The 105,036-nt window shown below is 60.7% G+C and carries 85 protein-coding genes, 1 tRNA gene and 2 pseudogenes; 33 read left to right on the forward strand and 55 right to left on the reverse strand.

Features of this window, described 5'->3' with window-relative positions; all coding sequences use genetic code 11:
• Positions 1–203 precede the first annotated feature (203 nt).
• From HMPREF2932_RS14000 to HMPREF2932_RS05495, 5 genes and pseudogenes are all read right to left on the reverse strand, one after another.
• Positions 204–896: an ABC transporter ATP-binding protein gene (locus HMPREF2932_RS14000; RefSeq protein ID WP_371326145.1), complete on the reverse strand. Its 693-nt coding sequence runs from the start codon at positions 894–896 to the stop codon at positions 204–206.
• A gap of 263 nt (positions 897–1,159) precedes the next feature.
• Positions 1,160–1,646, reverse strand: a pseudogene (locus HMPREF2932_RS14005) (ATP-binding cassette domain-containing protein); the annotation flags it as partial.
• Between the two features lie 20 nt (positions 1,647–1,666).
• The gene (locus HMPREF2932_RS05485) at positions 1,667–2,458 is read right to left on the reverse strand and encodes an ABC transporter permease subunit (protein WP_035010177.1); all 792 of its coding nucleotides are present in this window, start codon (positions 2,456–2,458) and stop codon (positions 1,667–1,669) included.
• Positions 2,455–3,402 carry an ABC transporter permease gene (locus HMPREF2932_RS05490; protein WP_035010180.1) on the reverse strand — a complete coding sequence of 316 codons (948 nt, stop codon included), beginning with the start codon at positions 3,400–3,402 and terminating at the stop codon, positions 2,455–2,457. Before HMPREF2932_RS05490 ends, HMPREF2932_RS05485 begins: the two co-directional genes overlap by 4 nt.
• A 1-nt stretch (position 3,403) precedes the next feature.
• A complete protein-coding gene (locus tag HMPREF2932_RS05495; RefSeq protein ID WP_035010183.1) occupies positions 3,404–4,936 on the reverse strand; it encodes an ABC transporter substrate-binding protein in 1,533 nt (510 codons plus the stop codon).
• 164 nt (positions 4,937–5,100) lie between these two features.
• Between HMPREF2932_RS05495 and HMPREF2932_RS05500 the strand changes: the two genes are divergently transcribed.
• The 7 genes from HMPREF2932_RS05500 (at position 5,101) to HMPREF2932_RS05530 (ending at position 14,292) form a co-directional block, all read left to right on the forward strand.
• A complete protein-coding gene (locus HMPREF2932_RS05500) occupies positions 5,101–6,069 on the forward strand; it encodes a TauD/TfdA family dioxygenase (RefSeq protein WP_035010186.1) in 969 nt (322 codons plus the stop codon).
• Positions 6,066–7,058, forward strand: coding sequence for an ornithine cyclodeaminase (locus HMPREF2932_RS05505; RefSeq protein WP_046648446.1), 993 nt, complete (start codon positions 6,066–6,068; stop codon positions 7,056–7,058). The genes HMPREF2932_RS05500 and HMPREF2932_RS05505 overlap by 4 nt, the downstream gene beginning before the upstream one ends.
• Positions 7,052–8,440 (forward strand): alanine racemase, encoded by a 1,389-nt coding sequence (locus tag HMPREF2932_RS13050; protein ID WP_076772194.1) that lies wholly within the window; start codon positions 7,052–7,054, stop codon positions 8,438–8,440. Before HMPREF2932_RS05505 ends, HMPREF2932_RS13050 begins: the two co-directional genes overlap by 7 nt.
• Positions 8,441–8,458: 18 nt before the next feature.
• Positions 8,459–9,520: a PLP-dependent cysteine synthase family protein gene (locus HMPREF2932_RS13055; protein ID WP_035011700.1), complete on the forward strand. Its 1,062-nt coding sequence runs from the start codon at positions 8,459–8,461 to the stop codon at positions 9,518–9,520.
• A complete protein-coding gene (locus HMPREF2932_RS05520) occupies positions 9,520–10,956 on the forward strand; it encodes an MATE family efflux transporter (protein WP_035010194.1) in 1,437 nt (478 codons plus the stop codon). The genes HMPREF2932_RS13055 and HMPREF2932_RS05520 overlap by 1 nt, the downstream gene beginning before the upstream one ends.
• Before the next feature lie 74 nt (positions 10,957–11,030).
• Positions 11,031–11,273, forward strand: coding sequence for a hypothetical protein (locus tag HMPREF2932_RS05525; RefSeq protein ID WP_071409761.1), 243 nt, complete (start codon positions 11,031–11,033; stop codon positions 11,271–11,273).
• Positions 11,274–12,591: 1,318 nt separating this feature from the next.
• Entirely contained in the window at positions 12,592–14,292 is a 1,701-nt protein-coding gene (locus tag HMPREF2932_RS05530; protein WP_141756287.1) for a hypothetical protein, read from the forward strand.
• 77 nt (positions 14,293–14,369) lie between these two features.
• Here the strand turns inward: HMPREF2932_RS05530 and HMPREF2932_RS05535 are convergent, their stop codons facing one another.
• Complete coding sequence (locus HMPREF2932_RS05535) at positions 14,370–14,702, reverse strand: helix-turn-helix domain-containing protein (protein WP_070546520.1); 333 nt, start codon at positions 14,700–14,702, stop codon at positions 14,370–14,372.
• Between the two features lie 126 nt (positions 14,703–14,828).
• On the opposite strand from HMPREF2932_RS05535, the gene glgB reads away from it, so the two are divergent.
• Positions 14,829–16,949: a 1,4-alpha-glucan branching protein GlgB gene (gene glgB, locus HMPREF2932_RS05540; protein ID WP_071409762.1), complete on the forward strand. Its 2,121-nt coding sequence runs from the start codon at positions 14,829–14,831 to the stop codon at positions 16,947–16,949.
• A gap of 91 nt (positions 16,950–17,040) precedes the next feature.
• Here the strand turns inward: glgB and HMPREF2932_RS05545 are convergent, their stop codons facing one another.
• The 21 genes from HMPREF2932_RS05545 to rho form a co-directional block, all read right to left on the reverse strand.
• Positions 17,041–17,439 carry an arsenate reductase/protein-tyrosine-phosphatase family protein gene (locus HMPREF2932_RS05545; protein ID WP_070515586.1) on the reverse strand — a complete coding sequence of 133 codons (399 nt, stop codon included), beginning with the start codon at positions 17,437–17,439 and terminating at the stop codon, positions 17,041–17,043.
• 47 nt (positions 17,440–17,486) lie between these two features.
• The gene (locus tag HMPREF2932_RS05550; RefSeq protein ID WP_071409763.1) at positions 17,487–19,064 is read right to left on the reverse strand and encodes a peptide ABC transporter substrate-binding protein; all 1,578 of its coding nucleotides are present in this window, start codon (positions 19,062–19,064) and stop codon (positions 17,487–17,489) included.
• Positions 19,065–19,267: 203 nt separating this feature from the next.
• The gene (locus tag HMPREF2932_RS05555) at positions 19,268–20,212 is read right to left on the reverse strand and encodes a tetratricopeptide repeat protein (RefSeq protein WP_070515584.1); all 945 of its coding nucleotides are present in this window, start codon (positions 20,210–20,212) and stop codon (positions 19,268–19,270) included.
• Complete coding sequence (locus HMPREF2932_RS05560; protein WP_049155059.1) at positions 20,209–20,517, reverse strand: thiamine-binding protein; 309 nt, start codon at positions 20,515–20,517, stop codon at positions 20,209–20,211. The genes HMPREF2932_RS05555 and HMPREF2932_RS05560 overlap by 4 nt, the downstream gene beginning before the upstream one ends.
• Before the next feature lie 10 nt (positions 20,518–20,527).
• Entirely contained in the window at positions 20,528–20,812 is a 285-nt protein-coding gene (locus HMPREF2932_RS13060; RefSeq protein WP_080975079.1) for a hypothetical protein, read from the reverse strand.
• The gene (nucS, locus tag HMPREF2932_RS05565) at positions 20,812–21,504 is read right to left on the reverse strand and encodes an endonuclease NucS (protein ID WP_049155061.1); all 693 of its coding nucleotides are present in this window, start codon (positions 21,502–21,504) and stop codon (positions 20,812–20,814) included. The genes HMPREF2932_RS13060 and nucS overlap by 1 nt, the downstream gene beginning before the upstream one ends.
• A gap of 23 nt (positions 21,505–21,527) precedes the next feature.
• A complete protein-coding gene (locus HMPREF2932_RS05570; RefSeq protein ID WP_070511579.1) occupies positions 21,528–22,013 on the reverse strand; it encodes a DUF2550 domain-containing protein in 486 nt (161 codons plus the stop codon).
• A 174-nt stretch (positions 22,014–22,187) separates the two neighbouring features.
• Positions 22,188–22,556: a F0F1 ATP synthase subunit epsilon gene (locus HMPREF2932_RS05575; RefSeq protein WP_049155064.1), complete on the reverse strand. Its 369-nt coding sequence runs from the start codon at positions 22,554–22,556 to the stop codon at positions 22,188–22,190.
• Between the two features lie 10 nt (positions 22,557–22,566).
• Entirely contained in the window at positions 22,567–24,015 is a 1,449-nt protein-coding gene (gene atpD, locus HMPREF2932_RS05580) for a F0F1 ATP synthase subunit beta (protein WP_010187062.1), read from the reverse strand.
• Between the two features lie 3 nt (positions 24,016–24,018).
• The gene (locus HMPREF2932_RS05585; protein WP_070511577.1) at positions 24,019–25,002 is read right to left on the reverse strand and encodes a F0F1 ATP synthase subunit gamma; all 984 of its coding nucleotides are present in this window, start codon (positions 25,000–25,002) and stop codon (positions 24,019–24,021) included.
• Between the two features lie 56 nt (positions 25,003–25,058).
• Entirely contained in the window at positions 25,059–26,699 is a 1,641-nt protein-coding gene (atpA, locus tag HMPREF2932_RS05590) for a F0F1 ATP synthase subunit alpha (protein WP_071409764.1), read from the reverse strand.
• 60 nt (positions 26,700–26,759) lie between these two features.
• Positions 26,760–27,575 carry a F0F1 ATP synthase subunit delta gene (locus tag HMPREF2932_RS05595; RefSeq protein ID WP_010187070.1) on the reverse strand — a complete coding sequence of 272 codons (816 nt, stop codon included), beginning with the start codon at positions 27,573–27,575 and terminating at the stop codon, positions 26,760–26,762.
• Between the two features lie 6 nt (positions 27,576–27,581).
• Complete coding sequence (locus HMPREF2932_RS05600) at positions 27,582–28,154, reverse strand: F0F1 ATP synthase subunit B (RefSeq protein WP_010187072.1); 573 nt, start codon at positions 28,152–28,154, stop codon at positions 27,582–27,584.
• Positions 28,155–28,199: 45 nt separating this feature from the next.
• Positions 28,200–28,442 carry an ATP synthase F0 subunit C gene (locus HMPREF2932_RS05605; protein WP_010187073.1) on the reverse strand — a complete coding sequence of 81 codons (243 nt, stop codon included), beginning with the start codon at positions 28,440–28,442 and terminating at the stop codon, positions 28,200–28,202.
• Positions 28,443–28,540: 98 nt separating this feature from the next.
• Positions 28,541–29,353, reverse strand: coding sequence for a F0F1 ATP synthase subunit A (gene atpB, locus HMPREF2932_RS05610; protein ID WP_049155068.1), 813 nt, complete (start codon positions 29,351–29,353; stop codon positions 28,541–28,543).
• Positions 29,354–29,800: 447 nt separating this feature from the next.
• Entirely contained in the window at positions 29,801–30,235 is a 435-nt protein-coding gene (locus HMPREF2932_RS05615; protein WP_049155069.1) for a Cg1360 family ATP-synthase-associated protein, read from the reverse strand.
• A 16-nt stretch (positions 30,236–30,251) separates the two neighbouring features.
• On the reverse strand, positions 30,252–31,427 hold the full coding sequence (locus tag HMPREF2932_RS05620) for an MraY family glycosyltransferase (RefSeq protein WP_071409765.1): 1,176 nt from the start codon (positions 31,425–31,427) through the stop codon (positions 30,252–30,254).
• A 10-nt stretch (positions 31,428–31,437) separates the two neighbouring features.
• Positions 31,438–32,115: an L-threonylcarbamoyladenylate synthase gene (locus HMPREF2932_RS05625; protein ID WP_070702017.1), complete on the reverse strand. Its 678-nt coding sequence runs from the start codon at positions 32,113–32,115 to the stop codon at positions 31,438–31,440.
• A 54-nt stretch (positions 32,116–32,169) separates the two neighbouring features.
• Positions 32,170–33,090: a peptide chain release factor N(5)-glutamine methyltransferase gene (gene prmC, locus HMPREF2932_RS05630; RefSeq protein ID WP_071409766.1), complete on the reverse strand. Its 921-nt coding sequence runs from the start codon at positions 33,088–33,090 to the stop codon at positions 32,170–32,172.
• 25 nt (positions 33,091–33,115) lie between these two features.
• Positions 33,116–34,192: a peptide chain release factor 1 gene (gene prfA / locus HMPREF2932_RS05635; RefSeq protein ID WP_070754411.1), complete on the reverse strand. Its 1,077-nt coding sequence runs from the start codon at positions 34,190–34,192 to the stop codon at positions 33,116–33,118.
• The gene (gene rho, locus HMPREF2932_RS05640; protein WP_070515572.1) at positions 34,192–36,135 is read right to left on the reverse strand and encodes a transcription termination factor Rho; all 1,944 of its coding nucleotides are present in this window, start codon (positions 36,133–36,135) and stop codon (positions 34,192–34,194) included. Before rho ends, prfA begins: the two co-directional genes overlap by 1 nt.
• Positions 36,136–36,601: 466 nt before the next feature.
• Here rho and HMPREF2932_RS05645 point away from each other — a divergent pair, with 466 nt between their 5' ends.
• The 5 genes from HMPREF2932_RS05645 to HMPREF2932_RS05665 all read left to right on the forward strand — a co-directional run bounded on the left by HMPREF2932_RS05645 (position 36,602) and on the right by HMPREF2932_RS05665 (position 41,960).
• Positions 36,602–38,356, forward strand: coding sequence for a long-chain fatty-acid--CoA ligase (locus HMPREF2932_RS05645; RefSeq protein WP_049155160.1), 1,755 nt, complete (start codon positions 36,602–36,604; stop codon positions 38,354–38,356).
• A gap of 49 nt (positions 38,357–38,405) precedes the next feature.
• A complete protein-coding gene (gene moaA / locus HMPREF2932_RS05650) occupies positions 38,406–39,545 on the forward strand; it encodes a GTP 3',8-cyclase MoaA (RefSeq protein WP_071409767.1) in 1,140 nt (379 codons plus the stop codon).
• 10 nt (positions 39,546–39,555) lie between these two features.
• On the forward strand, positions 39,556–40,773 hold the full coding sequence (locus HMPREF2932_RS05655; RefSeq protein ID WP_071409768.1) for a molybdopterin molybdotransferase MoeA: 1,218 nt from the start codon (positions 39,556–39,558) through the stop codon (positions 40,771–40,773).
• Between the two features lie 128 nt (positions 40,774–40,901).
• On the forward strand, positions 40,902–41,387 hold the full coding sequence (gene moaC / locus HMPREF2932_RS05660; RefSeq protein WP_071409769.1) for a cyclic pyranopterin monophosphate synthase MoaC: 486 nt from the start codon (positions 40,902–40,904) through the stop codon (positions 41,385–41,387).
• 6 nt (positions 41,388–41,393) lie between these two features.
• The gene (locus tag HMPREF2932_RS05665) at positions 41,394–41,960 is read left to right on the forward strand and encodes a molybdenum cofactor guanylyltransferase (protein WP_071409770.1); all 567 of its coding nucleotides are present in this window, start codon (positions 41,394–41,396) and stop codon (positions 41,958–41,960) included.
• Here the strand turns inward: HMPREF2932_RS05665 and HMPREF2932_RS05670 are convergent.
• Both HMPREF2932_RS05670 and HMPREF2932_RS05675 read right to left on the reverse strand, forming a co-directional pair.
• Positions 41,947–43,326, reverse strand: a complete 1,380-nt coding sequence (locus tag HMPREF2932_RS05670; protein ID WP_071409771.1) for a multicopper oxidase domain-containing protein — start codon at positions 43,324–43,326, stop codon at positions 41,947–41,949. The genes HMPREF2932_RS05665 and HMPREF2932_RS05670 overlap by 14 nt on opposite strands.
• Positions 43,307–44,506 carry a beta-carotene 15,15'-monooxygenase gene (locus tag HMPREF2932_RS05675; protein WP_071409803.1) on the reverse strand — a complete coding sequence of 400 codons (1,200 nt, stop codon included), beginning with the start codon at positions 44,504–44,506 and terminating at the stop codon, positions 43,307–43,309. The genes HMPREF2932_RS05670 and HMPREF2932_RS05675 overlap by 20 nt, the downstream gene beginning before the upstream one ends.
• A 96-nt stretch (positions 44,507–44,602) precedes the next feature.
• Between HMPREF2932_RS05675 and HMPREF2932_RS05680 the strand changes: the two genes are divergently transcribed.
• From HMPREF2932_RS05680 to HMPREF2932_RS05695, 4 genes are all read left to right on the forward strand, one after another.
• Positions 44,603–44,863, forward strand: coding sequence for a DUF2249 domain-containing protein (locus HMPREF2932_RS05680; protein WP_071409772.1), 261 nt, complete (start codon positions 44,603–44,605; stop codon positions 44,861–44,863).
• Positions 44,864–44,885: 22 nt separating this feature from the next.
• The gene (modA, locus tag HMPREF2932_RS05685; protein ID WP_071409773.1) at positions 44,886–45,608 is read left to right on the forward strand and encodes a molybdate ABC transporter substrate-binding protein; all 723 of its coding nucleotides are present in this window, start codon (positions 44,886–44,888) and stop codon (positions 45,606–45,608) included.
• A 9-nt stretch (positions 45,609–45,617) separates the two neighbouring features.
• Positions 45,618–47,345 (forward strand): ATP-binding cassette domain-containing protein, encoded by a 1,728-nt coding sequence (locus HMPREF2932_RS05690; protein ID WP_246818631.1) that lies wholly within the window; start codon positions 45,618–45,620, stop codon positions 47,343–47,345.
• 117 nt (positions 47,346–47,462) lie between these two features.
• A complete protein-coding gene (locus HMPREF2932_RS05695; RefSeq protein ID WP_071409775.1) occupies positions 47,463–48,164 on the forward strand; it encodes a helix-turn-helix transcriptional regulator in 702 nt (233 codons plus the stop codon).
• A 5-nt stretch (positions 48,165–48,169) separates the two neighbouring features.
• On the opposite strand, the gene thrB is transcribed toward HMPREF2932_RS05695, so the two are convergent.
• The 4 genes from thrB to argS form a co-directional block, all read right to left on the reverse strand.
• Positions 48,170–49,093, reverse strand: coding sequence for a homoserine kinase (gene thrB, locus HMPREF2932_RS05700; protein WP_071409776.1), 924 nt, complete (start codon positions 49,091–49,093; stop codon positions 48,170–48,172).
• A gap of 17 nt (positions 49,094–49,110) precedes the next feature.
• The gene (locus HMPREF2932_RS05705; RefSeq protein WP_070528834.1) at positions 49,111–50,436 is read right to left on the reverse strand and encodes a homoserine dehydrogenase; all 1,326 of its coding nucleotides are present in this window, start codon (positions 50,434–50,436) and stop codon (positions 49,111–49,113) included.
• Positions 50,437–50,587: 151 nt separating this feature from the next.
• Positions 50,588–51,925, reverse strand: coding sequence for a diaminopimelate decarboxylase (lysA, locus tag HMPREF2932_RS05710; RefSeq protein ID WP_071409777.1), 1,338 nt, complete (start codon positions 51,923–51,925; stop codon positions 50,588–50,590).
• A gap of 12 nt (positions 51,926–51,937) precedes the next feature.
• The gene (gene argS, locus HMPREF2932_RS05715) at positions 51,938–53,599 is read right to left on the reverse strand and encodes an arginine--tRNA ligase (RefSeq protein ID WP_071409778.1); all 1,662 of its coding nucleotides are present in this window, start codon (positions 53,597–53,599) and stop codon (positions 51,938–51,940) included.
• A gap of 236 nt (positions 53,600–53,835) precedes the next feature.
• Between argS and HMPREF2932_RS05720 the strand changes: the two genes are divergently transcribed.
• The 6 genes from HMPREF2932_RS05720 (at position 53,836) to HMPREF2932_RS05745 (ending at position 60,642) form a co-directional block, all read left to right on the forward strand.
• A complete protein-coding gene (locus tag HMPREF2932_RS05720; RefSeq protein ID WP_071409779.1) occupies positions 53,836–55,488 on the forward strand; it encodes an L-lactate permease in 1,653 nt (550 codons plus the stop codon).
• Positions 55,489–55,812: 324 nt separating this feature from the next.
• Positions 55,813–56,598, forward strand: a complete 786-nt coding sequence (locus HMPREF2932_RS05725; RefSeq protein ID WP_071409780.1) for a (Fe-S)-binding protein — start codon at positions 55,813–55,815, stop codon at positions 56,596–56,598.
• Positions 56,598–58,103, forward strand: coding sequence for a LutB/LldF family L-lactate oxidation iron-sulfur protein (locus tag HMPREF2932_RS05730; RefSeq protein WP_071409781.1), 1,506 nt, complete (start codon positions 56,598–56,600; stop codon positions 58,101–58,103). The genes HMPREF2932_RS05725 and HMPREF2932_RS05730 overlap by 1 nt, the downstream gene beginning before the upstream one ends.
• On the forward strand, positions 58,100–58,729 hold the full coding sequence (locus HMPREF2932_RS05735; RefSeq protein ID WP_070443739.1) for a LutC/YkgG family protein: 630 nt from the start codon (positions 58,100–58,102) through the stop codon (positions 58,727–58,729). Before HMPREF2932_RS05730 ends, HMPREF2932_RS05735 begins: the two co-directional genes overlap by 4 nt.
• Before the next feature lie 104 nt (positions 58,730–58,833).
• Complete coding sequence (locus HMPREF2932_RS05740) at positions 58,834–60,432, forward strand: alpha/beta fold hydrolase (protein ID WP_071409782.1); 1,599 nt, start codon at positions 58,834–58,836, stop codon at positions 60,430–60,432.
• 136 nt (positions 60,433–60,568) lie between these two features.
• A tRNA-Arg gene (locus HMPREF2932_RS05745) sits at positions 60,569–60,642 on the forward strand.
• 209 nt (positions 60,643–60,851) lie between these two features.
• Here the strand turns inward: HMPREF2932_RS05745 and HMPREF2932_RS05750 are convergent.
• The 8 genes from HMPREF2932_RS05750 to HMPREF2932_RS05785 form a co-directional block, all read right to left on the reverse strand.
• Positions 60,852–61,292 carry a hypothetical protein gene (locus HMPREF2932_RS05750; protein ID WP_071409783.1) on the reverse strand — a complete coding sequence of 147 codons (441 nt, stop codon included), beginning with the start codon at positions 61,290–61,292 and terminating at the stop codon, positions 60,852–60,854.
• A 231-nt stretch (positions 61,293–61,523) separates the two neighbouring features.
• Positions 61,524–61,748, reverse strand: coding sequence for a hypothetical protein (locus HMPREF2932_RS05755; protein WP_246818632.1), 225 nt, complete (start codon positions 61,746–61,748; stop codon positions 61,524–61,526).
• Between the two features lie 164 nt (positions 61,749–61,912).
• Complete coding sequence (locus HMPREF2932_RS05760) at positions 61,913–62,206, reverse strand: molecular chaperone GrpE (protein WP_071409785.1); 294 nt, start codon at positions 62,204–62,206, stop codon at positions 61,913–61,915.
• Between the two features lie 64 nt (positions 62,207–62,270).
• Complete coding sequence (locus tag HMPREF2932_RS05765; RefSeq protein WP_071409786.1) at positions 62,271–62,780, reverse strand: MarR family winged helix-turn-helix transcriptional regulator; 510 nt, start codon at positions 62,778–62,780, stop codon at positions 62,271–62,273.
• Between the two features lie 24 nt (positions 62,781–62,804).
• The gene (locus HMPREF2932_RS05770; protein WP_071409787.1) at positions 62,805–65,390 is read right to left on the reverse strand and encodes an AAA family ATPase; all 2,586 of its coding nucleotides are present in this window, start codon (positions 65,388–65,390) and stop codon (positions 62,805–62,807) included.
• A gap of 3 nt (positions 65,391–65,393) precedes the next feature.
• Positions 65,394–66,518 (reverse strand): metallophosphoesterase family protein, encoded by a 1,125-nt coding sequence (locus HMPREF2932_RS05775; RefSeq protein ID WP_071409788.1) that lies wholly within the window; start codon positions 66,516–66,518, stop codon positions 65,394–65,396.
• Between the two features lie 64 nt (positions 66,519–66,582).
• On the reverse strand, positions 66,583–67,416 hold the full coding sequence (locus HMPREF2932_RS05780) for an SWIM zinc finger family protein (RefSeq protein WP_071409789.1): 834 nt from the start codon (positions 67,414–67,416) through the stop codon (positions 66,583–66,585).
• Positions 67,417–70,488, reverse strand: coding sequence for a DEAD/DEAH box helicase (locus HMPREF2932_RS05785; RefSeq protein WP_071409790.1), 3,072 nt, complete (start codon positions 70,486–70,488; stop codon positions 67,417–67,419). It abuts the gene before it with no gap.
• Between the two features lie 243 nt (positions 70,489–70,731).
• Between HMPREF2932_RS05785 and putP the strand changes: the two genes are divergently transcribed.
• Positions 70,732–72,294 carry a sodium/proline symporter PutP gene (putP, locus tag HMPREF2932_RS05790; RefSeq protein ID WP_046648903.1) on the forward strand — a complete coding sequence of 521 codons (1,563 nt, stop codon included), beginning with the start codon at positions 70,732–70,734 and terminating at the stop codon, positions 72,292–72,294.
• 110 nt (positions 72,295–72,404) lie between these two features.
• On the opposite strand, the gene HMPREF2932_RS05795 is transcribed toward putP, so the two are convergent.
• Positions 72,405–73,745 carry a lipase family protein gene (locus HMPREF2932_RS05795; RefSeq protein ID WP_070702038.1) on the reverse strand — a complete coding sequence of 447 codons (1,341 nt, stop codon included), beginning with the start codon at positions 73,743–73,745 and terminating at the stop codon, positions 72,405–72,407.
• A 194-nt stretch (positions 73,746–73,939) separates the two neighbouring features.
• On the opposite strand from HMPREF2932_RS05795, the gene HMPREF2932_RS05800 reads away from it, so the two are divergent.
• On the forward strand, positions 73,940–74,482 hold the full coding sequence (locus HMPREF2932_RS05800) for an HNH endonuclease family protein (protein WP_049155128.1): 543 nt from the start codon (positions 73,940–73,942) through the stop codon (positions 74,480–74,482).
• A gap of 47 nt (positions 74,483–74,529) precedes the next feature.
• Positions 74,530–74,988, forward strand: coding sequence for a DUF2269 domain-containing protein (locus HMPREF2932_RS05805; protein WP_071409791.1), 459 nt, complete (start codon positions 74,530–74,532; stop codon positions 74,986–74,988).
• 92 nt (positions 74,989–75,080) lie between these two features.
• Here HMPREF2932_RS05805 and HMPREF2932_RS05810 read toward each other — a convergent pair whose 3' ends face one another.
• The 8 genes from HMPREF2932_RS05810 to HMPREF2932_RS05845 form a co-directional block, all read right to left on the reverse strand.
• Positions 75,081–77,087, reverse strand: a complete 2,007-nt coding sequence (locus tag HMPREF2932_RS05810) for a DEAD/DEAH box helicase (protein WP_071409792.1) — start codon at positions 77,085–77,087, stop codon at positions 75,081–75,083.
• 76 nt (positions 77,088–77,163) lie between these two features.
• On the reverse strand, positions 77,164–78,714 hold the full coding sequence (locus HMPREF2932_RS05815) for an ATP-binding protein (protein WP_071409793.1): 1,551 nt from the start codon (positions 78,712–78,714) through the stop codon (positions 77,164–77,166).
• Positions 78,715–78,772: 58 nt separating this feature from the next.
• Positions 78,773–79,951, reverse strand: a complete 1,179-nt coding sequence (hutI, locus tag HMPREF2932_RS05820; protein ID WP_046648897.1) for an imidazolonepropionase — start codon at positions 79,949–79,951, stop codon at positions 78,773–78,775.
• Positions 79,952–79,972: 21 nt separating this feature from the next.
• A complete protein-coding gene (locus HMPREF2932_RS05825) occupies positions 79,973–81,649 on the reverse strand; it encodes a urocanate hydratase (RefSeq protein WP_046648896.1) in 1,677 nt (558 codons plus the stop codon).
• Positions 81,650–81,966: 317 nt separating this feature from the next.
• Complete coding sequence (locus HMPREF2932_RS05830; RefSeq protein ID WP_071409794.1) at positions 81,967–82,866, reverse strand: endonuclease domain-containing protein; 900 nt, start codon at positions 82,864–82,866, stop codon at positions 81,967–81,969.
• 249 nt (positions 82,867–83,115) lie between these two features.
• Entirely contained in the window at positions 83,116–84,669 is a 1,554-nt protein-coding gene (hutH, locus tag HMPREF2932_RS05835) for a histidine ammonia-lyase (RefSeq protein ID WP_071409795.1), read from the reverse strand.
• 185 nt (positions 84,670–84,854) lie between these two features.
• Positions 84,855–85,583 carry an IclR family transcriptional regulator gene (locus tag HMPREF2932_RS05840; protein WP_046648892.1) on the reverse strand — a complete coding sequence of 243 codons (729 nt, stop codon included), beginning with the start codon at positions 85,581–85,583 and terminating at the stop codon, positions 84,855–84,857.
• A gap of 37 nt (positions 85,584–85,620) precedes the next feature.
• Complete coding sequence (locus tag HMPREF2932_RS05845) at positions 85,621–86,967, reverse strand: YjiH family protein (RefSeq protein ID WP_071409796.1); 1,347 nt, start codon at positions 86,965–86,967, stop codon at positions 85,621–85,623.
• A gap of 367 nt (positions 86,968–87,334) precedes the next feature.
• Between HMPREF2932_RS05845 and HMPREF2932_RS05850 the strand changes: the two genes are divergently transcribed.
• The 4 genes from HMPREF2932_RS05850 to HMPREF2932_RS05865 are packed head-to-tail and all read left to right on the forward strand — an operon-like array spanning position 87,335 to position 93,260.
• The gene (locus HMPREF2932_RS05850; RefSeq protein ID WP_071409797.1) at positions 87,335–88,750 is read left to right on the forward strand and encodes an amino acid permease; all 1,416 of its coding nucleotides are present in this window, start codon (positions 87,335–87,337) and stop codon (positions 88,748–88,750) included.
• 2 nt (positions 88,751–88,752) lie between these two features.
• The gene (gene hutG / locus HMPREF2932_RS05855; RefSeq protein WP_071409798.1) at positions 88,753–89,721 is read left to right on the forward strand and encodes a formimidoylglutamase; all 969 of its coding nucleotides are present in this window, start codon (positions 88,753–88,755) and stop codon (positions 89,719–89,721) included.
• 33 nt (positions 89,722–89,754) lie between these two features.
• Positions 89,755–90,147, forward strand: a complete 393-nt coding sequence (locus HMPREF2932_RS05860; protein ID WP_071409799.1) for a (deoxy)nucleoside triphosphate pyrophosphohydrolase — start codon at positions 89,755–89,757, stop codon at positions 90,145–90,147.
• The gene (locus HMPREF2932_RS05865) at positions 90,144–93,260 is read left to right on the forward strand and encodes a DUF3427 domain-containing protein (RefSeq protein WP_071409800.1); all 3,117 of its coding nucleotides are present in this window, start codon (positions 90,144–90,146) and stop codon (positions 93,258–93,260) included. The genes HMPREF2932_RS05860 and HMPREF2932_RS05865 overlap by 4 nt, the downstream gene beginning before the upstream one ends.
• Before the next feature lie 297 nt (positions 93,261–93,557).
• Here the strand turns inward: HMPREF2932_RS05865 and HMPREF2932_RS05870 are convergent, their stop codons facing one another.
• Positions 93,558–94,793 carry an MFS transporter gene (locus HMPREF2932_RS05870; RefSeq protein ID WP_070511498.1) on the reverse strand — a complete coding sequence of 412 codons (1,236 nt, stop codon included), beginning with the start codon at positions 94,791–94,793 and terminating at the stop codon, positions 93,558–93,560.
• A gap of 106 nt (positions 94,794–94,899) precedes the next feature.
• On the opposite strand from HMPREF2932_RS05870, the gene HMPREF2932_RS13805 reads away from it, so the two are divergent.
• Entirely contained in the window at positions 94,900–95,427 is a 528-nt protein-coding gene (locus HMPREF2932_RS13805; protein ID WP_246818633.1) for a hypothetical protein, read from the forward strand.
• A gap of 50 nt (positions 95,428–95,477) precedes the next feature.
• Here the strand turns inward: HMPREF2932_RS13805 and HMPREF2932_RS05880 are convergent, their stop codons facing one another.
• The 3 genes from HMPREF2932_RS05880 to HMPREF2932_RS05890 form a co-directional block, all read right to left on the reverse strand.
• On the reverse strand, positions 95,478–96,329 hold the full coding sequence (locus HMPREF2932_RS05880; RefSeq protein ID WP_070511494.1) for an ECF transporter S component: 852 nt from the start codon (positions 96,327–96,329) through the stop codon (positions 95,478–95,480).
• A gap of 75 nt (positions 96,330–96,404) precedes the next feature.
• Positions 96,405–97,268 carry a DNA primase gene (locus HMPREF2932_RS05885; RefSeq protein ID WP_070821194.1) on the reverse strand — a complete coding sequence of 288 codons (864 nt, stop codon included), beginning with the start codon at positions 97,266–97,268 and terminating at the stop codon, positions 96,405–96,407.
• 76 nt (positions 97,269–97,344) lie between these two features.
• Positions 97,345–99,084 (reverse strand): carboxylesterase/lipase family protein, encoded by a 1,740-nt coding sequence (locus HMPREF2932_RS05890; protein WP_070821193.1) that lies wholly within the window; start codon positions 99,082–99,084, stop codon positions 97,345–97,347.
• Between the two features lie 114 nt (positions 99,085–99,198).
• On the opposite strand from HMPREF2932_RS05890, the gene HMPREF2932_RS05895 reads away from it, so the two are divergent.
• A complete protein-coding gene (locus HMPREF2932_RS05895) occupies positions 99,199–99,966 on the forward strand; it encodes a hypothetical protein (protein ID WP_071409801.1) in 768 nt (255 codons plus the stop codon).
• Between the two features lie 153 nt (positions 99,967–100,119).
• The gene (locus HMPREF2932_RS05900; RefSeq protein WP_071409802.1) at positions 100,120–103,821 is read left to right on the forward strand and encodes a multifunctional oxoglutarate decarboxylase/oxoglutarate dehydrogenase thiamine pyrophosphate-binding subunit/dihydrolipoyllysine-residue succinyltransferase subunit; all 3,702 of its coding nucleotides are present in this window, start codon (positions 100,120–100,122) and stop codon (positions 103,819–103,821) included.
• A 673-nt stretch (positions 103,822–104,494) separates the two neighbouring features.
• On the opposite strand, the pseudogene HMPREF2932_RS13555 reads toward HMPREF2932_RS05900, so the two are convergent.
• Positions 104,495–105,036, reverse strand: a pseudogene (locus tag HMPREF2932_RS13555) (hypothetical protein); the annotation flags it as partial.

Here is a 105,036-nt window from a genome sequence, read left to right on the forward strand (position 1 = left end):
CACGACACTGCTACCAAATAGCCGGTCGCAACAAAGTGGTCGATGTAGTGACACACCACTTAACTGTGCAATAAACGTGTCAATTAAGTTGCACGCCACTACAGAGTGATGATGGTGCTGAAGCACATCCCGCGCCCGATCTTCAAGATGCTGCCTATTTAAGGTCTGGAGGGGACCAAGGCCCGAATAGCAGGGCTTTGGTCTCAACCCACAGCTGCAGTTCCAATTGGGATAACCGTGGAGCAATACGATTGCAGCAGCTCATCATCGTGACTGACTAGAACTATGCCCATTCCCTCGCTGTTGAGTTCTTGCAGAACGCTCATCACTTTGGTCGCTGCTTGATAATCAAGCGCCGAGGTAATTTCATCGCAGAGCAGGAGCTTTGGGCGCACGGCTAGAGCACGTGCGATTGCAACACGCTGCCTCTGCCCTCCAGAGAGTCCACTTGGCTTACGCTGTGCGAGCTGCTTATCGATACCGACTTTATCGAGTAAATCTATTGCCGCTCGGCGTGCGTCACGGCGTCCCCTTACCGACACCCGGGCTGCACGCTCTACGGCATCGAGCGCGGTCATTTTCGGGTTCAACGTAGAGGCAGGATCCTGCGGAACTATCTGCATCATCAAACGATTCTTCCGTGGCCATGTACGCTTAGCTTCACGAGTTACACCAGCACATTCAATCTCACCCGACTCTGCGTGGTTTAGCCCGATTAGGCACCGAAGTAGTGTCGACTTTCCGCTTCCCGACGGTCCCTTGACCCCAACCATAGTGCCACGCTGTACAGCGAAAGAGAGGCCCTGAAAAAGAGTCACGCGTTCATTATTCACGCAGCTCAGGTTGGAAACTCTTAAGACTGGAGACGCGCCCGCCCCTGCCCCCGCCCCCGGCATAGATTCACCAATCGAGGCTTTGGAGAGTTCTGTGACCTGGATGCCTTTCGTTACTGAACGCGGGCTGTGGCCAGAAGTCGTCTCTACACTCTGGCGTTCCACGCGCTGGGTGATCGAATCGCTTTTTTCCGTTCCATTCCCGACAGCCACGACCGAGTCAATGCAAATCGCAAGCTTAGGAACCTGGTGGGCGGTGAAAATGACCGTAACGCCACTATCCGCGAGGCCTCTTAGCAGATGAGCGATTACCGTCGAAGTATCGGAGTCAAGGCCGGCGAAGGGCTCATCAAGAGCGATGGCTTCAGGCGAACGCGATAGTGCCCGAGCCAGTGCCACCCGTCGCTGCTGTCCACCAGAAAGCTGGTGAATACGTCGGGAAGCAATGCTGGCTGGAAGATCTACACGCTGCAGCAACGCTGCAACGTCGGCCGCTGGAGCTAGCTCCCGGAGCATCCGGGCTACTGACATCAATGGTGGCAACTCGGCGCCCGGATCCTGTCCTACGAAAGCAATGTGCTCACGGCGAAAATGAGCTAATTCACATGATGAAAGCTCCAGCGGGTTTACATCTCGCCACTCACTGGACTCGACAGAAACCTCACCAATTACTTCCGATCTCTCCGGTACCGCACCAATCAATGCCTTTAAAAGTGAGGTCTTCCCGGAGCCGCTCACCCCAGTTAAAACCGTAATTTCACCCGCTCGGGCAGTGAGCACTGTGCGGGGTAGGATAACGTGCCCGCTTTGCATCACGGAAATATCTACATCAATCACGAGCTCGGCACATCCTTCGGTTCCTTCTGCCTCCCATTAATCAGGGCCACTACAGCAATCGATGTCGCTGCCAACGCGGCGGCTGGTGCAAGTACTGACCAGGGGTTCAGTGATATTCCACTCGCGTTATCCCGCACCATCGCTGACCATGCAAACTCACCGAGGCTTCTCCCGACCCCAAGGAAGCTCGCCGTAGCCAGCACATACAGCGCTTCGATAATGCGAAGACTCCATACCGAACGAAGTACTGCGGAAATATTGGGAATGATGTCCCGCAAGATTATCGAGACGGTCGATACGCCACTGCCCAGCGCAGCCTGAACATAACCAGCGTTAGCAACGGGATAGGTGGCGGTGGCGACCACACGGGCAGCATAAGGCGTACCCACCACAACCGAAACACCAATAAGCGCTGGTAGCCCACCATTGGGATACAAGACTGCGGTTAAAAGCAAAAGAATTACTGCGGGCACCAAGATGGTGACATCCGCCACTGCTTCAATAAAGAAGCCCAGTTTTGGCTTTAGCGACCCCAAGATACCGAATAGAGCGCCAAATGCCGTGGTCAAAGAACCGACGATAATTGCAGTTACGACCAAGGACCGGCCACCGACAAGCACTGCAGCGCCCACGCTTCTCCCCAGGTGTTCTGTTCCTAGGAAACCCTCCTCGTTACCGTTAGCGAAGGGCACGCCATGCGCCGACAGTTCAATGCCAAACAAACCAGCAGCGACCGGTCCGCCTAACACTAGGGCGATAAAGGCCCCCGCTAAAAACCTTCGAATCATAGTTGCACCTTCGGGGTGAATGCGACTTTTATTGCATCTGCCACAGTCAGCAACACCAATATGATCGCCCCTGTTACAGCAAGTACGGCAAGAATCACCGAGATATCCCGTTGCGCGACTGCATTAGACACCAAAAGCCCCACTCCAGGATGGTTAAATAACGCTTCGACTGTGACTGTCCCTGCTACCAAAACACCTGCTGTTGTAGCCATTGAAGTAGCAAATGTCGGTGCGGATAGCGGCAGGATATGTCGAAGTGCCAGCTGATTTCCCACGATTCCGTTTAGCTCAGCATTGCGGACCGCAGTGTTGTGAGAAGCATCCTCGAACGCTGCGAAAAGCATTCTCGAATTCCAGGCCGCCTGAGGAATTACCAGCGCCATAACCGGTAATGCGTACATACTTATCTGGGTTGGCAAGCCTTCCGCGGTGATAGTGACCGCGGGAAACCAACCAAGCCAGAGAGAGAATACCGCTACCAGAAACACACCAACGACAAACTCTGGTAGCGCAATTAATGCCACTGTCGATCGGTCAATAATGTGCGAAATCCAGGGTTTTTCAGCACGTGAAGCCCAAAAAATGGCGATTGCTACCGAAAGAACAGCAGTGACTAAAAATGCCATACCAGTTGTTGCCAGCGTCACAGGCAGCGCTGAACTCAGCAGATTAATAATCGGTACTCCGTTTACGGAAGTACCAAAGTCGCCCGCAAACGCACTTCCCAGCCAGCTCAGGAAGCGGGCCATAAGCGGCTTATCAAGATTCAGGTTTCTTTCTAGCGCTGCCAGAGCTTCCGGGGTCCGGTTTGCGCCCAAGATTGCGGAGGCAGCATTACCGGGCAGCCAATCAATCGCTACAAAAACAAGTCCGAGAACTGCGAAAAGTAAGCCTCCACGAATTATCAGCCGAGGAATAAGCCAACGCGCGATTTCCGCTGGCACACTAAGCCTTCTGGACGGTTTCAAGAAGGACACGACCATAGCCTGGAGCCTTAGGCAGACCACTCAAATTAGCTCTCGCAATATCGACTCCGTCAGATGCACCCCAGACCAGATACCCGGATCGCTCGAACTCAATCTTCTGCAGCTGGCGGCTTAGCTGGTTAATTCTCTCAGTATCGGTGCTTTCCAGTACCTGGTCATAGATCTCGTTGAATTCAGCATCATCAAATGCGGTCTCATTAGAGGCCGCGTCACCGTCGAGAACCTTCCCGGCGAAGAAGAGCACGGAATCGTTAGTTCCCCAATAGCCACAATATAGGTCTGCCTTGGTCCATGTCTCGTCGTAGAAAGTACCCGAATCCTGCTCCACTACATTGAGAGTCATGCCGATTTCTTTCACCTGATCAGCGATAACCTTCATCGCCTCTACTTGACCCGGAGCCTCAGGGGTAACGTACAAGTCATACGTTTTCTCAAGGTCAAAATCTGCCTCTTGGAGGAGATTCTTCGCTTTCACAACGTCACGCTTACGCACTAACGAAGAATCCAGGTTCGAATCTGCCGTTCCAAGAATGTCGTTTGCAGGGGTTCCATAACCGGAGAGAGCTCGTTGGATGATTTGCTCCCGATCAACTGCAAGGCGCAGCGCCTGACGAACTTTCACATCTGAGAAAGGCCCATCTGAGGTACGCATGATTAGTGGAATAACCGAGTCATTCATCCGGCGCACAATCTTTATATCTTCATTTCCTTCGACGGATCGGGCCGCAATAGGACCCGCAGCTTGAGCTAAGTCAATTTGCCCGGACAACAGCGCATTAGTCATTGCGGTGGAGTCTTCAAATGGAATGACATGGACCTCAGCAACTCCTGCTACTGTTCCGTGATAGTTATCGAAACGCTTGAGCTTAGCAGAACCATTTTCCCAACTGACCAGCTGGAACGGCCCCGATCCAATGGGCTTTTCAGCAGAAGAACCCTTCTTCATCACGAAGGTCATCAATCGCGCAAGCATCGGAAGCTGTGAATTCGGTTCCGCAGTTTCCATCACAACGACGTTGGCTCCAGCAGCACGAATGCTATCAGGCATCACTGGAAGCCGGAATGAGTTTTCCTCATCCGAAAGCATCTTCTTCAACGACCACACGACATCTTCAGATGTGACCGAGGAACCATCATGGAAGGTAGCACCGTCGGCAATCATAAATTCCCACTCAGTCGGATTATTCTGTTTCCATTCCTGCATCAGGCGTGGCACTACAGTTTCTTTCTCGCCCGGCACCGTCAGAGCCTCCCAGATCAGGGAGCTAATAAGCATATCTGAATCATTAGGCAAAAGCTGGTAAGGGTCTCGTTGAGCGCTTGCCGCTTTCCCGAGAGCCCCAACACGCAGCACATTAACGTTTTCGACTTCATCCCCACTGGCAGCCCCATCCCCTGCCGTCGACTCTCGTGACGTACACGCCGTCAGAAAAGTGCCTGTCCCAATAACTGCCATTGCAGCGAGGAATTGGCGTCGAGAAAAATTGGTCATGATGGTTCCTTAATCTCTAAGAAAGACTGCCCACAGGAGAAAAGACATTACTAACAACTACAGCAGCAGTAAAGCTTAGGCAAGCCTACTAACGAAATTCTTTTAAGAATAATTATCTAGGTCACCCTTTACAGCATAGGTTACCCTCACCTAATCTCTTTGTCATGCAGAATTTGCACCTGAGCCAAGAACTCTCACACAGGATCGTTAAAGCTGCCGACGAACTGGCTGCGACACAGAAGATTAACTCTCCCGACTCGTACAATGCCATCAATCATCTTTTGACTGATGAGCTGGAGGAACTGAAAGAACTAATTCTGCTCTCCCCTACTGCCCATGCCACTTCCATCCATGGACTTCCCTTCCCTGCAGTTCACGGACCTACCCCAGCCACGTGGCAGGAATGCGTTGGCAAGGTCCGAACCTGGAGATTCGTTCTTGCGATTATCGCTAGCGCTGTCGGTCGCCCATTCGGATGGTTCGGACAGCAGAAAGGCCGTATCACCACAGACTTGGTGCCGACCCGCGGCCAGGAGAACCAGCAAGTTGGCGCCAGCAGCAACACCACATTGACTCTGCACACGGAAGATGCTTTTCATCCGCGGCGCGCGACGCACTTCGCTTTATTTGGTCTTCGTAACCCCAAAAATGTCGGCACTACGCTGGCCCCCATCGATGAAGCATGGCATCTACTCGATGTAGATTCGAAAAAAATTCTAACCGGGGACGGAGCCATCATTATTCCAGATGCATCTTACGGTGATTACGAATATGCAGCTCCTACTGCCATGACATCAATCTGGAAAACTGATGGCAATTTAGGCATGAGGTTTGACCCCGCCTACACAGACAAAAATTCTGGAACCTTACAGTGGTGGGAGGCATTTGAGAAGCTTCAACAGGCTCTTCACACTGTCACCTATACGGTGCCTATAAAGCCAGGTCAGATGGTCATCATCAACAATGACCGATGCGCCCACGGACGAGTACCTTTCGTAGCCAACTACGACGGGACCGACCGCTGGATGCTACGCATCAACATTATGGGAACCAAAAACACACGCCCCATCAATGAAATCAACGAACCCGGCTACGGCCAACACATCCGATTTATGGATGGTGAAATCCTATGAAACAGCGAACTAACCTGACCGTCCTCAGCAGATCAGAATTAGCTCAAATAAAAATTTCACCCGAGTCCGTACTCGAGTCGGTGAAATCCGCTCTCATCGAGCTCGACCAGCCAGGAACTCTGTGCCCAGGGAAAATCAAAGTTGAAGTACCTGAAAGCGTGAGTTACTCGATGGTCGGCAGAAGTCGTTCTTCAAATTCCGTCGGATTCAAGACTTCCTATACCCATTGGAGCAAAACTCACCAACAAAGCGCCAGGGATAGAAGCTATTACACGACCCTCACACTGTACGACGATTCCAGCGGATATCCTATTGCACTTCTCGACGGCGCTGCGGCAGGAACTCTCAGAACCCCGGCAGTCTCAGCGCTATTGGCACAGTATGCTGGTGCAATTCCTCAGAGCGCTCTCATCATCGGTTCGGGAACCCAAGGACAAAACGCAGCCCCTTTTCTCCTTGAAACCTTTGAAACATTAAACACGATTTATCTCGCCGGCAGCCACAGCGTGGGACTAGAGAAAGGCGCCAAGATTGCATCAACAGCAGCAGTGAAGCTTGGCCGAAAAATAAGAATCAAGATTGTAGACGATCCTACAACTGTGAGTTCAAACTGTGATCTCATTATCGGGGCCGCTGGACCTGAGACTCGTTGTACTGTCACAGCATCCGATATTCCCCGGCACGCAACCGTCGTTGTTGTGGGCTACGGAATCGCCCCTGATATCTGTCATCAAGCGAGCAGAGTCATCACGACGAGTATCGAACAGATGAATGTTACCGGTCGCGATTACGCTGACACCGATGGTCGGTTGCCGAATGTCCATGCCGAACTATCCGATTTGCTCCGCAAAGGGCGCAAACTGCCTCGTATTGACGAAACTACGTTTTGCTATAACAGCGGACTAGTTCTAACCGATATCGCTGTCGGCCAAATCCTCGCCAAGGAAGGTCTTAAGCAGGGATTCGGGACGGAGATATCCCTGTGGTAAGTGCCATATCATGCAAGATTGATGTTCCAAGCTGGCAAACGGCTCTGATTGGCTCAGGGAAACTTGACTTCATTGCTGAGCTTTCCGACACCCCTTTTCATGTCCTTTGCCCAAACCAATTTGCTCAAACACTTTCAGCCTGGCATACAACCGCTAAGGAAGTCGGCATTAAATTCGGTATCCGGTTTGGCAAAAAGGCAAATAAGTCCGCGCACTTCAGTCGCGAGATAGCACTGAGTGCTCTTCGTGGTTTCGACAGTGGAATCGATGTCGCCAGCGTCGAAGAGTTCCAATCATCTCTGGCCGCTGGTGTACCAGGAAATAAATTAATCATTACTGGTGCTACACCGAGTCGAGAACTTATCCATTTGGCAGTTTGCCACGATGCAACTCTAACGATTTCCAATGAAGTAGATTCAAGAATAATTTCCCAATTTGTCGACGAAATCGATACGCCTAATCAGCTCCGAGTTCTTCTCCGGATTGCGAACCAAACCCCCTCCACACGGTTTGGTATGAGCATCGATACCGCCTTGTCTCTAACCGCTCGTCTTAGCCAAGGCCGTGCCAACATCGAAATTACCGGCCTAAGTTTCCACTGCAACGGTTATGACCTCCACGAGAGGATAAACATGTCGCATCTGGCAATCGACACCCTACTCAAGGTGCGCTCCCTGTCTCCACGGGCCGACACTATTTCCATTGGAGGTGGATTTCCCACAAGCTCAGTCGAGTATGGAGTCTGGCGAAACCTGCAATCTCGACTAAAAAACGAAATGTTCATAGATTCGGATAAACCTAAAGACCAATATCCGTTCGGATCACCTTTATCCGGACAATACTCACTACGGTTTATAGCTAATCAACATCGCCCACTGACACGTCGAGATATGGAGTCCACTCGACGCAGCTCGGACTCCATGGCTCAGCGCGCTCATCGTCACAACATAAAGATTTTGGCAGAGCCTGGACGGTCTTTATGCCAGTTCGCGGGTGCTAGTTTCTTTCCTGTTCTTTCGTGTCACGCATTGCCCAATGCTGCACGGACAGTAACTGTCGTACGTGGAACTAGTCTCAGCCTCTCAGAGCAATGGTTCAACTCGGAGTATTATCCGGACCCATACCTTGTGCGCAACGGAGTCATTATCGACTCGGGAGTAGCTACCGCAACAGCAGTTTCCGGATCAACGTGCTTAGACAGCGATTATCTCAGCAAAAGAATGATTCAACTCCCCGACAGGCCTCGACCTGGAGATTTCCTAGTCTATCCCGACACAGCCGGGTATCAAATGGACTCGAACGAGTCTGCTTTCCACGGATATCGGATTCCTCAGAAATACGCCTTTAATCCTGTCACCATGACCATCACGGAAGATCGCTAGAACAGAGGCCAAATAAAGATGCCAAAAAGAATTTATACGCAGATGTCTCAACTCATTGGCAATACTCCTCTGTTCGAGCTTGTCTGTACGCCCCAGAAAAGTCGCGTTTTGCTTAAGCTCGAGCAATTCAACCCAACTGGAAGTGCGAAAATCCGGATGGCCCAGTCGATGATTAAGGCGGCAGAGCAGGATAACCGACTTCAAGAGCATGGCACTATCGTTGAATCGACTTCCGGTAATACTGGACAGGGCTTAGCACTTCTTGCACTTGAGCGCGGATACGACTTCGTAGCAGTCGTCGATAATCATTCTTGTAAAGATAAATTGAACTCCATGCGTGCAATGAATGCACAGATGTGCTTCGTTTCCAATCAAGATGACGATTCGCTCGCCACATCGGCTAGAGAAAACCATGCTGAGGAGCTCGGCAAACAACACGGCTGGGTATTCATGAAGCAGCATGACAATGTCGCAAACTCGATGGGTTATTACCCTGCAGCTGATGAAATTTTGAATGATCTTGGGGAAAGTCCGACTCATATCATTAGTGCCGTAGGCACAGGTGGAAGCCTCTTTGGAGTTACTGAACGTCTCCATCAATTGGGACACCGTCCCACTATTATAGGCGTCGAACCGGAAGGTTCCATTGCATTCGGTGCTCCTGGACACGACTATTGGCAATCTGGAACGGGCACCCCCGAAGGTGCAGTTATCGGCACTTCAGTTCGCTACGACTTACTCGACTACGGAGCAAAGGTATCCGACAAAGCAGCTTTCGCTGCATGCCGAACAATCGGAAAGCACATGGGGCTTCTACTGGGAGGATCTGCTGGCGGAGCCGTAATAGCAGCCCTCGAGCTCCTGCCGGGCTTTCCCGCTGGCTCTACATCGTTGACCATGGTGTGCGATGGAGGGGAAAAGTATCTAGATACCGTATTCAACGATGAGTGGATGTCCGAACGTGGTTTACTCGATGTCGCCCTCGAGGACAAAATTTGGGAACAAGTTATGTCATTGCGCGCTGGGGAAAGCCCAATTTCGCTAAATTCAACACGAGTTTCATGGTCGAAGGAAAAGTAGTGCCCGGAGCTACCTCTCAGAAACTAAACCGCCAGATTTTGGCGTTGTCTCTTCCCCTTGCCGGCACACAGCTTGCGAATATCGCAATTTCAACCACCGACACTTTCATGATGGGCCAACTTAGCCTCGGGGCTCTTGCTGGCGGAGGTTTGGCAGTTGTGTGGTTTAACCAGATACGCACAATGGCCGTGGGCCTATTAACACCGCTGGGCAATAGAATTGCGTCGGCTCATTCACTCTACGAAAGCAAATCTCGCGAGCGAGCGGACTCCGAACTATCTGCCGCTACGCTGCAACGCGAAATTCGCAACCTCTCACGCGCCGGCTGGCTATTAGCAACTGTCAGCGGTCTAGTGGGAGCACTGGTTCTGATGGCGATTGCCTACGCCCTACCGTTTTTCGGCCAGTCCGCTGAGATTAGTTCCGCAGCCACTTCCATGATGTGGTTGCTCGCGCCAGGTCTTGTTCCTTGTTTGTGGTTCCAAGTCTCCCGTCAGTTTTGTGTAGGCCTCGGCAAACCAAAATCGCTACTACACATAACCGTGGCGATGATCGTAGTGAATGCAGCGTTGAACTACGCGCTCGGTTTTGGATTCGGGCCGTTTCCTGCATTGGGTCTGCTAGGCATTGGACTGTCCACCACACTGGTTCATTTATTGTCGGCCCTAATTTATCTGCGAATCACCATCCGAGATCCCGACCTCTCAACTTTTCTTGCCCTCGATTTCTGGAGTGCCGACGGAGACACGATGCACGGAAGGCTCCGTCACCTCGTCCGCACTCAGCTTCGTCTGGGGCTTCCAGTCTCAGCAACCTACGGAGCCGAAGCGGGCATGTTTTCTGTGCTGGCGATGGTCATGGGATCCTTTGGCACAGAAGCACTCGCAGCGCACAACGTCGTCTATCAAATAACCTTTATTGTTTTCCAGATTGGTGTTGGGTTCTCCCACGGCAGCTCTATTCTTGTGAGTCGCGCTTGGGGTCTGAATGACAACTCCCTTGCACGCCAAGTCGGCATTCGAACTCAAACGATGATGGCTGCCATCGTTGCTGTTGCTTCCGTCAGCTTTCTTTGCGCTCCCCGCCTCGTACTTTCCCCATTTATAAGCAGCTCCGAGAAATCCAATGCCACCGAGACATTAAGCATCGCATTGGGGTTGTTGGCTATTGGCGCAGTGATGGAATTTGTCGATACTGCACAAAACATAGCTATCGGTCTCCTGCGCGGGATTAGCGACACCACTACTGGTTTGAAGGCATCCCTCACTGGTTATTGGATTATAGGTTTGCCAGCTGCTTTAATACTTGCTTTTCCCATCGGTCTAGGGCCTCACGGGGTGTGGTGGGGATTGGTCATCGGGCTTGCCAGTTCTTCAATAATCCTTTGGAGAGCTTTCCTTCTCGCGACGCGTAAAGACCTTACCGTGAAACTCTAAAGAACTCGTCCCTCAAAGCGATATCCACGTCGCAGGTATCCGGTCGTTCACGTTCGTGTGCAACACTTAAAAGCATGGTTGACAAGCAGGCCGACACCTCATCATGCAGCGAAGCCCAACAGGCTTCGCCAGCTTTTGACGAAACTACAGAGTTTTCCACAAACCGGCTCGCAGGCGAGTTCACCGACGAAGACCGTTACGAGATTTTCAATGATGACCAGCTCTCCCTCAAGGCTGCCTTGATTTACCTGGTCGCAGCGCTTGTGGGCGGTTCGGTTATCGCTCTGGCGTCCTGGTTCGCCTTCCACCGCAGCTGAGTGGGCGATGTAGTGGTGAATAGATGTACGGATGTAGTGCGTAGTGAGGTAGCTAGTACACAGCGCAACGAAACAGCGCATGGAATGGCTCATGTAATGCACTGTGTAGTGACAGGGCCTCTAGAGCAGGCACGGTAGCGATCCCCTACTGGACGGCAACGGCGTCACAGCAGCACCATTACGACTGTGCTCTTGCTGCTTACCGTTTTGTTGCGCACTCCCCTAGCGCACCGCATATACGGTGTGATAACGTGTCAATGTTGGTAATTGTTGTTCACACTTTTCGGTTGTAACCGATTACTCATTACCAGCCTGAACACCTGGTAGAGCCGTGAACTCGAATATCAACCCTTCATGAGAAGAGGGAATATAACAGGTTGTAATCCAATATCAACCACACAATACGCCCCGGTAGATACTTCTATCGGGGCGTATTTATATGTCAGCAATAAATGGCGGGCATACATTTTTATGTAGCGCATTGTGAATTGTTATCCCCAAAGGTAATGTAATTGTTAGCTGTTAATTGTTATTCACCCTTTCAAGGTGAATGACACTTTCCTGCATGTAGTGCGGGACAGCTACGTTTTATCCACTTCTTTTCTTTGGAGGTTTCGCCATGTCCATGGCAAAAATTCGTTTTTCTCGTAAGACCCTGGCTATTGCGCTCGCTGCAGGTGTGTCTTTCGGTGGCGTAACAGTTCCGCAAATTGCTGGTGTTGAAGGTGTGACTGCCGTCGCATCTGCTGCTGAGACCATTGAGACCGGTAAAGACTACCCCGTCTTCGATAAAACTGTTTGGGAGAAAACCCCTGGTGGACCAGGTACAACAAACTATGCTGTAGTCGTTTCACACTCTGATGTCGAAAAAGGTAGTTTCACCATCAACAATGTTGTTGAGGATGGTAAAAACACGACGGCAAAACTCCCAGAAGACAGGTCTCAGGATGAACTCGATGGCTTTGATTCAATCAACCTATCTCCAGGGGGCGATCTGACCGTTAATTACAAGCCCGGAGTAAAACGCAGCTGGACCGGTATTCGAATTGAACTAACAGACACAATCAGCAAACAAGTACGCGAGCTCTACGTATGGCCAATCGAAGCTACTCGTCTGAACACGCCTGTTGTTTCAGTGAGTAAAGACGATAACGGTGTATGGCGAGGTGCCTTGCCAGAAGTGGATGTGTATTTCGGAACAGAAGCTGAGGGATTAGAGGGAACAACAACCGATTTTTACCGTTTCCCTCGATTGGGACAGCCTTCCAACGTCTCCGTACCCGGTGATACAGACTATAACGACCCGTCGACAAACATCATGTCTGTTGGCAACAAGGCCGTGGTTGACGGACAAGGTACTTGGGAGTTCAGTGAGAAAGAAGTAACATTTACTCCAGAAAAGGGGTTCACTGGTAAGCCCACATTCCCGCGCATTGCCGTAATAGACGCGGGGGCCGTAAACACCTGGGCCAACTACCTCATGTACTATGCCAGTAACGACAGCTTGTTTACTGATAAAGACACCCAGTGGTACCTCTATTACAATGCCGCGTTTATTGTGCCTGAGGATATGAAGGCTGAGGCTGAAAAAGACCCGGACTTCAACCCGAACATTCCGACCCCGGCTCCCGCAGAGGACCTCCATGTCACCAACGTAGAGAAGGACAAGAAGGGTGACTACGTAGTCACGCGCTCTGATGGCAAGCCCTGGACCATTGAGTTGAAGGACATCCGCGACAAGCTCGCTGAGTTGGACAAGAAGGACACTGTCTCCCCCGAAGATCTCGCCAAGGTGAAGGACGATCTCAACAAGAAGATCGAGGACATCACCGACAAGGTCGGCCCGCTCGAAGACGCAGTGAACGACAACACTGACGCGATCAAGGATCTGCGAAAGGATCTCAATGACCTTGAAGGTCGCGTCGATGGTCTTGAGGACCGCATCGATGCGCTCGAAGACGCCGTGATCAAGGAAGTCCGCGACAACGGCGACGGCACCTACACGCTGATCCGTGAAAACGGCGATGAGGTCAAGGGCAACATCGATACTTCCGGCTCCGTGACCAACATTAAGACTGACGGCAAGGGCAACCTCGTCATTACCATCGACGGCAAGGACAAGAAGGTTCCGCTTGATCAGGTGAAGATCACTGAGTCCAACAAGGGCACACCCGATCACACTGTGACCATCACTACGCCGGATGGTAAGTCTGTCACCTTCAACGTCTTCGACAACTACGTCGTGGACGTGAAGCGCGAGAAGGACGGTAACTACAAGGTTGTCCGTAACGACGGCACCGAATGGGTTATTAACCTCAAGGACATCCGCGACAAGATCGCAGCTCTGGAGGCGAAGGAATCGCCGTCCCGCGATGAGTTCAACAAGGTCAAGGACGAGATCGATAACCTCAAGAAGGAAATTGATGGCCTCAAGGCTACTGATAAGAAGCTTGAGGATGATATCGCCAACATCAAGAACGACATCACCAACCTTGATATCCGTATCACCAAGATCGAGTCTCGCCTGACTGCTGTCGAAGACCGCACTGATGCACTGACCAAGTGCGTTGCAGGTGCAGGCGCTGCGGGTATCCCTGCTCTGCTGTCGATTCCGCTGATGGTGATGACTCAGCTCAACATCCCTGGCATTAAGGACCTCAACACGCAGATCCAGAAGCAAATCGGTATCTACAACCCTGATCTGGCACGTGCTTGGGAGCGTAGCGGTGGTGTGCTGCAGGCTGGTGCTGTCCTGGCGGGTTTGGCTGGCATCATCGGTAGCATCGCTTACATTGCTAACCAGTGTGATCCGATGATGAAGACCCCAGCTGGTCAGGATACTGATCTGGGCAAGCTCAGCTCAAAGGTAGAGAAGGCCAAGACCGAATCTTCTTCTAAGAAGACTGAGTCTGAGAAGACAGAGCAGAACACTCCGGCAGAGTCTGCTGCAGAAGCTGAGGCTAACACTGACGCAGAGGCTGCTACAGCGCCGTCCGAGGAGCTTGTAGATGCGCAGTAATCACTAGGCTCATCAGAGCATAAAAACACCCTGTAGCGGGCTGCTACAGGGTGTTTTCGCGTTGTTGGTAAAGGTTCTTATCTCCGGTACTGCGCAAGGCTGTCCTGTACGACCTCAAGTGCCGGCCAGAGCTGTAATCCCAGCGCTAACTCACACGCTGCAAGGTGCTCAGCGCGCGGCCACTGCTCGCCTGTCACGATTTTGCGCAGTGTCGCGTAGTTAACACCGGTCAGTGCATCTAACTGTCGCCAGGACAAGCCACGGGCTTCACGCTCAGCGCTTAAGCGCGCAACAGCCAGCCTCACGCTCTCCACGTGGGGTGCTTGTGTGATACGTGCTGTATCCGCTGCTCTACGCTCAGGCCAGTGTGGGTAGTACTCCAGCGGCAGCACGGTCACGGGACGTGCCATGGTCTATTTCCTTTGTGTGTAGGTACTGCGTTGTAAGTCTAGTAGAGGCGAAAAAATAACCCCACAGGGAAGCGCGGGGTTTCTTTTAGGCCCCGCGAGCGGGCGTTGTTCGGTAATTTGGTCTGTATGAACATCCCGGCCTCAGACCTCGAACGCCTCAACCACTGCCGCCACCACGCGCCCCATGATTTCTATGGGTGGCACGACGGAACCGTCCGCACTCGCCGCCCCGGTGCTGAAGCCGTCGAGCTCGTCACCGCCACTGAAACCGTCGCCATGCGCGCGGTTGGGGATGATATCTGGGAGGCCCCGCTCGCAGAGGAAGCAGACTACCGCCTGCGCATCACCTATCCGGGCCAGCCCGCCATCGAGGTAGCGGATGGCTACCACTTCCTGCCTACCCTGGGCACCTTGGATCAGCACCTCATCGGCGAGGGCCGCCACGAGCGCTTGTGGGAAGTGCTCGGTGCCAACCTCAAGAGCTACACCACCGACTTGGGTGAGGTCGAAGGAACGGCGTTTGCCGTGTGGGCACCCAACGCGGAAGGCGTGGCCGTGGTCGGTGACTTCTGCGGTTGGAACCCTACCCAGTACCCCATGCGTTGCCTCGGCTCCACGGGCATTTGGGAGGTTTTCATCCCGGGTGTAGGCGAGGGCGAGCGCTATAAGTTCGCGGTCCATGGCAAGAACTCCCCGCGCATTGACAAGGCCGACCCCCTGGCCAAGCGCACCATCGCCCCGCCGGAGACCGCCTCCGTGGTGGCCCGCTCCAGCTTCGAGTGGAGCGACGAGGAGTGGATGAGCAAGCGCAACGGCGACCTCGACGTCCCGATGAGCGTCTACGAACTTCACGTCGGTTCCTGGAAGGTGGGTGCTAACTACAACACCTTGCGCGAAGAGCTCATCCCCTACCTGTTGGAGCATGGCTTTACCCACGTGGAACTGCTACCTGTAGCCGAGCACCCCTTCGGTGGATCCTGGGGCTACCAGGTCTCCGGCTACTACGCTCCCTCCGCGCGCTGGGGCACCCCGGACGAGCTACGCGCGCTCATCAACGACCTGCACAAGGCAGGCATCGGCGTCTTCGTTGACTGGGTTCCCGCGCACTTCCCCAAGGATGAGTGGGCGCTGGGCCGCTTCGATGGGCAGGCACTCTACGAGCACCCGGATCCGCGCCGCGGCGAACAGGCTGACTGGGGCACGTACGTCTTCGATTTCGGCCGCAACGAGGTGCGCAATTTCCTCGTGGCTAACGCCCTGTACTGGGCTGAGGAGTTCCACGTGGATGGCCTGCGAGTCGACGCCGTTGCTTCCATGCTCTACCTGGACTACTCCCGCGAGGAATGGCTGCCCAATATCTACGGCGGGCGCGAGAACCTTGAGGCCGTCCAATTCCTCCAGGAAACCAACGCCACCCTGAACCGCACCCACCCGGGCGTGCTGACCATCGCGGAAGAGTCCACCTCCTGGCCGGGCGTGACCGCACCGACCCACGAGGGCGGACTGGGCTTTAGCCTGAAGTGGAACATGGGCTGGATGAACGACACCCTGGAGTACTTCAAACACGAACCGATTCACCGCCGCTACCACCACGGCGAGCTCACCTTCTCCATGGTCTACGCCTACTCGGAGCGCTACGTGCTCCCCTTTAGCCACGACGAGGTGGTGCACGGCAAGGGCTCCTTGTGGGAGCGCATGCCGGGCGATGACTGGAATAAGGCCGCGGGCCTGCGTGCGCTATACGGCTACATGTTCTCCCACCCGGGCAAGCAACTGATGTTCATGGGCCAGGAGTTTGGCCAGACCACCGAATGGGCAGAGGGCCACTCTGTGGACTGGTCCAACTTGGAGGGCTGGGGCAACGAGTGGCACCACGGCATTAAGCGCCTGGTGCGCGACCTCAACGCGGTGTACAAGCAACAGCCGGCCCTGTGGACACAAGACTTCACGCAGGATGGCTTCCAGTGGGTCAAGGCTGATGACTCGAATAACAACATGCTGGGCTACGTCCGCTACGGCAAGGACGGCTCCGCCTTGTTGGCGGTGTGCAACTTCTCCGGCAGCTCGGTGCCCCACTATGACCTCTGGGTGCCGCGCGATGGCGAGTGGGAGCTGGTCATCAACACAGACGACGCCGTCTACCAGGGCGCTGGCAACGACCTTGCCCACCACGTGCGCTCCGAAGGCAACCACGTACAGCTGCACCTGCCGGCCAACTCGGTGCAGTGGTATGCCTTCCGTGGCTAGTTTCTCAAAATACAACTGCCCGAGTTGCCAAAGATCACCGCTGGGATCGAATTCCAGCCCCTAGTTTTGGCAACTCAGGCAGTTTCAGTTTTCAGTCCTGCGCGTGACCATCAAGGAAAGCTCTTACGCGAGCATCAATGTCATCGCGCAGCGCATCCATACGCGCTTCTCCCTCTAGGCCACGCACGGACGGGTCCTCAATCTCCCAACGCTCAGCCACTCCGTCATAGTCGGCATCACCGACGATGACGACGTGATCCACCGAAGACGCGAGGCCGGCATCAAGCAGCGTCGGCGTACCTTCCATGTCCGCTCCGACCTTTGCAAGGGAAGCCTGCGCCTCAGCGTTCACCCCCTGCTCACGGTGCTGTTCAGTGGTCTTTACGCCTGCAGAGTGAACTTCCCAATCGGGCGCATGCTTCCTAGCTAAGGCAGCCGCCATCTGAGACTTGCCCCGGTTGGTATTGCAAAGAAAAAGTACGGAGGTCATGCCTCCGCACTTTAGTCATATTGCGGTGTGTCTGTAGGACCAGATCCCTAGTTCTTCTTCACCGCGTAGTACACCGGCAGGGACTTCCAGTTGAATGTCACGTCCTGGACGTTCTCCGACCACCCGCCGACCACGTTCGGGTAGAACAGCGGGATGGAGGGAAGGTCACGCAGCAGCAGCTCCTGTGCCTGGTTGTAGAGCTTCGCGGCTTCCTCCTCGTTCGCGGCGCCGTTGGCCTTCACAATCAGTTCATCGAATTCCGGGTTGGAGTACTTCGAGTCATTCGAAGCTACGCCCGTGGTGAAGTTTGGCCCAAGGAAGTTACCCATCGAGGGATAGTCGGCGAACCACGCCGTGCGGTAGGCGCCGTCCATACGCTCGGTGCGGTAGGCATCGCGGAAGGACTTGAAGTCCGGGTAAGGGTTGCCCACGGCCTGGATTCCCAGCGCGTTGCTGATGCTGTTAGCCACCGCATCAGCCCAGTCCTTGTTGTCACCATCGGTGTTATAGTTGATCGGGAACGTGCCTTCAAAAGCACCGTACTTCTTGTCGGCCTCCGCCCACAGCTTCTTGGCTTCCTCCGGGTTATAGTCCAGGTTCTCCGAACCCGGCAGGCTGTCGTTGTACCCGTTCAGCACCGGTGAGGTGAACTCCCGGGCCGGGGTGCGGGTGCCATGGAAGATGGTCTCCGCGATCTCCTCACGGTTGATGGCCATCGAGATTGCCTTGCGTCGCAGCGTGCCCTCTTCCCCACTGAAATGAGGCGTTTCTACGTGGATGGACATCTCCAGGTAGGTGGCAGCCGGCTTGGTCTCCTCGCGGCCGGCCAGGTCCTGCTCATAGCTGCCGAAAGCGGATGAAGGATTGGCTTCGAGCACATCGAGGTTATTCGCCAGCAGGTCCATGTACGCAGCACTAGAGTCGGCGTAGAAGGCGAATTCGATGCCGTCGTTCTGCGCTGCGCGGTCGCCCTTATACTCCGGGTTCGGCTCGATGATCAGGTTCTGGTTGTGGTTCCATTCCTTGATCTTGTACGGACCGTTGGACACCGGGGTCTCGCCGAAAGCCTGTGGGTCCTCCAGTGCGGCCGCAGGCACCGGGAAGTACGCGTTGTAACCTAAGCGGCTCGGAAAGTCGCTTTCCGGTTGGGTGAGCTCGATGGTGAAGGTGCGCTCATCGATGACCTTGAGGCCCTCCATTTCTTTGACGCCTTCACCGTAGCCCTTAATGGAGGAGAAGAAGCTCTCATTGAGCTGTTCGTTGGCTACAGCGTAGTTCCACGTATCGACGAAAGTAGCCGCGGTTACGGCGGAGCCATCGGAGAACTTCAGGTCCGGCTTGAGCGTGACCTTGTAAGTCTTGTCCCCTTCCTTGTCAATGGACTCGGCCATCTCGTTGTGCACGTTGCCGTCAGCGTCGTAGTACACCAATCCGGAAAACAGCATGTCGACGATGCATCCGCCACCGTTCTCATTCGTCATCGCGGGGATAAGCCCCTGCTGCGGCTCGGTGCCCAGAACGCGAACATAGTTGGCACCGCCGGCACTATCGGAGCCGTCGCTTCCGCAGGCGGCAAGGGTAAAAGCAAGAGAGGCGGCGCCGACGACGCCGAGGAGCTTGCGCATGAGAGTCCTCCTGAAAGAGTTAAACAACCAGTGTGCGTGATAACACTAGAAGGAATGTAGCATGCTTCAACTCACATAATAGATTTAACGCAAAAGACCCTCAGAGAGGACTCAGTTGAGTCATCCTGAGGGTTCAACCCGCGACAGTCCTGGAAGGTCACTCTCGGCCCCAGCACAAGCCGGGCACTATTACTACGCCGTCTTTAGTACAGCGCGCTTGCCAGCTTCGTGCGCGCAGCAAGCACGCGAGGGTCGCCGGAGTCGAAGAGCCCAAAGAGCTCCAAGAGGCGAGTCTTGAGCTGCTCCTTGTCATCCCCGGCGGTGCGCTTCATGGCGTCGATGAGGCGCTCGAAGGCGCGGTCAGGGGCACCGGCGACAACCTCCGCGTCGGCGGCATCGAGCTGCTTGGACACATCCTCCGGGGCGGCATCCGCAGCGGCGACGGGATCCTCGCTGCGATTAGCTGGGTCCAAACGCTTGAGCAACAGCGTGGTATCGCGGGCCTGCTTGATTTCCACGTTGTCTGGCTCGGCGGCCAAGATCTCCTCGTAGGTGGCGATGGCGGAATCGAAATCGCCGCGGTTGAGTGCGTCTTCCGCAAGGCTCAGGCGCGGATCAGCAACTTCCTCTGCGGGGTTCTCCCCTGCTTCGCCCTGTTCGGGTAGGCCCTTGAGCTGGGGGCCGAGCTTGTCGACGATCGCCGCAACCCACTGCTCGAGGTTCTCACGCGGCTGTCCACCCTCGAAGTTGGTGACGGGCTGGCCGGCGGCAATGGCAACGGTGGTCGGCAGATTCTGCACGCCGAAGACCTGCGCTACCTGGGGCACGACATCGGCGTTGATGTAGCCCACGATGAACTTCAGCCCACCGGTGGCCGCCATCTCCTCGAAGTCCTTCTTGAGCTGCTCGGAGGCAGGCGAGCGCGGCGAGCCGATCAAGGCAATAACCGGCACCTCCGCGGAGCGGCGTACCAAGTCATTCTCAAAGTTCTGCTCGGTGACCTCGAAGAAGGGCGCGATCCCTTCGCTGGAGCCGCCGGAGCTAGCGGCTCCGGCGCTTGCAGCCTGTGTCTGGGCTTGCGCCCGTGCCTCCGCCTGCTGCTTGATAGCACCCAGGTCGAGGGCTCCTCCTACGTACGGTCCGGTCACTTATTCTCCTCCAGGTAACGGTTAACGGAATCTACTTTTTGGGTGATTTGCCCGGTCACGCCTTCGCGGATATCGGCCTTAATCACCAGGCTCGTGCGCGGCGACACGGCGCGTACGGCATCGGTGGCCTCCTTAATGACCGCGAAAACCTCGTCCCATTCACCCTCAATGATGGTGAACATGGAGTTGGTCTCATTGGGCAAGCCCGAAGCACGGACAACACGCACTGCTTCGGCCACGGCCTCGGACATTTCAGCGCTTTCATCGCCCACGACAGTGGGCGCTACGGAAAAGGCAACAATCATGCCCGCCATCCTACCGCCGGTCCCAGCAGTGCCGGTGCCAGTGTCGACGGTCCTCACCGCGCCCACCGGTATCCCGTGGCCAGGCCACGATGTGCGCCACCCCGGGAGGGATGTTTTGGTTGCATCCTGGGCAGACGTAATACTTCTGGGCGGCAGCGCTGCCGACGTGCCGCATGATGAAGGGCTCGCCATTGGTCCAGCTCGGCCCTGCCACCGTCTGCGAGCCTAGGAAAGCGCTGCCATCGCGCGGCAGCGAGCGCGGCTCCTCGCGGATTCTGCGGTTGCGGCGTGGCACTAGAACAACCGCAGCTCGTTGGATTCGATACCGCGCAGCTCCTGATAGTCCAGGACCACGCAGCGAATGCCGCGGTCCTCCGCCAGTGTCCTGGCTTGGGGCTTGATTTCCTGCGCGGCGAAGACACCATGCACGGGTGCTAGCAAATCATCGCGGTTAAGCAGTTCGAGGTAGCGCGTGAGCTGCTCGACGCCATCGATGCCCCCGCGGCGTTTGACCTCCACGGCGACGAACTCGTTCTCAGCGTTCTTCGCCATAATGTCCACCGGGCCAATAGCCGTGGGGTACTCGCGGCGCACCAGAGAGTACTTCTCCCCCAACGTTTCGATGTGCTCGGCCAGCAGCTCTTGCAGGTGGGCCTCCACACCGTCCTTGACCAAGCCCGGATCTTCACCTAGCTCCATGTCGATATCCTGGTGGATCGCAGCAATGGTGATGCGCAGCTGCTCACCCTTGGGGTTCTCCACCAGCCACAGCTTTTCCCCGGTGTCTTCGCCATCGATATCCTCAATCGCTGACTCCTCAAAGGTGCACGGCGGCGTCATCCAGTTCAAGGGCTTGTAGGCGCGATCATCCGCGTGGATGGACACCGAACCATCGGCCTTAATGAGGATGAGCCGATCCGCCATCGGAAGGTGGGCGTCGAGGCGGCCGACGTAGTCTACGGAGCATTGGGCGATGACAAGACGCATGTCCTCTACCCTATCGTTGAGCGCTACTTCTTAGGTAAACGGGTAGCCCGTTGGCGCATCTGGTGATAGTCCAGCTTTTCTTGGCGCTTCGACGGAGCCGACTCCACCCACGCGTTCAGGGCCATAATGCCCTGCGCATCGGAGGCAATCTCGTAGTCCCGCCCATCGATGCGAATCTGGATAATTTGGTGATCCGAGGGCATAAAAGAAGCCTCGTCATCGTCCATCGGGCGAGTCTTACCCAATTCGATGTCGAGGCGATTAAAACGCTTGTTGGCGCGCGGCATGACGGAGCGAAGCTTAAAGTAATTCATATACTCGCCGTCATAGCGCACGAGACCATGACGCCAAGAATGAGAGTCCTTCGACGGTAGTTGGCGCAAAAGGATGCTCGTGCCGCGGGAGCGCACGGTGAAAAAGCGCACCGCCGCCAGGATGAGGAAAACCAGAAGGACCAGTGCACACAGACCTAAAAGAATTGTTAGCCCCTGAAGCACCTGAGAATTCATGGGTTGATTGTACCGCCGTTGGAGTAGACAACGCTAGTCATTGCTCAGAGTTACTCGTCTTGGGGGCGGAGAAGACGAAGGAACCCCACCCCCTCTTAGCGAGGTTGTGGGGTTCCTAAGTGAAAGTGGGAAGGGCGGTCATTGCTGCCCGTCGGTTCCCTCTCCGCTCATCCGTTAGCTGTTGAAGCGGCGTACGGCGCGCAGTGCAGCTTCGCCGCGAGACCTTGTCAACTCACGCTCAGACTTCAGGTCTTCCTGTGCCTGGGCTTCATCGACCTCGCGGGCCCAGATGGCCCAATCGGCGAGGACGGTGATCTTGTTCTCGGACACGGAGAGGAAGCCACCCTGGACAGCGGCGACGCGACGGTCGCCGTCGACTGGGTGGATGGTCACAACACCATTGTCGATCAACTGACCGACCATGGGCTCATGACCAGGAAGCACGCCGATCTCACCCTCGGTGGTCTCAGCCGTCACCATGGTGGCCTTGCCGGTCCACAGCAGGCGCTCGACGGAAACCAATTCGGCGGTGATGTCAGCCATGTGCCTCTCCCTACTTCTTCTCAGTCAGCTTCTTGTACGCAGCCTCGACGTCGTCCAAGCCACCCAGGCCGTTGAAGGCCTGCTCCGGGTAGTGGTCGAATTCGCCGTTGCAGATGCGCTCGAAAGCATCGATGGTATCGGCCAGCGGCACGTAGGAGCCCGGCAGGCCGGTGAACTTCTCTGCGACGAAGAAGTTCTGGCCCAGGAAGCGCTCGATACGGCGAGCACGCTGAACGGTAATCTTGTCTTCCTCAGACAGCTCATCCATACCAAGGATGGCGATGATGTCCTGAAGCTCCTTGTTCTTCTGCAGAATACCGATGACGCGCTGTGCAACCTCGTAGTGGCGCTCGCCCACGATGGACGGCTCCAGAATACGAGAGGTAGAGGTCAGCGGGTTCACTGCCGGGTAAATACCCTTCGAAGCAATACCACGGTCCAACTCGGTGGTGGCATCGAGGTGGGCGAAGGTGGTCGCCGGAGCCGGGTCGGTGTAGTCATCGGCCGGCACGTAGACGGCCTGCAGGGAGGTAATGGACTTACCCTTGGTGGAGGTAATACGCTCCTGCAGCACACCCATCTCATCAGCCAGAGTCGGCTGGTAACCCACGGCGGAAGGCATGCGGCCCAGCAGGGTCGACACCTCAGAACCGGCCTGGGTGAAACGGAAGATGTTGTCGATGAACAGCAGCACGTCCTGGTTCTGCACATCGCGGAAGTACTCCGCCATGGTCAGGCCGGACAGAGCCACGCGCATACGGACTCCTGGCGGCTCATCCATCTGGCCGAAGACAAGTGCGGTGTCCTGGAGAACGCCCATCTCTTCCATCTCGAGGAAGAGGTCGGTGCCCTCACGGGTGCGCTCGCCGACGCCGGCGAAGACGGAGGTACCGGAGAACTCGCGTGCGATACGAGTAATCATCTCCTGGATAAGAACGGTCTTACCCACACCTGCACCACCGAACAGGCCGATCTTGCCGCCCTTCACGTACGGGGTCAGCAGGTCGATGACCTTAATACCGGTCTCCAGAATCTCGGTCTTACCCTCGAGCTGGTCGAAAGCCGGCGGCTCGCGGTGGATGCCCCACTGCTCGCCATCGCGGCCCAGACCCGGCTGGTCAAGGCAGTCACCGAGGGCGTTGAAGACGTGGCCCTTGACCACATCGCCCACCGGGACGGAAATCGGCTTGCCGGTGTCGGTCACGGCGGCACCGCGGACGAGGCCGTCGGTCGGAGCCATGGACACGGCACGGACGAGGTTGTCACCGAGGTGCTGAGCGACCTCAAGGGTGACGGTCTTTGCAACAGCCTCGAGGGTCACCTCGACGGTCAGTGCGTTGTACAGTGCCGGCAGCCCGCCACGCGGAAACTCCACGTCGACGACCGGACCGATGACACGCACCACACGGCCGGCGGTAGCCGACGACTGTGTGTTCTGCTCTTGCAGAGCTGTAGTCATAATCTAGTCACTTTCTGCGCTTTCGGCGAGCGCCCCAGCGCCACCGACGATCTCTGTGATTTCTTGGGTAATCTGCGCCTGACGGGCCTGGTTGGCCACGCGCGAGAGGTCCTTGACCAGCTCGGTAGCGTTGTCGGTTGCAGACTTCATTGCGGTACGGCGTGCGGCGGACTCGGAGGCCGAGGACTCCAAGAACATCGCAAATAGGAGGCGAGACACGTACTGCGGAAGCAGCGCTTCCATCAGGGTGTCCGCATCCGGCTCGAAGTCGTAATCAGGGGTGATCTGATTGTTCGGCTCGGCGTCGGAAAGCGCGGACTCACCCAGGTTGTAGTCCTCTTCCTCGATAACCGGTACCACCGGCAGCAGCTGCTGCACACGCGCGGTCTGGGTCAGCATGGACTCGAACTCGGTGTACACGACGTGTACCTGGTCGAAACCGCGAACGGTCTCGCCCTCCACGTTAATGCCCTCGCGGGTCTTGGCCTGGCCGTTCGAACCGGCGACGAAGCCGTCGATAATGTGGCGGCGCACATCGTGCGTCTTTTCCCAGGTCGGATCCTGCGAGAATCCAGTCCAGCTGCCTGCGACCTCGTCCTCACGGAACTTGTAGAAGCCAACGCCCTTGTTGCCGGTCACGTAGCGGACGGTCTCGAAACCCTCGCTCTTGAGCAGGGCTTCCAGCTCGGCCGCCTTCTTGAAGATGTTGTTGTTGTAGCCACCGCACATACCGCGGTCCGAAGAGACCACGAGAATAGCGGCAACCTTCGCATCTTCGCGTTCCCGGAGCATCGGGTGATCCAAGGACGTGTGCGCCGCCAGCTTGTTAAGCACGTTGGACAGTTCACGTGCATAAGGCTGCGCCGCTTCTACCCTGGCCTGAGCCTTGGTAATGCGCGAGGTAGCAATGAGCTCCTGTGCCTTGGTGATCTTCTTGGTGGAATTGACGGACCGGATACGGTCACGCAGTTCACGAAGATTAGCCATGGTGTTCGCTCCTCCCTTCTTTTTCTAGACGGTTAATTCTTAGAGCGTGCGAAACTCTATTTGGCCGTCTTGCGGGAGACGTTGAGCTCGGTCTTATTCACATCATCCGCGGCGAGCGGGTCAACCGGCGCCTCGGTACCAAGGTTGTTGCCCTCGGTCGTGCGGAAGGACGGAGTGAAGTCCTTTGCTGCTGCAACAAGTGCATCCTTGGACTCGTCGGTCAGAGCGGTACCGCCCTGGATCTGCTCGAACACCTGCGGGGTTGCAGAGTTGAGGTGGTCGTGCAGCTCCTTCTCGAAGCGGCGTACGTCCTCGACGGGAACGACGTCGAAGATGCCCTGGTCTGCGAGGAAGATGGACACCATCTGGTACTCGACAGGCTGCGGGGAGGACTCGGACTGCTTGAGCAGCTCGACGAGGCGCTCACCGCGCTCCAGCTGAGCCTTGGAAGCCGGATCCAGGTCGGATGCGAAGGCCGCGAAGGCCTGCAGGTCGCGGTAGGCAGCCAGCTCGAGACGGAGGTTACCGGCAACCTTCTTCATACCCTTGGTCTGTGCGGCACCACCAACACGGGAGACGGACACACCGACGTTAATTGCCGGACGGACGCCCTGGTTGAACAGGTCGGACTCCAGGAAGACCTGGCCGTCGGTAATAGAAATAACGTTGGTCGGAATGAAGGCGGAGACGTCGTTCGCCTTGGTCTCAATGATCGGCAGTGCGGTCATGGAACCTGCACCCATGTCGTCAGAGAGCTTTGCAGCACGCTCCAGCAGACGGGAGTGGAGGTAGAAGACGTCGCCCGGGTAAGCCTCGCGGCCCGGCGGACGGCGCAGCAGAAGGGAAATCGCACGGTAGGCCTCAGCCTGCTTGGTCAGATCATCGTAAATGATCAGGACGTGGTTGCCCTGGTACATCCAGTGCTGACCCAGAGCTGCACCGGAGAACGGTGCCAGCCACTTGAAGCCGGCGGCGTCGGATGCCGGAGCCGCCACGATGGTGGTGTACTCCAGAGCGCCGTGCTGCTCCAGGGTGTGGCGCACACCAGCAATGGTGGAGCCCTTCTGGCCGATGGCGACGTAGATGCAGCGGACCTGCTTGTTCTTGTCGCCAGACTCCCAGTTAGCCTTCTGGTTCAGGATGGTGTCGATACAAACGGCGGTCTTACCCGTCTTACGGTCACCAATGATCAACTGACGCTGACCGCGACCAATCGGGGTCATCGCGTCAATAGCCTTGATGCCGGTCTGCATCGGCTCTTCCACCGGCTGACGCTGCAGCACGGACGGTGCCTGCAGCTCGAGGACGCGGTCCTCTTCAGCGGTGATCGGGCCCATGCCGTCAATCGGCTGGCCCAGGGGGTTGATAACGCGGCCGAGGAATTCCTCGCCCACAGGGATGGAGAGAACCTCGCCGGTCCTCTTGGCCTCGTCGCCTTCTTTAAGCGACTCGAAGTTGCCCAAGACCACGACACCGATGGAGTTGGTGTCAAGGTTCTGTGCGACGCCAATTACGCCGCCGGGGAACTCGAGCAGCTCATTCGCCATGACGGACGGCAGGCCCGAAACCTGCGCAATACCGTCAGCTGCCGAAATGACCACGCCGACCTCCTCACGGGAGGCCTCCGCGGAGTAGCTCGAGGTGTAGTTCGCAATCGCGCTACGGATCTCGTCGGAGGAGATCGTCAGCTCCGCCATGTTCTTCCTGCTCTCGGTAGTATCTTCCAGCAATTACTTAATCGTTTCTGTCGTTTCGGCTTATGCCATCTGCGCGCGAAGGCGAGCAATCTTGCCTGCCGTCGAACCATCGATGACTTCGTCGCCGACGCGGATGGTCATACCACCGAGGAGGCTGGTGTCAACCTCAGAGTGGATGGACATCGCACGACCATAAATTTTGCCCAGCTTTTCAGCGAGTGCTGCCCGCTGGCTATCGTTCAGCTCACCCGCCGAGGTCACGCGCGCGATGGTACGGCCCTGCAGCTTGGCTGCAGTGTCCGCCAATCCGGCGAGATCATCAATCGGGTTCTGCTCCGGGCGGCCAATGGCCTGCAGCGCAAGCGCTTCAGTGACCATCGTGACCTTGCCGTAGAGCACGCTTGCCAGCAGCCCAACCTTGCGGTCGGACGTCGCAGTACGGTCTGAAAGCAGCTGGGTCAGTTCGCCTTCGCGGTCAAGCACGCGCGACAGGGAGAAGAGTTCGTCTTCCACCTGGCCCAGCTTGCCCTCAAACTCAGCGCCGCGCAGCAGTGCGCGACGGCCAAGGATGATAAGGCCGCGGGCGATATCACGCGGGGTCGACCACTGTGCGGCGGCTGCCTCCTGGAGCACCTGCAGTGCTACCGGGGAAACCTTGCCGCCAAAAAGGGTCTGGACCAGGGACTTGCGCTCCTCAGAGGTGGAGGCGTCGTCGGTCAGCGCGACGCGCAGCTCGCGGTCGCCGTCGAGAACGCGGACCACCTCAAAGAGGTCCTGGCCTGCCTGGGTAGCAGTCGCCACCGAGCGGTCACCGGAGAGGAACTCATCCAGCTTGGACTCAACGGTAGCGAGTGCTTCGCGGCTAGCTGCCTTCATCGTTGCCTACTTTCCGGCCGGTGCCACAGTGTCGAGCTCGGACAGGAAGTTATCAATGGTGGAGGACTGCTTGGTGGCGTCCGAAAGTTCGCCGCCGAGCAGCTTCTCTGCCAGGTTGATGGAGTTCTGTCCGATGTCGGAACGCAGCTCAGACACGACCTGTGCGCGGGAAGCTTCAAGCTGCTTCTCGCCAGCGGTCAGAATGCGACGAGACTCTTCTTCTGCAGCTTCCTTAGCCTCTGCCTCGATCAGCTTGCCGCGCTCGCGCGCCTGCTCACGAATCTCCGCAGCCTCTGCTCGCGCGTCAGCGAGCTGAGCATTGTACTTTTCCAGAGCGGCCTTTGCTTCGGCCTGCTGAGCCTCCGCACGCTTAAGGCCACCTTCGATCCGGTCTTCACGCTCCTGCAGCATCTTGTTGTATGCCGGAAGAACGAGCTTCCAGAACACAATCAGGATGATGGTGAACGGAATGATCGACCAGACCAAGTCGTACATCTTGGGCAGAAGGATAGAGTTGCCCGACTCGAGGGGCAGGGTTTCACTTCCTTCTGCTGCAAGGTAGTAAATGACGTTGTTCATGGGGCTCCGTTCTTAAAGTTCGATTTACTTTGTGTAAAGCGCTCTTTAGAACAGGAAGCCTGCAACGAGGCCAATCAGGGCGAGGGCCTCAACGAAGGCGATACCCAGGAACATGGTGGTACGCAGCTGGCCAGCCATCTCCGGCTGACGTGCCATGCCCTCGACGGTCTTGCCGACGAGGATACCGATGCCCAGACCCGGGCCGATGGTTGCGATGCCGTAGCCGATGGCGCCGAGGCCCTTGAGGGTGGACTCGTCAGCAGCCTGAGCAAGAATGATTTCGTTCATGATGAAAGTCGTTCCCTTTCAAAGTTTTCCCACGGATTCTTCCGCGGGGGATGTGGTGGTTTTGGGGTATTTAGTTAACCGCGAGGTTCGCGTTGTTGTTAGTGCGAATCTGCATGCAGCGACAGTTCGATGTATACCGCCGTCAGCAGGGCGAAAATGTATGCCTGCAGGAAGATGACGATAATTTCGTACAGCGTGAACAGAACCGCTGCGACCAGAGTGAGGCCACTCAGTGCGGTCCAACCGTTGAACTGGAAGAAGAAGAAGTTCGTTGCCGAGTACAACAGGACCAAAATGAGGTGGCCAGCCAGGAAGTTCGCCATCAGACGAAGAGCCAGCGTGACTGGGCGCATGACAAACGTAGAGAAAGCCTCAATCGGCACGACAAGCACGTGCAGCAACGGCGGCAGGTTAGGAATAACCACCGAGGACTTGATGAACTTGCCGAAGCCAAAGCGCTTGGCGCCGGCGTAAATCATGGCGATGTACGCGACGACAGCCAGCACGATTGGCATACCAATACGAGCGTTCGGAGAGATGTTTAGAGCTGGAACAATAGTTGCTACGTTCCAGAACAAAACACCGAAGAAGATCGTGGCCAAGATCGGAAGGAATCGACGTCCTTCCTTGCGGCCCAAGATGTCTTCTGCGATGTGAATTCGTACGAAGTCAATCGCATGCTCCGCTACGTTTTGCAATCCTTTAGGAACCAGCTTCGGGTTCCTGAAGGCGACAACAAAAAGGAGCACCAGGATGGCCGCCATGAACAGACGAACCAGCATGATGCGATCCAAAGCGAACCAACCGTTGGCGAAATCGGCGAAAAGAAGATCGACGACTTCACCATCATCGGTTACGTGCCCCGGGAAAAATTCTGGATCCAGTTCGGGTGCGTGAAACTCACCCTTCATGGCCAATGTCGTAACGCTCAGCGTTCTCTCCCGTGTTCGGGCCACACAGCTTGTCGAAGGCTATGTGGTGCGATGGACGTCTCAAGCTCTTTGCCCTGTCTACGGACTCCGTCGCACATCAGCGTAAACAGGGCAAGGATAAACCGTACTTTTTCGGGATAGCATGACGCTAACCCGCGGTAACCCGAAGAGAATGCTATCAGTTCGCCCTCAAGTTTTCGCACGTGGGGGCCCCGTTGCGGCCCTAAAGGCACAGCCTAGTGCCAGTGGGCCCTATAAAACGCCCACATTCTGCCGAAACCCTGCCAAGTGTATTTGGTCACACACCCGTGTTTTCCCACCTTGACGGGGGTAACGGGCGCTGTCGCCGTGGCCACTTAACTACACAAAAAGCCACCCTCCCGGGGTCACCGGAAGCAGTGGCTTACTCTAAAAGGTCGAGACTGGCTAAGACACGTAGGTCACGTTGGATGTAATCACACCCCAGACCTCAGTGCCGAGTGTTACCGCCAGCGCCAGCAGCACGGTGACGAAAAGCGCCATCGTGTCGTAGAACTCAAGATCCTTAATCAGCAACAGCACCATAATCAGGATGACCACCTTGAGCAGCCAGCCGCCAAGCACCACCGCCATCGTGGTCGACGGCGTGGTGCGCGCAGTAAGAAGAACTGAGGCCGCGGTAAAGAGCACGAAGCCACCGCCAATGGCCGCGCCGACAAGTACCCCCCAGATTCCGGGCAACCCGCGGACACCACCCCAGATAGCCAGGGACGCGATGGTCACGACGACAAGGCCGATGGCCCCGAGGCGGAGCGCACGCTTGAGGGGACGCCGATGATCGTCGTACGGCGAAAGCTCTTCGGAGGTCGTTGAATCAGTCACAGCCCCTTACCCTACCTCAGGAGGGATCCGTTTCCAGCACCACGCTGGTGGGACGCGACTGGCGTCCAAGCTTGCCCTGGCGCAGCGGAATCAGGGTCACACCAAAAGCAACAACGAGCGCGACAAGCGCTAGTACGACGGCCACGGGCGCGGGGACGATGGAAAAAGAGACCGCCCCGAAGGCCACCGCAGAGACCCATAGGTACAGCACCAACACGGTGCGGCGGTGGGTATGCCCCAGCGAGAGCAGCCGGTGGTGGATGTGAGCCTTGTCCGCGGCGAAGGGCGAGCGCCCCTGGGACACGCGCCGGATCACGGCCCAGACAAGGTCGAGGACTGGAATAAAGACCGCAGCAACAACAACGATGACGGGTGACATCAGCGCCACGATGTCTACGGTGCCATACAGCGACATGTTGATCTTGCCCGACGCTGAGGTCGACGCCGCGGCAAGCAACAAACCGATCAGCATCGCTCCGCTGTCCCCCATGAAGATGCGGGAGGGCTCGAAATTATGTGGGAGGAACCCGGCGCACACACCCACCAGCGCCGCCGCGATGATCGCCGGCGGATAGGCGGAGACCGCCCCACCCTGGTCGTGCAGCACGGTCAGCGAGAAAAGCAGGATGGCACCACCCGCAATCATGCCCAGCCCGGCAGCCAGCCCATCGAGCCCGTCCACAAAGTTGATGGCGTTGATGAGCAGGACCGTAAAGAACGTAGTCAAGAGTGTCCCCTGGACCTGGTCGAGGATGACCGTGGTTCCATCCCCAAAGGGCAAGAAGAGAAGAGTCCACGTCAGACCTAGACCGCTCATGATGGCCGCCGCCACCAATTGCCCGATCAGCTTGACCAGAGCACTCAGCTCCAGCAGGTCATCCACCACGCCGACGAGTACGATGGCCGCGGCTGACCACAGCACAGCGTTCATCTCCGGCGTGACCGGCATAAACCCGCGAGTCAAGGCTGGAAGCTGGCCCGCGAGATAGACAGCAGCCGCAAACCCCGTAAACATGGCAACGCCACCCAACTGCGGGGTGGGTTGCGAGTGACTATCACGCAGACGAATTTCCGCCACCTGGCCGCTGCGCACCAAGACGCTGCGCACCAGTCCGGTGGTGATGTAGGTAAACGCCGCCGCGACGAAAATGATCAACGCCAGTTCGCGCAGCGGCACTCCGGTTCCAGCCACTGATGTCTCCTTAAGAGGATTGGCTACCCGGTCGGGTGCGCAAGGACTCTGTAGACACTCCGATGACCTCGCCAATCTGCTCGGCGCTCAGCGCGCCTTCGCGCAAGAGGTAGGGGCGCGGACCGGACAAGTCGATGATGGTAGACGGCTTGCCCACCTCGGCTTCTCCCCCATCCAGGTAGACCGTGACGGCTTTGCCCAGCTGCTGCTTGGCGGCAATCGCGGTGGTCGGCGGGGTCTGACCGGAGATATTCGCGGAGGAGACCGCCATGGGGCCGACCTCGCGGAGGAGCTCAATAGCAATGGGGTGCAGGGGCATACGCAGCATCACCGTGCCACGGGTATCGCCCAAGTTCCAAGGCAGCGAAGGCGCTTGCGGCACCACGATGGACAGCCCACCCGGCCAGAAGGCCTCGATGAGGGTCTGCGCGGTGTCATCCAACGAAGCGACAAGCCCCTTGACGGTGTCCCAGGAGCCGACGAGCACCGGCACCGGCATGTCCGGGCCGCGGTGCTTGGTGGCCAAAAGGCTGGCCACGGCATCGTTATCGAAAGCATCGCAGCCCAGCCCGTAGAGCGTGTCGGTGGGCATCACGACGAGTCGGCCTGACTTGGCTGCTTTGACGGCAAGTGCCATGCCTTCCTCGCGCTCAGCAGCGTCCGCACAGTTATAAATCTGTCCCTGCATTGGTCTCTCCTTTAATCCCGTTCCTATCGGCTTGTCGACCAATCTTCGACCAATCTACTGTACTCCCCGCTTCGCTGTGACAAATCGTGCGGTGCCAGTGAGGTCCTTGAGCACCTCGATATCGCTGAAGCCGCCGTGCGCGCGCAGGGCTTCCTGCACTTGTTGGGAGGTCTCGTCGTCGTGCTCAATGCCCACCCGCCCGCCGGGGCGCAGCAGCGCGGCGATGGTCGGAATCATCGCGTTGATGGTCTCCATGCCGTCTGCTCCCCCAAACACCGCATCGTGCGGATCCTGGTAGACCTCTGGGTCCAGGTCCGGGGTCTCCGGAACGTAGGGTGGATTGGTGAGCACGAGGTCAACGGTGCCGTGCAGTTCCGACAAGATCTCGGCGTCGCTGACGTCGCCCTGCACCACGTTCACAGAACCCGCCCCGCCGCGCGAAGCGGTTGCGGCATTGCGCCGGGTGTAGGCCAGGGCGGCGTCGGCAAGCTCCACTGCCCACACCTGGGCCTGCGGCACATAGTGGGCGACGTACAGCGCCAGCGCCCCGGAGCCGGCGCACAGATCCACGACGCGGGGAGATTGCGAGTTAAGTTTCGTCGTCCCCAACGAGTTAAATTTCGTCATCTTCCCCGAGTTAAATTTCGTAAGAAATTTAACTCCCCAGTCGGCGAGCACCTCCGTCTCCGGGCGCGGGATGAACACGCCGGGGCCCACCTCGAGTTCGAGGGCGCCGAACCACGCCACGCCCAGGATGTGCTGGAGGGGCTCGCGCGCTTCACGACGCCCCACCAACGCCCCATATGCCACGTCAAAGCCGGGCATCGGAGCCTCGTTAAGCGGGATGTCCATGTGGCCGCAGTGGATGAGGTGGGCAGCCAGCAGGCGCGCGTCCCACTCGGGTGAAGGTACCCCGGCAGCGCGAAGGCGCTCCGTGGCATCACGAAGCGCCTCCCGATAGGTGTGAAAAGTCACCGAATTAAACCGTGCCTTTTCTCTTCTAGTCCTCAGCCTCAAGGCGCTCTGCGCGTTCTTGGGCTTGCAGGGCGTCGATGAGGTCCTGCATGTCACCGTTGAGCACGGAATCCAGGTTATTGGCCTTGTATCCGATGCGGTGGTCGGTGATGCGGTTCTCCGGCCAGTTATAGGTACGGATACGCTCGGAGCGATCCATGGTGCGCACCTGGGAAGCGCGCTGCTCGCCGGCCTCAGCCTCGCGGGCCTCACGCTCCATCTGGTCCAGGCGTGCCTGCAACACCTGCAGCGCACGCGCCTTGTTCTGGATCTGGGAGCGTTCCTTCTGGCAGGTCACCACCAGGCCGGTCGGCAGGTGGGTAATACGCACCGCGGAGTCGGTGGTGTTCACACCCTGGCCGCCCTTACCGGAGGAACGGTAGACGTCGACGCGGATGTCCTTGTCATCGATGTTGACGGCTTCGACTTCTTCCGGTTCCGGGTAGACCAGCACACCAGCTGCGGAGGTCTGGATTCGGCCTTGGGACTCGGTCACCGGCACGCGCTGCACGCGGTGGACGCCGCCCTCAAACTTGAACACGCTCCACGCGCCATCGCGCGAGGGGGTCTTGGACTTGAAGGAGATGGACATGTCCTTCACACCACCGAGGTCGGACTCGTTGAGGCCCAGGACCTCCCACTGGAAGCCGACCTTATCGGCGTAGCGCTCGTACATGCGGGCCAGGTCGCCGGCAAAGAGTGCTGCCTCTTCGCCGCCGGCGCCGGCCTTGATCTCCATGATGATGTCCTCGGAGTCATGCTCATCGCGCGGGGCCAGCAGGTCCGCGAGCTTTTCCTCCAGCTGAACGACGAGCGGCTCAAGGCGGTCGACCTCGGGCTGGAACTCGTGGTCCTCGTAGGCCATCTCTTTGGCATCGGCCAGGTCCTGGCGAGCCTGGACCAACTCGTCGTTCACGGCGACGACGGGTCGCAGTTCGGCGTAGCGCTTGGACAGCTTGCGGAATTGGGACTGATCACCGGCTACCTCCGGGTCAGCCATCTGCATTTCGATGCCTTGGAACTCGGAGACAATGTCATCGACGAGGGAAACCTGGTTAGACATTACTTGTAGTCCTCCTCATCCGTGTCAGCCGCCATGGGCGCGGACGAGGCCACCTGCATGAGGAACTCGCCGTTGGAGCGGGTCTTCTTGAGCTGCTTAATCAGCAGGTCAATAGCGGCGAAGGAGTCCAGGCCGGAGAGGATGCGGCGCAGCTTGGTCATGATGCGTGCTTCCTCCGGAACTAGCAGGAGCTCGTCCTTGCGGGTGCCGGACGGGTTGACATCCACGGCCGGGAAAATGCGGCGCTCGGAGATGGCGCGGTCCAGCTTGAGCTCGGCGTTGCCGGTGCCCTTGAACTCCTCGAAGATGACGGTGTCACCGGTGGAGCCGGTCTCCACCATGGCGGTGGCGATGATGGTCAGCGAGCCGCCGTTCTCGATGTTGCGGGCAGCACCCAGGAAGCGCTTCGGCGGGTACAGGGCGTTGGAGTCCACACCACCGGACAGGATGCGGCCGGATGCCGGGGAGGAGTTGTTGTAAGCACGGCCGAGGCGGGTGATGGAGTCGAGCAGGACGACGACGTCCTTGCCCTGCTCCACCAAGCGCTTGGCGCGCTCGATGGCCAGCTCCGCCACCGAGGTGTGCTCTGACGGCGGGCGGTCGAAGGTGGAGGCGATGACCTCACCATTGACGCTGCGCTGCATGTCGGTGACCTCTTCGGGGCGCTCGTCCACGAGGACGACCATGAGGTAGCACTCCGGGTTGTTCGTGGCGATGGCGTTGGCGATATTTTGCAGGATCGTCGTCTTACCGGCCTTCGGCGGGGAGACGATGAGCGCGCGCTGGCCCTTACCAATCGGCATGATGAGGTCGATGACGCGGGTGGTGAGGATCTTCGGGTCCGTCTCCAAGCGCAGGCGCTGGTTCGGGTACAGCGGGGTGAGCTTGGCGAAGTCCGGGCGCTCCTTCGCGGTGGACGGATCCAGGCCGTTTACGGTGTCGACCTCCACGAGCTGGTTGTACTTGCGGCGGTTGCGGCCGTTGCCGTGGGTGTGGGTCGGGCCCGAGACCTTGACCTTGCCGGTCAGGGCGTCGCCGGAACGCAGGCCCAGGCGGCGCACGAGGTTGTTGTTGACAAAGACATCGGAGCTGGCCGCGCGGTAGCCGGTAGTGCGCAGGAAGGCCACGTTATTGTCGACGACCTCGAGGATTCCGCCCACTACCTGCACTTCATCGCCCTCGCGGATCTGCAGGTCATTGCCGCCGTTGCCGCCGCCATCGCGGTCACGCCCGCGGCGGTTGCGACGGTTACGGCGATTGCGGCGGCCACCGCCGCCGTTGTTGTCATCATCGTTGCGGTGGTTATCGCGGCGGTTGTTGTTGCCGCCCCCGTTATTGCCACCGCCGTTGTTGCCACCGTTGCCGTGGTCCCCGTTATCGGAGTTGTCGGAGTTGTTGCCGCCACGGGACTGGTTACCCTCCGACTTGGACTGCTTGTCCTCGGCGCCGTTGCCATTTCCGTTGCCGTTGTTATTGCCCTTGGCTTCTTCGCGGGCCTCGCGCTCCTGGCGGCGCGCGCGGTTACGGCGGGCGCGGCGGGCCTGGGAGCGGGACTCGTAGCGCTGCTCGTCGTGGCCGTCCTTCTGCTCAGACTCCTGAGCACCGTCCTCGCCCTTATGGGTGTTCTCAGACTCCGGTTTCTCGGAGGCCTGGTCAGCAGCGCCGGCAGGGCGGGAAGCCTTGCGGGTCGCGCGGCGCGGCTGCGCGTCCTTCTTCGACTCCTTCTGTGCGGAGTCCTCTGCGGCGGGTGCGTCCTTAGCCTCGCCCTGGGCAGCGGCCTTCGCGCCGCGCGCCGGCACCTGGCCGGTGGTCAGGGCAGTAATGAGATCCCCCTTGCGCAGTCCGGAGACGCCGCGAAGTCCGCGCTCCGCAGCTAGCTTGCGCAATTCCGGCAGCTTCAGGGAGGCGAGATCCTGTGCTGCGGTCTTGTCCGTATCGCTCACGGATATCCTTTCGTCGCTTCACCAACGCGCGCCGTCTTGTCTGCCGCACCTGCACTGTGCGTGGTGCTGTTCCAAGCGGGCGTTGGAAGCCAGTGTGTAATTGGGATGGTCCTCCGCCACCAGCGAGTTCACGCAACCGCGATCCCCGTGGGCGGTGGTTGTCTTGGCTCTCCCCCCTCTCCGGCCCGGCGGTACGGAACGTGAAGGACTCCTTGTTGAACTCCTGAAAGCACTCAAGGAATCGGCCGCGGGTCAAGCGCGGGGAGATATTTTAAGAAGGCGACTGCGAGCGTATCTCTCCCCTCTCACCGTCGCGCGCACCGTTGGACTGCCATGAGAGTGTCACCGCAGGTGTGTGCGCCGTGGAGGGAGCTCGGAGATGCGGGGAAAGCGTTCCCCACCAGTCGCGGATAACTATACCGCATCCTTCCCCCGCGCTCACACTGACACGGCTAAAGTAGTGCGCATGCTCTCCACAATGCAGGATATCCCGCTGTCCCTCACCCGCATCCTGGAGTACGGTTCCTCCGTCCACGGCCAAACCCAGGTCATCACCTGGCACAGCGCCAATCCCGGCAATGAACGCGAGGAAACCACTTTCGCTGATGTCGGCGCCCGCGCCGCCGCCTTCGCCCACGCCCTGCATGACACGCTCGGCATCACCGGTGACGAGCGCGTGGGCTCACTGATGTGGAACTGCGCCGAGCACCTCGAAGTGCTTTTTGGCACCGCCTGTAAGGGAGCGGTGTTCACCCCGCTCAACAAGCAGCTGATGAATGATCAGATCCGGCACATCATCAACCACGCTGAGGTCCGCGTCATCGTCGCGGATTGTCGCCTCGCCGAGCAGCTAGCCCAGGTTCTGGAAGGTGTGGACTGTGTGCGTGCGGTGGTGTTTACGGGCGTCGGCAAGCCCAGCACCGCTCTGCCGGGCAACGTTGAAATCTACAGCTACGAGCAACTGCTGGATGGGCGCTCCACCGTGTATGACTGGCCGGTTTTGGATGAGCACACCGCCGCCGCACTGTGTTACTCCACCGGCACCACTGGTGCACCAAAGGGCGTGCTCTACTCCCACCGCGCTCTGTACTTGGAAGGAATGCAGCTGCGCTCCTCCGATTCCCTGTGTGTGACCCACGGCGAGACATTCCTGTGCTGCATCCCCATCTATCACGTGCTGAGCTGGGGTGTTCCCTTTGCGGCGTGGATGACGGGCACGCCGCTGGTGCTTCCCGACGCCGACGTCTCCCCCGCCACCCTGGCCAAAATCATCGCCGCCACCTCCCCGCGCGTGGCCCATGGCGTGCCCACCATTTGGATTCAGCTCTTCGTGCACTACCTCAAGAACCCGCCTGAGCGCATGACACTGACGGAGATCTTCGCTGGCGGCTCGCCTGTTCCACCGCAGCTCATCAAGAGCTGGGAAGAGCGCTACGGCGTAGACGTAGTCCACGTGTGGGGCATGGCGGAAACCACCACGGTGGGCACGGTGGCCCGCCCACCCTCAGGCGCCTCGGGCGAGGCTCGCTGGGCCTACCGCATTTCCCAGGGGCGCTTCCCGGCCTCCTTGGAATACCGCGTGGTCAATGACGGCCACGTGGTCAACACCACGGACCGCAACGCTGGTGAGATTCAGGTACGCGGCAACTTGGTCACCGGTTCTTACTACCACTCGCCCGCTTCGGAGGACGGCGGTGCTGCCCACGAGTTCCGTGGCAAAGATGTCGAGGACGCGGACTCCAAGTTCACGGCCGACGGCTGGCTGCGCACCGGCGACGTCGGCTTCGTCACCGAGGATGGCTTCCTCACCGTGGAGGATCGCGCCCGCGATGTCATCCGTTCCGGCGGTGAATGGATCTACTCCGTGCAATTGGAGAACCTCATCATGGCCAACCCGGTGGTGCTGGAATGCGCCGTCATTGGCTACCCCGACAAGCAATGGGTCGAGCGCCCGCTGGCTGTCACCGTGCTCGCCGCGGACATCAGCCCCACGATTGAGACCGCCGAGCGCCTGCGCAACGGGATGCGCTCTGAGCTTCCCTCCTGGATGCTGCCGGAGTATTGGACGTTCGTAAAATCCATCGATAAGACTTCGGTGGGCAAGTTCGACAAGAAGGACCTGCGCGCCCACTTGGCGGAAGGCGAGTACAACATCATCCGGCTGAAGGGCCCGGGCGAGGCGCAGCGCCTCGATGCCGGAGAGGATGACGGGGAGGACTAGCCCCACCCCGCCTACTCATTCGGCAGGCTTCGATCTAGACTTGCCAGCAATGTCCGCCCAACGATCCCAACCTTCGCCACACACCTCCGCCCCGCTGACGCTGCCATTGCCGCGTGTACGGGGCGCGGGGATGCCGCCCACGGACCTGCCAGCGGCAGGGACCGAGGGCCGCCGCGCACTCGTGGATCGCTACGGCCGCCAGGCCCGCGACCTACGCGTCTCCCTGACGGATCGCTGCAATCTGCGCTGCACCTACTGCATGCCCGCCGAAGGTTATGAGTGGCTGCCCACCGAACACACGCTCAGCGATGAAGAAACCATCCGTCTCATCCGCCTCGCGGTAGACAAGCTCGGCATCCAGCAGGTGCGCTTCACCGGTGGGGAGCCGCTCCTGCGCGGCTCCTTAGAGAAAATCATCGCCGCGACCAAAGCCCTGCGGACCGACGAAGGTACGGCACCCACTACTGCTCTCACCACCAACGGGCTGGGCCTGGATAAGCGCCTGCCGGGGCTGCAGCGCGCCGGGCTCGACCGCGTCAACATCTCCTTAGACACCCTCGATCCGGAGCTCTATGCCCGGCTCACCCGGCGCGACCGCCTAGCGGATGTGCTCACATCCATCGACGCCGCGCTGGCCGCCGACATGGACCCGGTCAAGATCAACGCCGTCATCATGCCGGGTGTCAACGAGTCTGCGATCCTTCCCTTGGCTCGCTTTTGCCTCGAACGCGGCGCGCAACTGCGCTTCATCGAGCAGATGCCATTGGGCCCACGGGAGGAGTGGGCGCGTTCCCGGATGGTCACCGCGGAGGATATCTTGGCGCGCTTGGCCGAAGACTTCGAGCTCACCCCGGCTAAGAAACCCCGCGGCTCCGCGCCGGCGGCACTGTGGTCCGCGGTCTCGCGCGATGGCTCCCTCCCCATAGGACACATCGGGGTGATCGCCTCCGTAACTCGGCCCTTCTGCGGGGACTGCGACCGCACGCGCCTGACCGCAGACGGCGCGGTGCGCAATTGCCTCTTCGGCAACTCGGAAACCTCCCTGCGCGACCTCATGCGCTCTGGCGCCAGCGATGCGGAGCTAGCTACCGCGTGGGCGGGTGAAATGTGGAGGAAATTACCGGGCCACGGGGTGGATGATGAAGGTTTCCTCCAGCCAGATCGCCCGATGTCCGCCATCGGTGGCTAGATTGGGTGCAATGACGAGTACCGGGACTGACTTAAGTATCGAGGAATACTTCGAGTGCCTCCACGCGCTGGTCCGCGCCTTGCCTTCGGAACGCGCTGCCTTATCGCAGGGTCGCGTGCTGGCTGAGCCCCTCGTCGCCCGCCTTCCCCTCCCGCCGCAGGATAATTCGGCCATGGATGGCTTCCTCATTCCTCAGCCTTCCTCACCAGACAGTCTCACCGTTCCCTTCACTTTGCCTGTCGTGGGTGATGTGCCTGCCGGCGCGCCGGCCCAAACCCTGCCGCCCGGCACTGCGCTGCGCATCATGACCGGTGGTCCAGTACCCGCGGGCTTTGATGGTCTGGTCATCCCCGTGGAAGACACCGATATTCCACCAGGCCCCGGGCCACTGCCTGAGACCGTCACGGTGCACCGCCTTCCCGAGCGCAACCACATCCGGCGGCGCGGCTCCCACATCGAGGCCGGGCACCAACTAGCCGGTGCCGCCACGCTGGTGGACGCCTCCCTTATCGCCGCCGCCCTCTCCGCCGGCGTCGACACCGCCGTGCTCCACCGCACCCCGCGGGTGACCGTCATTGCCACGGGTGAGGAGCTGCTCAACGGCCAGCTCCCGGATTCCAATGGTCCGATGCTCGACGCACTCCTTAGCACTACCGGCCCCGTTGACATCGCCCGCACGGTATGTGGCGATTCACCCGTTGAGCTGCGCCGCCGCTTCGACGCGGCTGCCGCTGACTCCGATCTCATCGTCACCACCGGCGGGGTATCCGCAGGAGCCTTTGACGTGGTTCGCGCGGTCGTTGAGGATGCCGTGGAGCGCCGCTCTTATTGGTTCGGACACGTCAACCAACGCCCCGGCGCGCCGCAAGGCCACGCGCTGTGGAACGGCGTTCCCGTGGTGTGTTTGCCGGGCAACCCGGTGGCGGCGTTCGTCTCCGCACACCTTTACCTCACCCCGCTTCTGCGTTCCTTGCGCGGCCTTCCCCGCCCCACCGGAGTTTTAGACCGGCCGCATCTGACGGCTGTCGCCCGGGCCGACTTCCCGCATCCGCACCGCCCGCTGATTCAGCCGTGCTCAATTGCTCTGGAGGGAAGCATTACCGCCTCTCCGCCGCCTGGTCCACGCATGCGCAGCCACCACGTTGCAGCACTGCCGGGCACGCAAGGTTTCGCGCTGCTGACGAGCCCCGTCACCGCAGGGGAGCAACTTACCGTCTACCCCTACTAGCTTCAGGGTCTCCCCTTCTACAGCCCCCACCCCTCCGTTGCTGCCAAAGATCGCGCCTCAGAAACGGGGATCGGCCCACTCTTCGTCAGCTAGGCTAGGTCCACCCAAAGAAAGGAACCGCTGTAGCAATGAAGTTCACTCACCTTAATGAGGCCGGCTCCGCCTACATGGTGGACGTCACCGAAAAACAGCCCGCCGTGCGCACCGCCACCGCCCAAGGCGAAGTGGCGTGTTCACCAGAGGTCCTCACCGCACTGCGGGAGGGAGCCGTGCCGAAGGGCGACGTGCTTGCGGTTGCTCGAGTCGCCGGTATTGCGGCGGCGAAGAAGGTCCCGGATCTCTTGCCTCTGGCCCACACCATTGGTGTGCACGGGTGCGCGGTCGACATCGAGCTGCGCGAAGATCACGTTTTTATCGAGGCCACCGTGCGCACCGCCGACCGCACCGGCGTAGAAATGGAGGCGCTGACCGCGGTAAACGTCGCCGCCCTAGCGCTCATCGACATGGTGAAAGGCGTTGACCGCTCCGCTTATATCCGACGCTGCGGCATCACCGCAAAATCCGGCGGCCGCTCGGGTGATTGGTCCCGCGAACTGCCCGGCGCGGAAGGATAGAGAACAATGCCAGGTGTCATTGTTGTGGCAGGCGGACGCGGAACGCGCATGGGAGGCGTGGACAAAGCAAGTATCACTCTCGCCGGTGAGCGCCTTATCGACCGTCTCCTGCGCCAGTTGCCTTATGATGCGCCGGTGGCGGTTGTCTCACCCTATCCCCTAGGGATGCCCCAAGTATGTGAAAGGCCTCTTTTCGGCGGGCCAGCCGCGGGAATCGCCGCGGGCCACGCCGCGCTGGTTGGTGCCGCAGAGTCCACGACCGCCATCTTTGCCGTCGATGCCCCGGATTCCCCGCGTATGCTGCCTGTACTCGAACAGGCCTTAGAAAGCTCCGGCGCTGATGCCGCGGTGGCCACCTTCGATGGGCGCCTCCAACCGCTGTGTGCACTGTGGCGCACCGAGGCCATTACCCGCGCTCTGCACGAGCTCGGCAATCCCCGCAATAAGTCAGTCATGCGCTTACTGGGACTCGCGGACAGTATCACCGAGTTCGAAGGCACCGCCGCAGTACGCGATATCGATACCCTGGACGAGCTACGCGAGCGGCGCGAGCAACGAGCTACTCAACTATAAATTGCCCGTGCTGGCCCTTCTCTGCGTTCGTCATGAGGTGGTTCACAAAGGAATAGGTGCCCGGCTCGTTGAAGGTCATCTCGACGAACCCGCCCTGGGCGGGTAAGAGGTCCAGCGCCTGGGATCCGGAATCCTTCGCGCCCTTAATGAGATAGGTGCCTTCCTTGTACACGGTATCGAATTGCTCGCCCACGACATGGAAGCTCAAAGGAAGATCGGGGCCCAGATTAACCAGCCAGATGCGCACGGTATCGCCCACTTTGGCGCGCAGCGGTGCTAAGCCCTCGTCGTATTGATTGGGATAGTAGTTGAAGGCGGTGAGGTCATAGTCGCCATTGCTGACTCGCTGCGCATCCGCACCTTCAGCTTCCCTGCCCGCGGTGGCGAGGAAGATTTCGCTGGCCGTCATGACGTACTCCGCGTCGACGTCTGCCAGCGCATCCTCACCACGCGGATCGATAATGACCGCTCCTGCCATGCCGTTGGCAATGTGCAAGCTCATTGGCATCGTTGAGCAGTGATACATCCAGATGCCTGCCCGGTGCGCGACAAATTCGTATGTCAGCGACTCGCCCGGCTGGATCGTCTTCATGTTCTTATCCGGGTTGACTTCACCAGCGTGAAAATCCACCGAGTGCCCCATCGAGCCCTCGTTCTTGATAGTGATACGAAATCGGTCCCCGACCTTGCCGCGCAGGGTTGGTCCGGGTGCCTGCCCATCAAAGAGCCACCGGGTTTGGCGCACTCCTGGGGCGACCTCAGCTTCCTCTTCAGTCATCACCCAGGTTTCTTCGTGAAGGTCACCTTCCGCCGGGGCAAGGGAGGCATCAACGGCTTCGAAACCCTCGCGGGCTGCCATGCGCTCGGCTGCCGAGGGCACCGTCGCCGGGGCACCGGCTGCATGGGCGCCAGACTGCGCACCCGCATGCTCATGTTCCCCAGATGCTGGCTCGTCGACGTTGACTATAAACGTCATCCCCTGCATTTTGTGCCCGGCGATCGTGCAATAGCCTTCCACGGGTTCATCGATGATCCCGGCATCCAGCTGCACGGTCTCGCCCGGTTCCACCCTTCCGGTCTCCTCACGTCCGATCTTCAAGTCATGGACCTGGTCGCCCGTGTTATGGAAGTTCACCACCAGGTGGCTGCCCGCAGCCACGTTGATAGAGGACGGAACAAAGGCCATGCCGTCGACTGAGACATCCACAGTGACGGCATCGGCTGAAGCTACCAGCGCCGGATCTTGTTTGCCTATCCGCGAATTGGTCACTGCCAGTGCAATGACCGCCACCAAGGCAACAATGATGATGAGCCAGGATGCCCACTGTTTCTCAGAATGCTCCTTTTTAACGGGCACGCTTGACATGAACTTCTCCTTGAGATGACGAGACGGCCCACACTAGGGCCGCACAATTGGCGATGAGGCCTAGCCCCATCATGATAAGCCCGGCGAAGGACACGCCAGTAATGCCAGTGAGGCTCAGCACGCCGCCAAGGTTGATGAGCGCTACGCGCACGAACCCTGGAAGGTGGCCCCGCGCGGGATGGGCAGCTCCGGCCAGGATGGGCAGCATGTGGTGGAGTACCCCGGTTACGAGCTGCAGGAGGCCGGCGCCGACGAATGCGGGTAGCAGCAGCAACGTCACCGCGCGCGGGTAGGCCCCAGCAAGAGTGGCCGCCGCGTCACCGGCACAAAGTGCCAACATCCATACCAGTCCCGCCATCGCGGACACGCTTGCCGTGGTTTTCACGCCACCAAGCGCGCCGGCGAGTACTGGCTGAATGATGAACACAGCGGCAAGGACGGTGAGTAGCTGCGCCATGCCGGCGGCGCGGGTGAGCCCGGAGGCGTCGGCAAGCATGGCCACCCCCAGCCCCACGCAATGCACGGTCAATGCTCGACCACACCGGGCCCGGGCGGCTGATGAAATTGGCGTTCGGGTCAAGGTGGGAAGCAGCGTGACGACGGTGCCCACGATGGTAAGCAGAGCAAATCCCCACACCATCCCTCGTGAGTGCGCTGCTACCAACAGCGAATAGTTTCCTATCCCGTGCGCAGCCAGGATAACCAACAGCACAGAGACCACCATGAAGCAGGCCGCGGCCAGATAAAAGGGCACGGTGACTGCGAAAGAGCCAGAAAGAGAGCCTCGAAGCTTGGTCCATAACGTCCACAGGTGCCACGTGACTGCGACGATGACGAGTGAGGAGCCAATATCCGCGAGCATTCCCCAGTCGTAGCCGGCGCGATCAACAAGTAGCAGAACCAGCCCCACCTGCACCAGGCCTACCCGCGCGCCTACCCTGTGGAAGCCGGCAGCCGGGGTGCGGGTCAGTGCTTCCGTGAAGTGGGTACTAAACACCAGGATGGCGGTGGTCAGCGCTCCGAGAGTAAAAGGATGAATGAGGTCCCACCACACCACGGGTGCTCCCAGATAGTTCGCCACGGTGATTCCCACGCCCACCGCGATCCACAAGGCAACCAGGCTAAAGGCGATGGTGTGCCAGCGCCGGCGAGCAGTCAAGGAGACGTCGCGCAGAGGCACATCTGACATTTTTATTTGCACGGATATAATCGTAGTAAATTGCTTGTAGGGGTAGCAACGCCCGCTCCCCCTAGAAAATCGAAAAGGAAAAGATCAATGAACTTGCCGCTTATCGACGCCTCCAAGGGCCATGACATCCCCACCCTCAACGCCTCCGAAATCCCTCACGCAGTGCGCCACGGCGCCATCCATGGGGCACTCGGCACCCTCAACGTCGGCGAAGCCATGATCCTCATAGCTCCGCACGACCCGCTTCCGCTGCTCAACGAGGTGGACCAGCGGGAGGAGGTTTTCGCTCGCGAGTATCTTAAGAAAGAACCAGAAGACGTCCACATCAAATTCACGCGAACCGCCTAAAGCTTCCGTAAGCTGACTGACCATGCACCTCGCAAAGATTGCAATCCCCGTCATCGCCGCCGCGCTGACTGTTGCCGGTTGCGCCTCTGACTCCGAAGAGCCCTTGCAGGTGTTTGCTGCATCCTCGACAAGAGTGTTGAATGACGAGCTTGCTAGCGCCTCCGGGACTCCCCTGGCTTTCAACAACGGCGGCTCTTCTGCTTTGGTGCAGCAAGTCGATGAGGGAGCGCCCGCAGACCTTCTCCTCACTGCTTCTCGGGAGACCATGGAGAATGCACTTGCTCAGGGCAGCGTGGAGACGCCCGTGCCCTTAGCAAGCAACGTCATGGTTATGGTCGTGCCGAAAGGTAATCCCCAAGGACTGCGCTCCGCAGCAGACCTGGAGCCCTCGGCACGCCTAGTTCTCTGTGACCCGAGCGTGCCTTGCGGAGCCATATCCACGCGCATTATGAAGGCCAATGGCTGGCATCTGCACGCATCATCGTTGGAGAGCCAAGTGGCTGATGTTCTGGGAAAGGTTGCCTCCGGTGAAGCGGACGCCGGGTGGGTCTATTCCACCGACGCCGCCGCCAGCGAGGACGTCGAGGCTATTCCGCTCGACCACGCGGAAGACTTCCGCAATGAGATCATGGGCGCTGTGGTGGCTTCTTCATCCCGGCATGAAGAAGCCCAAGAAGTCCTCTCGCTTCTCGCGTCGGATTTTGACAGCACCTGGGAACAATTCGGCTTCACTCCGGTGAACTAGGTGTCGGGCATGATTCTGCGCGAACAGCGCCAACGAGCCCCTTGGCCGGTCATCGCCGCTGGCGCGCTCGCAGCTTTCTACATTCTCGCCCCAGTCCTCGCCTTGGGAGTGCGGGTGCCCTGGGGGCAACTCTCTGACACGCTGAACTCTCCGACGACCCAGGATCTTCTCCGCGTCAGCCTGTCCGCGGCGGCGTGGTCTACAGTGCTGTCCACGTTGCTGGGCACCTGCTTGGCGCTGTGGCTGCAGCAGCTGCACCGCGTCTCCCACCTGGTGAGGCTGGTGGTCTACCTCCCCTTGGCCATGCCTCCCGTCGTGGGCGGCTTGGCTCTCACTGCGCTGCTGGGGCGCCGTGGGCTGCTTGGTCCTGTTCTGGAGCAGGCTGGACTGCACGTGTCTTTCGCCTTCCCGGGTGTCGTGGCAGCCCATGTCTTCGTCACGCTTCCCTTCGCGGTGGTGGCGGTGGACTCCGCGCTGCGGCAACTCGATCCTGAGGTCATCGCCAGCGCGCGCGGCATCGGCTTGGGAGCGGGAACCATCCTTCGGCGCATCATTCTCCCAGCCATCCGCCCCGCTGTGTTCACCGGTGGTGCGCTGGCTTTCGCCCGCTCACTGGGTGAATTCGGAACAACTATCACCTTCGCTGGTTCCCTGCCCGGCTCGACCCGGACCATGCCGAGCGGAATCTACCTAGAGCGCGAGGTCAGCGCGGACAACGCCTATGCCCTTTCCGCCGTGCTTATTGGAATAGCCATCCTTACGCTCACCGCGGCCGGAATGCCCCTGCTGCTACGCCGCCGCGAGCCGAAGGTGCGCATGCTCAAGCCGATGGATCCTGCGGCACTTCGCGATGCCACCACCCCTGTGGACTCAGCCCACGATCTTTCCGTAACTATCGGCAACGCCACCACCACGTTCCGGGGCGGGCACGTGACCGCGGTGGTCGGGCCCAACGGTGCCGGAAAGACCACGCTTCTGCGTTTCATTAGCGGGCGACTCCAAGGGGCACACACCAACGCCGAACGCGTGATCATGCTTTCTCAAAACCCTGGGCTGCCTCCCACTGCCACCGTGGCTCAAGCGTTGACGATGGTGACCAAAGACCCGCAAAGGACAGAGGAACTGCTCAACGCCGCCGGGCTGCAGGAGCTGGTCCATGTATCCGAGCTTTCCGGTGGTCAAGCCGCGCAGGTTGCCCTTCTCCGCGCGCTGGCGGCGCGCCCGGCTGTATTGGTTGCGGATGAACCCTTCGCCGCCATGGACGTAGAATCCGCCGCGCGTTGGCGCCACGTACTGCGCCTTTCAGCCGCTGACCGTACCACCGTCATCGTCACCCACAGCCGCGTGGACCTCGACACGCTGGCGGACGACATCCTGGTGATAGAAGCCGGCAACATCATCTCTCAAGGCCCCGCGGAGCGCCTACTGGAACAGCCCCCGACCCCCTTTATGGCAGAGCTGGCGGGCGTCAATGTGCTTCGCGGCTACCACCAGAATGATGCATTTCAGCCAGCTCGCAACGGCGAGCACTGGGCGGCCTTTCCCCAGACTGCGCTGCGCTTCGATCCCGCTGGCGCACTGAGCGCCACCATTGTGGCCGATCTGGGCGAAACCACCCTTATTGACATTGACGGCCAACGGCTCACAGTGGGCCAGCCAGCACCCCACAACGCCCCCGGGAATAAGGTGTCCGTGGCCCTCAATGCAGACGCCCTCACGGTCTATACCCGTACTTAATCCATGGGATTTTACCCACGTCGTCACGCAGATCGTGGCGCCTCTGAGCACCGCAATGGGAGAAATTCAGTGCGCCGGATGTAGGATCCTCATAGAGTTTTGCAAGGAGTCACAGTCATGTCCGCATTTGCTACGCCTAGCCCCCGCTCCTCCAGCGAGCTTTTTCCTGACACGATGAAGCTCTCCCCCAAGCAGCGCGACGTCCTCTCGGTCTTGCAGAAATTCCCGCAAGGAGCACGGGCTGCAGAGATTGCTAAGAAAATGGGCATGCATGTCAACACCGCGCGCGGCCACCTGGATGAGCTGGTTCGCGCCGGCGCGGTGCGGGTAGTTACTGCTCCAGCGCAAGGCCGCGGGCGTCCCTCCCTGATCTTCCAAGTACGGGTGCCCGACAATCGTTCAGTGGCGGAGGAATACGTCACGCTGATTAGCGTCTTAGTCAAAGCACTGGCGGATAAAGATCAGCTCAATGACTTTTCTTCCGAGCAAGCGCGAGAGATCGGCCGCGCTTGGGCGAAGGCCACGGCCACCGACCACGGTGCTGAGGCGCTGGCCCCGCTCTACCGGACGATGCGCGATATGGGCTTTGACCCGGTAACCTCGGTGGAGCAATTCACCGAGGAAGGCCGCACCACCGTGCAACTGCACGCCTGCCCATTTGTCAGCGCCGGTGTGGAGCCCTCCCCCTTTGTCTGCGCCATCCACGATGGCTACTTGGAGCAGACGGCTGCCGACTCCGGTGGGAGGTTAAGCCTGAAACTGATCCCAAAGTCCGGCAACGGTGTGTGCCGTATCAGCGTGGAAAAGGAGGCTAGCTAGCTAGCCTATCCGCGCTCGACAGAGACCGGCCCAGCGACGTCCAGCTCCAGCACGCGAAGGTTCTGTCCGCGGGCGTCCTCGAGGATTGCCTCCTCGATGGGCTCAGTGTGGAGGACCATGACGGTGGGGCCAGCACCGGACAGGTAGGCGGCGTAGCCGCGGTTGCGCAGGCGATTGACCCACTCCGCGGTCACCGGCAGGACATCAGCGCGATAAGGCTGGTGCAGACGGTCGCGGGTGCCCTCCCACAGCAGGTCCGGATACGCGGTCAGAGCCGCCACGTTCACTGCGGTGCGGGAGACGTTGAAGGCGGCGTCGGCATGCGTGACGTGCGAGGGCAGCACGCGGCGCACTGCCTGCGTCGAGGCATGGAAGTCCGGGACCAAGGCCGTGGCCTTGATGCTTGGGTGAACCTCTAAGGTGGCGGCGCGGTACTCCGGAAGCGAGCGGCCGTCGACAGGCACGGTGGTCCAGGAGACCACCGCATTGCCCAGCACGGAGGCCGCGGCGTTATCCGGGTGGCCTTCGAAGGCCGAAGACAACTGCACAACCTGCTCCTCGGAGAGCGGGAACCCAGCCAGGCCGTTGCCCGCGGCCACGCCGGCCACCGCGGCAGACGCTGAGGAGCCCAAGCCGCGGGACTGCGGGATGTTATTCGTGCACACCACGCGCAGGCCGGTGACTTCGACATCGGCGGCCTTGAGTGCGGAGCGGATGGCCTTGACCACAAGGTGGGAGCCGTCGCGCGGCAGCTCTTCGGCGCCCTCGCCGAAGATTTCTACCTCCAAGCCGGAGCGGGTGACCTCGACCTCCACGGTGTCGTAAAGGCTCAGCGCGATGCCGAGGGTGTCGTAGCCCGGGCCCAGGTTGGCCGAGGAGGCCGGGACCTGAACCGTGACCTTGGTGCCTACTTCGATATCGATACTCATTGTTGTACCTAAAACCCTTAGACGCCGAGGCGGATGACGGAGTGGACAGCCTTGACCTCATCGAGCTCGCCGAGGGCAGCGACGATATCCTCAAGCACCGCTTCCTTCGCCGCGTGGGTGACCACGATGAGGCGAGCGGTGGCATCGCCGTCTTCCTGGCGCACGGTGCGCAGGGAGACCCCATGGCGGGCAAAGACACCGGAAATGGCGGAGAGCACGCCGGTGCGGTCTTCAACTTCCATGTCGACGTGATAACGAGTTTCCACTTCTCCGAACTCCGCAATAGGTAGGTTGGCGTAGGTGTTCTCCCCCGGCGCACGGCCGCCGTGGACAATGTTGCGTGCCGCGCCGATGACATCACCCAGCACAGCGGATGCCGTGGGGTTACCGCCGGCACCATTGCCGTAGAACATCAGAGAGCCAGCGGCCTCCGCTTCAACGAAGATGGCGTTGTAGGACTGGCTGACCGAAGCCAGCGGGTGCTCCTTCGGAACCAGCGTCGGGTGCACGCGGGCGTTGACGGATTCCGCACCGGTCTCCTCATCGACGAGGCGCTCGCAGATGGCGAGCAGCTTGATGGAGTAGCCAGCCTGGTTGGCAGCCTTGATGTCATCCGCGGTGATCTTGGAAATACCCTCGCAGTAGACATCGTCGAAGGTCAGGCGGGTGTAAAAGCCCAGGGAAGCCAGGATGGCGGCCTTGGAGGCAGCGTCGTGGCCCTCCACGTCAGCGGTGGGATCGGCCTCGGCGTAGCCCAGGCGGGTGGCCTCAGCCAACGCATCCTCATAGGAGGCACCAGTGGACTCCATGGCGTCCAGGATGAAGTTGGTGGTGCCGTTGACGATTCCGGAGATGCGCTGGATCTTGTCACCAGCCAGGGAACGGCGCAGCATGCCGACCACCGGGATGGCAGCGGCCACGGCGGCCTCGAAGTACAGGTCAACGTCGGCGCGGTCGGCGGCCTCAGCGAGCTCATCCGCATGCGCGGCCACGAGAGCCTTGTTGGCGGTAACCACGGACTTGCCGGCGTTGAGGGCCGCGAGGACGAGCTCGCGCGGGAAATCAATGCCACCGATGACCTCGACGACGAGGTCGATATCATCGCGCAGGACAAGGGCCTTGGCGTCGTCGGTCAGCAGCTCCGCCGGCACGCCCGGGCGCAGCTTGTTCTTGTTGTGCACGGCGACGCCGCGGATCTCCACGGGGCCGCCGATGCGGTGCGCAAAAGCGTCAGCGTTTTCCTGCACGAGGCGGAAAACCTCGGCGCCTACGGTGCCAAATCCAAGCAGCGCGATTCCTACGGGTTCGCCTTCGGGTTTCTTGCTACGGTTCGTCGTCGTCATGGTGTCCCCTTGTTGAAATTGCGAATGATTGTTACGTGCTAGCCCATCACTATACAGAACGAGCTGTCTATTTCTACGCAAAGTGGCCGGCACAACGCGCGACCGGCCATATCTTTGTGAATAAAATGCGGTGAGCTGTGGCAACGCCGCGCTAGTCGACGTCCAACGCCAGCAAGTCCTCCACCGTTTCCCGGCGCAGCATGAGCGAGGCTTTGCCGTCACGCACGGAAACGACCGCCGGGCGCAAAGCGCCGTTATAGCGCGAAGCCATCATGTACTGATAGGCACCGGTGGTGGCGAAAGCGAGGAGATCACCGGTAGTGATATCCGAGGGGAAACGGCGCTCGTTGACCAGAATGTCACCGGACTCGCAGTGGAAGCCCACGATGCGCGAGTCCACCGGCTCGCCCTGCGTGCGGCGGTTGACCACGCGCACGTCATAATCCGAGCCATAGAGTGCTGGGCGGATATTGTCCGACATGCCGCCATCGACCGACAGGTAGCGGCGCATCGGCAAATCTGCCTTGCCGGTTTCGACATCCTTGACGGTCCCAACGCGGTAAAGCGTCACGGCGGAGGCACCCACTAGCGAGCGGCCGGGCTCCACAAGGACGAAGGGCGGCCTGATGCCGAGCTCGGTCGCGGTGCGCTCGACGGCCTCTAGGAGGTCCTTGGCCAAGGTGGCCACATCCAGTGCTTCCTCGTATTCCATATATGGAATGCCAAAGCCGCCACCCAGATCCAGCTCCTCGAGCGCTACGCCGAGCTCAGAGTGGATACGCTTGTACAGGCTGAGCACACGTTCGGCGGCCAGCTTGAAGCCATCCGCATTGAAAACCGAAGAGCCGACGTGGCAGTGCAGACCAGCCAGTTTGAGGTTGGCAGAGTCCAGCACCTTGCTGGCAGCGGTAAAGGCAGCGCCAGTAGACAAAGAAATGCCGAACTTTTGGTCCTCGTGAGCGGTAGCGATGAACTCGTGCGTGTGGGCATCCACACCAGGCTTAACGCGAATCATCACCGGCTGTACACGCCCTGCCGCCGCAGCAATGCCGTTGAGGCGGGAGAGCTCCTCTTCGTTGTCGAGGACGACGTGGCCGATGCCGTTGTCGACGCACAGCTCAAGGTATTCATCTTCCTTGTTGTTGCCGTGCGCAGTCATTCGCTCCGGCGGAAAGCCTGCAGCCAGCGCTAACTTGGCCTCATTGAGGGAGGCGACGTCGAGGCACAGGCCCTCCTCGTCTACCCAGCGCACGATGCGCTTGGTGATGAAAGCCTTGGAGGCGTAGTGCACGTGGTCAGGGCCGCCGAAGGCCTGGGCCATGTCCCGGCAGCGCGAGCGGAAGTCCTGTTCATCGAAAACAAAGAGCGGGGTGCCGTATTCTTCGGCCAGCTCGGTCAGGGAAACGCCACCAATCGAGACCACGCCATCGGAGTCACGCGCTGCGTTGCGCGGCCACACGTGGGCCGGAAGAGAATTGAAATCAGTCATCGATACCTTTCCTTACATCTTCTCCGGTGCGCTAACCCCGACCATGGTCAAGGCATTGGCCATGACCTGGCGGGTGGCGCTGGCCAGGGCGAGGCGTGCGGAGTGAATCGGCTCGGTCTCTTCACCAGCCTTCGGCAGCACTTGGCACTGGTCATAGAAGCGGTGGAACACGGCGGCAAGCTCCTCGGCGTAACGCGCGATGCGGTGCGGTTCACGCAGCGTAGCGGCGGTGGCCACAACCTCGGGGAACTCGCCTAGGGTGCGGATGAGGTCGCCTTCCTTCTCGTGGGTGAGGAGGTCGAGGGGGCCGTCGGCAAGCGCGGCGGTGTCGAAGCCCAGCTCTGCTGCCTTGCGCAGGATGGAGCAAATACGGGCGTGGCCATACTGCACGTAGTAGACCGGGTTATCCGCCGACTGGGAAGCCCACAGGCCCAAGTCGATGTCCAGGCTGGAATCCACGGAGGAGCGCACCAGGGAGTAACGCGCGCCGTCGACGCCGATAGCCTCGACAAGGTCATCAAGGGTGATGACGGTGCCGGCACGCTTGGACATCTTGACCGCCTGGCCATCGCGGACCAGGTTGACCATCTGGCCGATGAGCACCTCGACGGCCTCCGGGTCATAACCCAAAGCCTGGGCCGAGGCACGCAAGCGGGCGATGTAACCGTGGTGGTCCGCGCCCAGCATGTAGATGGCCAGGTCGTGGCCGCGGTCGAATTTATCAGCCACATAGGCGATATCACCGGCGATGTAGGCGGCGTTGCCATCGGATTTGATGACCACGCGGTCCTTGTCATCGCCGTACTCGGTGGACTTCAGCCACCATGCACCCTCGGCTTCGTAGAGCTTGCCGTTGTCCTTGAGCTTCTGGATGGCCTTCTCCACCGCGCCGGACTCGAAGAGGGAGTTTTCGTGGAAGTAGACGTCGAAGTCCACGCCAAACTCGTGGAGGGACTCCTTGATCTGGGCAAACATCATCTCCACGCCGGCAGAGCGGAAGGCTTCCTGCACGTCGGCGTCGCTGCCATCGAGAGCTGCCGGGTTCCGATCCAGCACCCCCTGCGCGATCTCCTTAATGTAATCGCCGCCGTAGCCGTCCTCCGGGGTGGGCTCGCCCTTGGCCGCGGCCACCAGGGAACGTGCAAAACGGTCGATCTGTCCGCCGTGATCGTTGAAGTAGTACTCGCGGGTCACCTCCGCGCCGGAGGCTTCGAGCACGCGGCCGAGCGAGTCACCCACGGCGGCCCAGCGGGTACCGCCCAGATGGATCGGGCCAGTCGGGTTCGCGGAGACGAACTCCAGGTTGATCTTCTTGCCCTGGTAGGTGGTGTTGCTGCCGAAGGCCGCACCCGCGTTAAGAACCTGGGCCACGATGGCACCTTGCGCGGCGGCAGCGAGGCGAATGTTGAGGAATCCCGGGCCCGCGATGGACGCTTCATCGATGGCGTCATTGCCGGCGAGGGCATCCGCCAACCACTGCGCCAACTCGCGCGGCTGGGCGCCAGCCTTTTTAGCCACCTGGAGGGCCAGGTTAGTGGCGTAATCGCCGTGCTCCGGGTTGCGCGGGCGCTCCACGCTCACGGTCTCCGGCAGGACGGAGGAGTCCAGCTCATGCTCGGTGAGCACGGCGGCGGCAGTGTTCTTGATCAGGACGGAAAGATCTTCAGGATTCATAGGGCCAAAGTCTATCGTCTCCGCCGCTTGGAGGCGCTATCAGGTCTCAGACGTTAGCAAGGTCACTCACCCCCATCGGGTGAACAATGCAGCACAGCGAAGCGCCAAGTTCTACCCTAAAAGGCGTTATCTGAATCGATTCAATCTTTCGCCCTCTCGCTCGGCCGAAACATGCGGTGCCGCATCCTGGGGATCTCCACGAGGACGCCAGCGGGAGCCAACTGGAATTGAGATTTATGTCAACCTTCAACATCACCACCGACGCCATTGCTGGCAACGTCGGGCTCACCGCGCTGGTGTCCACGTTGCCGCTCATCGCGTTCTTCATCATGCTCTTGGGGCTCAAGGCCCGTGCCCACACCTCGGGTGCGGTAGCACTTCTCGTAGCGGTTCTCATCGCCATTTTTGGCATGGGCATGCCCACCGGTATGGCTTTGTCCTCCGCGGTGCGCGGCGGGCTCTTCGGTCTCTTCCCCATCGTCTGGGTGATCATTACTGCCATCTGGTTCTACGAGGTCACCGTGGCCTCCGGCCGCTTCGAGGACCTGCGCAAGACCTTCGACTTGCTGGGTGATGGCGATATTCGCATCCAGGCTATCCTCATTGCTTTCTGTTTCGGCGGACTGCTGGAGGCACTCGCCGGCTTCGGCGCACCGGTGGCTATTACTGCCACGATGATCCTAGCGCTGGGCGTGAAGCCCCTAAAGGCTGCCACCACCGTGTTGATTGCGAACACCGCCCCGGTGGCCTTCGGTGCCGTGGGCATCCCGGTCACCACCGCCGGTTCCGTGGGCGGCCGTACTGCTGAGCAGACCGCGGACATCGCCAGCCTCATCTCCCTGCAGGTGCTGCTCATCGCGGCGGTCGTGCCTTTCTTCATCCTCTTTATCCTCGACGGCATGCGCGGTGTTAGGGAAGCTGGCCCCGCAGCCGCCGTCATCGGCATCTCCTTCGCCATTGCCCAGTGGGCCGCGGCTACCTTCTTCGCCTACCAGCTCACCAACGTCGTGGCCTGCATCGTCTCCCTCGGCGCGGGCTTCATCTTCCTGCGTGTGTGGAAGCCCAAGGGTGTCGACAGCCTGCGCGAGCGCATGGAGCTGCCCGCCCAGGAGGAGGTCACGGATCTCAACGGCAGCCGCATTTGGATGGCCCTGCTGCCCTATGCCGTGGTCACCGCTGTCTTCGCCATCGCCACCGCATGGCCGGCCATCTTCGGCTTCCTCCAGGTCAACGTTGCCTGGCCGCTTCTCGACGGCACCGTCTTCGACGCCGAAGGCCACGCCATGGACACCGCCTTCACGTTCAACGTGCTGGGCAACCCGGGAACCCTACTGCTGATTTCCGGCATCATCGTGGCCCTTATCTACATGACCTTCAACGAGAACGGCCGCTACAAGCTGGACGCCTCCGCGCCGCTGACCAAGTTCGGCGAGGTTGTCTCCCGCATGAAGTTCTCCGCGCTGACCATCATCCTGGTCCTCGCACTGGCCTACACCATGAACTACTCCGGCCAAACCATCTCCATCGGCCAGTTCGTGGCTTCTGTCGGCGGCATCTTCGCGCTCTTCTCCCCCGTCCTGGGCTGGATCGGCACCGCCGTCACCGGCTCGGATACCTCCGCCAACGCACTCTTTGCCAACCTGCAGGTCACCGCCGCCGAGCGCATCGGCGTCAATCCGGACCTCATGCTGGCCGCCAATACCTCCGGTGGCGTTGTGGGCAAGATGATCTCCCCGCAGTCACTGGCCATCGCCGCCACCGCCGTGCAGATGGAGGGCGAGGAATCCCGCATCTTCAAGGCGGTCGTGGGCTACTCCGTGGCCTTCCTCGCCGTCGTGTGCGTCATCGTCTTCCTCATGACCAACGTGCTGGGCTTCTTGGTCCCCTAAAAGGATTTAGCCATAAAGTTCTACACCACTAACTACCCCCAGATTCGGGCGTCTTCATCGCCCAGTCTGGGGGTTGCCTCATATCGGCCGCGACCGCTGCGACCATCACCGCACGTTAGGAATTTCACAACATTAGTGTTGCGATAAAACGCCAGGTAGGAGGGCTAATCCCGTCTCGATAATGTGAGTTTTGGGCGGTAGGCTCATAAATACAAACTCGAAAAATGCCCACTGCGGCTGTCCTGGTAGCGCGCATCCGAGTACAACTCCGCTGTGCCCAGCACGGAACAAGCCACATGGAGGCAGATTAAGGAGCGCTCACGAATGCGAATAGCATTGTTTTCCACCTGCATCGGTGATTCACTCTTCCCCGATGCCCACAAGGCCACGGCCCTCATCCTCTCCCGCTTGGGCTATGACATCGTCTTCCCCGAGGAGCAGACCTGCTGCGGCCAAATGCACATCAACACCGGCTACCAGGAACAGACCTTGGGCATGATCCGCACCTATGCGGACGCCTTCGCGGACCCCTCCATCGACTACGTCGTCTCCGCCTCCGGATCCTGCGTGGGCGCCGTACGCGAACAGCACGAGATGATCGCTGATCGTTTCGGTACCTCCGCCGACGTGGACGGCGCCAAGAAGGCAGCCGGCAAGACTTTGGATCTGCCGGAGTTTCTGGTCGACGTCGCCGGAGTTACCAACGTGGGCGCTTTCTTCCCTCACCGCGTGACCTACCACCCCTCCTGCCACGGCCTGCGCTTCCTCAAGTTGGGTGACCGCCCCTACCAGCTGCTGAAGGAGGTCGAGGGAATCGACCTCGCCCCGCTGCCTAATGCAGAAGAATGCTGCGGTTTCGGCGGCACCTTCGCCCTCAAGAACGCGGAGGTCTCCGCAGCGATGGTCGGTGATAAGACCCGCCACATCCGCGAAACCGCGGCCGAGTACGTCACCGGCGGTGACTCCTCCTGCCTGATGAACATCGGTGGTGCTCTGGCTCGCCAGCGCTCCGGTGTTCGCGCTATCCACTTGGCGGAAATCCTCGCCTCCACCAAGGAACACCCGTGGACTCCTACCTCTGCGGCCTACTCCAAGGAGAAGATGCTCTAATGACTTCCTTCCTCGACACCACTCCTCCGCGCGCCCCCGAAGGCTACGGCAACCTGCGCGGCTCGAAGGCCTTCGTGCCGCTGGCTCACGTGGGTCTCAACAATGCTACCCAGCGCCGCAACCTGCACCACGCCACCACCACCATTCGTGATAAGCGCCAGCACGCCGTTGATGAAACCCCGGACTGGGAGCAGCTTCGCGACGCCGGCTCCGCACTCAAGGATGACGTCGCCGTGCGCATGGGCGAATTGCTGGTCCAGTTCGAAGAGCAGGTGACCAAGCGCGGCGGCATCGTCCACTGGGCACGCGATGCCAAGGAGGCCAACGAGATTATCGAGGGCCTTATCCGCGAAACCGGTGAGACCGACGTGGTCAAGATCAAGTCCATGGCCACCCAGGAAATCGCGCTCAACGAGCACCTGGAAGAAGCCGGTATCCACGCCCAAGAGACTGACCTGGCGGAGCTCATCGTCCAGTTGGGAGAGGACAAGCCTTCCCACATTCTGGTCCCCGCTATCCACCGCAACCGCGCGGAGATTCGCGATATCTTCGTCAACAAGATGCCGAATACCGATGACTCGCTCAAGGCCGAGCCGGCGGAACTAGCTGAAGCATCCCGTAAGTTCCTGCGCAAGCAGTTCATGAAGGCTAAGGTCGCCATCTCCGGCGCTAACTTCGGTGTGGCAGAAACCGGCACCATCAACATCGTGGAGTCTGAGGGCAATGGCCGCATGTGCCTGACCCTGCCGGAGACCCTCATTACCGTGATGGGTATTGAGAAGCTGGTCCCGACTTTCCAGGACCTCGAGGTCTTCCTGCAGCTGCTGCCGCGCTCCTCCACCGCGGAGCGCATGAACCCGTACACCTCCATGTGGTCTGGTGTGACCGAAGGTGACGGCCCGCAGAACTTCCACATCGTGCTGCTGGATAACGGCCGCACCGCTGCTCTGTCCTCCCCCAAGGGCCACGAGGCACTCAAGTGCATTCGCTGCTCTGCCTGCCTGAATGTCTGCCCGGTCTACGAGCGCGCCGGCGGCCACGCCTATGGCTCCGTCTACCCGGGCCCGATTGGCATCTCCCTGACGCCGCAGCTGACTGGCATGAAGGACCACAACGATCCGTCGGCAAGCTTGCCCTATGCCTGCTCCCTGTGCGGCCGTTGCGACGAGGTATGCCCGGTGCGCATCCCGCTCTCCCAGGTCATTCTGGAAAACCGCTACCAGAAGGTCACCCACGCCACCCCGCCGGTCGAAGAGAAACTCTTCCAGGTAGTTGAGCTGGTGTGGAAGAACCCGAAGATCTGGAACCAGATCACCCACTTGGTGGCGCTCGGCCGTGTCCTCGGCGGTTTCAACGGAGTCATCGACAAGCTGCCGCTGTTCATGTCTGGGTGGTCCGACGTACGCGATACCGCCGTTCCGCCGAAGAAGTCCTTCCGCCAATGGTTCGACACTGACGAAGCTCAAGAACTCCTCGCCCAAGCCAAGAAGGAGGGCATCAAGTGACCACCGCCAAAGAGGAAATCCTCAACCGCATTTCCGCCGCCCAGAAGCAGGCCGGCCTGCCGGACCACGTAGACATTCCGCGCGAGTACCAGAAGGAAGGCACGCTCAACGAGGATGAGCTGCGTGAGATGCTGGTGGACCGCCTCGAAGACTACAAGGCTGATGTGCACGTCACCGATGAGTCTGGGTTGAACTCCACCCTCGTGGACATCCTTAAAGAGCGCGGTTGCTCGAACGTCGTCTACGCACCCGGCATGGACGCTGGGCTTCTCGACGGCTTCGAAGGCACCACCACCCCAGACGACAACGCCAAGGACCCGCGCGAGCTCGACGCTGTCGATGCCGTGGTGACCGAATCCCACGTCACCTCCGCGCAGACCGGCACCATTGTGCTTGAGTCCAATGAGACCTGTGGCCGTCGCGCGCTGACCCTGGTGCCGGACCGTCACGTGTGTATCGTGCGCAAGGACCAGATCGTCTACGGTGTCCCGGAGATGGTTTCCCGTATGAACCCGGAGCGCCCGGCAACGTGGATCTCTGGCCCTTCCGCTACCTCGGATATCGAGCTCTCCCGCGTGGAGGGTGTCCACGGCCCGCGCGATCTTATTGTGGTGATTGTTAAGTAGTGTGACGTTCGGGGGCACCCGCCCCTTCCGAACACTCGGCTCACATCACCCCCGGCGCATAGGATAAGGCACGTACTTATTAACGATTTTAGGAGCCTTATTCTATGCGTCTTTCTCGCGTTTTAGGCTCGGTGCTGGGGCCCGTAGCTGTTGCTGCCGGCCTGGTTGCCGCGCCCGCTGTTGCTCACGCCGATCAACCCACCATCAACTGGGGCCCGTGCCCGGAAGGGGTCACCGAAGAGCGCGCTGAATGCGGGCACGTGACCGTTCCGACCTATCACGATGCCCCGGAGAAAGGCACCATCGACGTCGGCCTCATCCGCCTCAAGGCCACCGGAAACCGTCAGGGCACCCTGTTTACCAACCCGGGTGGCCCGGGCGGCGACGCGTATGGCTGGGTGAGTAGCGCAGCGTGGCCGGAGGAAGTCAAACAGAGCTACGACATCATCGGTGTGCAGCCGCGTGGCCTGCGCGAGTCGGGAGAGGTGAACTGCACGGCCAGTGAGCTGGGCGCCAATCCTCTTGCGGAGATGACGCAGATCGGCGCGATTACCCGCAATGACTGCGAGAAGAACACCCCTGGCTACACCGACTCCCTGACGACGGAAAACACCGCCAAGGACTGGGAGGTTGTCCGCCAGGCACTCGGTGAGGAGCGAATCAATATCGCCGGTCTCTCCTACGGCACCTTCCTGGGCTCCACCTACGCCACGCTCTACCCACAGCACACCGACAAGGTCGTGCTCGACTCCGGCATGAATCCGAACATGGCGTGGAACCAGATCTTCGCTTCCCAGCAGGCAGGCTATGAGAATGCGCTGCATGACTTCTTCGCGTACGTGGCCAAGAATGACGCCACCTACCACGCCGGTAAGACCCCGCTGAAGGCCTACGAGCGCTGGTCCCAGATTGTTGCCGCTGAGGCAGGCGTGCGCCCGACTGTGCTTCCACCAAACGCCCAGATCGGTGACTTGCCTCCGGGGCTGGAGTTCGCCGGCCAGCCAGGCGCTAACATCATGACTGCTACCGGTGAGCTGCGCGTGCAGGCGGAGCACCTCGCCGGCAAGGTACGCAACCCGCAAGCTGTCCAAGCCTCCTCGCCGACGCTGTCCGCAACCCGTGAGCTGCTCCCCCGCCCAGAGGCCTGGGACACGCTGGCCAAGCACATCGGCGGCATCGAGCCAATTAACTTTGAGGAGCAGGCAGCACAGCAGCCCCAGCAGGATCCGCAGCAGGCTCAGCAGGACGTTCTCAATGCCGTGAGCATGCAGAACATCATCATGTGCAATGAGAACACCGCGCCGACGGATCCCACCCTCATTCCGGCGTTCCTCTGGTCGAACTTCGTCACGATTGACCCCTTCACTCTGTTCAACTCGATGTACGCCTCCGGCGCGGGTTGCGGTGGCCGCGCACCGGTCAACACCCCGATTGCCGTCTCCGGCCAGAACCTACAGACCAAGCCGCTGCAGCTGCAGGCCACCGGTGACCCGCAGACCCCGTACGCTTTCTACCGCGGTCTCTCGGCTCCGATGCAGTCCCGCGTGGTGACCGTCCACGGCCCGGGTCACGGCCACTTCGCGATGGGCAACAAGGCCGTCGACCAGATCGTGGTTGATTACCTGCGCACCGGTGAGGTCCACACCGCGGATGCGCCGGGCTTCTTTGACCAGCCCCAGGCACAGGAGCAGCCCGCCCAGTAATACAGGCTGCGAAACAATGAAGGGGCGACTTACCTAGCCGCCCCTTCCTCCCGCCACACCCCCATCGGCGTGAGGCCAATTACTGCGCTTCAGTCTTTATAGGCTAGAATCGCATCGTTGGCATTTCGCCAGCAATGCCCTTGTAGCTCAGCGGATTAGAGCATCGGTTTCCGGTACCGAAGGTCGCAGGTTCGATCCCTGTCAGGGGCACTTTTTCATGCCCAAACCTCTCTCCCATCAGGCCGCACCGCGGCCCGCAATTTTAATGATGCCGCGAGTGCGGGAAAGCCTTTCGCACTCTGCCATTCTGCATTCCCCCAGACCTGAAACCCGCAACCTGCAGGTGGGCGTCGCCCAGCGCTTCGCGGCACCGAGCCACTCACTTGGAGGTTGCGGGTTCTAGGTCTGGGGATATAGAACTAGCGCAAGCGCGCCTCGATATCCGCGACCACTTCCTCCGGATCCTTAGCCGAGGCGATAAGAGAGCTTCTGCCCTGCTCGATACGCACGGTCGGCCCAGAAACGATGTAGGCCGGTGCGCCGTCGACAACACGCGGGCCCGCGCCTTCCTTGAGCCCAGTCTCAGGCCCGACGCTGGCACCGGTGATACCGCTGAGTGGAATTCTCTTCGTGAAGATACCCAGGATGGAAACCACAACGTCGTCGTCACTCACGACGATCTTCACCCGCATCAGAATGCAGGCCACCGTTGCAACGAGAACTAGGGCGCCAAACAGGATGGCCGCCCACGTGGAATCGATCATTGTGGGCACCACTGCTGCCACGACGGCAAGGCCAACGATAATTCCTAGCCACTGGAGCGGGCCGTTGAGATAGCGAACGTAGACATGAGAAGGCATGACGTCCATCCTATTGGACGAATACGCCCTTCGCGCTCACCGGGAGAGCGCGCGGCAGCCGCTTAAGGCCCACGGTGAGCGCGAAGAGCGAAGGCGAGGAATGAGTGAGCGCGAAGGGCGGCAGTGAAAGCCTGGACGGGTGAGAAAGGTAAAGCCCCAGCAGACATTGCTGCTGGGGCTTGACGTCAAGCTACTCTCCCCCGCCGGGCGGTAGAAAGAGAGTGAACCAGTTTACTGGGTGATGTGCTGGTTGACGATGGGCTGAGTGATATCCAGAGTGCCGTGCTCGACGTAGTACATGCCGAGCATCAAAGCGCCCAGCATCACCACGGAAAGAAGCATGGAGGGAATCCACTCAACGAAGACGGAAACCCAGCCATCAGCCTTGTCACGGGCAGCTGCTTCGCGCTGCTCCTGAGCCAAATCGCGCTCGACGATCATGTTTAGTCCTTTCACTTAGCTCCCTGTGCCTGAGAAGTTTTCGCGGAAACCGTCTCGTGGTGGCATGTGGGATGCTCGCCCATTAACACAGAGTATCTTAGCAGTTTATGCAGAGCTGACCGTAGTTAAACGCAGATATTTCGGCCGCTATCCGCCTTTAGTATGACACCGACTGTGGGCTAGACCCCAGGGTCCTCATTGTTGTTGAGCGCTTCGACGAAGTCCTCACGATCCTGCAACATGCGCTCGATGTCATCCTCCGTGCCGATAATCCACAACTGGGAGGCATCATCGAAGGTCAGAGCCCCGTCTGGGTGCTGTTCGAGGGCGTGCTCAAGTGCGGCGGTTTGCTCCTCGCTGAGCTCTTCCAAGTCCTCGACGGAGCCTACCTGAGCGCTGAGTTCCTTCAGCGGCGTGATGCCGTACGTGGTGTATTGGCGCTCTGGGTGCTCGAACAGTTCTTGTCCCATCATGATGTGGACAGGTCACCTCCTGGTGCGTAAACGGACGGGGCCTACTCTACCCCGGTGGGCGCAGCTAGTGGTCACGAGTGCCCAGGCGCTCGTCCGGCACGAAGCCGTCATAGCCCGGAAGGTTTTTCTCCGCGAGCACGCCTTCACAGAAGCGCAGAAGCGCCGGAACATCGGCGGGATCCAGATGGTCAAAGACCATGCGGCGCACGGACTCAACATGCTCCGGTACCGCCGCCTCAAGGCGCTCTCGGCCGGCCCGCGTCATGACGACCTCCACGCCGCGGGCATCGCCTGCGCACTTTTCTTTGCGTACGAGCCCACGCTTTTCCATGCGGGTGATCTGGTGGGAAGCGCGCGAGCGGTCCCACTCCAATTCTGTGCACAGCTCGCGCAGGCGCAGGGTGTGCTCGGGTGCCTCCGAAAGCGAAACAAGCACCGAGAATTCAGCCGCCGAGATATCACTACAGGCCAAGAGGGTTTCCTCCATGCCGCGATTAATCTTGCGAATGCTGGCCAGGAGTTGGCGCCACAGCTCTTGCTCGCTGCCGGTGAGCCATCGAATATCCGCTGTCATGGCACTTACCCTACACTCCGGCTCTTAAGCATTCCTAAGCCTCACCATGTCAAGGTCTATGCGACCGGGTACCCAGGAATAGCGCTGCGGCATACAGGTGAGCACGATGACCTGTGTTGTCTTCCCTGCCTTAGTAAACAGCGCAGCCATGAGCTGGAGACGCTGCGAGTCGGTGGAGCCCAGCGCGTCATCGATAACGACGGGTACCGGTTCACTGGACACCAGCTGGGCGATGGCAAAGCGCGTCAGGATGCTCAACTGCTCCTTGGCGCCGCCGGAGAGCGCATCGAAGGCCACGGTTTCGCCGTTGCGGCTGCGCGCCTGCACCTTGAGCTCTTCGGAAAGCTCGAAGTCCACGTCACCGCCGAACACGGTGCGGGCTAGGCCTTTGAGCGCGGTGACGAAAGGCGCGGCATAACGCTGACGGGCGGCGTCGCGATGGCGCAGCATGAGCGAACGCAGGTAGCGCGCGGCCTCCGCGCGGCGCTCGATGGCAGCGTGGCGCTCACGAGCAACGTCGAGTTCGGCAGCGGATTTCTCCTCATTTTCGGCTGCGCCCGAGTGCATATCGATAAGCCCGCGGAACTCACGCATATCCCCCACCGCCGCATTGACCGCTGCCTTCAGGGAATCAACGTGCGTGTGGGCTCCCCGAGCCAACTGCTCCGCGGTGTCGACATCGACGGCGGACATCTCCTCCAGCGCTTTCTTCTCAGCAGCGTGCGCGGTTCGTGCTGCTTCGATAGCGGCGGTCACGCCGTCATCCGATAACTGGGCACGCGCCGACTCCACTGCCGCGGCTTTAGCATCGCGCTGCGCGGTGGCCTCCTCCGCACGGACCATGGCCACCTCCAGTGCCGCGCCCGCCTTGTTTTCGCGGTAAGGACCCAAGGCGCGATCAAGCTCATCCAGCTTCCTGCGCAACTCCTCTTCCTCACGCTCCACCACAGTCAGCTCCCGCGGCTTCGCGTCGTCCTCAGTAGTCCCGCCGGCCTCCTCGGCGTCCTCAGCATCGGCCGCGCCCGCCTCAAAGCGCGCACGCAGCTCACCGAGGTCCTCCCCGCCCAGCGCAGCATGAAGCTCGCGGGCAGCAGTATCCGTGGCGGAGGCCAGCTCCGCGTGCTTTTCGTGGGTGGCGCGGGCGGACTCAAGGTCTTCGCACCCGGCATCCTCCAGCAGGCGTGCGAGCTCCACGCGGGCCTTCTCCACGCCTTCCTCACCGCTATCACCTGCGCCGGCTGCATAGCGGGCGGTGATATCACCGACCTTCAGCGTGGTGCCCTCGCGCAGTTCGACTGCCAGTTCTTGACCGTTCTCCAGCGCACGTTGCTCGCCATCGACGACAAAGGAGCCCTTGCCGGAAAAGTAGAGCTTGGACGCCGCGGCCGCCCGCAGGCGCTCCTGGACGGTGACCTCGCGAGCCGCGTCCTCCAAGGCCTGAAGGTTCGGTACGTCGGGAGTCGCCGCCAGCTCACGGCGGCGGGCCGCCAGAGTCTCTTCCAGTTTGTTCAGTTTTTCGAGTCGGGTGCCCAGGGCCTCACGTTCAGCGCGCTGCTGCTCGCGGCGGGCGCGCTGGCGCTCCTCACGCACGGCCTCGTAGCGCTTGTGGAACTCGGCGCGCTCTTTTTCTAGTTTCGTGCGGGCGGCGGCCTCTTCCTCAGCACGTTCGCGGGCTTCCACAACCGCGGCGGCGGCACGCTCTGCTAACTCTACGGCTGCGGCATGCTCAGCAACCACAGCTTTACGGCGCTCCGCTCCCTCCTCCGAGCGCGTCACGGCCTCCGCCGCCCGAGTCACCGCAGCCTCCTGCGCGGTGACCTTCTCCTGTGCAGCCCGAGCGGCGACCAGCTCACCGTCACGGCGCTCGCATTCTTCCGCGGCTGCCGGCAGAGCGGCTTCAGCCTCGGCCTTCTTCAGCTCGGCGGCTTCATAGCGCTCCACCACGCCGTCGAGCTCCCGCAGCGCTGCCTCGGCGGCAGCGTGCTTCTCCTCAGCATCCGCTAGCGCGGCGATGGCAGCCTTATAGTCTCCTGCCGGCTTGTCTGTCTTCGCGGTGAAATACTCCTTGTACTCCGCCTCGATGCGCGTGAGCAGCTCGGAGTCTTCCGCCGCAGCACTCGCCCCTGTCTCCTCCTCCAGCGCCGCGGTCAGGGAAGGAATGCCCACCGCGGCGATGCCTTGGTGGTCGTCGTCCTGGCGGACGAAGAGGGCGTCGAGAAGCACGCGGTCCACGTGCTCACTGAGGATTCGATCCAGCTCCCCATCCGCCTCGGCTCCGGTCCACTGGCCCGGGCGCGGGGAGAAAACGTGCAGCTCCGACGCGCGTTTCTTCACCCACCGCTTGCGAATGCGGAAGCGGTAAGGCCCCACGGTCGCCTCCAGCGTGACCTCAGGCCCCACATCGCGGCCGGCAGGCTGCAGCGCCCTCACCGGCTTGGAATTAGCCGTGTGCTTTTCCGTGAGTACGAAATCGATGGCCTCCACCAGCGTGGACTTTCCGGCCTCGTTCGGCCCACCGATGACCACCACCCCGGTCTCCGGCAGGTCCTTGACCTCCAGGTGCTCCACGCCCCGGACGTTGTTCAGTTCAACAGAATGCAGCTGCATCATGGTTTAGGCTCCCTTCGCGCTGAGGCGGAACAGCAGGTTGGCAGCGTCGCGGGCGGTGGGGTTGTCCAAGTCCTTGAGCAGCTCCGCTAGCGCATTGGTGGCATAACCACTCAAGCTCAGTTCGCTGAGCTCCTCTTCTGAGGGCGCCAAATGCAGGTCCATAGTCCTCTCGCGCGGTTTGAGGGAGGCAAAAACCTCCTCCATCTCCGCCAGGCCTTGCTCCAGACGGGCCTGCGCGCTCAAACCCACGGTGCCGCGCAGGCTGTACTTGACCGCAGTGCGAATCTTTTCCGGCACCGCGTCCAGCTGTTCCAGGAAGCCCTCGACATCCTCCATGGAGTCGATGTCCGCATCAATCGCCCGGAAGTCCCAACGGCCAACGCGGTGCTTGACGACGTCCACCCGATCCCCCTCAACGGTCACCACCAAGGCGTTGCCCGAATCGCGCTCCCTATCGTCGAAAGCGGTGGTCTCTGGGCTGCCCGAGAACCACACTTTGCCGGAGCGGCCCAAGGATTCAGTGGAGTGCGTATCCCCCAGCGCCAAGTAATCGATAACCCCCTTATCCAGACACTCCTCCACGAAGGCGAGGTCGATCGTATCCGCATCCGAGTCCTCGCCTTCGCCCGCGCGGGATTCCACCTGGCCGTGGCCCACCGCGATGCGAACCGCACCCTCCTCGGCAGGCGGCAGCGGCTCCAGCGCGCGGCGCACGAGGTCATAGTTGGCCCGCTTGGACAGGTAAGGAGCACCGACGATCTCCACGCCCGGGCGCACCGCAATCGGCTCCGAATCAGCAATCACGTGCACGTTATCCGCAAAGGAGTTGAAGAAGATGGAATCCGCCACGAGAGGGTCATGGTTGCCGGGCAACAGGTAGACCGGAACCGGCAGGCGCTTGAACATATCCTTCGCCCGCAGCAGCGTGGACTTGCTCAAGGAGTTGTGTTCAAACACGTCACCGGCCACGACGATGAACTCGGCACCCGTCTTGGTGGCCAGCTCCCCCAGGCGCAACACCGCCGCCTCGCGGTCATCATCAAAACGCGATTGCGCCGCGGGACTTAAAAACCAGCGGGTCATGCCCAGCTGGAAATCGGAGGTGTGGATGAACGTGACCGCGGCCATGCAAACTCCCTACAACGTGGTCCAGGGCTGGGCGTGTGAGCCCCTCCCCTGATGGTGGCAATGTCTAGTGCGTCAGATGATAGTAAAGGTCCTCGACATCGGAGACCGCCCGAAGCAAATCTATGTTCGTATGACTGACAGATCTCATGGCCTTGCGCAGCAATTCCGGGTCGGAATCATCCACCGCAGGAGCAGTCTTCGGCTCCGGCAAGGGCGGGAGTTCTCGCCCCTCCCAGAACAAGGCATTGCGCTCCTCCTGAGAGATGTCCGCAGCCCCGCTCGCGGAGTAGGAATCCTCCGAGGCCGCCTTGGCCTGCTCCATGACCGCTTGCTCCAGCCGCGCGAAGTCGAGTCCGCGCAGGGCAAAAATCACGGAGGGGTCAGCATCCATCCGGGCCGCGAGGCGGTCCGCCACCGCCACGACGTGCTTGCACACGTACTCTGGGTCGGGGCAGGTACAGGAAAAGCGGAGGTCGTCGGGGTACTCGGCGATGAGGATGTCGAGGGAGGCGTCGGCAAGCATGCCTTCCCGGGCCTTCGCCACGGAGTTGGGCGTGCGCGCGAACATCTCCGACAGCCGCCCGATGTCCTCGTTGTTGCGGTAGGGCACCTGGATGAGCACCGCGAAAGGCTCGTTCTGGGAGCCCGCGACCTTTCCGTGCACCGCGCCATTGCGCACATCGAGGCCCACGACGTGGCCCTCCGTGGCGTATTGGCGCCCGCGGCGAATGCGGCCGGAATCCGTTTGCTGGTTGACAAAGTTGAGCAGGCGCGTGGCCGCCGGCTGCATGGTGCGCACGCGGTCGACGCGGTTGACCTCCTCCGGCGTGCTCACGCGCTTGCGGGTGCCGAAGTTGGCGTAGATGACGTTATTGTCTTCCGGGTTCTTCGGTGCCATTTACTTCTCCTGCTCCCTATAACTCATGAGATCCGCCAGCTGCTCGGGGCTCAGTTCGGTGAGCCAGCCCTCGCCCTCGCCTACGACGGCACCGGCCAGCTGCGTCTTGCCGTCGAGGATGTCCTGGATGGATTCCTCCAAGGTACCTGCGGTAATCATCTTGTACACCTGGACGTTGCGCTGCTGGCCGATGCGGAAGGCGCGGTCCGTGGCCTGGTTCTCCACCGCCGGATTCCACCAGCGATCCATGTGCACGACAATCGACGCCGCCGTGAGGTTCAAGCCTGTACCACCCGCCTTGAGCGAGAGCAGCATGACGGGCGCGCCATCCTCGGCCTGGAATTCCTCCACCATCTGGTCGCGCCGGTTCTTGCTCACGCCGCCGTGGAGAAAGGGAATCTCGCAGCCCAGCTGCTCAGAGAGGTAAGGCTGGAGGACGTCACCGAAGGCCTTGTACTGGGTGAAGATCAGCACGCGCTCGTGAGATTCGATGGCCTGGTCGATGATCCGCATCAGCTCTTCCACCTTGCCGGAGCGGTGCTTGCCTTTGATGGTCACGGGGCTGCCATCGGCCAAGAAGTGCGCTGGGTGGTTGCAGATCTGCTTGATGCGGGTCAGCGATGCCAAGATGAGGCCGCGGCGCGAGATCCCCTCCTTCTTCTTTGCCAAGGCCTGCTCCACGTCATTGACCAGAGCCTTATAGAGGGCTGCCTGCTCATCGGTCATGCGCACGGTGATAATCTGCTCGGACTTCTCCGGCAGGTCATCGATGATATTCGGATCCGTCTTGAGGCGGCGCAGGATGAACGGGCCGGTGAGCAGGCGCAGGCGCTCCGCCATAACATCGCTGCCTTCGCGCTCGATGGCCTTGGCAAAGTGGTTGCGGAAGAAGGAAGCTGAACCCAGGATCCCGGGGTTGCAATAGTCCAAGATGGAGCGCATTTCCGACAGCCGGTTCTCAATCGGCGTGCCGGTCAGCGCCACGCGGTGCCGCGAGGGGATGGCGCGCACGGCCTTGGAGGAGCGCGTGGAGGCGTTCTTGATCGCTTGGGCTTCGTCGAGGACCACGCGGTCCCACTCCACCTTGCTCAAGGTCAGGAAGTCACGGCTGACCGTGCCATAGGAGGTGATGACGATATCGGCGTTCTGCGCCGCCGTGACCAGCTCCTCGCCCTTTAGGCGCCCGGTGCCATGTTGCACCATGACCTTAAAGTCCGGCACGAAGCGCTTGGCTTCCCTAGCCCAGTTGCCCACCACGGAGGTCGGGGCAACCACTAGGGTGGGCTTCCACGCCTCCGCTTCCTCAGCTGACTCATGGGCGTTCTTTTCTACCGCCAGCAGGGAAAGCAGCTGCAGGGTCTTGCCCAAACCCATGTCATCCGCCAGCACCGCGCCGATGTTGTTGCGGGACATCCAATACAGCCAGTCCACACCCCGGCGCTGGTACTCGCGCAGCTCGGCATGGACCGTATCGGGGATCTCCACGCGGTCGGGCGCGGTACTATCCAGCCCGCCGAGCAGCGACGTGTGCCACTCGGAGCCAGTGAAGGCAACGGGGTCCTCCGCCATCGACTTCAAGGCCATCTCGCGCAGATCCGCCAGCGTGACCGCTTCTTCCTGCTCGCCCTCATTGAATTCCTTGCGACGGCGCTCCACCTCGGCCACGAGCTCTTCCCAGCCGGGTTGTTCCAGCTGACGGGCCATCTCCGCAGTCGCGGCGAGTTGCTCCAGCTCCTTCAGGGCGCGCTTGCGGGCTGTATCCGCCAACTCGCGCATGTACTGCGAGATCTTGTTCAAGGCCTGGGTATCCGCCATGACCCACTCGCCGCGCAGGCGAATGAGACCAGACTTGGAGGAGATGAGCTCGTGCATTTCGGCGTCGGTAAGCTGCGTATCCCCAACCGAGAGCTTCCAGTCATAGCTGAACAGCTTTTCCATGCCGATGTGCGCCTTGGTGGCGGCATCGGCTGGATCGCGCACCTCCGTGGTTTCCAGCTTGGCCTTGGTCTCCATGTGGGACCAGGACTTGGGCAGCAGCACGGTAAAGCCGGCTTTGCGCAGGGCGGCGGCGTCGTGGGTGACAAAATCCACGAGCTGCTCCGTGGTCAGGTACACATCCCAGTCACCCGCATTCCGGCTCGCCGGGGCGGAGTTGTACTTCAGCCGCGGTGCCACGTCGAAGGCATGGCGGCGGACTTCGCGCAGCTTCTCGACGCTCCCCCGATCCAACTGCTCCTGCCGCACCGGCATCGGTGAATCAGTCCCAGAACGAACCAGCAGGCGGATGGGCCACGCTGCATCCTCGACGGAGACATTCTCATTTGGTGGCTCCTCCACGAGGAACACCAGCTGGAGATCGACGGAGGTAATGGAATCCTTCCACTCGTTGAGACCGCGCAGCAACTGCGCGCGCCCCTTCTTCACGGGCGAAGTTCTCAACAGCGCCTGGGCGAAGTCATGCCAGGGTGCAGCGCGTGGGGCATCGATCTGCGGGCGCAGCTGAGTATAGGCAATCCAGTGTGTGAGCTCATCCGCCAAATCATCAGAGAGAGCCCGGTTATTAATGGAGAGGATGCCGGGCGCGGAGGCCAGCATCTCTGCCAGCCAGCTGCGCTCCCCCAAGCCCGAAGCCAGTTGCCACATCGGGTACCACTCGCCGGCTTGGTAGGACAGGCGGATGGTCACGCGGCCGGCCCGGACGAAACGGTAGAGGCCGCGGTAGGCGCGGATGAGCCACAGGAGATCTGGCGCGATGGTCGCGCGCTGCTCCGGGGTGGCCGCTTGGCTATCGGTGTCGAGGTATTCCAGCTTGGCCAATGTTTCTACCGCTTCATCTGGGGCGAACATAGCCATGGGCACCATGAGGGAAACATCTTTGCCCTTCGGCGTACGCAGGGAGACTCGCGCGCGGTTGCGGAAGGTCTTCTTGCTCAGGATGCTATCGACCACATCCGGGAAGGTTCCCCCTGGGACTGCTGAGGGCATGATGATCTTGTGCCCTTCGACCTGTTCGATCCATAGACTCAGGCCGGAGACGGGCAGCCAGAGGCCATGCAGCAGGTAAGAAGCCATAGGGGCCAGTTTAGCAGCACACCTTTTGGGGGACGGGGTCGCAGAAAGTTCCCGAATCCTGCCCAAATAGACAATCGTTATAGTCTCGTTACATAACGACGTAACGCCAGTAAGACCGTACAATAAGCTGTGACCAAGGTAACCAAATACTGGCCACGCAGCCAATTCTCAGTTGGGTCAGAGGAATCGCCTCGTTAGCGTGAGTAGGTCCTATTTATAAATCTCAATCTCAAGGAGAGATCAGTGCAAGACTCCACTTGGTATGTCGTTGCGATGATCATCTACCTGCTTGCCATGGCCGCTATCGGCTTCTGGAGCTACAAGCAGACGGATGAGTACGACGACTACGTTCTCGCCGGCCGCGGCCTCCACCCGTTCGTAGCCGCCCTATCCGCCGGCGCTTCCGATATGTCGGGTTGGCTGCTCATGGGCCTGCCTGGCGCTTTGTTCCTGACCGGTATGTCCGAGCTGTGGATGGCGATCGGCCTCCTCATCGGTGCTTGGGCCAACTGGAAGTGGGTCGCGCCGCGTCTGCGCTCCTACTCCGAAATTGCCGGCAACTCCATTACCGTGCCCTCCTTCTTTGAAAACCGCCTGCACGATAAGTCGCGCCTGCTGCGCATCATCGCGGCGGCCATCATTATCTTCTTCTTCACCTTCTACGTCTCCTCCGGCATGGTGGCCGGCGGCCGTTACTTCGAGTCCAGCTTCGGCGGCGACTACATGGTCGGCATGCTCGTCGTGGCAGCCGTGACGGTCTTCTACACCTTCGTCGGTGGCTTCCTGGCGGTGTCCTACACCGATACCGTCCAGGGCCTGCTCATGTTCGCCTCCCTCATCATCGTGCCGATCATGGTGCTCTTCTCCTTGGACAACCCGGGCGATATCTTCAGCTTCGCCGCTGAGAACCCCTACGCCACCGGTGGCGTGATTGAGAACCCCAATTACTTCTCCCTGTTCTCCGGTGTATCCGCTGCCGTCATCATCGGCAACCTGGCCTGGGGCCTGGGCTACTTTGGCCAGCCGCACATCATCGTGCGCTTCATGGCGCTGCGCAAGCCTTCCGACGCCCGCGCAGGCCGCTTCTACGGTGTGAGCTGGATGGGCATCTCCCTGATCGGAGCCATCTTCGTCGCGCTCTCCGGCACGGTCTTCTTCACTGAGACCAACCACTCCATCACCGACCAGGAGAACTACGAGACCATCTTCCTGGACATGGCTCAGGTCATGTTCCACCCGCTCTTTGCTGGTCTGGTTCTGACCGCTGTTCTGGCAGCCATCATGTCCACGATGTCCTCCCAGATGCTGGTGGTCTCCACCTCCCTCATTGAGGACCTCTACCTCATCTTCGCTAAGAAGAAGCCAAGCCAGAACGTCCTGATCAACCTGTCCCGTACTGCCGTCGTGGCCATCGCCATCGTCGCCGCTGTGCTGGCAATCAACCCGTCGGATTCGATTCTGGGTCTGGTCGGCTTCGCCTGGGCCGGCTTCGGCTCCGCCTTCGGCCCGCTGGTGCTGCTGTCGCTGTACTGGAAGCGCCTCAACTCCACCGGCGCCATCGCCGGCATGATCACCGGTGCCGTCGTGGCCATCGGCTGGGGCATGAGCCCGCTGGGCGATACCCTTTACGAGTTGGTTCCGGGCTTCATCTCCGCTCTGCTCGTATCCGTCGGTGTTTCCCTTGCTACCAAGGCTCCGGATGAGAAGGTCATCCAGGAATTCGAGGAGGCTACCCGCTTGGCCAAGCTCGTTGAAGAAAACGATGACTTGGACTTCGAGGAGGCCGCGGAGAAGGTTCAGAAGTAGCCTTCGGCCCCTCCCCCCTCCTACTTTTAAACCCCTCGTCGAGCTAGTTCATCACTAAGCTCCGGCGAGGGGTTTGTCTTGTGAACTGAGGTGCCCGAGACACCTTCCTTTTAAGACAGCGCTGCCTCAATAGCCTTGACGGATTCCGTAATATGCGGGACGGTACCAGCCACGTGGGAGCGGGCATCATTCGGAATAAAGGTCACGTTTGCACCGCGCGAAGTCCACTGCTCAACCAGCTGCTCAGCGGTGGAGAAAGGAATCACGTCATCGCCGCGGCCGTGCGTAACCACCACCGGAATCGACGGCGCATCGTAACCAATGTGCTGGTCCGCCAGAATTCGGTCATAGGGCGCAGTAGCAATGAATTGGTCAACGCTCTTGCCCTCATTGCTGATCTGTTCAATGGTGGTTCCTGAAAAGCCAGCCAGCCCCAGGGTGCAGGTGTTGGTGGCGCGCTTGAGAATTGCAGCCCCCTTCTCATTGAGATGAGCGTACAGGTCTTCGCCATAGGAGTTACTCAAGCCCAACAACGCATAGGACTCAAAAAGGAAGTACAGCGTGCCGTCGAGAGCCGGCGGCAGCAACGTCAGATCCGCGGGTGCAGCACCAATCGTTGCTAGCTTGACGTTAAGCTCAGGCGCGTAGTCATCATAGAGTTCCGCTGCTGATGCCGCTGCCCCACCTCCCTGCGAATAGCCGTTAATGAACACGGGGTTGTCACCACTAATATCCCAGCCGTTCAGCTGCTGTGCCGCACGCGCACTATCCAAGACTGCATGCCCCTGGGAGATTCGGTCCATGTAAGTGTGCATTCCTGGGGTACCAAGACCTTCATAGTCTGTCACCACCACCGCATATCCCTTCTTCAAGTATTGCTCGAAGAAGAACTGCTCATAATCCCCCACGCCTTCAGCAATCTTGCGCGACGGCGCACAGCGGTCTGCCACACCCTGGGTACCAGGGGCGAATGCTACAACCGGGCGTGGTCCCGGCTTCGTCCATGCTGCTTTGGGCTCAATAACAATGCCGCTGACTGCCGTTTTCTCTCCCGTGCGGTTGGTAGAGGAATACAGGATGCGCTGGGCCTTGTAGGGGCCGATATTTGTAATTCCGAGGGTATTCGCCGGGTTGCGAACAGGCGCGGAACGGAAAAGCTGGCCGGGGGTGGATGACTCCAGATCTACAGCATCGTGGTAGAAGGCCGAGTATTCATCACCGACCGGGCTGTTACTACCAGGTGCTGGTGCTGTGGAGTAATTCTTTAACCCTTCGGCGGCATCCTTAATGTCACCGGATTCGTCGGGGCTCTCCGTTGCTATGGGGTCTTTGAGGGCTTCCTCGGCGAGTGCAGATTCCGGCAGTTCCGGAGCGACGTCCTGCGCAAAGGCAAGAGGGCTTGCTGCAGCAACGAGACATGCCGCAGCAAGAATGGAGAGCGAAGATTTCACTGCGTTTCCTTTCCTTTAGCAGTGATAGCGGGATCAGTAATTTTGACATTCTTAATCTATTACCAAGCTAATTATTAAAACTATTCTTATTTTGTCAAGTTTTGTTGACATCACAACCCACCTAATTGCGTGCTTGGCGACGCCCCTCCGAGCCCTTCAGGAACCCCTCCACGCCACGTGCAGTCTAAAAGTGCATGAACCTGCGCGCGGCCTATATCGGTTTCCTCTCCATAGCCACGGTGGCCTACGGCGGCTACCATCTCCTTCCCGGCCCGGACCTGGGTGTGGCTACCGTGCCTGCGCGCGTGGAGGCCCCTGGCTACAACCGCGATGACTTCGGCGGCTGGGCGCCGGGCACCCGCGATAACGTCAAAGCAGCGCAGACCATCGACGGCACCCTCTTCGATCCTTATGCCCGCGCACCTGCGGCGGAGCGCGTCGAAGTCGACCACGTCTTTCCGCTCTCAGCAGCCTGGGACCTTGGCGCCTCAACGTGGCCGCGCGATAAGAAAATGGCCTTCGCCAACGATCCGCTCAACCTTGTTGCCACTGCCCGCAATTTGAACCAAACCAAGTCCGATTCCTTGCCGGCGGACTGGCTCCCGCCCGCCGACCGCTGCGACTACTCGCTGCGCCTTGCCGCGGTGGCGCGCAAATACCAACTCCCACTGCCTGCCCGCGACTATGCAGTCATGCGCCACCAGTGTCGATTCGATTTCATATCCCAGCACCGTTAGACTTTCGCTGGGATAAGCCCCGTATAGAAAGGTAAAGCGCACTCCCCATGACAAGCTTGCTCATCTTCCTTCACGCCTTCGCTGCCATCTTGGTGGTCGGTACCGTGTGTATCTCCACCTCCGCCTTCCCTGCCCAACTGGCAAAGGCTGGCGCCGGTGATGCTTCGGCCGCTGGTGCCGCCGGCATCCTCAACAAGATCACCTCGACGTATGGTTACATTTCCGCCATCGTTCCGGTTATCGGTCTGGCAGTCTTCCTTACCGATCTCGACGCTTACAAGTCCGCTGTTCAGTACCACATCGCCCTCCTTCTCTCCGTCATCGCCTGGGTGATTCTGCTCGTCGTGGTCATCCCGAAGCAGAACAAGGCCATGGCCGCGATTGCTACCCCGGGCAGCGCCGACGTGGCCAAGTTGAAGAAGCAGCTGGCTATGTTCTCCGGTATCTTCAACCTGCTGTGGGTTGTCTGCGCACTCCTCATGTACGTAGACAAGTTCCAGTTCTAGTCAGCAGAAATAGCGAAAACCTCCCAAGCTCTCTCATGAGTTTGGGAGGTTTTCTTGTGCAGATCTAGCGCCATCGCGGCGCCGAGCGAGGGCTAGTCACGCCAACCGCCGCGGCGCCCGCCACGGTCGCGGCCACGTCCACCGCGGTCACGGTCGCGGTATCCGCCGCGTTCACCGCGTCCGCGTCCGCCGTAGCCGCCGCGGCCACGGTCATCATCAAAGTTCCGGCGCGGCGGGCGGCCGGTGTCCTTCTGAATCTTGATGAGCTGTCCGGAAATGCGGGTATCTTTCAGACGGTCCAGCACTGCCGGGTCCAGGTTCTTCGGCAGGTCCACCAAGGTGTGGCCCACCGCGATGGTAATCCGGCCGAAGTCCTTGGAAGTCAGGCCACCTTCGTTGGCCAGCGCACCCACGATGGCGCCCGGGCGCACGTTCTGGCGCTTGCCGACGTCCAGCCGGTACGTCTCAAAGTCCCCATCCGGGCGGCGCGGGCCGCGGTCACGGTCGCGGCCGCCGCGGTCACGACCACGGTCACGGTCACCGCGATCACGCCCACGGCCGTCGCGCTCGAAGCGATCGCGCTCGCGACGGTCCTTCTTAGTCACCGGGCGCTCCTTGAGCAGGAAGTCCGTCCCGCCCTGCAGCTGCACGGCCAAGGCCGCGGCGATATCATCCATCGCCACGTTCTCCGCTGCAGAGTACTCGCGCACCATGTCGCGGAAGAACTCGAACTGCTTGTCCTCCTGCGAAGCGCCGATGGAAGCGAAGAACTTCTCCTTACGCTTAGCATTGACCTCATCCGCGGTCGGAAGATCCATCTCCTCCAAGCGGGCATTGGTCACGCGCTCGATGGAGCGCAGCATGCGACGCTCACGCGGTGTGACAAACAGGATCGCCTCACCAGTGCGGCCGGCACGGCCCGTACGGCCAATGCGGTGCACGTAGGACTCGGTGTCATTCGGGATGTCGTAGTTGACCACGTGGGTAATGCGGTCCACGTCGAGGCCACGGGCCGCCACGTCGGTAGCCACCAAGATGTCGAGGCGGCCATCCTTAAGCTGATCGACGGTGCGCTCACGCTGCTGCTGGGCAATATCGCCATTGATGGCGGCAGCGTTGTAGCCGGCCTCCTTGAGGCTATCGGCCACGTCTTCGGTCGCGTGCTTGGTGCGGCAGAAGACGATGATGGCGTCGTAGTCAATGACCTCGAGGATGCGGGTGAAGGCATCCATCTTGTGGCGGTGCGGGGTCAGCAGGAAGCGCTGCGTGATGTTGTCATTCGTGCGGCGCTCCGACTTCACAGTGACCTCGGCGGGGTCGTTGAGGTACTGCTTAGACAGGCGGCGAATCGAGTTCGGCATGGTGGCCGAGAAGAGTGCGACCTGCTTGTCTTCCGGGGTGTCCTCAAGAATGCGCTCGACGTCTTCCTGGAAGCCCATGTTGAGCATCTCGTCCGCCTCATCGAGGACGAGGAAGCGCAGCTGCGAGATATCCAGGGAGCCCTTCTCCAGGTGGTCGATGACGCGGCCCGGGGTGCCCACAATGATCTGGGCGCCCCGGCGCAGCCCGGAGAGCTGGATGCCATAAGCCTGGCCACCGTAGATAGGCAGAACTTCGATGCGACCCAAGTGGTCGGCGAAGGACTGGAAGGAGTCCGCTACCTGGAGGGCCAGCTCGCGCGTGGGCGCGAGGACCAGAGCCTGCGGGTAGCGGGCCTCGGTATCAATCTGGGAGAGAACCGGCAGAGCGAAGGCCGCGGTCTTACCCGTACCCGTCTGGGCCAGACCGACGACGTCGCGGCCCTCCATGAGGATCGGGATGGTTTCTTCCTGAATTGGGGATGGCTTGGTAAAGCCCACCTTGGACACGGCTTCCTGAACGTCATCGGGAAGGCCGAGGTGTGCAAAACCCTGGGAGTTGTCGTTGGCTGAAGTTTCCTCAGCGCCGGTGTCCTCAGGGTTTTTCGCAGCCCCGGTGTCCTGGTTGGATACCTGCGAAGCGTCCAATGCTTCGCCACCTTGCGAGTTTTCCTGAGATTCCGACTTATTGAATTCTTCCGGCTCGTTTACGCCGCCGGTGGCGTTATCGGTAATGCTCATTGCTCAGACCAGAGTACGGCACCGGCACCCAATTAGCTATTTCACCGCTGAATTACCCGACCTTTTCCGCCTCGGGCTACTCCTTCGCAGCGTAACGCGTGGCGCGGTCACCGTGTTTGCCGCGCATCGTGACGTGCCCGGACTCGATGAGCTTGCCCAACGCGTAACGCACCTGGCCGCGGGTGAGCTGCGTGCTGTTCACGATGTCCACGAGCGAGAGCTCGCCGTTCCGGCGTAGTGCAGCAAGCACAAGTGCCGGGTTTCCGCCGAGCTTGGCGACGAGCCCGTCTTCCACCACACTGCCCTCCTTCGCTGTCTGTGCTGGGGCAAGCGCGGGCTGAAAGGAAGCAGAGGCGCTGCGAGTCGCGGGGGCGTGCTCGTCATCGCCTCGCCCCGCTCTCCAGAGGATCACGGTGAAGCGAACACCAGTGTCGATGAGGGTCGGCGGGCGCAAGCCGGCTTTGCGAAGGGACTCAAAGACGACCTTCATGCCTCCGCCCTGGCCCTCGATGACGCGCTCGCCATCCTCTAGACGCAACTTCGTGCTCAGTGCATACAGGCGCGGGTTTACAGCGACGGGTGACAGTACCCTTCCCTTGAGTTCTTCCACGGAGATGCCGCGTAGCCCACCCGGGCTAGTCACGATCAGTGCCTGGCGAGTCAGCCGAATGGTGACGAACTTCCCGGCACCTAAGCTTTCCGGCCCGAGGTCTCGGTGGACCACGGCATTAGCTATGACCTCTCGGACCGCCTCGAGGGGAAGCTCGGGAACCTCGCGCAGATGTCCATCCGTGCCATAGACCAAGTCGGTATCGATATTCCGGCGCACCCACGCCACGGCCGCATCCACCAGATCCGGGACGGGCCCATAAAACTCTTCCAGGTTCCGGGTGCGTGGTCCTTCCTCCCCCGCCGGGTATTGCACGGCCGCAGAAATATGCAGGTCAGGAAAGAATCCCTGCGGAAAGCGCCCCAGAGCGTACAAACCGGCCACACTCAGCTGTCCTCGGGAATCGACCACGCGGAATAGCTCCAGTAACTCGGCATCACTCGCACCCCGCAAACGAGGGGTGGCGTTGCGCAGCTCCGCCACTGCTTCTTTGAGCGCCGAATCATCACAAACTTCTAGGCTTGACCCGGGAACGGGTGCTGAATCATAGGCAATGGCCTCGCGAGCGTGCAGCTTATCCACCTCGATCATGCGGAGGTCATTGGCGCTCATGACATAGTCACCGTCCGCCATGCGCAGGTAGGGCCGCCCCCGATAGAGCGCCGGCCGCTGGTGCGGCAGCACGCCTTCGATGTGGCCGAGCACCACAGCACGCCCTTCGATATGGAGGGTCTGGGTCTCAATGTAAGGCGCGGGTTCCACGAGGGTGCGTGCCTGATCCGCCAGGGCGCTTTCGATAGCGCCAGGATCGTCCACGCCGTGCACCGCAAAGCCGGGCTCCGCCACTCCAATGATGACGGTGCCGCCACGCGGCATGTTGGCGAAGGCACACAGAGTAGCCCCCAGGGACTGCGGCATTCCGCCGCGTCCCGATTTCACCTCCACGGTCGTCGTATCCGACTGCAAGAGGCGACAGTGCTCGAGGTAATCCTCGAGCTGCTCTACTGTCCACATCATGCCTGCAGAATACCGCAGACTGCAAAGTTTTACACTCTAGAGTGCGAGACTTTGCTTTCTAGACCTCGCGGCCGCCGACGAAGGTCTTGAACGTCATCGGCATGCCCGGGCGGTAAGCCAGGTGGATAGCGCTCGGGGCATCGAGGACGTGCAGGTCCGCAGCAGCGCCGACTACCAGCGAGCCCTTGGCAGGGCGGCCCTTCGCATCCTTGCCCTCACCGACATCCTGGCGGCGCAGCGCGGTGGCACCGCCCAGAGTGCCAGCAGCAATGGCCTCATCGAGGGTGAGGTGCTGCTGGAGCACGGCCGTCGTGATGCAGAAGTTCATTGCGGAGGTGTACGAGGTGCCCGGGTTGAGGTTGGAGGCGATGGCGACGGTCGCGCCGGCATCAATAAGCTTGCGGCCCGGCGCCAGCGGCTCACGGGTAGACAGATCGCAGGCCGGCAACAACGTAGCCACCGTATCGGAGGAGGCCAGCGCCTCAACATCCGCGTCGCTGAGGTAGTTGACGTGGTCCACGGAGGCCGCGCCCAACTCCACCGCGAGCGCTACGCCAGGGCCCTCGCCGAGCTGGTTGCCGTGCACGCGCACGCCAAGTCCGCGAGCCTTGCCGGCCTCGAGCACGCGGCGCGATTGCTTCTCGTCGAAGGCACCACGCTCGCAGAAGACGTCAATCCACTGCACGTGCTCCGCCACGCCGTCGAGCATCGGGCCCACAACCTCGTCGAGGTAGGTTTCGGCCTCTGCTCCCGGCGGCACGAGGTGCGCGCCGAGGAAGGTCACGTCATCGACGTGGCGGGCCGCCACGCGAGCGGCCTCCACCTCGGATTCGGTATTGAGACCGTAACCGGTCTTCGTCTCCAAGGTGGTCGTTCCACCCCGGCGGGCAGCGGCGATGCGTTCCACCAGGAGTTTTTCCAGGCGCTCCTCCCCCGCCGAGCGGGTCGCGTCCATCGTCACGGCGATGCCGCCGGCCTGGTAGGACTCGCCCGCCATGCGGGCCTCAAACTCGGCGGAGCGGTCGCCATCGAAGATCATGTGGGTATGGGAATCCACCCAGCCCGGCAGAACTGCGCGCCCGCCCAGGTCGACCTTCTCGTCCGCGGCCGGGGCCTCGGAGGCTGGGCCGATCCAGGCGATGGTGCCGTCGGTGTTGGCGATGAGTGCGGCGTCGGCAAGCGTGCCTGCCTCCGACACCGTGCGCAGCTCTGAGATTCCAGTAAACAGGGTGGACATGATCTTCTTTTCCTCTCTTGTCTAGTCGCGGGCCTTGAATTCCATCGGGATACGCACACCGCGCTCGTCGGCGACTTCCTTGGCGCGAGTGTAACCGGAATCCACGTGGCGGATAACACCCATGCCCGGGTCGTTGGTCAGCACCGCGCGCAGCTTGGCGGCGGCCAGCTCGGTGCCATCGGCGACGGTGACCTGGCCCGCGTGGATGGAGCGACCCATGCCCACGCCGCCGCCGTGGTGGATGGATACCCAGGTGGCACCGGAGGAGACAGCGGTCATTGCGTTGAGCAGCGGCCAGTCAGCCACGGCGTCGGTGCCGTCGAGCATGGCCTCGGTCTCGCGGTACGGGGAGGCCACGGAACCGGAATCGAGGTGGTCGCGGCCGATGACGATCGGAGCCTTGATCTTGCCTTCCTTGACCAGGTCATTGAAGAGCAGGCCAGCCTTGTGGCGCTCGTTGTAGCCCAGCCAGCAAATACGTGCCGGCAGGCCCTCGAACTCCACGTACTCCTCGGCGGCATCGAGCCAGTTGTGCAGGTGCTCGTTGTCCGGGAAGAGCTCCTTAAGTGCTTGGTCGGTGACCTTGATGTCCTCCGGATCGCCGGAGAGCGCTGCCCAGCGGAAGGGGCCGAGACCCTCGCAGAAGAGCGGGCGGATGTAGGCCGGGACGAAGCCCGGGAACTCGAAGGCGCGCTGGTAGCCGGCCTTGCGGGCCTCATCGCGGATGGAGTTGCCGTAGTCGAAGACCTCAGCACCCTCGTCCTGGAATTCCACCATGGCCTGGACCTGGGCGGCCATGGCCTCACGCGCCTTCTTGGTGAAGGTGGTCGGATCTGCCTTGGCCTCGTTGTGCCAATCCTCGACGGTGATTTCGGTGGGCAGGTAGCTCAGCGGGTCGTGCGCGGAGGTCTGGTCCGTGACGATATCCACGGTGAACTCGCCCGCGCGCTGGCGGCGCAGCACCTCCGGGAAGACCTCGGCGGCATTGCCCACGAGGCCGACGGACAGCGGCTTCTTGTTCTCCTTGGCGTCGAGCACCAGCTTGAGGGCCTCATCCAGGTCGGTAACGACCTCATCGAGGTAGCGCTTGGACTGGCGGCGCTTCAGGCGGGTCTCATCAACATCGACGATGAGGCAGGCACCGCCATTGAGAGTGACGGACAGCGGCTGCGCGCCGCCCATGCCGCCGCAACCACCGGTCAGGGTGAACGTGCCGGCGAGCGTGCCGTTGAAGCGCTTCTTGGCCACGGCCGCGAAGGTCTCGAAAGTACCCTGCAGGATGCCCTGGGTAGCGATGTAAATCCAGGAACCGGCCGTCATCTGGCCGTACATCATCAGGCCCTCGTCCTCGAGCTTGCGGAAGTGCTCCCAGTTAGCCCAGTCGCCGACCAAGTTGGAGTTGGCAATGAGCACGCGCGGTGCCCACTCGTTGGTCTTCCAAACGCCGACCGGCTTGCCGGACTGCACCAGCAGGGTCTCGTCGGATTCGAGGTCCTTCAGCGACTCCACGATGGCGTCGAAGGCCTCCCAGCTGCGGGCTGCACGGCCGGTGCCGCCGTAGACTACGAGGTCCTCGGGGCGCTCAGCAACCTCGGGGTCGAGGTTGTTCATGAGCATGCGCAGCGGGGCTTCGGTCTGCCAAGACTTGGCGTTCAGTTCGGTTCCGCGCGGGGCGCGTACTTCGCGGGGTTCAGACATGACTTCCTTTCGCTCGTGCTTTTCGACGCCCTTCCAAACCCCCAAGGCCGGTTTCCCGGGGCTGTCCCTTGTGGGGCTTGGTCAGCGTCACACATCAGAAGCTACTGTGACGCAGCACCAACTTCTAGGGCTCTTTTGGCCTGCCTGTCTCAGATACAAGACTGTCACCCGACCAGTATTGGGCGCCGCGCTGCCTGCAATCCAGAGCCCAACCCAAAAGTGCAGACCTGGAAGTGCATTCACGCAGGTGGGCGTCGTCCAGCGCCAAGGCAGTGCTTTACGACGACCAGCAGGTCTGCACTTCCAGGTCTGCACTTTTACAAGCGCGGGCCGCGTGCCAGGTGCTTGCCCACCGTCTCCTGGAAATAGTCAGGCCGCGAACTCAACTGTTCTGGGCTAAACCTCAAGACGATGTAGCCCTTGTTGAGGATGGCTTGCTGGCGCCGATGCTCCGCGCGAATTACCTCTTCGGCCTCGAAGCGGTACTTGACGTTTCCGTCAATCTCAATCACGAGCCACCCATTAATGACCAGATCCGCTCGATAGTTCTCAATCACATACTGCGCCTTGACCCAGCGCAGCTCCGGGTAGTCCGCCGCAAGAATCAAGGCACGGGCATAGGATTCCCACGGTGACTCCGCGCAATTGACGCTTTCAGCAACCGCCCGCCGCGCGGCGGCAACACCCTTAACTCTCCCCATAGCGCCGAGCGTCTCACTGATCCAGAACTGGCCAACATTGCGCGCCCGCACGTCATCGGCGGCAACGAGCCCCTCCTCAAATCCATAGAACCGCGCAATATCAATGGCCGTGCGCTCCAGGGTTGACACGCGAATCCCGTGAACCACCGTCTCTTTACCGCGCAAGTCCATGCGGCGATAACGGACAGTGGCTTTAGATCGTGGAGGTACCGAGTTCGAAGGCAACGTCGCCTCCCATTCGGTCGGCGGCACAACCAGCGGAATTCCATGAATAAGGGCGGCGGACTTTCCCACTAATGTCGCCTTGGGCAAGGTCAACCCGAGCACGTACGCCTTCGCGGTCTCCTTCTGCCACGGCTTGAGTTCGTGCCAATGCACCATCGGCAGCACGAAGCACCACGCCAGTTTGGCCACCTTGCCGGCGTGCACCTTCTTCCACCGGGGATCATCATTGGGTAGCTTGCGAAGGTCGATAAGATGCTGGTCTAAGAAGTTAAAGAGTTGTTCATTGTTCATGCACTACTCATAACCCAGCTTTGTGCGCCTCGCCACAGATAGGCTTCCGTTCTTCGCCTCCGCCGCACTACCTGCAATCCGGTGCCCAGCCAAAAGTGCAGACCTGGAAGTGCAGATGTGCAGGTGGGCGTCGTCCAGCGCAAGGCAGTGCTTTGCGACGACCAGCAGGTCTGCACTTCCAGGTCTGCATTTTTGGAAATAAGACGGCAAGAGAAGGCCCCATGGCACATGCCATGGGGCGGGAGGTGTTTAGCGCAGCGTGCCGACGGCCCCCTCTACCGCAGCCACCAGCGCACCCTCCTTGACCAGGCGCACGGTCTCCTCGATCTCCGGAGAGAGGTAGCGGTCGGTGCCCGGGCCTTGGACGGTCTGGCGCAGGGCATCGATGACCGCGCCGGTACCCTTGGCCGGCTGGCCCTCGCGCATATCGATGGCGCGGGCGGCAGTGAGGATTTCAATGGCGAGGACGCGCTGCAGACCGTCCACGGCCTTGCGCAGCTTGCGGGCACCCGACCAGCCCATGGATACGTGATCCTCCTGCATGGCCGAAGACGGAATGGAATCCGCCGAGGACGGGTTGGCCAAGCGCTTGAGCTCAGAGACGATGCCCGCCTGCGCATACTGCGCGATCATGTGGCCGGAGTCCACGCCCGGGTCATCCGCCAGGAAGGCGTTGAGGCCGCGGTTGCGGGCAACATCGAGGAAGCGATCGGTGCGGCGCTCGGAAATCGAGGCTAGGTCAGCCACCACGATGGCCAGGAAGTCCAGCGCGTAGGCCACCGGCGCGCCGTGGAAGTTGCCGTTGGAGACCACGCGCCCATCCTTGGCCACCACCGGGTTGTCGACGGCCGCGGCCAGCTCGCGCTCAGCAACCGTTGCTGTGTGTGTCACCGTGTCGCGGAAACCACCGGCCACCTGCGGGGCACAGCGCACCGAGTAGGCGTCCTGGACTTGCTTCTTCTTGAATTCTTCGAGGGCGGCCGCGAGAATCTCCGAGCCCTCCGCAACCTGAAGGATATTGGCGGCGGCATCTGCCTGGCCTGGGTGCGGTCGCAGCTGCTGCAGGTCATCAGCGAAGACCACGAGCGTACCCAGCAGGCCTTCCACCGTCATCGCGGTGGCGATATCGGCGGTCTTGGCAAGCTCGCGCAGGTCGGTGATAGCCAGGCAGAGCTGGCCCAGCATGCCATCGGTGCCGTTAATGAGTGCTAGGCCTTCCTTCTCCCGCAGCTTGAGCGGTTCAATGCCCGCAGCCGACAGCGCCTCGGCGGCCGGGGTGGCCTCACCGCCGTCGACGCGCACCTCGCCCTCACCCAGCAGCGCCAGCGCACAATGCGCAAGCGGAGCCAAGTCGCCGGAGCATCCCAGGGAGCCGTATTCGCGGACCACCGGGTGGATGTTGGCGTTGAGGACCGCAGCATAGGTTTCCGCCACCACCGGACGCACGCCAGTACGCCCAGTGCACAGGGTGGACAGGCGCAGCAGCATGAGCGCGCGAATGACCTCTTGCTCAACCTCCGGGCCCGTGCCTGCTGCATGCGAGCGCACGAGCGAAAGCTGCAGCTGCGCGCGCATCTCCTCCGGAATGTGGCGGCGCGCTAGGGCACCGAAGCCGGTGGAAATGCCATAAACCGGAGTCGGATCCTGGGCCAGCTCCTCGACGCGCTCGCGGGTCGAGGCGATTTCCGCCAGGGCGTCCTCGGAAATTTCCACCTTCGCGCCGTAGCGCGCAACGGCCACGACCTCCTCGATGCTCAGCGCACCGATACCCACGGTCACGGTGGAGGGATAAGAATTAGACATGTAAGGCTCCTTCGACGTCGCTGCGTTGCCCACGCCCCACCACCCACGTGGAAGGGAGGAAGGCACGCGAAAACACGTACTTGCTTTCACAAGAATAGATAAATAGTGATACGCGCGACAGCCTTACGCGTTGCGCTCATAGTACAACAGGCTGCCCGGCGCGCCAATACTCCGGGCACCAGCTGTTAGCGGCGCCCGTACATCCTCTCCGCCACCTGCTGCGCTGCCGCGTGCAGTTGCTGGGCGACGTCGGCGGCGTCGGCAGTCCCCACCGGGAAGGTCACCGCCAGCGCCGCCGCGGGCCTGCCCACGTGGTCAACCACCGCCACGCCTACCGACGCCTGCCCGCGCGCCACCACCTCAACCTCTTCGGCCCATCCGCGTTCGCGCACCTGGCGCAAGATTTCCTTGTACTCCCCAAAACCTAAAGAACCGGGGACGAATGCTGCACGCCACTCCGCCTCTGGGAGCAGGGCCAGCATCGCCCGCCCAGAGGCCGTGCGCTGCGCCTGCAGCCGCACTCCCCTCTCCGTCACCAAGGACAGCGCCCCCGGCGCGCGAATCTCGTTGAGGTAGAGAATCTCCGAGCCCGCCAAACGCGACAGGTGCCCCGATCCCCCGACACTGCTGGCAATCCGCTCGAGGTGCCCCTGGGTTACCCGCACCAGGGGCTGCTGCGTGGCGTAGGCAGCAGCCATCGAATAGGCAACGAGCCCCAACCCATAGGTCTGGTTCTCCGGCAGGTGCACCACAAATCCCGCGTCCACCATCTCCTTGAGCAGGTGATAGGTAGTGGAGCGCGGCAGGTCCAGCTCACTGCGGATGCGCGCGGCGGAAATCGGCACGTCGATAGTGGACAGCAGCCGGAGGATCTCCAGCGCATTGCGCGCCGCCGGGACTCGGGAGGTACTCATGGGCCCACATTCTAGTGAGCCCTCGTACAAGTCCCAGCTAAGTCACCAGGAAGGCAATCGGCGTCGCAATAATGATGGTCAGCACCACGCGCTCGAACCAGATGACCACGATCTGCCAGAGCTTAATCGGAATCTTGGTGGCTAGGATGCACGGCACCAGCGCGGAGAAGAAGATAATGGCGGAGATAGCCACCACGCCGATGACGAACTTGAGCACCATGCTTTCAGAGCCCGCCACGGCCGTCGCCGGCAGGAACATCTCCGCAATACCCATAGCAGCGGCCTTGCCCGCCAGCTCCGGCTCCGGCAGCTGGACAAGCCACGCGAACGGGTAGAACAGGTAGCCCAGCCAATCAAAGAGGGGCGTGAAGTTAGCCAGCAGCAGGCCAATCAGGCCCACGGACATGATGGAGGGCACAATCGCCGACGCCATGCGCACGCCATCGCGCAGGTTCTCCCAAATGGCAGCGCCCAAAGACGGCGCGCGGTCCAGCGCCAGCAGCGCTTCCCGCCACGCGGCCTTAAAGAAATTGCCCTTCACCGGCTTTTCCGGATCCGCTTCCACACCATCGATGTAATCATCAGGAATCCTGCTCAGCGGCGGAATCCACACGGTAATCGCGGTGACCAGGAAGGTCACCACGAGGGAGACACCGAAGTAGATGCCCCACATATCCATAAGGTCGAGCTGCTTGGCGACGATCACCATGAAGGCAGCGGAGACCGTCGAGAAGCCCGTCGCGATGATGGAAGCCTCACGCGCGGTATAGCCGCCGCGCTGGTACACGCGGTCAGTAATGAGGATTCCCAAAGAGTAGGAGCCCACGAAGGAGGCCACCGCGTCAATGGCGGAGCGCCCCGGCGTGCGCCACAGCGGGCGCATGATGGGCTGCATGAATACGCCGACGAATTCCAGAAGGCCGTAGCTGATGAGCAAGGCCAAGAACGCGCCGCCGATGGGCACGATGAGCCCGACTGGCGTGGCAATCGAGTTCCACAGGAAGGGCACGATGTCCTCGTTGCCCAGCACTCCGGGAAGCTTTCCGATGACCATCAGGAAGGAGACCACCAGGCCCACCACGTTGAGGACGGTAAAAACCGCCTGGAGCGGGCCTTCTTTCCAGTTTTTATTCACGATGCTGCGCACCGTGCCGTAGAGCGCCAGCGCCAGGATGAACCAAGGCACCAAGACGTCCGCATAGGTGCGGATGATGGTGACCATGTGGTCAAGCGGGATGGACTTCTTTCCGTCGTAGCTGATGGGAAAGAAGAATACGAAAGCGCCAATAGCGCTGTAGACAAAGAGGCGCCAGATGCCCTTCTTGGAGGGGACATCGTCGTCGCTCTCGTAGAAGGCGTCAACGATTGCGTCTTCAGAGTTCATGTTCTACCTCACGGTGGTGGAAACGACACGTCATTAGCACGGCCACAACACGCTCACTTCTTGAACGTGCCAAGCAAACACACGCCACTACAAGGCGATTGCTTTAAGCCATGCCCACGCGACAGCCACACGCAGGTCTTCCATATGTTAGCGGAGCCACACGTAGATGTCATCCAATTCACCCCCACAGAATGAATGAGTTCGCCGTCATAGGCCTAGGTGAGCTACCCCCACCACAAAAAAATTGACCGCACATCTGAACTAGAGGAAAGTAGCTCCCGGAATCACTCGCACCAACCACTCCCCTCATCCGCAGCGCTAAGACTAGCTAGCGCCACAAGAGGGGCTCAGAGGAGGACGCATCCCCGTGGCAGAAACCACCACCAAGCGCCCCGGCTTGAAACACCGGCACCTGCACTTCATCGCCTTGGGCTCGGCCATCGGCACCGGCCTGTTCTACGGCTCCGCCGGCGCCATCCAAGCCGCCGGCCCCTCGGTCCTCTTGGTCTACCTCCTCGGCGGCGCCGTGGTTTACTTCCTCCTGCGCGCACTCGGTGAGATGTCCGTGCATCACCCCGTCACCGGCTCCTTCGCCGAGTACGCCCGCACCTTCCTAGGCCCCTGGGCCGGCTATATCACCGGCTGGATGTTCGCCTTCGAGATGGTCATCGTGGCCCTCGCGGATCTCACCGCCATCGGCGTCTACATGCAATTCTGGTTCCCCGGATCGCCCCAGTGGGTGTGGGTCGCCGGCACGCTTCTCCTCGTCGGCGGCGCCAACCTCGCCACCGTCAAAGCCTTCGGCGAGCTGGAATTCGCCTTCACCATCGTCAAGGTCGGCGCCGTCATCGCCATGATCCTAGGTGGCGTGGCTGTCTTAGTCTTCGGCCTCTCCACCGCGGAGACCACCGGCCCTGTCAACCTGGTCAACGATGGCGGCTTCTTCCCCAACGGCGTCTCCGGCATGGTCGCCTCCTTCATCCTGGTCCTCTTCGCCTTCGGCGGCACGGAAATCGTGGGCGTGGCCAGTGCGGAGGCAGAAGACCCCGCCAAGTCCGTGCCCAAGGCCGTCAACACCATCCCGGTGCGCATCCTGCTGTTCTATGTCCTGGCCATCCTGGTCATCCTCATGATCAACCCCTGGCGCAGCATCACCGGCGAGGAAAGCCCCTTCGTCCAAATCTTCTCCACCCTCGGCGTCACCTGGGCTGCGGCCGCCCTCAACGTCGTCGTCATCACCGCGGCGGTCTCTGCCATCAACGCCGATCTCTTCGGTGCCGGCAACGTTCTCACCGGCCTGGCCCGCCAGAACCTCGCTCCGAAGGTCATGGCCAAAAAGACCCGCGGTGTGCCGGTCATGACCATGATCATCCTGCTCATCGTCATGATCATCGGCACCGGACTCAACGCGCTCATCCCGGATAACGTCTTTGAGGTCATCGCCTCCCTGGCCACCTTTGCCACCATCTACGTGTGGCTGATGATTCTGCTCGCCCACGTGGCCTCCCGCCGCCAGATGCCACCCGAAGAACGCGCCAGCCTGAAATACACCGTCCCCTTCTGGCCCTGGGGCCAATACTTCTCCATCGCCTTCATCATCTTCACTTTTGGCATCATGGTGTGGCAGGAGCAATACCGCCCGGCACTCGCCACGGGCGTTATCTTCATCCTCCTGATGTCCGCCATCTTTTACCTCACCGGCCGCCGCAGCGCCGCCGCGAGCACCCCACAGGGAACAGCTCCACAAGATACAGCCCAACAAGGAACAGACGCGAAAGGATAACCATGAACACCGTTGATGCCCCCGCCTACTCCCCTGCCCCCGAGTGGTCCGGCCGCTCCGACGGCCCGGGCCTTGAGCACGCGCGGTGGCACAGCGTGGTTCGCCCCCTCGACCCAGCGAGCCCCCAGGAACAACCCGGCGTGGTACTCCTTGGTTTCGCCTCCGACGAGGGCGTTGAGCGCAACCATGGCCGCCCCGGCGCGGCTGCGGGCCCGGCCGCACTGCGCACCGCCCTGGGTTCCCTGGCGCTGCACCATACGCACCCGCTTTACGACGCCGGCACGATCACCACCCAAGGCACCGACCTGGAAGGCTCCCATGCGCGCCTCTCCGACGCAGTGGAGACACTCTCGCGCGCCGGGCACCTGCCCATAATCCTCGGCGGCGGGCACGAGACCGCCTTCGGTTCCCACCGCGGCGCCTTTAGGGCTCAGGGCCCGCTGCAGATCATCAACCTGGACGCGCACTTCGATCTCCGCACCGCGGACGTGCCCACCTCCGGCACCCCGTTCAAGCAGATTTCTGAACTGGTGGGCCGGGAGGACTTCGACTATTCCGTCCTGGGTATCTCCCGTCCCAACAACACGCCCGTACTTTTCGACGAAGCCTCTGCCCTCGGCGTCACCGTCGTCCTCGATGAGGAACTGCTCAGCATGGACCGCGCCCAGCTGCGCGAAACCGTCGAGCGCATCTGCGCCGGCACGAAGCCCATTCACCTTTCCATCGACCTGGATGTCCTGCCTGCCGACCAGGCCCCTGGCGTCTCCGCCCCCGCCGGCCTCGGCGTGCCTGTGAACATCATCCGCGAACTAGCACTCGCCATCGCCGCCACGGGACGCCTCGCGCTTGTCGACGTCGTCGAGCTCAACCCCACCTTCGACACCGACGCCCACACCGCCAAGCTGGCTGCGCGGTTGATTGATGACATTGTGACGGCGCACTTTTCTGCTGCCGCGGACACGAATTCCTAGATAAGACCGGGCCCAGCCGGCATACTGGTCCCCATGAGTTCACCGATTCGCGTTGTCGGAGCCGTCTTCGCTAAGGGCAATCGATTCCTGGCCTGCCGCAAAGCCCCGGGAAAATCCCTAGCCGGCCAGTGGGAATTTCCGGGCGGCAAGATTGAACTCGGTGAAACACCCGAGCAGGCTCTCGCGCGTGAAATTAAGGAAGAGCTATCCGTGACGGCAACCGTGGGTGACAAGGTCACCACGACCGTCTATGAGTACGACTTCGCCACCATCGAGCTCACTACATTCCTGTGCACCATCGAGTCCGGCGACCTGGCTCTCAGTGATCACGATGCCTCTCGCTGGGTGTCCCCTTCCGAAGCGCAGGAACTCGACTGGGCTCCCGCAGACATCCCCGCCGTCAAGCTGGTTTCTTCGCGCCTATGAGTTCCGATTCTCTCCTGCCTTTCGGCATCTATGAAACCCCGGTCACCGCTCGTATCCAGGAGCGGATCGAGGAAACTAAGCGGGCTCGTCCCACGGCCGCAACGGGCATCGCCCATGGAACCATGAAAGACGTGAACCCTCGGTTCGCCGCGGCAGTGTCCCAGCATTTTGCCAAGGTCCTCGAGCAAAAACTAACAGAGCTAAATAAGCCCGAGGAGCGCGTGGCCCTCATTAATGGACTCGCACAACACCTCGGGGAAGATGAGTCTATTTCTGCGGAACAGCTGCTCTATGCCATCTACAGCTCAGAGCTCGCAGAGGCACCAGAGCTTCCCGAGGTCTCACTCAACGCCAGTGCTTTGTTCACCAACAGCGTGGACGACACCAATATGTCGGTCGAGATCGCCCGCGAGATCCGCACTGCGGACTCCGTCGATTTGCTGTGCGCTTTCATCAAGAGTTCGGGTATTGCGGTCATCAGCGATCAACTGGAGTACCTCAGGGATCATCAGATCCCGCTGCGCGTCATCACTTCGACGTATTGCGGAGCGACCGAAGCCGCCGCCGTGCGTCGTCTCGTGGAGGACTATGGCGCTGAGGTCCGGATTTGCTATGAGCACAAGACCACTCGCCTGCATGCCAAGGCCTGGCTCTTCCGCCGCCAGTCTGGCTTCGATACCGCGTTCATCGGTAGCTCAAATCTTTCGCGCTCGGCGCTTGTCGACGGCTGGGAATGGAACGTCCGCGGCTCCCGCTCCTCCACTCCGGAGATCATCGAAAAATTCATCAAGACCTTCGATAGCTACTGGTACGACACTCACTTCAAAGCCTTCGACCCCGAGGAAGACTACGACCGCCTCGTAAACGCGCTCGGCAGCGCCAAATTTCTCGAATCAAAGCACGGCGAGAAGCTCGAGCTATCTGGCCTTCGCGTTGAGCCCTACCCCTACCAGGAGGAGATGCTTGAAGCCCTAGAGTCCGAACGCGAAGTTCACGATCGCCACCGCAACCTCCTCATTGCTGCCACCGGTACAGGCAAGACTGTTGTGGCAGCACTGGACTACCGCCGCTTATGCGAGAAGCTGGGGCGTAGGCCACGGCTACTATTCATTGCGCATCGGCGCGAGATTCTTACCCAGGCCCAGCGAACCTACCGCGAGGTTCTTCGCACTTCTGGTTTTGGTGAGCTCCTCGTCAGCGGTGAGCAGCCAGCCGAGTGGGACCATGTCTTCGCCAGCATCCAGTCCCTGCAAGGGAAGCGCATGGCCCAGATTGCGCCGGATCACTTTGAAGTCGTCGTCATCGATGAGTTCCACCACGCCGAGGCTTCGACCTACCGGGCAGTGCTCGACTACCTGCAACCGCGCGAGCTCTTGGGGCTAACGGCCACACCGGAGCGCGGTGACGGCGAAAACGTACAGAAGTATTTCGACTACCGCGTGGCCCATGAACTCCGCCTCTGGGATGCGTTGCGCCTACAGCTCCTTGCACCCTTGCACTACTACGGGGTGGACGATGACACGGACCTGACGAGTCTGACTTGGAACCGCGGGAAGAAGGACTACCAGGCTTCGGAGCTCAGCGAGTTCTATATCAAGGCCGGTGAAAAGCGCACCAGGTTCATCATCAATGAGCTCAACCGTCGCATTTTCGATCTCTCCGAGATGAAGGCCCTTGGCTTCTGCGTGACCATCGCCCACGCCGAATACATGGCGGAGCAATTCAACCTTTTCGGCATCCCTTCCCTGGCGGTCAGCAGTAAGCTCAGCGTTGATGAGCGTCGCCGCGCCATCGAGCAGCTTCGCGAAGGCACTATCAAGATTATCTTCGCGGTCGATATTTTCAACGAAGGCGTCGACATCCCAGCGGTCAACACGCTGTTGCTTCTGCGCCCGACGCAAAGCCCTGTGCTCTTTGTCCAACAACTTGGCCGCGGTTTACGCCTCCACGAGAGAAAAAATTCTTGCACTGTCTTTGATTTCCTGGGGATCCAGCACGAAGAATTCGATTTCGAAGAACGATTCAAGGTTCTGACCGCCGCACGCGGAAAGAACCTAGCCAAGGAGGTGGAGCAGGGCTTCCCCACCGCCCCACCGGGCTCCAACATCACTTTGGACCGCGTGACTACCGAGCGTGTCTTGAAGAACATCAAGCGCTTGGCCCGTAACTCCATCAAGAAGATACGGGCACTCATTACTGACTACGGCACGACCGACCTCGCTGGTTTCATTAATAGTTCCGGCGTTCCAGTGGAAGACCTCTACCGCCGCAAGGGTATTACGTGGACCACGCTGCTGCGCGACGAAGAACTGTTGCCCTCCGCCCCCGCAAATGAACACGAGGAGTTTCTTCTCAGCCGAATCCGCGTGCTACTGCACATCAATGACCCGAACCGCGTAGCGGCCTACAGTCTTCTTATTTCTCCGGACGGGCCCAACGAGAAAGACATGACTCCCGAGCAAACCCGATATGCCACCATGCTCGTGCTGGCTCTGTGGGCAAATTCAAATACGACGGTGCCGGAATCCCTTGATGAGGCCCTGCGTATCATCCGGGCCTGTCCTTCCTTCGTCGCTGAGGTTACTCAGGTCATGCAGCTCACGCTCGACCGGTCCCGCGTCATCCCGGAGAAATCAACGAATAGCGTCTTAGAAACTCACGCGGACTACAGTCTTGCCGAACTGGTCGGGGCATTGGACGATGGCCCGTTGCGCAAGCTCGCAAACTTGCCACGTGAGGGCGTGCGCCGCTTCGATGCCTCCAACACTGATCTCTTCCTCGTCACATTCCAGAAGGATGAAAACGTCAGTGCCTCGACGAACTACCGCGATTATCCGCTGTCGCCAGATCGTTTGCACTGGGAATCCCAATCCACCACGTCGCTCAAGTCCGCAATGGCCCGACGCTACATCCATCACCACGAACTCAACGGCAACATCATCATCGCTACGCGTTTTACTAAGCGGAACAAAGTCGACACGGCGTCGGCGTATACCTTCTTGGGCAACGTCGATTACGTCACGCACCGAGGCGAGAAACCCATCCAGTTTGAATGGAGCCTTCGCCGCGATATGCCTAAGCAGCTCTACGCCGCCGGGCGCACTGTGGCTTAAACCTCAATGATGGTCAGGCTATGAAGTTGACGCCGTAAGCACCGTTAAATTAAGATTTCCTTAGCAGATTAAGAAAAGATTAGTCTCTGATGCCCTGGTGCAGAAGTGTGGAGGACGGTCATGGGAGCCGCGAGCGAGCGTAGCCGGAAGGGATGGAGCCGCCCTGATAACGTTTCCGAAACTTCCGTGTATGGCTTTACGCGTTTTCGGGAGCGCAGCTTCAAAACTGGCACCACCCCTCCGTGGGCTGCCTGCAGCAAGAAAGTGCGCCGTACTCGCTAGATAGAGCCACGCCTATTAACGCCGTGGGCGGTAGCGGCGGCGCAGACCCCGCAGGATACCTTTCCTCTCCCCTAGGGTGTCGCGACCAAACATCCACGCCACAACACCTGCCACGGCGACAATCGCGCAGAAACCAAAGGCTGTCTCAAACCCGTACCTATCCGCCAGGAGACCGATGACGATGGGGCCCAGGATTTGCCCGAAATCGCCTGCCATCTGGAATGTCGACAGCACCTGGCCACCCGAGCGCTGGGAACCAACGATGTCTGCCACAGCCGCCTGCTGCGAAGGGGCGATAAGGCCCGAAGCCGCGCCGGACAGGGCGGAGAGGATGAGCAGGGAAACGATGTTCGTCGCCAAGCCCAGTGTTCCAACGAACAAGGCAGACCCCACGAGACCCGCCACAATCAGTGGACGACGCCCCACGCGGTCGGACCAGGAGCCGGAGAATTGCAGGACGATGGCGTTGCCCGCAGCAAAGACCGCCAATGCGATACCCGACGCGGATGCGCCGTTGGCAAAAATCGCAGCGGCAAACAGCGGTAGGACGGCTACGCGCACGCCCATGTTGATCCAGCCTTGGGCGAAGTTTGACGTCAGCACTGCACGATAAGCAGTGTCCGCCCAGGCCTCCTCCAAGCGCATTGGCGGGAGGCTGCGTCGGCTCTCATCAGCCTTGGACACAGGCGGCATGAGGCTCCACACGACGAGCGCCGCAATCGCCACACCAACACCGTAGATAAAGAAGGGCCAGCGGAAGCCCAGGAAGGAGAGGCTCGCGCCAACGAGAGGGCCGATGACGTTACCGAGGAGGAAGGACGTGGCATAGGTGGCCGAACAGCGCCCGCGGATGCTGGGTGGGGCGAGGCGCACGATGAGCCCCATCGCCGCGACGGTGAACATCGTCGAACCAATACCGGCGATAGTGCGCAAGGCGAGGATCTGCCAGTACTCCTGCGCCACGCCCACGAGGCCGGTGGTAACTGCCACGGTAAGCAATCCCGTCACGTACACCCTGCGCGTACCTACGCGGTCGATGAGAAAGCCCGCAGCCGGGGCGAAGATGAGACGGCTGGCAGAAAAGACGGAGACAACCAGACCGGCCGCGGCCATCGAGACGTCAAAGCTGACGATGAACTGCGGCAGCAGCGGCGCGATGAGACCATAGCCTAAGGCGATGATGAACCCGGCGGTGACCATGACCCAGATTTCCCGCGGGATTTTAACCTGCGGTGCTGCAGTATTTTTCATATCGCCACTCACTGTAGCTCATCACGTCAAATGACCGAACGCCTGCTCGAACAACTGTTCGGATCTGTGTGCGGTGATGTCCGTGCCTACCCCTAGTGTGTGGGCCATGAAGAACTACAGCAGCATTCACCAGTCCGTTCAGTCCCCTTTCCCGGCCGACGTGAGTACGAGCGAACTCACCACTGAGATCCTCTACCACCACCATGAAACTCTTCGCTCCATCGAAAGCATCATCCGCCACCCGCGCTCGCTCGCGCGACCCACTCCGCAATGGCGGCCGCCATCAAAGGTGTTGCCACCAGTAGACATACAGGATAGCAAATCACTACCGCTGACCTTTACTGTCTCGCGCCACCGCGTGGGTGAGCGCGCCAAGGCTCGCGTACTGGGCTACGGCGAAAGGCGCGTGCCGTCCTATCTCATTACGGTGCGCATCACCGACCCCACCGGCCGCCCGGTTTCCCCTTCGTTGGCGGAGGCATGGGTGCGCGCCCTAGTCCCAGAGGAGCTCGTCTCCGCAGTGCATGAAATTTCCAGCAGCAGCGCGGCCACGTTTGTGTGGCTGGTGGATAGCGCTTATACCCCGGTGCATTCACCACTCTCGCTCTTCGAAGGCTTCAGCCAGGCTGCGTAATGCGCTCCCTCCGCAGTGCATGAGGCTCAGTCTCGAGCGTTGTACGCCTGCTAGAAGTAGCGCTGCATGCGCTCGAAAAAGTTGCGGGGTGGCTCTTCTTCAAGCGAAAGCGAGAACCGATCCTCTGTTAGCACGCGGCCGAGAGCCGGGCGTGTCTCCGGGAAATCATAGAGGCGGCGGATCGCCCGCGGCGCCAAGCGAATGGAAAAGCAGACCACGAGCACCGTAAAAGTCTTATCAATGATGTCGGAGCTCAAGGTTTGCACTAGGACTGCCAGGCGCTCGTCGCGCAGGATCAGCTCCAGCAATGCCAGAAGTTGGAGGGGCCCTTGCTGCTCGTACTCAGTTGGAAGGAGCAAGGTCGACATAGCGGATAGTAGCCCGGCAACCACGCCTACCCCGGTTCCGGCGAGCATCATGGCCACCATCCGCTTGAACACTCCGCGGCGCGCTAGCCAACCAAACAGGTAAGCCACCACCACCGCGGTCGGCAGATAGACCAAGAGCAGCGGGTTGTTGATGCTGGCCAGGCACGCACTTAAAACTGACGTGCCGATTCCTAAGACGGGGCCGTAGACGATTGCGATAAACGCCGTGCCCATCATGTCGAGGTACAAGGGGATGTTGACGTTGAAAATCAGCGACGACAACAGTAGGTTCGCCGCCACCGCCAGCAGCGGGTTGACAAGCGCGTGGTTTCCCAAGGATCGCCATTGCGCAGCGATGAACAGCAGTGCTCCCAGCAAACTCAGGCACCATGCACCGGTTGATAAGGCGGAATCGAAGACAAAGCCTGTGTGGCCGTAGCTCGGGGCCAGCGTCAGAGCCCAAGCCAGGCACAAGCATGCTAGAGCGGATCCAACACACAGACGCTGGCTGTGCGATGCCTTGTTATCCGGCATTGGCTGCGGCTGCTCCTCTTCGAAGTCGAGAAATAATACCCGCTTACCCTACCGTAGAAGCTCGGTGTCGTCTGTTTAGTCAGACTCGTTGTCTTCTTCGGCGTCTTCGGAGTCTTCGTCGTAGTCCTCGTCATCGTCGTCGTCGAAGAGAACGTCGTCCTCATCCTCATCGTCGGCGCCGAAGATGTCATAGACCTCCGGCTCGTCGAAGTCGGAGTCATCGATGCTCACCAGTTGAGCTTCCCAATCCAGGGCTTGATCGGAGACGAGGCTCAGGACGTCAAAGAGGCGGTCGAAGTCAGTGTAGGTTCCCAGCTCGAGGGCCTCGGCGGGAACCTCGATGATGGGGGCTAGCCCGCCGTCTTCGTCTTCCGCGGAGCCGAACAGGGCGACGCGCGCTTCCTCGCTCATGTCCTCGGAGGCCTCGGCCTCCCAAAGCTTGCTGATTGCTTCGTCTTCCAGCTCGTCGAGCTCTTCCTCATCAAAGTCGAAGGAGAGGAAACGCACGACTGCGCTCGGGACGCCGTCGATGGTCTCCACCAGCACGCGCAGCTCGGAGTCGTTGGCAACTTCCGCCACGACGAGGTTCGGGTTGAACTCATCCTGGAGAAACTCCAACTCGGCGATGCGCTCATCGGTGCCTTCCAGCAGGTCACGCAGCACCGTCACCACTTGGTCGGTGGCAATGTGACGCGACACGGCCTCAACTGCATCCTCGACGGAGAACGCCACGGACACTAAAACGGCCTCGAAGTCTTCATCATCTTCATCCACATCGGCCGCGGCAATGTAGACGTTGGCCGCCGGCAGGATGGGGTCAATTTCCACAAACTGGATTTCCAAATCGGAAGTGATGGGCACGAACATCACATCGTCGTTGACGCGGGACTCAATGCCCTCCCCGTCCAGCGCAGAGGCGATATCTTCAAAAAAGCTCATGTGATTAACATCCGTCCATGTGGGAGTCTCACCCGGGCTGCTGCCAAGGCCCCACACATCTTACCTGCGATCTCCGTCAATAGCTCTGTTCATCGAGCAGGAATCCCAGTTCCTTCAGAATCTCCGGGCGTCCAGTACCCCACTCCAACATGTCGTAGGACTGCCATGCTTGGCGACGCCCCTCCATCGGCGCCTCCTCCACGCGCGGCTCCACATCGAAAACCATGGTTGAGCGCTGCGGCGCGCGGTATTGCGGCCAGTTGTCTAGAGGCGCTCCGCCCCGAATGAACTCGCCCCACTGCGCCTGCATGGCCTCGGTTACGTCCTCCATCTCGGAGGGCTTGGCAATGCTGTTCAGGAAGGAGACGCGCGACGCCCCCGGGTCACCAAAGATATTGGAGAGCTCCATCGAGTGCATCGCCCCCAAACCCAACCAGCGCAGCGCCGCCGGAGCGAAGTCGAAGCGGTACATCCACGTGGGATAGCGCCGTGCGTGTTCGGAGGCCACGCGGACGGTAGGGGCCCAAAAGAGGGCGTCGGTCAGCAAATCCCCGAAATCGCGGCGGGAGACCGCACCGCCGTAGGCCGCGATGACATCCGGCGCGCTCTCCGGATCGAAGGAAGCCAGAAGTCGCAGGGCCGCGCGCTCCCGGGCGCTCTGGCGCTGGAAGAGGAACTTTCCAAAGCTGGCCTCACCGGAGTTGGTTCCCACCAGCAGCGGCACCGGGTGTTGGTTGCCGTCCTCAAAGGCTTCGATGGGATGTTGCGGGATGAGGTCCCCATCGACAGTCGGCGCATAGCAGGAGTTCAGGTACAGCAACTCGCCCGCGCGCCACATCATGGACTGGCCAGAGCGCACTAGGTCCGCGAAGTCCTCGCGGCGCAGATCATCAGCTGTGGTATCGCGCGGCAAGGCCATCTTGTGAACCAGCTCGCGGGCCCAAAACACCGATTGCGCTCGTGAATGAATCATGCCGATCGGCGGCGACTGCGCAATCGCGCGGTGAAAAAGCCCTTCTGCGCGCGGCACGGCCATGAGTGTCAGGACCGCTGCGCCGCCAGCGGATTCGCCCATGAGCGTGACGTTGTCCGGGTCCCCGCCGAAGGCGGCAATATTCTCGCGCACCCACTCCAGCGCTAAGACCTGATCCGCCACGGCCGGGTTGGCGCAGGCCTCCCCGCCAAGACTGCGGACGTCAAGGTAGCCCAAGGCGCCTAAGCGGAAATTCACCGAAACATAGACCACTCCCATCTGGGCCGCGAACTCGAAGCCGCGCAACATCAGCATGTGGGAGGAACCCACAATGAAACTGCCGCCATGCAGATACACCACGACGGGCAACTTCTCCCCTGCCGTGGAATCCGCCGGAGCCCCGGAGCCTGCCGAGGTCTCCGAAGGACCTGTACGGTGTGGGCGGACGATATCAAGGGTCAAGCAATCCTCTGCGCCTTCAATGCGATCCGTCCAGGAATAGACCGGCTGCGGGGCCACGTGCCCGAACTCGCGGCAATCCCGGATGCCTTCCCAGGACGGGGCGGGGCGCGGCTCCATGAAGCGGTTGGTGCCAGACGTATCCGCGCCGAAAGGAATGCCGCGCCAAGAGCGGACCGGAGCGCTCAGCGGACGGTCCGTGCGCAACTCTTCTTCGATGCAGCCGCGTACCCAGCCGCTGGTGGTGAGCACCGTGAGGTCGTCGGCAAGCGCGGTGCGTGCCGCCTCCTGCGCGGCGCAGGCACGGGCATGCAGGGATTCGGCAAGCAAGCGCGCCGCTGCCGCGCTGACCTCGCGCGAAGGGGAAGGCTCAAACTCGCTCATGACTCATACACTAATGCCCTAACCTGCAGGCGCGCTGAATAAAACGTTTTCGATACGGTGGTAAACATACAGTTCAGATTCACAATCAGATTTAGTTAAAAGTTAGGTGAGACAATGTTGGACAAGGTCTTTGGCAAGGACAGCAAAGATAAGGCAGTTAGTCGCCGGGAAGCATCGGTCGATCAAGCCGGCTCCGCAGAGGCCGTGGGCACCTTAGAGGTCGATGAAGCCAACCGCATCACCAAGGGATTCCTGGCGGCCATCGACAAAGTCGTCTCCGTCCAGTCCTCCGTCATCATCAACTATGTCGAGGGCCTAAAGAAGCGCAACCCCGACGCCAGTCCGGCGGAGCTGCAAGAGCTCATCGACAAGCATTTCATGAACATCATCACCGGTACCGGTGCTGCCGCGGGCGCCTCCGCGGCTATCCCTGGCATCGGCCTGGTCACCGGCGCAGCCACTATCGGCGCGGAATCCCTGGTCTTCCTCGAGGCGGCTGCTTGGTACATCCTGGCTTCCGCGCACCTGCGCGGTGACAACATCCGGGACAAGGAACGCCGCCGCGCCCTGGTCCTAGTGGTGCTCACTGGTTCTCAAGGCAGCGCATTGGTCGATACCTTTGTGGGTGATGCAACCTCGCTCTCCGGAGTCACCTCCGCTGCTACTCTTTCGCGATTCTCCGGCCCCACCCTTAGCGGTCTCAACGGCCGCTTGACCAAGCTATTCATGAAGCAGGCCACCAAGAAACTCAAGTGGGCATGGGTGTCCAAGCTGCTGCCGATGGGTGTGGGCGCGGTACTGGGAACGACCGCCAACCGTAAATTGGGACGCCAAGTGATCAACCATGCGGGCACCCAGCTCTCCCCCCTGCAGGGGGAATAAAAGGGGCGAAACCCGCCCAGGGTAGTGAGCAAACTTACAAGGGCCGTATCATAAGGGGAGACACTTTTCGGGGTGCCTTTCGCACCCGTGGATTGGCCTACTAGAGTCGAACAAAGACAAACTTAGAAGCACAGAAAGAGGCGAGCATCTGCCGTGAGCAACTCGAGCATCTATGGCCCGAATGCGTGGCTGATTGACGAACAGTTTCAGCAGTACTCCAAGGACCCGAACTCCGTAGACAAGGAGTGGCGCGAGTACTTTGAGGCCAACGGGGCACCGAAGTCGGCCGCACAGTCCAAGGCTGCGAACGCTCAATCCAGCACCCCCACCCAGAAGAAGAGCGCGGCACAGGCCGCGCCCAAGAAGAACCAGGCTGAGGAGAAGGCTTCCTCCGCACCCGCGAAGGCTGCGAAGAAGACGGAGAAGAAGTCCGAGTCCCCGCTGGACCGCATCAAGGAAGCACCGGAGCCGGGCTCCCGCGTACTCAAGGGCATGTTCAAGGCCATTGCCAAGAACATGGACGAGTCCCTGGAGATCCCCACCGCTACCACGGTGCGCGATATCCCGGTCAAGCTCATGTGGGAAAACCGCGCGATGATCAACGATCACCTCAAGCGCACCCGCGGCGGCAAGATCTCCTTCACCCACATCCTGGGCTACGCGCTGGTGAAGGCCGTGCAGATCCACCCGGACATGAACGTGCGCTACGAGCTGCAGGACGGCAAGCCCACCGTCGTCCAGCCGGAGCACGTCAACCTGGGCCTGGCCATCGACCTTCCGCAGAAGGATGGCTCCCGCGCCCTCGTCGTGGCTGCCATCAAGGAAGCGGAGAACAAGACCTTCTCCGAGTTCATCGATGCCTACCAGGACATCGTTGACCGCTCCCGCAAGAACAAGCTGACGATGGATGACTTCTCCGGGGTTACCATCAACCTGACCAACCCGGGCGGCATCGGCACCCGCCACTCCATCGCCCGCCTGACCAAGGGCTCCGGCTCCATCATCGGTGTGGGTTCCATGGACTACCCGGCCGAGTTCGCCGGTACCTCTGGCGACCGCTTGGCAGACCTCGGCGTCGGCCGCCTGGTTACCCTGACCTCCACCTACGACCACCGCGTCATTCAGGGCGCGGAGTCTGGTGAGTTCCTGCGCACCGTGGGCCAGCTGATTCTGGACGATGCCTTCTGGGACGAGCTCTTCGAATCGATGGGCGTTCCCTACCAGCCCTTCCGCTGGGCTGCCGACGTCCCCAACACGGGCGTCGACAAGAACACGCGCGTTATGCAGTACATCGAGGCCTACCGCTCCCGTGGCCACCTACTTGCGGACATCAACCCGCTGGGTTGGAAGCAGCCGGGTCTGCCCTGGCCGGATCACCGCGACCTCGACCTGGCTACCCACGGCCTGACCATCTGGGACCTGGACCGCACCTTCAACGTCGGCGGTTTCGGCGGCAAGGAGACCATGACGCTGCGTGAGGTGGTCAGCCGCCTGCGCGCCGCCTACACCCTCAAGGTTGGCTCCGAGTACGCCCACATCCTGGACCGCGATGAGCGCGGCTGGCTGCAGGAGCAGATTGAGGCCGGAATGCCGAAGCCGACCAACTCCGAGCAGAAGTACATCCTGCAGAAGGTCAACGCCGCTGAGGCATTCGAGAACTTCCTGCAGACCAAGTACGTGGGCCAGAAGCGCTTCTCCCTGGAGGGTGCTGAGTCCCTCATCGCCCTGCTGGATTCCATCGTGGACACCGCTGCCGGCCAGGACCTCGACGAGGTCGTCATCGGCATGCCGCACCGCGGCCGCCTCAACGTGCTCTTCAACATCGTGGGCAAGCCGTTGGCGGATATCTTCGGCGAGTTCGATGGCAACTACAAGGGCGGCCAGATGGGCGGCTCCGGTGACGTGAAGTACCACCTGGGCGCTGAGGGCGAGCACCTGCAGATGTTCGGTGACGGCGAAATCAAGGTCACCTTGGCCGCTAACCCGTCTCACCTCGAGGCTGTTGACCCGGTCATGGAAGGTATCGCACGCGCCAAGCAGGACATCCTGGACAAGGGCGCCGGCGCACACACCGTGGTGCCGATCATGCTCCACGGCGATGCTTCCTTCACCGGCCTGGGCGTGGTCCAGGAGACCATCAACCTGTCCCAGCTGCGCGGCTACACCACCGGCGGCACCGTCCACGTTGTGGTCAACAACCAGGTGGGCTTCACCACCACCCCGGACTCCGGCCGCTCCACGCACTACGCCACCGACCTGGCTAAGGGCTTCGACTGCCCGGTCTTCCACGTCAACGGCGACAACCCGGAGGCTGTTGTCTGGGTGGGCAAGCTCGCTACCGAGTACCGCCGTCGCTTTGGCAAGGACGTCTTCATTGACCTCGTGTGCTACCGCCTGCGCGGCCACAACGAAGCCGATGACCCGTCCATGACCCAGCCGCTGCTGTACGACATCATCGATGACCACAAGTCCGTTCGTGAGCGCTACACCGAGGAGCTCATCGGCCGTGGTGACCTCTCCGATGAAGAGGCTGAGGCAGCTGCACGCGACTTCCACGACCAGATGGAGTCCGTCTTCGCCGACCACAAGAAGGCCGAAGAGGCTGGTCCGAAGGAACAGACCGGTATCACCTCCTCCCAGGAGCTGACCCGTGGTCTGGACACCTCCATCACTGCCGAGGAAATCGCCGAGATTGGTGACGCCTACGGCACCCCTCCGGAGGGCTTCGAGTACCACAAGCGCGTGGCCAAGGTGGCTAAGGACCGCGAGAAGTCTGCTCGTGAGGGCGGCATCGACTGGGGCTGGGGCGAGCTCATCGCCTTCGGCTCCCTGGCTAACGCCGGCAAGGTCGTGCGTCTGGCCGGTGAGGATTCCCGCCGCGGTACCTTCACCCAGCGCCACGCTGTGGCCTTCGACCCGCGCACGGGCAACGAGTACAACCCGGTTGCCCGCCTGGCTGAGTCCAAGGGCAATGGCGGCAAGTTCATGGTCTACAACTCCGCGCTGACCGAGTTCGCTGGCATGGGCTACGAGTACGGCTACACCGTGGGTAACCCGGATGCTGTCGTGGCTTGGGAGGCACAGTTCGGTGACTTCGCCAACGGTGCGCAGACCATCATCGATGAGTACGTCTCCTCCGGTGAGGCCAAGTGGGGCCAGCTCTCCAGCCTGATCCTTCTGCTGCCGCACGGCTACGAGGGTCAGGGCCCGGACCACTCCTCCGCCCGCATTGAGCGCTTCCTGCAGCTGTGTGCTGAGGGCTCCATGACCGTGGCCCAGCCGTCTACCCCGGCTAACCACTTCCACCTGCTGCGCCGCCAGGCACTCGGTGAGATGAAGCGCCCGCTGGTCGTCTTCACGCCGAAGTCCATGCTGCGTAACAAGGCCGCGACCTCTTCTGTGGAGGACTTCACTGAGGTCAAGAAGTTCCAGTCCGTCATCAACGACCCGAACTACGTTGACATCAACGGCAAGAAGGTCGGCGATACCGACAAGGTCAAGACCATCATGCTGGTCTCCGGCAAGCTCTACTGGGAGCTGGCCAAGAAGAAGGAAGCCGATGGCCGCGACGACATCGCCATCGTGCGCGTGGAGATGCTCCACCCGATTCCGTTCAACCGCCTGCGTGAGGCTTTCGAGGCCTACCCGAACGCAACGCAGATTCGCTTCGTACAGGACGAGCCGGCCAACCAGGGCCCGTGGCCGTTCTACAACGAGCACCTGCGCGACCTCATCCCGGATATGCCGGAGATGGTCCGCGTCTCCCGCCGCTCGCAGTCCTCGACTGCTACCGGTAACGCGAAGGTTCACCAGATTGAGCAGAAGAACCTGCTGGAGGAAGCCTTCGACGTCTAAAGGCGCTTAAGCCCCAGGCGCTGGCACACAGCACAGCGACGCTAGCAAGGCCCCGGCCACCACGAACTCACTACGAGCGTGGTGGCCGGGGCCTTTTATTTCGCTAGAAAGACGACCAGGGACGAGGGCTCCAAGCCAGCCGAACCGCCGCGGGCGGGCACCGCAACGACCTTGCGTGCAAGTGCAATGGCAAAGTTTCCAGTGTCACATCGACTAACCAGTCCCCCGCGACCATGACCGCGCCCCTCCCCTTCGCGCTCACGGTGGAACCTCAATCAGCCTCCCGACGCACCCCCGCGAGCGCGAAGGGAGGCTTGCATGAAAGGCAGCACCACAGGTGGTTTCTTTGACGACGAACACCGGGACGGGATGCCACAGGTGAAGCAACGAAGGCGGCGAATACAGTCACACGTAAGGACGCGCGCCACTAGTTAAGCCCCAGTGCCGAGGTGAGCGAACGACGTCACCGGGTCAATCAATACGGTATCCGCCGTTTCCCTGTCCCACAGTCTTGGCTCTGCCCTAATACACGGCATTGGCTCTCAACAACGGAAGCGAACCAGCACAATGAACTAGTCAAAAGAGAAACGCCCGAGCTAATGCTCGGGCGTTTCATTCACGGCTTAGTAAACCGTGTCTTCAGGGCAACCCGGCCCTGAAGCTTCCTAGCGGACTAGGACTCCTTGCGGCGACCAGGACGCAGAAGCAGTACTGCTCCAGCAATCAGTGCCCATGCTGCGGCAAGAAGCCACAGGATATTTGCACCGGTATTCGCCAGGGCTCTAGAAGAGGAACTCTTCTTGGAGTCCTTCGTGCTCGAGGTCTTGCCAGTAGAGCGAGTGGTGTTGTCGCTCTGGCTCGGCTGAGCATTGTTGTTGGACTCCACAGCACTCGGCTGCGCTGCCTCACCTGGTGCCTGCGGCTGCGGCTGTTCCGGCTGCGGTTGCTGCGGAGCCTCGCCTGGGGCCTTCGGATCCAGCGGCTTCAGCGGCTCGAAAGGCTTCTGCGGCAGTGCAGGATCATGCGGCGGCTTGAAGAAGTGACTCAAGACCGGCGGCAAAAGAACCAGCGGAATGAGCAGCGGCCACAAGCCACCGAGCTCAGGGATACGAGGCTCGTTCGGCTTGCCCGGCTCGTTCGGCTTGCCCGGCTCGTTAGGCTCTCCTGGCTCGTTCGGCTTGCCCGGCTCGTTCGGCTCACCTGGCTTGCCCGGCT

Source organism: Corynebacterium sp. HMSC074H12, from assembly GCF_001813755.1.
Lineage (GTDB): Bacteria > Actinomycetota > Actinomycetes > Mycobacteriales > Mycobacteriaceae > Corynebacterium > Corynebacterium hiratae.

Coding starts and splice junctions, on each gene's coding strand:
- HMPREF2932_RS14000 (WP_371326145.1), bottom strand. CDS start 896: ATGCCGGGGGCGGGGGCAGGGGCGGGCGCGTCTCCAGTCTTAAGAGTT.
- HMPREF2932_RS05485 (WP_035010177.1), bottom strand. CDS start 2,458: ATGATTCGAAGGTTTTTAGCGGGGGCCTTTATCGCCCTAGTGTTAGGC.
- HMPREF2932_RS05495 (WP_035010183.1), bottom strand. CDS start 4,936: ATGACCAATTTTTCTCGACGCCAATTCCTCGCTGCAATGGCAGTTATT.
- HMPREF2932_RS05500 (WP_035010186.1), top strand. CDS start 5,101: ATGCAGAATTTGCACCTGAGCCAAGAACTCTCACACAGGATCGTTAAA.
- HMPREF2932_RS05505 (WP_046648446.1), top strand. CDS start 6,066: ATGAAACAGCGAACTAACCTGACCGTCCTCAGCAGATCAGAATTAGCT.
- HMPREF2932_RS13055 (WP_035011700.1), top strand. CDS start 8,459: ATGCCAAAAAGAATTTATACGCAGATGTCTCAACTCATTGGCAATACT.
- HMPREF2932_RS05525 (WP_071409761.1), top strand. CDS start 11,031: ATGGTTGACAAGCAGGCCGACACCTCATCATGCAGCGAAGCCCAACAG.
- HMPREF2932_RS05530 (WP_141756287.1), top strand. CDS start 12,592: ATGTCTGTTGGCAACAAGGCCGTGGTTGACGGACAAGGTACTTGGGAG.
- HMPREF2932_RS05535 (WP_070546520.1), bottom strand. CDS start 14,702: ATGGCACGTCCCGTGACCGTGCTGCCGCTGGAGTACTACCCACACTGG.
- glgB (WP_071409762.1), top strand. CDS start 14,829: ATGAACATCCCGGCCTCAGACCTCGAACGCCTCAACCACTGCCGCCAC.
- HMPREF2932_RS05545 (WP_070515586.1), bottom strand. CDS start 17,439: ATGACCTCCGTACTTTTTCTTTGCAATACCAACCGGGGCAAGTCTCAG.
- HMPREF2932_RS05550 (WP_071409763.1), bottom strand. CDS start 19,064: ATGCGCAAGCTCCTCGGCGTCGTCGGCGCCGCCTCTCTTGCTTTTACC.
- HMPREF2932_RS05560 (WP_049155059.1), bottom strand. CDS start 20,517: ATGATTGTTGCCTTTTCCGTAGCGCCCACTGTCGTGGGCGATGAAAGC.
- nucS (WP_049155061.1), bottom strand. CDS start 21,504: ATGCGTCTTGTCATCGCCCAATGCTCCGTAGACTACGTCGGCCGCCTC.
- HMPREF2932_RS05570 (WP_070511579.1), bottom strand. CDS start 22,013: ATGAATTCTCAGGTGCTTCAGGGGCTAACAATTCTTTTAGGTCTGTGT.
- HMPREF2932_RS05575 (WP_049155064.1), bottom strand. CDS start 22,556: ATGGCTGACATCACCGCCGAATTGGTTTCCGTCGAGCGCCTGCTGTGG.
- atpD (WP_010187062.1), bottom strand. CDS start 24,015: ATGACTACAGCTCTGCAAGAGCAGAACACACAGTCGTCGGCTACCGCC.
- HMPREF2932_RS05585 (WP_070511577.1), bottom strand. CDS start 25,002: ATGGCTAATCTTCGTGAACTGCGTGACCGTATCCGGTCCGTCAATTCC.
- atpA (WP_071409764.1), bottom strand. CDS start 26,699: ATGGCGGAGCTGACGATCTCCTCCGACGAGATCCGTAGCGCGATTGCG.
- HMPREF2932_RS05595 (WP_010187070.1), bottom strand. CDS start 27,575: ATGAAGGCAGCTAGCCGCGAAGCACTCGCTACCGTTGAGTCCAAGCTG.
- HMPREF2932_RS05600 (WP_010187072.1), bottom strand. CDS start 28,154: ATGAACAACGTCATTTACTACCTTGCAGCAGAAGGAAGTGAAACCCTG.
- HMPREF2932_RS05605 (WP_010187073.1), bottom strand. CDS start 28,442: ATGAACGAAATCATTCTTGCTCAGGCTGCTGACGAGTCCACCCTCAAG.
- atpB (WP_049155068.1), bottom strand. CDS start 29,353: ATGAAGGGTGAGTTTCACGCACCCGAACTGGATCCAGAATTTTTCCCG.
- HMPREF2932_RS05625 (WP_070702017.1), bottom strand. CDS start 32,115: ATGCAGGGACAGATTTATAACTGTGCGGACGCTGCTGAGCGCGAGGAA.
- prfA (WP_070754411.1), bottom strand. CDS start 34,192: ATGTCTAACCAGGTTTCCCTCGTCGATGACATTGTCTCCGAGTTCCAA.
- HMPREF2932_RS05645 (WP_049155160.1), top strand. CDS start 36,602: ATGCTCTCCACAATGCAGGATATCCCGCTGTCCCTCACCCGCATCCTG.
- moaA (WP_071409767.1), top strand. CDS start 38,406: ATGTCCGCCCAACGATCCCAACCTTCGCCACACACCTCCGCCCCGCTG.
- HMPREF2932_RS05655 (WP_071409768.1), top strand. CDS start 39,556: ATGACGAGTACCGGGACTGACTTAAGTATCGAGGAATACTTCGAGTGC.
- moaC (WP_071409769.1), top strand. CDS start 40,902: ATGAAGTTCACTCACCTTAATGAGGCCGGCTCCGCCTACATGGTGGAC.
- HMPREF2932_RS05665 (WP_071409770.1), top strand. CDS start 41,394: ATGCCAGGTGTCATTGTTGTGGCAGGCGGACGCGGAACGCGCATGGGA.
- HMPREF2932_RS05670 (WP_071409771.1), bottom strand. CDS start 43,326: ATGTCAAGCGTGCCCGTTAAAAAGGAGCATTCTGAGAAACAGTGGGCA.
- HMPREF2932_RS05680 (WP_071409772.1), top strand. CDS start 44,603: ATGAACTTGCCGCTTATCGACGCCTCCAAGGGCCATGACATCCCCACC.
- modA (WP_071409773.1), top strand. CDS start 44,886: ATGCACCTCGCAAAGATTGCAATCCCCGTCATCGCCGCCGCGCTGACT.
- HMPREF2932_RS05690 (WP_246818631.1), top strand. CDS start 45,618: ATGATTCTGCGCGAACAGCGCCAACGAGCCCCTTGGCCGGTCATCGCC.
- HMPREF2932_RS05695 (WP_071409775.1), top strand. CDS start 47,463: ATGTCCGCATTTGCTACGCCTAGCCCCCGCTCCTCCAGCGAGCTTTTT.
- thrB (WP_071409776.1), bottom strand. CDS start 49,093: ATGAGTATCGATATCGAAGTAGGCACCAAGGTCACGGTTCAGGTCCCG.
- HMPREF2932_RS05705 (WP_070528834.1), bottom strand. CDS start 50,436: ATGACGACGACGAACCGTAGCAAGAAACCCGAAGGCGAACCCGTAGGA.
- lysA (WP_071409777.1), bottom strand. CDS start 51,925: ATGACTGATTTCAATTCTCTTCCGGCCCACGTGTGGCCGCGCAACGCA.
- argS (WP_071409778.1), bottom strand. CDS start 53,599: ATGAATCCTGAAGATCTTTCCGTCCTGATCAAGAACACTGCCGCCGCC.
- HMPREF2932_RS05720 (WP_071409779.1), top strand. CDS start 53,836: ATGTCAACCTTCAACATCACCACCGACGCCATTGCTGGCAACGTCGGG.
- HMPREF2932_RS05725 (WP_071409780.1), top strand. CDS start 55,813: ATGCGAATAGCATTGTTTTCCACCTGCATCGGTGATTCACTCTTCCCC.
- HMPREF2932_RS05730 (WP_071409781.1), top strand. CDS start 56,598: ATGACTTCCTTCCTCGACACCACTCCTCCGCGCGCCCCCGAAGGCTAC.
- HMPREF2932_RS05740 (WP_071409782.1), top strand. CDS start 58,834: ATGCGTCTTTCTCGCGTTTTAGGCTCGGTGCTGGGGCCCGTAGCTGTT.
- HMPREF2932_RS05750 (WP_071409783.1), bottom strand. CDS start 61,292: ATGCCTTCTCATGTCTACGTTCGCTATCTCAACGGCCCGCTCCAGTGG.
- HMPREF2932_RS05760 (WP_071409785.1), bottom strand. CDS start 62,206: ATGATGGGACAAGAACTGTTCGAGCACCCAGAGCGCCAATACACCACG.
- HMPREF2932_RS05765 (WP_071409786.1), bottom strand. CDS start 62,780: ATGACAGCGGATATTCGATGGCTCACCGGCAGCGAGCAAGAGCTGTGG.
- HMPREF2932_RS05770 (WP_071409787.1), bottom strand. CDS start 65,390: ATGATGCAGCTGCATTCTGTTGAACTGAACAACGTCCGGGGCGTGGAG.
- HMPREF2932_RS05775 (WP_071409788.1), bottom strand. CDS start 66,518: ATGGCCGCGGTCACGTTCATCCACACCTCCGATTTCCAGCTGGGCATG.
- HMPREF2932_RS05780 (WP_071409789.1), bottom strand. CDS start 67,416: ATGGCACCGAAGAACCCGGAAGACAATAACGTCATCTACGCCAACTTC.
- HMPREF2932_RS05785 (WP_071409790.1), bottom strand. CDS start 70,488: ATGGCTTCTTACCTGCTGCATGGCCTCTGGCTGCCCGTCTCCGGCCTG.
- HMPREF2932_RS05800 (WP_049155128.1), top strand. CDS start 73,940: ATGAACCTGCGCGCGGCCTATATCGGTTTCCTCTCCATAGCCACGGTG.
- HMPREF2932_RS05805 (WP_071409791.1), top strand. CDS start 74,530: ATGACAAGCTTGCTCATCTTCCTTCACGCCTTCGCTGCCATCTTGGTG.
- HMPREF2932_RS05810 (WP_071409792.1), bottom strand. CDS start 77,087: ATGAGCATTACCGATAACGCCACCGGCGGCGTAAACGAGCCGGAAGAA.
- HMPREF2932_RS05815 (WP_071409793.1), bottom strand. CDS start 78,714: ATGATGTGGACAGTAGAGCAGCTCGAGGATTACCTCGAGCACTGTCGC.
- hutI (WP_046648897.1), bottom strand. CDS start 79,951: ATGTCCACCCTGTTTACTGGAATCTCAGAGCTGCGCACGGTGTCGGAG.
- HMPREF2932_RS05825 (WP_046648896.1), bottom strand. CDS start 81,649: ATGTCTGAACCCCGCGAAGTACGCGCCCCGCGCGGAACCGAACTGAAC.
- HMPREF2932_RS05830 (WP_071409794.1), bottom strand. CDS start 82,866: ATGAACAATGAACAACTCTTTAACTTCTTAGACCAGCATCTTATCGAC.
- hutH (WP_071409795.1), bottom strand. CDS start 84,669: ATGTCTAATTCTTATCCCTCCACCGTGACCGTGGGTATCGGTGCGCTG.
- HMPREF2932_RS05840 (WP_046648892.1), bottom strand. CDS start 85,583: ATGAGTACCTCCCGAGTCCCGGCGGCGCGCAATGCGCTGGAGATCCTC.
- HMPREF2932_RS05845 (WP_071409796.1), bottom strand. CDS start 86,967: ATGAACTCTGAAGACGCAATCGTTGACGCCTTCTACGAGAGCGACGAC.
- hutG (WP_071409798.1), top strand. CDS start 88,753: ATGAACACCGTTGATGCCCCCGCCTACTCCCCTGCCCCCGAGTGGTCC.
- HMPREF2932_RS05860 (WP_071409799.1), top strand. CDS start 89,755: ATGAGTTCACCGATTCGCGTTGTCGGAGCCGTCTTCGCTAAGGGCAAT.
- HMPREF2932_RS05865 (WP_071409800.1), top strand. CDS start 90,144: ATGAGTTCCGATTCTCTCCTGCCTTTCGGCATCTATGAAACCCCGGTC.
- HMPREF2932_RS05870 (WP_070511498.1), bottom strand. CDS start 94,793: ATGAAAAATACTGCAGCACCGCAGGTTAAAATCCCGCGGGAAATCTGG.
- HMPREF2932_RS13805 (WP_246818633.1), top strand. CDS start 94,900: ATGAAGAACTACAGCAGCATTCACCAGTCCGTTCAGTCCCCTTTCCCG.
- HMPREF2932_RS05880 (WP_070511494.1), bottom strand. CDS start 96,329: ATGCCGGATAACAAGGCATCGCACAGCCAGCGTCTGTGTGTTGGATCC.
- HMPREF2932_RS05885 (WP_070821194.1), bottom strand. CDS start 97,268: ATGAGCTTTTTTGAAGATATCGCCTCTGCGCTGGACGGGGAGGGCATT.
- HMPREF2932_RS05890 (WP_070821193.1), bottom strand. CDS start 99,084: ATGAGCGAGTTTGAGCCTTCCCCTTCGCGCGAGGTCAGCGCGGCAGCG.
- HMPREF2932_RS05895 (WP_071409801.1), top strand. CDS start 99,199: ATGTTGGACAAGGTCTTTGGCAAGGACAGCAAAGATAAGGCAGTTAGT.